The 115,343-nt window shown below is 64.2% G+C and carries 106 protein-coding genes and 5 pseudogenes (2 of these 111 cut by a window edge); 82 read left to right on the top strand and 29 right to left on the bottom strand.

Annotated elements, in window-relative coordinates; translation table 11 throughout:
- The 30 genes and pseudogenes from BcFMB_RS09325 to BcFMB_RS09760 form a co-directional block, all read left to right on the top strand.
- Nucleotides 1–910: the 3' portion of a terminase gene (locus tag BcFMB_RS09325; RefSeq protein ID WP_099721643.1), read on the top strand. 881 nt of this gene lie to the left of the window's left edge; the window shows 910 of its 1,791 coding nt (coding positions 882–1,791); its start codon lies beyond the left edge, outside the window; its stop codon occupies nt 908–910.
- A complete protein-coding gene (locus BcFMB_RS09320) occupies nt 904–2,349 on the top strand; it encodes a phage portal protein (RefSeq protein WP_099721642.1) in 1,446 nt (481 codons plus the stop codon). The genes BcFMB_RS09325 and BcFMB_RS09320 overlap by 7 nt, the downstream gene beginning before the upstream one ends.
- The gene (locus BcFMB_RS09315; RefSeq protein ID WP_026645558.1) at nt 2,300–3,688 is read left to right on the top strand and encodes a VG15 protein; all 1,389 of its coding nucleotides are present in this window, start codon (nt 2,300–2,302) and stop codon (nt 3,686–3,688) included. The genes BcFMB_RS09320 and BcFMB_RS09315 overlap by 50 nt, the downstream gene beginning before the upstream one ends.
- On the top strand, nt 3,673–3,945 hold the full coding sequence (locus BcFMB_RS09310) for a hypothetical protein (protein ID WP_099721641.1): 273 nt from the start codon (nt 3,673–3,675) through the stop codon (nt 3,943–3,945). Before BcFMB_RS09315 ends, BcFMB_RS09310 begins: the two co-directional genes overlap by 16 nt.
- A gap of 96 nt (nt 3,946–4,041) precedes the next feature.
- Nucleotides 4,042–4,569, top strand: a complete 528-nt coding sequence (locus tag BcFMB_RS09305) for a hypothetical protein (protein ID WP_099721640.1) — start codon at nt 4,042–4,044, stop codon at nt 4,567–4,569.
- 19 nt (nt 4,570–4,588) lie between these two features.
- Nucleotides 4,589–5,542 (top strand): phage major capsid protein, encoded by a 954-nt coding sequence (locus tag BcFMB_RS09300; protein ID WP_026645555.1) that lies wholly within the window; start codon nt 4,589–4,591, stop codon nt 5,540–5,542.
- A 6-nt stretch (nt 5,543–5,548) separates the two neighbouring features.
- Complete coding sequence (locus tag BcFMB_RS09295; protein ID WP_099721639.1) at nt 5,549–6,019, top strand: hypothetical protein; 471 nt, start codon at nt 5,549–5,551, stop codon at nt 6,017–6,019.
- Complete coding sequence (locus tag BcFMB_RS09290; protein ID WP_099721638.1) at nt 5,986–6,438, top strand: DUF6093 family protein; 453 nt, start codon at nt 5,986–5,988, stop codon at nt 6,436–6,438. The genes BcFMB_RS09295 and BcFMB_RS09290 overlap by 34 nt, the downstream gene beginning before the upstream one ends.
- On the top strand, nt 6,428–6,802 hold the full coding sequence (locus BcFMB_RS09285) for a hypothetical protein (protein WP_198405420.1): 375 nt from the start codon (nt 6,428–6,430) through the stop codon (nt 6,800–6,802). The genes BcFMB_RS09290 and BcFMB_RS09285 overlap by 11 nt, the downstream gene beginning before the upstream one ends.
- Nucleotide 6,803: 1 nt before the next feature.
- Complete coding sequence (locus BcFMB_RS09280; protein WP_099721636.1) at nt 6,804–7,199, top strand: hypothetical protein; 396 nt, start codon at nt 6,804–6,806, stop codon at nt 7,197–7,199.
- Between the two features lie 64 nt (nt 7,200–7,263).
- A complete protein-coding gene (locus tag BcFMB_RS09275; protein WP_157775272.1) occupies nt 7,264–7,794 on the top strand; it encodes a phage tail tube protein in 531 nt (176 codons plus the stop codon).
- Between the two features lie 76 nt (nt 7,795–7,870).
- Nucleotides 7,871–8,383: a hypothetical protein gene (locus tag BcFMB_RS09270; RefSeq protein ID WP_099721634.1), complete on the top strand. Its 513-nt coding sequence runs from the start codon at nt 7,871–7,873 to the stop codon at nt 8,381–8,383.
- Between the two features lie 53 nt (nt 8,384–8,436).
- Nucleotides 8,437–8,763, top strand: a complete 327-nt coding sequence (locus BcFMB_RS09265) for a hypothetical protein (RefSeq protein ID WP_099721633.1) — start codon at nt 8,437–8,439, stop codon at nt 8,761–8,763.
- 13 nt (nt 8,764–8,776) lie between these two features.
- Entirely contained in the window at nt 8,777–12,124 is a 3,348-nt protein-coding gene (locus tag BcFMB_RS09260; RefSeq protein WP_099721632.1) for a phage tail tape measure protein, read from the top strand.
- Nucleotides 12,125–12,128: 4 nt separating this feature from the next.
- The gene (locus BcFMB_RS09255) at nt 12,129–13,091 is read left to right on the top strand and encodes a hypothetical protein (RefSeq protein WP_155802865.1); all 963 of its coding nucleotides are present in this window, start codon (nt 12,129–12,131) and stop codon (nt 13,089–13,091) included.
- Nucleotides 13,092–13,102: 11 nt separating this feature from the next.
- Entirely contained in the window at nt 13,103–14,017 is a 915-nt protein-coding gene (locus BcFMB_RS09250) for a hypothetical protein (protein WP_051198736.1), read from the top strand.
- Between the two features lie 12 nt (nt 14,018–14,029).
- Nucleotides 14,030–15,253 carry a hypothetical protein gene (locus tag BcFMB_RS09245; RefSeq protein ID WP_099721631.1) on the top strand — a complete coding sequence of 408 codons (1,224 nt, stop codon included), beginning with the start codon at nt 14,030–14,032 and terminating at the stop codon, nt 15,251–15,253.
- An 18-nt stretch (nt 15,254–15,271) separates the two neighbouring features.
- Complete coding sequence (locus BcFMB_RS09980) at nt 15,272–18,790, top strand: collagen-like triple helix repeat-containing protein (RefSeq protein ID WP_157775269.1); 3,519 nt, start codon at nt 15,272–15,274, stop codon at nt 18,788–18,790.
- A gap of 74 nt (nt 18,791–18,864) precedes the next feature.
- Nucleotides 18,865–20,079, top strand: a complete 1,215-nt coding sequence (locus tag BcFMB_RS09235; RefSeq protein ID WP_157775265.1) for an InlB B-repeat-containing protein — start codon at nt 18,865–18,867, stop codon at nt 20,077–20,079.
- Nucleotides 20,080–20,094: 15 nt separating this feature from the next.
- Complete coding sequence (locus tag BcFMB_RS09670) at nt 20,095–20,232, top strand: hypothetical protein (protein WP_155802863.1); 138 nt, start codon at nt 20,095–20,097, stop codon at nt 20,230–20,232.
- Complete coding sequence (locus tag BcFMB_RS09230) at nt 20,219–20,809, top strand: hypothetical protein (protein ID WP_198405419.1); 591 nt, start codon at nt 20,219–20,221, stop codon at nt 20,807–20,809. The genes BcFMB_RS09670 and BcFMB_RS09230 overlap by 14 nt, the downstream gene beginning before the upstream one ends.
- 562 nt (nt 20,810–21,371) lie before the next feature.
- Nucleotides 21,372–21,851: a hypothetical protein gene (locus tag BcFMB_RS09665; RefSeq protein WP_157775262.1), complete on the top strand. Its 480-nt coding sequence runs from the start codon at nt 21,372–21,374 to the stop codon at nt 21,849–21,851.
- A gap of 15 nt (nt 21,852–21,866) precedes the next feature.
- Nucleotides 21,867–22,208 (top strand): hypothetical protein, encoded by a 342-nt coding sequence (locus tag BcFMB_RS09215; RefSeq protein ID WP_099721626.1) that lies wholly within the window; start codon nt 21,867–21,869, stop codon nt 22,206–22,208.
- A gap of 75 nt (nt 22,209–22,283) precedes the next feature.
- Complete coding sequence (locus BcFMB_RS09935; RefSeq protein ID WP_099721625.1) at nt 22,284–23,255, top strand: N-acetylmuramoyl-L-alanine amidase; 972 nt, start codon at nt 22,284–22,286, stop codon at nt 23,253–23,255.
- A gap of 4 nt (nt 23,256–23,259) precedes the next feature.
- On the top strand, nt 23,260–23,592 hold the full coding sequence (locus BcFMB_RS09205; RefSeq protein ID WP_232513808.1) for a holin: 333 nt from the start codon (nt 23,260–23,262) through the stop codon (nt 23,590–23,592).
- Nucleotides 23,593–23,703: 111 nt separating this feature from the next.
- Nucleotides 23,704–24,216: a hypothetical protein gene (locus BcFMB_RS09200; RefSeq protein ID WP_157775259.1), complete on the top strand. Its 513-nt coding sequence runs from the start codon at nt 23,704–23,706 to the stop codon at nt 24,214–24,216.
- Nucleotides 24,217–24,745: 529 nt separating this feature from the next.
- Nucleotides 24,746–26,361, top strand: a pseudogene (locus tag BcFMB_RS09195) (ABC transporter substrate-binding protein).
- Between the two features lie 119 nt (nt 26,362–26,480).
- The gene (locus BcFMB_RS09190; protein WP_099721623.1) at nt 26,481–27,584 is read left to right on the top strand and encodes an ABC transporter permease; all 1,104 of its coding nucleotides are present in this window, start codon (nt 26,481–26,483) and stop codon (nt 27,582–27,584) included.
- A 137-nt stretch (nt 27,585–27,721) separates the two neighbouring features.
- Nucleotides 27,722–27,808 (top strand): annotated as a pseudogene (locus BcFMB_RS09975) (hypothetical protein); the annotation flags it as partial.
- A gap of 288 nt (nt 27,809–28,096) precedes the next feature.
- Nucleotides 28,097–28,480, top strand: a pseudogene (locus tag BcFMB_RS09760) (ATP-binding cassette domain-containing protein); the annotation flags it as partial.
- Between the two features lie 67 nt (nt 28,481–28,547).
- Here BcFMB_RS09760 and BcFMB_RS09180 read toward each other — a convergent pair.
- The 3 genes from BcFMB_RS09180 to BcFMB_RS09170 form a co-directional block, all read right to left on the bottom strand.
- A complete protein-coding gene (locus tag BcFMB_RS09180; RefSeq protein WP_099721621.1) occupies nt 28,548–28,979 on the bottom strand; it encodes a PH domain-containing protein in 432 nt (143 codons plus the stop codon).
- A 49-nt stretch (nt 28,980–29,028) separates the two neighbouring features.
- Nucleotides 29,029–31,101, bottom strand: coding sequence for a beta-galactosidase (locus BcFMB_RS09175; protein WP_198405418.1), 2,073 nt, complete (start codon nt 31,099–31,101; stop codon nt 29,029–29,031).
- Between the two features lie 62 nt (nt 31,102–31,163).
- A complete protein-coding gene (locus BcFMB_RS09170) occupies nt 31,164–31,592 on the bottom strand; it encodes a hypothetical protein (RefSeq protein WP_099721620.1) in 429 nt (142 codons plus the stop codon).
- A gap of 441 nt (nt 31,593–32,033) precedes the next feature.
- Here BcFMB_RS09170 and BcFMB_RS09930 point away from each other — a divergent pair, with 441 nt between their 5' ends.
- The 5 genes from BcFMB_RS09930 to BcFMB_RS09155 all read left to right on the top strand — a co-directional run bounded on the left by BcFMB_RS09930 (nt 32,034) and on the right by BcFMB_RS09155 (nt 36,467).
- The gene (locus tag BcFMB_RS09930) at nt 32,034–32,525 is read left to right on the top strand and encodes a carbon-nitrogen hydrolase family protein (protein ID WP_232513807.1); all 492 of its coding nucleotides are present in this window, start codon (nt 32,034–32,036) and stop codon (nt 32,523–32,525) included.
- A 21-nt stretch (nt 32,526–32,546) separates the two neighbouring features.
- Nucleotides 32,547–33,278, top strand: coding sequence for a nitrilase-related carbon-nitrogen hydrolase (locus tag BcFMB_RS09955; RefSeq protein WP_250643348.1), 732 nt, complete (start codon nt 32,547–32,549; stop codon nt 33,276–33,278).
- On the top strand, nt 33,275–33,979 hold the full coding sequence (locus tag BcFMB_RS09950) for a carbon-nitrogen hydrolase family protein (RefSeq protein ID WP_250643346.1): 705 nt from the start codon (nt 33,275–33,277) through the stop codon (nt 33,977–33,979). Before BcFMB_RS09955 ends, BcFMB_RS09950 begins: the two co-directional genes overlap by 4 nt.
- A 1,319-nt stretch (nt 33,980–35,298) precedes the next feature.
- Nucleotides 35,299–35,790, top strand: a complete 492-nt coding sequence (locus BcFMB_RS09160; RefSeq protein ID WP_198405460.1) for a DUF4186 domain-containing protein — start codon at nt 35,299–35,301, stop codon at nt 35,788–35,790.
- A 44-nt stretch (nt 35,791–35,834) separates the two neighbouring features.
- A complete protein-coding gene (locus tag BcFMB_RS09155) occupies nt 35,835–36,467 on the top strand; it encodes an HAD family hydrolase (protein ID WP_099721618.1) in 633 nt (210 codons plus the stop codon).
- An 18-nt stretch (nt 36,468–36,485) separates the two neighbouring features.
- Here BcFMB_RS09155 and BcFMB_RS09150 read toward each other — a convergent pair whose 3' ends face one another.
- The gene (locus tag BcFMB_RS09150) at nt 36,486–36,848 is read right to left on the bottom strand and encodes a DUF488 domain-containing protein (RefSeq protein ID WP_024540617.1); all 363 of its coding nucleotides are present in this window, start codon (nt 36,846–36,848) and stop codon (nt 36,486–36,488) included.
- Nucleotides 36,849–37,029: 181 nt separating this feature from the next.
- On the opposite strand from BcFMB_RS09150, the gene BcFMB_RS09145 reads away from it, so the two are divergent.
- The 5 genes and pseudogenes from BcFMB_RS09145 (at nt 37,030) to BcFMB_RS09125 (ending at nt 45,507) form a co-directional block, all read left to right on the top strand.
- Nucleotides 37,030–38,586: a DUF3375 domain-containing protein gene (locus tag BcFMB_RS09145; protein ID WP_099721617.1), complete on the top strand. Its 1,557-nt coding sequence runs from the start codon at nt 37,030–37,032 to the stop codon at nt 38,584–38,586.
- 86 nt (nt 38,587–38,672) lie between these two features.
- A pseudogene (locus tag BcFMB_RS09915) lies at nt 38,673–39,428 on the top strand (DUF4194 domain-containing protein); the annotation flags it as partial.
- A 479-nt stretch (nt 39,429–39,907) separates the two neighbouring features.
- Nucleotides 39,908–43,483: an ATP-binding protein gene (locus BcFMB_RS09135; protein ID WP_198405459.1), complete on the top strand. Its 3,576-nt coding sequence runs from the start codon at nt 39,908–39,910 to the stop codon at nt 43,481–43,483.
- Nucleotides 43,483–44,661 carry a DUF3322 and DUF2220 domain-containing protein gene (locus BcFMB_RS09130; RefSeq protein ID WP_232513805.1) on the top strand — a complete coding sequence of 393 codons (1,179 nt, stop codon included), beginning with the start codon at nt 43,483–43,485 and terminating at the stop codon, nt 44,659–44,661. Before BcFMB_RS09135 ends, BcFMB_RS09130 begins: the two co-directional genes overlap by 1 nt.
- Before the next feature lie 168 nt (nt 44,662–44,829).
- Complete coding sequence (locus BcFMB_RS09125; RefSeq protein WP_157775254.1) at nt 44,830–45,507, top strand: DUF4190 domain-containing protein; 678 nt, start codon at nt 44,830–44,832, stop codon at nt 45,505–45,507.
- Between the two features lie 331 nt (nt 45,508–45,838).
- Here BcFMB_RS09125 and dtd read toward each other — a convergent pair whose 3' ends face one another.
- The 6 genes from dtd to BcFMB_RS09095 all read right to left on the bottom strand — a co-directional run bounded on the left by dtd (nt 45,839) and on the right by BcFMB_RS09095 (nt 51,968).
- The gene (gene dtd / locus BcFMB_RS09120; RefSeq protein ID WP_024540611.1) at nt 45,839–46,318 is read right to left on the bottom strand and encodes a D-aminoacyl-tRNA deacylase; all 480 of its coding nucleotides are present in this window, start codon (nt 46,316–46,318) and stop codon (nt 45,839–45,841) included.
- A gap of 109 nt (nt 46,319–46,427) precedes the next feature.
- Nucleotides 46,428–47,327, bottom strand: coding sequence for a carbohydrate kinase family protein (locus tag BcFMB_RS09115; RefSeq protein WP_024540610.1), 900 nt, complete (start codon nt 47,325–47,327; stop codon nt 46,428–46,430).
- Between the two features lie 102 nt (nt 47,328–47,429).
- Nucleotides 47,430–48,653 carry an ROK family transcriptional regulator gene (locus BcFMB_RS09110; RefSeq protein ID WP_099721616.1) on the bottom strand — a complete coding sequence of 408 codons (1,224 nt, stop codon included), beginning with the start codon at nt 48,651–48,653 and terminating at the stop codon, nt 47,430–47,432.
- A gap of 251 nt (nt 48,654–48,904) precedes the next feature.
- Nucleotides 48,905–49,504, bottom strand: coding sequence for an NAD(P)H-binding protein (locus tag BcFMB_RS09105; protein WP_335617956.1), 600 nt, complete (start codon nt 49,502–49,504; stop codon nt 48,905–48,907).
- A 356-nt stretch (nt 49,505–49,860) separates the two neighbouring features.
- Complete coding sequence (locus BcFMB_RS09100) at nt 49,861–50,388, bottom strand: NUDIX hydrolase (protein WP_099721615.1); 528 nt, start codon at nt 50,386–50,388, stop codon at nt 49,861–49,863.
- Nucleotides 50,385–51,968, bottom strand: coding sequence for an aminopeptidase P family protein (locus tag BcFMB_RS09095; RefSeq protein WP_024540607.1), 1,584 nt, complete (start codon nt 51,966–51,968; stop codon nt 50,385–50,387). Before BcFMB_RS09095 ends, BcFMB_RS09100 begins: the two co-directional genes overlap by 4 nt.
- 476 nt (nt 51,969–52,444) lie before the next feature.
- Here BcFMB_RS09095 and BcFMB_RS09090 point away from each other — a divergent pair, with 476 nt between their 5' ends.
- Nucleotides 52,445–53,005 carry a GNAT family N-acetyltransferase gene (locus tag BcFMB_RS09090; protein ID WP_024540606.1) on the top strand — a complete coding sequence of 187 codons (561 nt, stop codon included), beginning with the start codon at nt 52,445–52,447 and terminating at the stop codon, nt 53,003–53,005.
- Nucleotides 53,006–53,395: 390 nt separating this feature from the next.
- Here the strand turns inward: BcFMB_RS09090 and BcFMB_RS09660 are convergent, their stop codons facing one another.
- The gene (locus BcFMB_RS09660; protein WP_157775251.1) at nt 53,396–53,854 is read right to left on the bottom strand and encodes a hypothetical protein; all 459 of its coding nucleotides are present in this window, start codon (nt 53,852–53,854) and stop codon (nt 53,396–53,398) included.
- On the opposite strand from BcFMB_RS09660, the gene BcFMB_RS09085 reads away from it, so the two are divergent.
- The 3 genes from BcFMB_RS09085 (at nt 53,820) to BcFMB_RS09075 (ending at nt 55,757) form a co-directional block, all read left to right on the top strand.
- Complete coding sequence (locus BcFMB_RS09085; RefSeq protein WP_099721614.1) at nt 53,820–54,671, top strand: hypothetical protein; 852 nt, start codon at nt 53,820–53,822, stop codon at nt 54,669–54,671. The two genes, BcFMB_RS09660 and BcFMB_RS09085, sit on opposite strands and share 35 nt — an antisense overlap.
- Before the next feature lie 245 nt (nt 54,672–54,916).
- A complete protein-coding gene (locus BcFMB_RS09080) occupies nt 54,917–55,447 on the top strand; it encodes a hypothetical protein (RefSeq protein WP_152595887.1) in 531 nt (176 codons plus the stop codon).
- Nucleotide 55,448: 1 nt separating this feature from the next.
- On the top strand, nt 55,449–55,757 hold the full coding sequence (locus BcFMB_RS09075; RefSeq protein ID WP_099721613.1) for a hypothetical protein: 309 nt from the start codon (nt 55,449–55,451) through the stop codon (nt 55,755–55,757).
- A 342-nt stretch (nt 55,758–56,099) separates the two neighbouring features.
- On the opposite strand, the gene BcFMB_RS09655 is transcribed toward BcFMB_RS09075, so the two are convergent.
- Nucleotides 56,100–57,020, bottom strand: coding sequence for a hypothetical protein (locus BcFMB_RS09655; protein ID WP_157775249.1), 921 nt, complete (start codon nt 57,018–57,020; stop codon nt 56,100–56,102).
- Nucleotides 57,021–57,400: 380 nt separating this feature from the next.
- Entirely contained in the window at nt 57,401–58,012 is a 612-nt protein-coding gene (locus BcFMB_RS09065; protein ID WP_099721611.1) for a response regulator transcription factor, read from the bottom strand.
- A gap of 127 nt (nt 58,013–58,139) precedes the next feature.
- Here BcFMB_RS09065 and BcFMB_RS09060 point away from each other — a divergent pair, with 127 nt between their 5' ends.
- On the top strand, nt 58,140–59,747 hold the full coding sequence (locus BcFMB_RS09060; RefSeq protein WP_099721610.1) for a bifunctional folylpolyglutamate synthase/dihydrofolate synthase: 1,608 nt from the start codon (nt 58,140–58,142) through the stop codon (nt 59,745–59,747).
- Nucleotides 59,748–60,335: 588 nt separating this feature from the next.
- Here the strand turns inward: BcFMB_RS09060 and BcFMB_RS09055 are convergent.
- The 3 genes and pseudogenes from BcFMB_RS09055 to BcFMB_RS09045 form a co-directional block, all read right to left on the bottom strand.
- Nucleotides 60,336–61,295: a hypothetical protein gene (locus BcFMB_RS09055; RefSeq protein ID WP_157775246.1), complete on the bottom strand. Its 960-nt coding sequence runs from the start codon at nt 61,293–61,295 to the stop codon at nt 60,336–60,338.
- A gap of 1,175 nt (nt 61,296–62,470) precedes the next feature.
- Nucleotides 62,471–63,463: pseudogene (locus tag BcFMB_RS09050) on the bottom strand (lipid II:glycine glycyltransferase FemX); the annotation flags it as partial.
- Between the two features lie 56 nt (nt 63,464–63,519).
- Entirely contained in the window at nt 63,520–65,049 is a 1,530-nt protein-coding gene (locus BcFMB_RS09045; RefSeq protein WP_099721608.1) for a UDP-N-acetylmuramoyl-L-alanyl-D-glutamate--2,6-diaminopimelate ligase, read from the bottom strand.
- 179 nt (nt 65,050–65,228) lie between these two features.
- Between BcFMB_RS09045 and BcFMB_RS09040 the strand changes: the two genes are divergently transcribed.
- A complete protein-coding gene (locus tag BcFMB_RS09040) occupies nt 65,229–65,945 on the top strand; it encodes a sigma-70 family RNA polymerase sigma factor (RefSeq protein WP_162146634.1) in 717 nt (238 codons plus the stop codon).
- Between the two features lie 44 nt (nt 65,946–65,989).
- Complete coding sequence (locus BcFMB_RS09035) at nt 65,990–66,229, top strand: hypothetical protein (protein WP_024540596.1); 240 nt, start codon at nt 65,990–65,992, stop codon at nt 66,227–66,229.
- A gap of 87 nt (nt 66,230–66,316) precedes the next feature.
- Here BcFMB_RS09035 and BcFMB_RS10105 read toward each other — a convergent pair whose 3' ends face one another.
- The gene (locus BcFMB_RS10105; RefSeq protein WP_369803150.1) at nt 66,317–66,391 is read right to left on the bottom strand and encodes a 50S ribosomal protein bL37; all 75 of its coding nucleotides are present in this window, start codon (nt 66,389–66,391) and stop codon (nt 66,317–66,319) included.
- Nucleotides 66,392–66,469: 78 nt separating this feature from the next.
- Complete coding sequence (locus tag BcFMB_RS09030; protein WP_099721607.1) at nt 66,470–67,423, bottom strand: aldose 1-epimerase family protein; 954 nt, start codon at nt 67,421–67,423, stop codon at nt 66,470–66,472.
- A gap of 104 nt (nt 67,424–67,527) precedes the next feature.
- On the opposite strand from BcFMB_RS09030, the gene BcFMB_RS09025 reads away from it, so the two are divergent.
- A complete protein-coding gene (locus tag BcFMB_RS09025; protein ID WP_257790241.1) occupies nt 67,528–68,562 on the top strand; it encodes a 4-hydroxy-3-methylbut-2-enyl diphosphate reductase in 1,035 nt (344 codons plus the stop codon).
- Between the two features lie 40 nt (nt 68,563–68,602).
- Here BcFMB_RS09025 and ybaK read toward each other — a convergent pair whose 3' ends face one another.
- The 3 genes from ybaK to BcFMB_RS09010 form a co-directional block, all read right to left on the bottom strand.
- Nucleotides 68,603–69,112 carry a Cys-tRNA(Pro) deacylase gene (gene ybaK / locus BcFMB_RS09020; protein ID WP_099721605.1) on the bottom strand — a complete coding sequence of 170 codons (510 nt, stop codon included), beginning with the start codon at nt 69,110–69,112 and terminating at the stop codon, nt 68,603–68,605.
- A 107-nt stretch (nt 69,113–69,219) separates the two neighbouring features.
- Nucleotides 69,220–70,278, bottom strand: coding sequence for a type I glyceraldehyde-3-phosphate dehydrogenase (gene gap, locus BcFMB_RS09015; protein ID WP_024540592.1), 1,059 nt, complete (start codon nt 70,276–70,278; stop codon nt 69,220–69,222).
- 231 nt (nt 70,279–70,509) lie between these two features.
- Entirely contained in the window at nt 70,510–71,262 is a 753-nt protein-coding gene (locus BcFMB_RS09010; protein WP_099721603.1) for a thiamine diphosphokinase, read from the bottom strand.
- Nucleotides 71,263–71,366: 104 nt separating this feature from the next.
- Between BcFMB_RS09010 and BcFMB_RS09005 the strand changes: the two genes are divergently transcribed.
- The 13 genes from BcFMB_RS09005 (at nt 71,367) to BcFMB_RS08945 (ending at nt 84,771) form a co-directional block, all read left to right on the top strand.
- Nucleotides 71,367–71,798 carry a spermidine synthase family protein gene (locus tag BcFMB_RS09005; protein WP_029675357.1) on the top strand — a complete coding sequence of 144 codons (432 nt, stop codon included), beginning with the start codon at nt 71,367–71,369 and terminating at the stop codon, nt 71,796–71,798.
- Nucleotides 71,795–73,006 carry a fused MFS/spermidine synthase gene (locus BcFMB_RS09000; protein ID WP_198405416.1) on the top strand — a complete coding sequence of 404 codons (1,212 nt, stop codon included), beginning with the start codon at nt 71,795–71,797 and terminating at the stop codon, nt 73,004–73,006. Before BcFMB_RS09005 ends, BcFMB_RS09000 begins: the two co-directional genes overlap by 4 nt.
- A gap of 298 nt (nt 73,007–73,304) precedes the next feature.
- Nucleotides 73,305–74,018, top strand: a complete 714-nt coding sequence (infC, locus tag BcFMB_RS08995) for a translation initiation factor IF-3 (RefSeq protein ID WP_024540590.1) — start codon at nt 73,305–73,307, stop codon at nt 74,016–74,018.
- Between the two features lie 17 nt (nt 74,019–74,035).
- Complete coding sequence (gene rpmI, locus BcFMB_RS08990; protein WP_024540589.1) at nt 74,036–74,227, top strand: 50S ribosomal protein L35; 192 nt, start codon at nt 74,036–74,038, stop codon at nt 74,225–74,227.
- Nucleotides 74,228–74,274: 47 nt separating this feature from the next.
- Entirely contained in the window at nt 74,275–74,658 is a 384-nt protein-coding gene (gene rplT, locus BcFMB_RS08985; protein ID WP_024540588.1) for a 50S ribosomal protein L20, read from the top strand.
- Nucleotides 74,659–75,198: 540 nt separating this feature from the next.
- Nucleotides 75,199–76,122 carry a site-specific tyrosine recombinase XerD gene (xerD, locus tag BcFMB_RS08980; protein WP_024540587.1) on the top strand — a complete coding sequence of 308 codons (924 nt, stop codon included), beginning with the start codon at nt 75,199–75,201 and terminating at the stop codon, nt 76,120–76,122.
- Between the two features lie 106 nt (nt 76,123–76,228).
- A complete protein-coding gene (locus tag BcFMB_RS08975) occupies nt 76,229–77,068 on the top strand; it encodes a ParA family protein (RefSeq protein ID WP_024540586.1) in 840 nt (279 codons plus the stop codon).
- Between the two features lie 295 nt (nt 77,069–77,363).
- Nucleotides 77,364–78,188, top strand: coding sequence for an NUDIX hydrolase (locus tag BcFMB_RS08970; protein WP_024540585.1), 825 nt, complete (start codon nt 77,364–77,366; stop codon nt 78,186–78,188).
- Between the two features lie 109 nt (nt 78,189–78,297).
- Nucleotides 78,298–79,698 carry an MFS transporter gene (locus BcFMB_RS08965; protein ID WP_024540584.1) on the top strand — a complete coding sequence of 467 codons (1,401 nt, stop codon included), beginning with the start codon at nt 78,298–78,300 and terminating at the stop codon, nt 79,696–79,698.
- 293 nt (nt 79,699–79,991) lie between these two features.
- Nucleotides 79,992–81,926 carry a translational GTPase TypA gene (gene typA, locus BcFMB_RS08960; RefSeq protein WP_024540583.1) on the top strand — a complete coding sequence of 645 codons (1,935 nt, stop codon included), beginning with the start codon at nt 79,992–79,994 and terminating at the stop codon, nt 81,924–81,926.
- 183 nt (nt 81,927–82,109) lie between these two features.
- Nucleotides 82,110–82,631 carry an alcohol dehydrogenase gene (locus BcFMB_RS08955; protein ID WP_232513803.1) on the top strand — a complete coding sequence of 174 codons (522 nt, stop codon included), beginning with the start codon at nt 82,110–82,112 and terminating at the stop codon, nt 82,629–82,631.
- Entirely contained in the window at nt 82,631–83,671 is a 1,041-nt protein-coding gene (locus BcFMB_RS08950) for a prephenate dehydratase (protein WP_024540581.1), read from the top strand. The genes BcFMB_RS08955 and BcFMB_RS08950 overlap by 1 nt, the downstream gene beginning before the upstream one ends.
- Before the next feature lie 56 nt (nt 83,672–83,727).
- Nucleotides 83,728–84,771: a prephenate dehydrogenase gene (locus tag BcFMB_RS08945; RefSeq protein ID WP_099721779.1), complete on the top strand. Its 1,044-nt coding sequence runs from the start codon at nt 83,728–83,730 to the stop codon at nt 84,769–84,771.
- Here BcFMB_RS08945 and BcFMB_RS08940 read toward each other — a convergent pair.
- From BcFMB_RS08940 to BcFMB_RS09650, 4 genes are all read right to left on the bottom strand, one after another.
- Entirely contained in the window at nt 84,761–85,009 is a 249-nt protein-coding gene (locus BcFMB_RS08940; protein WP_099721602.1) for a DUF6725 family protein, read from the bottom strand. The two genes, BcFMB_RS08945 and BcFMB_RS08940, sit on opposite strands and share 11 nt — an antisense overlap.
- 149 nt (nt 85,010–85,158) lie before the next feature.
- Entirely contained in the window at nt 85,159–87,993 is a 2,835-nt protein-coding gene (locus tag BcFMB_RS08935) for an ABC transporter permease (RefSeq protein WP_099721600.1), read from the bottom strand.
- A 7-nt stretch (nt 87,994–88,000) separates the two neighbouring features.
- Nucleotides 88,001–88,786 (bottom strand): ABC transporter ATP-binding protein, encoded by a 786-nt coding sequence (locus tag BcFMB_RS08930; RefSeq protein WP_099721599.1) that lies wholly within the window; start codon nt 88,784–88,786, stop codon nt 88,001–88,003.
- 383 nt (nt 88,787–89,169) lie between these two features.
- Complete coding sequence (locus BcFMB_RS09650; protein ID WP_157775243.1) at nt 89,170–89,382, bottom strand: hypothetical protein; 213 nt, start codon at nt 89,380–89,382, stop codon at nt 89,170–89,172.
- A 51-nt stretch (nt 89,383–89,433) separates the two neighbouring features.
- On the opposite strand from BcFMB_RS09650, the gene BcFMB_RS08925 reads away from it, so the two are divergent.
- Complete coding sequence (locus BcFMB_RS08925) at nt 89,434–90,351, top strand: tyrosine recombinase XerC (RefSeq protein WP_024540576.1); 918 nt, start codon at nt 89,434–89,436, stop codon at nt 90,349–90,351.
- A gap of 359 nt (nt 90,352–90,710) precedes the next feature.
- On the top strand, nt 90,711–92,336 hold the full coding sequence (locus BcFMB_RS08920; protein ID WP_099721598.1) for a peptide ABC transporter substrate-binding protein: 1,626 nt from the start codon (nt 90,711–90,713) through the stop codon (nt 92,334–92,336).
- 153 nt (nt 92,337–92,489) lie between these two features.
- Here BcFMB_RS08920 and BcFMB_RS08915 read toward each other — a convergent pair whose 3' ends face one another.
- Nucleotides 92,490–92,777: a hypothetical protein gene (locus BcFMB_RS08915; protein ID WP_099721597.1), complete on the bottom strand. Its 288-nt coding sequence runs from the start codon at nt 92,775–92,777 to the stop codon at nt 92,490–92,492.
- Nucleotides 92,778–92,867: 90 nt separating this feature from the next.
- Here BcFMB_RS08915 and BcFMB_RS08910 point away from each other — a divergent pair, with 90 nt between their 5' ends.
- From BcFMB_RS08910 to BcFMB_RS09750, 10 genes are all read left to right on the top strand, one after another.
- Nucleotides 92,868–93,794: an ABC transporter permease gene (locus BcFMB_RS08910; protein ID WP_024540573.1), complete on the top strand. Its 927-nt coding sequence runs from the start codon at nt 92,868–92,870 to the stop codon at nt 93,792–93,794.
- A 14-nt stretch (nt 93,795–93,808) separates the two neighbouring features.
- Nucleotides 93,809–94,762 (top strand): ABC transporter permease, encoded by a 954-nt coding sequence (locus BcFMB_RS08905; protein ID WP_024540572.1) that lies wholly within the window; start codon nt 93,809–93,811, stop codon nt 94,760–94,762.
- A gap of 20 nt (nt 94,763–94,782) precedes the next feature.
- Nucleotides 94,783–96,798 (top strand): dipeptide ABC transporter ATP-binding protein, encoded by a 2,016-nt coding sequence (locus BcFMB_RS08900; protein ID WP_099721596.1) that lies wholly within the window; start codon nt 94,783–94,785, stop codon nt 96,796–96,798.
- A gap of 121 nt (nt 96,799–96,919) precedes the next feature.
- A complete protein-coding gene (locus BcFMB_RS08895; RefSeq protein WP_024540570.1) occupies nt 96,920–97,780 on the top strand; it encodes an exodeoxyribonuclease III in 861 nt (286 codons plus the stop codon).
- Nucleotides 97,781–97,962: 182 nt separating this feature from the next.
- A complete protein-coding gene (locus BcFMB_RS08890; RefSeq protein WP_099721595.1) occupies nt 97,963–98,949 on the top strand; it encodes a DUF3710 domain-containing protein in 987 nt (328 codons plus the stop codon).
- A gap of 4 nt (nt 98,950–98,953) precedes the next feature.
- Nucleotides 98,954–99,757 (top strand): DUF3159 domain-containing protein, encoded by an 804-nt coding sequence (locus tag BcFMB_RS08885; RefSeq protein WP_099721778.1) that lies wholly within the window; start codon nt 98,954–98,956, stop codon nt 99,755–99,757.
- On the top strand, nt 99,741–100,352 hold the full coding sequence (locus BcFMB_RS08880; RefSeq protein WP_232513802.1) for a type 1 periplasmic-binding domain-containing protein: 612 nt from the start codon (nt 99,741–99,743) through the stop codon (nt 100,350–100,352). The genes BcFMB_RS08885 and BcFMB_RS08880 overlap by 17 nt, the downstream gene beginning before the upstream one ends.
- 81 nt (nt 100,353–100,433) lie before the next feature.
- Nucleotides 100,434–101,753, top strand: coding sequence for a class I SAM-dependent RNA methyltransferase (locus BcFMB_RS08875; RefSeq protein ID WP_099721593.1), 1,320 nt, complete (start codon nt 100,434–100,436; stop codon nt 101,751–101,753).
- A 149-nt stretch (nt 101,754–101,902) separates the two neighbouring features.
- Nucleotides 101,903–102,943: an IS3 family transposase gene (locus BcFMB_RS08870; RefSeq protein WP_099721592.1), complete on the top strand. Its 1,041-nt coding sequence runs from the start codon at nt 101,903–101,905 to the stop codon at nt 102,941–102,943.
- 131 nt (nt 102,944–103,074) lie between these two features.
- Complete coding sequence (locus tag BcFMB_RS09750) at nt 103,075–103,389, top strand: hypothetical protein (protein WP_198405414.1); 315 nt, start codon at nt 103,075–103,077, stop codon at nt 103,387–103,389.
- Between the two features lie 91 nt (nt 103,390–103,480).
- Here the strand turns inward: BcFMB_RS09750 and BcFMB_RS09745 are convergent, their stop codons facing one another.
- Nucleotides 103,481–103,921, bottom strand: a complete 441-nt coding sequence (locus BcFMB_RS09745) for a hypothetical protein (RefSeq protein ID WP_198405413.1) — start codon at nt 103,919–103,921, stop codon at nt 103,481–103,483.
- A gap of 178 nt (nt 103,922–104,099) precedes the next feature.
- Between BcFMB_RS09745 and BcFMB_RS08860 the strand changes: the two genes are divergently transcribed.
- The 5 genes from BcFMB_RS08860 to BcFMB_RS08840 all read left to right on the top strand — a co-directional run bounded on the left by BcFMB_RS08860 (nt 104,100) and on the right by BcFMB_RS08840 (nt 107,805).
- Complete coding sequence (locus BcFMB_RS08860) at nt 104,100–104,474, top strand: hypothetical protein (RefSeq protein ID WP_198405412.1); 375 nt, start codon at nt 104,100–104,102, stop codon at nt 104,472–104,474.
- Between the two features lie 146 nt (nt 104,475–104,620).
- Nucleotides 104,621–106,549 carry a heavy metal translocating P-type ATPase gene (locus BcFMB_RS08855; RefSeq protein ID WP_099721591.1) on the top strand — a complete coding sequence of 643 codons (1,929 nt, stop codon included), beginning with the start codon at nt 104,621–104,623 and terminating at the stop codon, nt 106,547–106,549.
- A 22-nt stretch (nt 106,550–106,571) separates the two neighbouring features.
- Complete coding sequence (locus BcFMB_RS08850) at nt 106,572–106,799, top strand: heavy-metal-associated domain-containing protein (RefSeq protein WP_024540562.1); 228 nt, start codon at nt 106,572–106,574, stop codon at nt 106,797–106,799.
- A 49-nt stretch (nt 106,800–106,848) separates the two neighbouring features.
- On the top strand, nt 106,849–107,130 hold the full coding sequence (locus BcFMB_RS08845) for a hypothetical protein (protein ID WP_033491400.1): 282 nt from the start codon (nt 106,849–106,851) through the stop codon (nt 107,128–107,130).
- Nucleotides 107,131–107,154: 24 nt separating this feature from the next.
- The gene (locus tag BcFMB_RS08840) at nt 107,155–107,805 is read left to right on the top strand and encodes a Crp/Fnr family transcriptional regulator (RefSeq protein ID WP_022858724.1); all 651 of its coding nucleotides are present in this window, start codon (nt 107,155–107,157) and stop codon (nt 107,803–107,805) included.
- Between the two features lie 72 nt (nt 107,806–107,877).
- On the opposite strand, the gene BcFMB_RS08835 is transcribed toward BcFMB_RS08840, so the two are convergent.
- Entirely contained in the window at nt 107,878–108,129 is a 252-nt protein-coding gene (locus tag BcFMB_RS08835; protein WP_024540560.1) for a membrane protein, read from the bottom strand.
- A 57-nt stretch (nt 108,130–108,186) separates the two neighbouring features.
- Between BcFMB_RS08835 and BcFMB_RS08830 the strand changes: the two genes are divergently transcribed.
- The 3 genes from BcFMB_RS08830 (at nt 108,187) to acnA (ending at nt 114,562) form a co-directional block, all read left to right on the top strand.
- A complete protein-coding gene (locus tag BcFMB_RS08830; RefSeq protein WP_198405411.1) occupies nt 108,187–108,732 on the top strand; it encodes a hypothetical protein in 546 nt (181 codons plus the stop codon).
- A gap of 543 nt (nt 108,733–109,275) precedes the next feature.
- Nucleotides 109,276–111,798 (top strand): HAD-IC family P-type ATPase, encoded by a 2,523-nt coding sequence (locus tag BcFMB_RS08825; RefSeq protein WP_099721590.1) that lies wholly within the window; start codon nt 109,276–109,278, stop codon nt 111,796–111,798.
- A 61-nt stretch (nt 111,799–111,859) separates the two neighbouring features.
- Nucleotides 111,860–114,562, top strand: coding sequence for an aconitate hydratase AcnA (acnA, locus tag BcFMB_RS08820; protein WP_099721589.1), 2,703 nt, complete (start codon nt 111,860–111,862; stop codon nt 114,560–114,562).
- A gap of 130 nt (nt 114,563–114,692) precedes the next feature.
- Here acnA and BcFMB_RS08815 read toward each other — a convergent pair whose 3' ends face one another.
- A complete protein-coding gene (locus tag BcFMB_RS08815; protein WP_024540556.1) occupies nt 114,693–114,956 on the bottom strand; it encodes a DUF6019 family protein in 264 nt (87 codons plus the stop codon).
- A gap of 132 nt (nt 114,957–115,088) precedes the next feature.
- Here BcFMB_RS08815 and BcFMB_RS08810 point away from each other — a divergent pair, with 132 nt between their 5' ends.
- Nucleotides 115,089–115,343 carry the beginning of a sugar O-acetyltransferase gene (locus tag BcFMB_RS08810; RefSeq protein ID WP_099721587.1) on the top strand. The gene runs 399 nt beyond the window's last position, so 255 of the gene's 654 nt are visible here — the first part of the coding sequence; it begins with the start codon at nt 115,089–115,091; the stop codon falls past the right edge of the window.

Below are 115,343 nucleotides of genomic sequence, written 5' to 3'. Positions count from 1 at the left end.
ACGTCCCAGATACCACGATTTCGGCCTGCTGTACGATTCGCTCGAGGCGGCGCCGGACACGACGATGGACATGGACACCATTCCGCAGGTCGTGGAGGATATCCGCGGCGACGCGGACTGGCTGAGCCCGAAGCGTATCGTCAAGGAGATCATCAACCCGAAGAACCCCGTATCCGAGTCGCGCCGCAAATGGTACAACCAGTGCGTCGCACCCGAGGACGCGTTCGTCACCGCGCAGGAGTGGGACGCGAACCAGAATACCGATCTGATGCTCGAACCCGGTGACACGATCGTCATGTTCGCCGACTGCTCGCTCAACGACGACGCCACCGGCATCGTCGCATGCCGCGTCAGTGACGGGTTCGTCAAACCATTGGGCATGTGGCAGCGCCCCGCCGGCAGGCAGAACGCCGACTGGCGCGTACCACGCGAGAAGGTCGACGACGTGGTCCGTGACGCATTCCGCACCTATCACGTGGTCGGGTTCTACGGCGACCCGTCACATGTGCTCGACTCCGAGACCGGACAGCGCTACTGGGACGGCCTGTTCGACCAGTGGCACCGCGACTACGCACGCCGGCTCAAGGTATGGGCGCACCCATCCGGCCGCGACAGGCACGCGGTCATGTTCGACATGGTGGACTACATGGTACAGAAACGGTTCGTGGACGCGGTCGCAGTCGCCTACGAGGACATCCACGACGCGAACTTCCCCCACGACGGGGACGCACGCCTGAGAAACCACATGCTCAACGCACGCCGCCAACCCACACGCGCCGGCATGAGCATCGCCAAGGAACACCGCGAAAGCCGACGCAAGATCGACCTCGCCGTCTGCGCCATCGGCGCACGCATGATCCGCCGTGAATACCTGAACATGAACACGAAACGAAAGGGGCGCATATGGTGACCAAACCCCGCGAACTAGGCAGCGAACAGGAAGCACGCGACGCGCTCGCGGATCTGCTCGCCGACTACGATTCCGAGTATGCGCAGCTGAGGAAGATCGATGGCTGGTGGCGTTGGAGGCCGGAGAAGAACCGTCTGTCTCGTAAGGCGACGGCTGAGCATAGGGCGTTGCGTGATATTTCGCAGACGCCGTGGCTGCAGATGGTCGTCACGACGCTTGCGCAGACGCTGTATCTCGACGGTGTGGAGATGCCGGGTGATATGGACGGTTCACGGTCGAAGCGGTTCTGGGCTCCGTGGAACAACAATCGTATGGGTGCCCGTCAGATCGGTTTGCATCGTTCCGCCATCGCCTATGGCAGCGCGTATACGGCGGTGAGCCGTGGCGAGGATGGTTCGGCCCGTATCGACTGCTGGAGTCCGATGGAGTCGCTGGCGGTGTACCGTGACCCTGCCCGTGACGTGTTCCCGCAACTGTTTTTGACGGTGTGCGAGCTGGGTGACGAGTCCACGCTGTACGAGGTGTGGGATGCGTGGAACATCTGGCGGTTCACGTCCGACAGCAGGCATGGGCCGGTAGGGTTCGCGGAGGTCGTCGAGCATGGCGTGCGCGACGGCAACGGCAGGCCGGTGTGTCCGGTGGTGCGGTACACGAACCAGATTGACCTGCAGGGGAGGACTCCGGGCGAGGTCGAACCGTACATCACGGTCGCGAAGCGACTGAACAAGGATGATTACGACCGTATGGTCGCGCAGCATTACAACAGCTGGAAGGTGAAGACCGCGACGAATCTCGACATGAGCGATCTGGACGAGAAGGAACGCGAAGAGAAGAAACTGAAGCTCGAACAGGGGTCGATGCTGTTCGGCGGTGAGGGCGTGCAGTTCGGCACGCTTTCCGAGACCGATCTGGATAATCTCGTGAACTCACATCAGGCGGACGTGGACGAACTGGCTGCCGTGTCGCAGACTCCGGCGACCGCGTTCGGCAAGATGGTCAACGTCGGTGACGCCGGCATCGAGGAGTCACGTGCCGGCTTCTATGCGAAGCGCAACGAGCGTCGCAAGACATTCGGCGTCTCCCATCTGGATACTCTGCGTCTGTGCGCCGCCGCCGAGGGGCGTATGGATGATGCGGCGGACATGGACTTGACGGCGGTGTGGGCGGATACGGATACGCGCACGATCAGCCAGGCCGTGGATGCGTGGGGCAAGGCCCACCAGATGCTCGGCGTGCCCGCCGAACAACTCTGGGATCTGCTGCCGAACGTGACGAAGGCGCAGGCTGACATGTGGCGTGCGTATGCGCGGGAGCATCCCACCGCCGACGATATCGCTGTGCGCGCCTATCAGGCGCAGCTGGACGTGGTCGAACCGAAGGAGACGGATTATGGCGTTGACCCGGGCGGCGGCGGTCCTGACGGACAAGCATCGGCGTGACCAGGTGAGGCTCGCGATCACCGCTGATTCGGAAGCGCGCCGTGCATGGGATCTGCTCGACATGAATAATCTCGACGGCACGCAGGCGTTGTTCGAGTACGCGTTGTCGGCCACGTTGAACAAGTGGTTCAATCTGGGTGTGATGACCGCGTTGGATTATCTGCCGAAGTATCGTGAGGCGAGCATCGGCGAGCGGCGCTCGGTCGATATCCGGGTGCCGGATTTCAGCAGGTACCGTGTGCGCAAGGAGCTTGGCTGGCTGGGTGCGACGGGTATCAAGTGGCATCTGGCGCGTGGCGAGAGCGAGCAGGATGCGTGGCGGAACGCTCGCAGTATTTTTCTCGGTCAGTTTCATGAGGCGGTGCTCACGGGTGGCCGTGAGACGATCCGTGAGTGGGCGCGCAGGGATCCTCGCGCGATCGGGTGGCGTCGTGTGTCGGATGGTGACCCGTGCGCGTTCTGTGCGATGCTCGTGACCCGCGGCCCCGTATACACGAGCGAGCAGCGCGCGTTGTCGCGTGAGTCCGACGGGACGAAGTACCATGCGCATTGCGGGTGCACGGTCGAGGTCGTGTACGGCGATTGGAAGCCGACCGGGCTTGAGCAGCATTGGATCGACGAATACTATCGCGCCGCCGAGAAGGTTCCCGAGGGGAAGCGCACGTGGGACAACGTACTGCCGTTGATGCGCGAGAACGGTGCCTTCCGTGACTCGCCTGCGGTACGTAGCCCCGAGGCATGGCTCAAGCGTCAGGCGCAGAAGGAGGCGGGCAGGCCGAAGCGGGTGACGATGCCGCGAGTCGTCCATCCTGATTTCGACGACGCTCGTCGTGCCCGCATGGAGAGCGCCAAGTCGAAAGGATTACAGGAAGCCTTCATTGAGAAGATGGAAGACCATATCGGGGATGAGCAGCATCAGTCGAAGGAACATTGGCCTTCCATAGCCTTCTATCCAAGTCGTGCCATCATACGGCATGTCCTTCATGGCGAGCCCGATAACATCCGTCGCGGCGGGCATCTGCATGGTACTGGCCGTCTGAACAAGACCGAATTCCCCGAAGGATGGGATGAGAAGAAGGTCATGGACGCGGCAGCTGAGGTGATTCGTGCTCCACAATGGTGGAATCCCGCGAAAGCTCCTAATGGTCTTTCGTACTATGTGGCAGTGATCGACGGAGTTCAAGTTGAAGTGGCGGCGTACCAATATGAAGGGAAACTGGTAATCGATCAGATATATCCGAAAGGCGGCAGAGGCGTTATTCGCAATGTCGTAGATGGTACGATTGAAGTAAAGGCAATCGATTTGAGCAAGAGGTATCAGAGATGGCGGAAAAGCTGAGCGGAAACACCGCTGATTGGGATAAGATAGCCAATCAGTGCATTTCCGTGTTGCCTGATGATATCTATCAAGAGTCCACTGCCGAGGATGCACTGCAGGTCGGTGAGCCGTATGATGCCGTGCTTAGGATTCTGGATACGCTTTGGGGAGATCATCCCGAAATCGCCAAGAAGCTACCTAGAATTCTGAAAAGACTTGTGGACGATGATCCCAAGTCCGTTTATGGAATGATTCCGTATTACGACGAGTTGCCTTAACGGTTCGTCTAGCTAGATTTTTCAACCCGCACAGTGTGCGGGTTTTTTATTGCCTCGGCGCAAGCGCGTCGGGGCTTTTTCAGTAAGGAGGGCCGTATGGCCGAGGAAAACACCACCGAACCGGACAAGCCGGACGTGTCGCAGGACGACGCGCAGACGAATCCGGAGGATGTCAAGAATCAGTCTCCGTGGGAGAAGGCCGGCGAAGAGTTCGACCCTGAGAAGGCGTGGAACCTCGTGCAGCATCTGCGTGAGGAGAACAAGGGCCTCAAGGAGAGGAACCGCGCCTATGAGGACGAAAGGCTCTCCGACAAGGAGAAGGCCGAGCGTGACCTCGCCGAGGCCCGCGAGCAGCTCGAACGGGTCAAGGCGGAGCGCACGCTCGCGCAGATCCGCGCGAAATATCCGCAGCTGACGGACGGGGACATGGAGTTCCTCGGTTCGGGCACTCCCGAAGAGCTGAGCGCTCGCGCCGCGAAGCTCGCGGCAAGGTTCGACGCGGCGAAGGCGTCCGCCGGGCCGGAAGGCAACATCAACCCATTGCGTCGCAGACCGTCCGGTGGCACCGACCCGACGAAGCCGCGTCATACCGACTGGATTCGCGACGCGCTGGCGAAACACTGAAACATAGGAAGGAAACATCATGGCCGAGAATTTCGCCGATGTCATCAAGCGTTCCGATCTGGGCGACAATCTCATCCCGGACGAGCACAGCACCGAGATCATCCAGACCCTGCCGGAGTCGTCCGTCATTATGACGCGCGCCCGCAAGGTGCCGATGAGCAAGAAGAAGAAGACGCAGCCGGTTCTGGCGACCCTGCCGGAAGCGTACTGGGTCGACGAGGGTGGTCTCAAGCAGACCACGAAGACCGGTTGGGAGGACGTGACCATCACCGCGGAGGAGCTTGCGGTGCTCGTCCCGATTCCGGATTCCGTCGTGGAGGACGCGGACATCGACCTGTGGGGCGCCATCCGTCCGCTCATCGCCGAGGCGTTCGGCAAGAAGGTAGACGAGGCCGCGCTGTTCGGCGTCGACAAGCCTGCGTCGTGGGGCGATGACGTGTTCAAGGCGGCGAAGGCCGCCGGCAACACGGTCACCGCGACCGCCGACCTGCCGAAGGACGTCACTGACCTTGCCGGCAAGATCGCCGAGGAAGGGTTCGATGTGAACGGTTTCGCGTCGCAGGCGGGGCTTGACTGGAAGCTGCGCGGCATGCGTGACGCGAACGGTCAGCCGATCTACGGCAATCCGCTCGCCGAGGGACAGCCGAACACGCTGTATGGTCAGCCGCTCAATCCGGTGCGTAACGGTTCGTGGGATGCCACGAAGGCGACGCTGCTCGCCGCGGACTGGACGAAGTTCGTGTACGGCGTGCGTCAGGACATCACGTTCAAGATCTTCGAGGAGGGTGTCATCTCCGACAAGGCCGGCAAGATCGTGTACAACGCGATGCAGCAGGATTCGAAGATCATGCGTGTCGTGATGCGTGTCGGTTTCGCCGTCGCGAACCCGATGACCCGTATCGGCACGAAGGGCAAGCAGTATCCTGCCGGCTTCATCATCCCGTCCACCGCGTCCGCCGGCGCCGGGGCGTGATGAGTCGTGTCGCTCGAAGCGTTCGCCACTCCTGACGAACTCGGCGAGTGGCTCGGCGAGCCCATCACCGACGAGCATGATGTGAAGCGCGCCGCCCGTATCCTGCGTGCCGCGTCGAATCTCATCCGCCGGTACACGGCATGTTCGTGGGCCGGCGACGAGGTCCCCGCCGACGGGTTGCCGGAGGAGCTGAACGACGTGGCGTTGTCGTGTGCGGCGCGCTACTACGTGAATCCGAACGGTGAGACGCAGTGGACGCGGCAGATCGATGACGCGATGGACGGCGGAAGCCGTAAGGTCGAACAGTCCGGACTGTATCTGACCGCGGACGAGAAGAGCATCCTCGACTCGGTGAGGCCACCGTCCGATTCGGTTATCGCCGGTGTGGGCACGGTGCATACGACGCGTGGTGATTTCGACGGTTATGAGGGGGATGGTTTCCCATGGTGGACACTGACTGGGCCGGAGACGTCCTGACCAATGGGCGGCGTATGGCCGAGTCTCTCATGGCCGACGAGTGCCGCATCGTGCACCCGACCGGGCGGATGAGCGTGGACCGGATGACCGGCGTGGTCGAACCGGAGACCACGCTCGTCTATGAGGGCAGGTGCAAGGTGCAGACCGCCGGCGGTGTCGCCTCACAGGTCGTGTCGGCGGCGGGTGATTCGACGAACGTCGGCGGCAACGTGCCCGTCTGGGCGCTCTACCTGCACCTGCCGGTCACGGTGGAGACCGCTGTGAGCGGTGATATCGCCGTCATCATGCGCAGTCGCGACCCGTCCCTCGTGGGGCGGCGCCTGAGACTGGTGAACCTGCAGTCGGAGAAGACGTGGGCCACGGCTCGACGGTGGAACGTGTCCGAGATGCCTGCGGAGGCGGAGGTGGATGATGAGTGACGTCTCGCAGTTGCGCGCGTTCGCCGGCAAACTACGGCATGCACCGGGTGCGAAGGCCCGCAGGGTGAGGGCGACGACCGTGAAGGCCGCCGTCAACATCAAGAAGGCGGTGCAGGCCGACCTGCGCGGCTCGTCGAACAGTGGTATCCGTCGTATCCCCATCCAGTATGAGGAGCCGTTCCTGTCGGCCCCGATGACCGTGACCATCCAGATCGGTCCGGAAGCGAAAGCCGGCGGTCTGGCGAACATCGCGTTCTTCGGCACGTCGAAGGGTGGAGGCGGCCACCGGTTCTACGAGCATGCGGAGGCCGAGCTGGATACGTGGAAGCGGTATCTCGGTGAGGCCATGGAAGGATTGGACTGACATGGTCGCATACGTCGACGCCCGTGACCGGGTGCTCGCGCTCGTGCCGAAACTACCCGGCTGGCGCACCTATCTTGGGGTTCCCGCGCAGGGAGTCTCCCCGCCGTGGGTCGTGGTCTCGTTCAGCGAGACCAGCCGGGACAGCACCGAAAGCCTGCACACCTGTTCGCACATGGGCCGCCTGGACATTCGTGTCGTCGGTGAGACTGACGAGTCCATCGGCATCGTGTGCGACCGGTTGCAGTCCGTGCTCGACGGCGCGTATCCGGGCAACGGATTGGGCTGTCTTGTCCCGGACCGTGATTCCGGCGTGTATCAGGCCGAGCTGGTGTCACCGATGACCGGTTCGCCGTTCTCCATGCGTGTGCTCACGTGGACGGTCGGCTGGGAGGCATAGGCTCTCCCGGCCGCTCTTAATAACGAAGTATTTGTTTTCTACACCATTTTTGGAGGTATTCATTATGGCTACAGAGGTTTCCGCCTCGCTCGAGGACGGCATGGTCAAGACCGTCTTCGTCACCGCGATCAAGGACATCGCCGCCCCGACCGTGACCGAACTGACCACCGGCGCGCTCGACATGTCGATGTGGCTCACCGGCGACGGCTTTTCGGCCACGCACGGGCAGAACATGATTGACGACGACCGCGAAGGCAGCGCCGAGGTCGGTCAGATCCCCGGCCAGGAGACGTGGACGGACACGACGCTGCGCGTCATCGACAACATCAACCGCGTTGGCGCCGACGGCCAGCCGGTCGGCAACGAGCTCGTCGAGACGCTCACCCGCGGCAAGACCGGCTATTTCGTGCGCCGCCGAGGCCTGCCGTCCGCTGAACCCTTCGCCGCCGGACAGAAGGTGTCGGTGCTGCCGGTCACGATCGGCATCAAGACGCCGGTCGCCCACGCCGTCAACCAGCGCCAGCTCTCCCAGATCACCTTCTCCGTGAGCCCGGGCGCCCAGGACGAGACCGCCGTCGTCGCCGCCGGCGAGTGACCGCCACACGACCATAACCATCCCAGAGGGGCCGCCCCAACATACGGGCGGCCCTCCTTTACCGAGGAGATCTCATATGCTGCCATCCATCAAACGGCCGAACGCGCAGGTGGACGTGGTCACCGACCTCGACGCGCTCGACCACTCCCGCGCACTCGCCAAACGACTCGAAAGCCTCGAATCGGCGCCGACTACGGGTATGACCGAAAGCGAACTGTCTGCCCGCGCCGCGGAGGCGAAGAAGCTAAGGTCCGAACTCAAGAAGGCCGTGAAGACGGCGAACGACAGCACGCTCGTCCTCGACCTGCAGGGCCTGAACGCAAGCGCATGGGAACAGGTCATCGCCACGCACACCACCACCGACCCGAAGACCGGCGAGCCGACGCAGGACACGCTCGCCGTCATCCGCGACGCCATGAGACGCATGGCGACCGGCGCGCATATGAAGCACACGCCGGACGACCCAATCGCCTTCACCGACGAGGAGCTGTCTGACCTGCTCGGGCAGATGCCCGACTCGCAGCTGCTGACCATGCTGCCGGTCATCCAACGGCTCAACACGCCGGCGGTCTCCCTCCCAAAAGCGTAACCCTCGAGCGGCTCGCCGACCGCATCGCCGCCGACCCTGCACTGCTCGCCGCATTGCGCACCGCGCGCACGCTCGGTATCAGCTACAAACGCTTCCGCGGCTGGACACCGGCGCCGGGCGACGAGATCGAATGGGACGGGTGCGAGCAGTCGTGGATGCTCGCCCTCGACCTGTACGAGCAGACGCACGTGTGCCCGTTGTGCGGCATGGACCCCGCGATCTGCCACGACGAGGCACGATTCAGGCAGATGTTCGACGGCGCCGACGTGTACATGTGCTTCGCGACGCAGGCACGTGAATTCGCCATGCAGCAGTACGTGAAAAGCGGCATCGTCGAAGCGCCGCACTCACAGACCACACGATTGCGCCCACGACGATAGATAGAAGGAGCTGATGATGGCCGTCAACGAGAACATCATGGTGCGCCTGACCGCGAACATCTCCGACTACTCGGCGAAGATGCAGCAGGCCAGCGCACAGACCGAAAGGCTCGCCACGACCATCGTCAAGCCGACGAACCGTGTGCGGCAGTTCGAGACGGCGGCCACGAAGACGGGCATGGCCGTCGGCGCCATGAGCCTCGCCTTCGGCGTCGCCGGCGTGAAGATGTTCGCGGACTTCGACGAGGCCATGAGCGAGGTCAAGGCCAACACCGGCGCGACCGGCGACGAACTCGACGCGCTCAAGAACGCGGCGCTCGACGCGGGCAAGAGCACCGTCTACAACGCCACGCAATCCGCGCAGGCCATCAACGAGCTGGCCAAGGCGGGCATGAGCACCGCTGATGTGCTCTCAGGCGGCCTGTCCGGCGCGTTGAACCTCGCCGCGTCCGACGGCATGGAGGTCGCCGATGCCGCGGAGCTCATGAGCTCCACACTCGCGCAGTTCAATCTTACGGGCTCGGACGCGGGCAGGGTCGCCGACGCGTTGGCTGCCGGCGCGGCGGCCGCACAGGGTTCCGCGGCGGATCTCGGCTACGCATTGTCGCAGGCTGGTCTGGTTGCCAACAGCTTCGGCATTTCGATGGAGGAGACGACCGGTGCGCTCGCACTGTTCGCGAACACGGGCATGATCGGTTCGGATGCGGGCACGAGCCTCAAGTCCATGCTGCAGCGTTTGGCGAATCCGTCGAAGGAAGCCGCCGCCACATTGGAGGAGCTTGGCATCAACGCGTATGACGCCTCCGGTGAATTCGTCGGCCTTGAATCGTTGGCCGGCCAGCTCAAGAGCCAGATGGGCGGCCTGACGCAGGAGCAGCGCAACGCCGCCATGGCGACGATCTTCGGCGCTGACGCGGTGCGTGCCGCGAACGCCCTCTACGAGGCCGGCGCCGATGGCGTCGACGAATGGACGCAGACCGTCTCCCAGTCTGGTGTTGCGGCCGAGATGGCGGCCGCGAAGACCGACAACCTCAAAGGCGACATGGAGCAGCTGTCCGGTGCGATCGAGACGGCGCTCATCCAGACCGGATCGGGCGCCAACGACGCGCTGCGCGACATCGTGCAGTCCGTCACAGGTGTCGTCGACGCGTTCGCGAGCCTCGACGACGACACTCAGCAGCTCATCGTCAAAGGCGGCCTGCTCGTCGGCGCGCTCGCCGGCGTGCACAAGGTCTTCGGCGATCTGAAGAACTCATGCAGTGTTTTCGGAGAGTCGCTCGGACTGGCCATCGACCCCGTCCAGCGCCTGTCGTCCGCGCTGCCGCAGTTCAAGGAGGGATTCAAGGTCGCGTTCGGCGGTGCACAGACCCAGATCGAGGCTTTCGGCGGGGCGGTCAGCCGCTCGCAGAGCGTCATGGGTGGCATGAGGATCGCCGCCGGCGGTGTCCTCGACCTGCTCGGCGGCCCGTGGGGCATCGCCTTGGGGATCGCCGGCACGCTGCTCGCCGGCTACGCCGAAAAGGTGCAGAAGGCCAAGGCGCGCACACAGGAGCTCGAGGCGGCCATCGAATCGGGTGCGGACGTGTCCGAGAAAATGGTCAAGCAGGTGCAGGAAGTCGACTACGGATGGTACGACCGGTGGAAGAGCGGCGTCGACAATCTCTCCGGCGCGCTCGACAAGGCCGGCATCAGCATGAGCGAATTCGTGCGCGCCGCGCAAGGCGACCAGGGTGCGCTCGACAAGATCAACGGCGTCGTCGACAAATGGTCGAAATACGACTCGGACACGAAGGAATTCCATCTCGCGCGTCTGATCAAAAGCGACCTCAGCGACCTGTCCGGCGCTTACGAGGACGCCAGCGAGAAAGCCGACGCCGCCAAGAAAGCCAACGAGGAACTCGCCGCATCCGCCGACCAGACCGGCGACGCCGCTCAGGACGCTGCAGCCGGCACCGACGAGCTCGCCGGCGCCATGGACGAATCCCAAAGCGCAGCCGAGGAATACGCCGACGCCCTTGACGACCTCATCGACTCGCTCTTCTCGCTCGAAGCCCCGACTCTGACCGCCGCGCAGGCGCAGGTCCAGCTCGATCAGAGCATCCGCGAAACCGTCGCGAAACTCACCAAGCAAGGCAAAGTGCTCGACGAGAACGGCAACTATCTCGAAGGCATGCAGGAGAAGGGCGAGGAAGCGAAATCCGCGCTTTACGACCTCGCCGGACAAGCGCAGGACACCGCGACGAAGATCCTCGAGGAGGGTCAGGCCACCGGCGACATGGAAGGCGCCACCAAAAGAGCCGGCGACGCACTCGCCGGCGCACGCGACGCCTTCATCGAAGCCGCCGTCGCCGCGGGCATCAACCGCGACAAAGCCGCCGAACTCGCCGACAAATTCGGCCTGAGCCGAGACAAGGCCGAGGAACTCAAACAAGGCCTCGAACAGCTCGACCAGACCCACGCCGACCCCACCGTCGACGCCGACACCGACGCCGCCAACCAGAAGATCGATGACACCCAACTCCGCCTGCAATCCATGCCCAACGGCCAATTCATGGTCTACGGCAACAACGAGCAAGCCATGCAGGCACTCGCCGAAATCACCGGCGCGACGATCGACCCGAAAACCGGCACGCTCATGCTCAACAAGGACCAGTACGACATCGCGCTCGCGATCGCCAACGGCGCGACGATCGACCCGAAAACCGGCTTCCTGTTGGGTAATGACAATGACTACTGGAAGCATGTGGCCGAATCGAACGGCTGGAAGATCGATCCGAAAACCGGATACATCTACGGCAACAACGGACAGGCGATGAAGTCCGTGAAGCAAGTGCAGCAGCAGAAGATCAACGACAAGAGCTTCGCCATCACCGCAACCGGCGCGGCCGCGGTCGAACAGCAGATCGGCCGCATCCAGCAGATGCGGATCGGCGACAAATCCTTCACCGTCAAGACCTACTACACGTCGCAAGGTGAGAAGGTGCATGGCGGTACGATTCCCAAGGCGTCGGGCGGTATGGTGTTCGGTCCTGGAACCGGCACGTCCGATAGCATTCCTGCCCGCCTGTCGAACGGCGAGTTCGTGGTGAGGGCCGCTCAGGCACGTCGTTTTCGTGGCCTGCTCGAGTCCATCAACAACGGTTCGTATGGCGATTCGCAAGGCTATGCGCATGGCGGCATGGTCGCGGCTCAGGCGTCTCCCGCCGAACCGTATGTGCGTGAGGTTCGTGACCGTGCGGTGGCTCCCCAGTATTCGCAGTACAACACGTTCAACATGCGCGGTGCCGCGTCTCCGCGCACCCAGTCGGACATCATCGCCGCAAAACTTCGTTTCGTCGGCTCGAGCATGATGGGAGCGTAAACGTATGAGCGTTGTGATGCTGTACGGCGACGGGTTGGCCGAACCGGTTACGTTGGATGGTTCGCCGGATGCCGGTGTCGGTATTCTGCGTGGACTCGAGGGTTGGCTCGGCACTCCGGGTTCGAAGGTCGATCTGACCGAACGACGGGAGGGTGACGGTGCGCATGACGTGGCCGAGTCGGAACTGTTGTATTCGGCGCGCACCGTCACCATCCAATACCGTCTGCTCGCCCAATCGTGGGACGGTCGCGAGCGGATGCTCGCCATGCAGGACGCGTTGCGTGCGCTGCTTGGCCGTGAGGTGACTGTCCGTGTCATCGACGGGGACCGTGACCATATGTGCCGCGGCTACGTGGATTCGATTGACGTGGCCGAAACCGCGCAGAATGTGAACTGGCAGACGATGACCGGTCAGGTGGTGGTCGTCTGTCCGCGTCCGCAGATCCTCTCATGGGATGCGCACCTGCTGCAGTTGACGTGCAACGAGCAGGGGGTGGCCGGAGTCGGTCTGTGTTATGGGCCGCGACTCGCGACGTATTGGGAGGGCGAACCGAACAACAGCGTGAGCGTGCTCGTGACGGACACGAACGCCGGCACGAGCGGATTGCATTATCCGCTCTCGTATTTCGAGTTCACCGAGACGGACAACATGACCGCCGGCGTGCTGCACAATACGGGCAGTGCTCCCGCGTTCCCGCAGTTCCTCGTGCATGGTCCGCTCGAGCACGGTATCAAACTGTCATTCCCCGGAACCGGTCTCACGTTGGAATACGGGGAACCTGTCGGGGATGTTCCTGTCCTGTTGGATGCGCGTACCCGACGGGCGAGTATCGATGGGGCTGACTGTTCCGCCGGTTTGAGGAGCCGTGGGTTCCCGACCGTACCGCCGCACGGTGATTTGCGTGTGGAGTTGATGACGATGGGCAGGGGGTACGTCGATTGTTCGGCGCACGACACCTACATGTAAGGAGATAACTCATGGGTGCATTGGGAGTTGCTGCGACTCGTGATGGTGCGGGGTTGACGCCGATGGAGCATCGGCATATCATCGCCGCCGAATACGAGTGCGATGGCATCATCGACGGGTTGGATGTGCGTGGGCGTGCCGACCTGACGTATCAGGTCACGGAGGGTGTGGCGTTGTGTCAGCGCAGTACAGCGGATGGTATGACGCTCGCGTACTGGCCGGGAGGTCAGTCGCCGGTCGTTTCGGCGAACACGTCATCGAATCCGCGTATCGACTGCGTGTGGATCCGGTCGAACAATGAGATCGAGTATCATGCGGAGGACGACCTGTATGATCACGGCAACGCGGTCGAGATAGGCGTGACGCAAGGTGAGCCTGCCTCGAATCCGGTCGCGCCGTCGTTGCCGCCTAATTCGACGCTGGTGCGTCGGGTCAGGGTGCCTGCCGGTGCGGCGAGCACGCAGAACGTGACAGTTGATGGGTCGGTGGACTATGCGGTGTCCAAGTATACGAATGGTCGGACGATCGGGTTCACGCGTTTGAGCAATGATTTCACGTTCAATTCGACGAATTGGACGTCGTACTGCCGTACGCAGATCATGATTCCCGTTGACCGTATGCTCAGGTTCGAGCTTACGTGCAATCCGGCATGCGACCCGCCGGGTGGCGCGTTGGATTTCAAGAAGTACTGCGAGCTGATGGTCGGGTTCCGTATCGACGGACGCCAGTACGGGATGAATCATTACATCACGTGCTATGGGGCGTGGGATGACAAGTATGTGACCGACCGTGCCGAATGCGTTCGTGGCACTCATGACGTGGATGTGATCGTCAAGAAAGGCAACGGTAACGCTGGAGTGAAGTTCCATGGCGGCGTGCTGCCGGGCTTCGTGCTGCGTGTGACCGATCAGGGTCCTGTCCGCTAAGGAGGTGGGCGTATGCCGTGGCGTCATTACCTGTATCAGGCGATGAGCGGCGAGCTGGGTGCTCCCATCGACCTGCCTGCGTTCAGTTGGAAGGTGGGCGTGTCCGATTCGTCGCTCGCCACGTGCAAGGACAAAGACGCCGGCGACTATGAGTCTGATGGGCTCACGGTGCCGTGGACTGAGATTCCAGGCGCCGACTATGCGCGGAAACGGCTGAACGTAGCGACGGGTCGGCGTGGTGTCGTGTCCCTGTGGAGGGATGTGACGATGCCGCCGGCGATGCTCGGACGTCCCATCGTCGGCGGCGTCATCGGCGTGCGTAACGACACGGCGCAGGATACGAGTTTCGCGGTGCAGTCTCCATTGTCCGTGCTCGAGTCGCGCTATCTGGTGCGTGAGGGCAGGTATGCGGCGGGTCCGAACCACACATCGCCGGACGTGATACGGTTCGACGGAATGTCGTATCGTGGCATCGCGTCCGAGATAGGCTACTTGTGCACGCAGGCGAAGCCGGGTGGCTACATGCCTGTTGACTGGTCGTATCGTGGGGAGCGTGGTTCACGCGCCCGCGCGTATGAGGCGTGGGATATTCAGAATCTGTCGTGCCGGAAGCTGTTCGATAACCTGTCGAACGTGTTGGAGGGGCCGGATATGCAGTTCCGTCCGTATCTGACTGATGACGGCACGCATGTGCGCTACCGGTTTGTCGCCGGTTCGGACGCCGAACAGTATCTGGGACAGCATGTCATCCATCAGCTCGCCTATCATCCGGCTGGCGGCACGATAGGCGAGCTGACGGTGGATCATCTCGCTCCCGTGATGCGCGTGTATTCGTCGGGGACTGGGCAGGACAAGGCGCAGAAGTGCGCGTTCGCGCAGGACCTGTCTTTGGTGGAACGATCGAATGATCCGTGGCCGCTCGTGGAGATGACGTATTCGGATTCGGATACGGACACGTATGATGTGCTGCTTGCGCATGCGCGCAGCGTACTGAAGGCGAACGGTCGTCCGCTCATGCAGATTAAGGGTGTCGTGCACGCGGATGACGCCGATGATATGGGCAATCCGCTGCTGCCGTTGGGGTCGTATTGGCCGGGTGAGCTGTTCGACCTGCATATTTCGGGGTATGTGCCGTTGCCGGATGGGACGTATCGGACTCGGCTCATGGAGATGAGCGGTGACGAGTCCGACCGTGTGGAGCTTGTGTTCGATGTGATGGAGGATCCCTCCGTCTGAGTGTTTTGGAGGTTTCGTATGGCTCAGCATCCGATCATCAGCCCTAAGGCGGAGGATGTGCCGCTGCTGCTCGCGATGCGTGCGATGCGCACGGCGAAATCGTTGCAGACGCGTCGTTCGGGTACCGCGTATTATGCGGATGCGGACGGTAAGGGCATTCTTGTCGGCGAGGACGCCGAGGCGGGCATCAACCGGTATGATCCGGAGACGGGTGAGCAAGCGCCGCTGTTCGAAGGTATCAGTCAGGAGGAGCTGGATGCTCGGGGTGATGCGATCCTCGAGGCGGCCAAGGCTGATACGGCAACGCAGATCACTATCGTCAACACGACGATAAACGAGGCCAAGCAGGATATCGCGGAGAATAAGGATGCTGCCAGTGCGGCTCAGGCGCTCGCGCAGAAGGCGAAGGACAAGGCGGACTCAAACGCGTCTGCGATCGAGGACGCGGGAAGGGAGTTCGACCGGTACAAGACCGCTGCCGATAAGGCGCAGCAGGATTTGGACGACAAGCTCGCCAATCAGGGTACTGTGCTCAACGGCGTGAAGTCGGATGTGGCTCAGGCGAAACAGGATATTCTGGCTCAGTCGTCGCAGATAACGACCATCGGCAATAAGTCGGATACGGCGCAGAACATGGCCGGCTCCGCGATTTCGACGGCGAACAGTGCCATGTCTCAGGCGTCTCAGGCGATTTCGACGGCGAACACGGCCGCGGCGAATGCTGCCGACGCGAAGCGTAACACGGTCACGAATGTGACGGTGGAATACGCGGTCTCCTCTTCCAATACCACGGCTCCTGAGACCGGGTGGAGCACGAGCACTCCTACGGTTGCCGATGGCGCGTATGTGTGGATGCGAACCATCATCGGCAAGGGAAACAACACTACGGTGACAAGCGACCCTACCGTTGTCACCGGCAACACTGGTGCGGTCGGCGCGCAAGGGGCGGCAGGTGCGGCCGGAGCTACGGGCGCGCAAGGCCCGAAGGGAGATAAGGGAGACAAGGGCGACACCGGCGCGCAGGGGCCGAAAGGAGATAAGGGAGATACCGGAGCAACGGGAGCAGCCGGCATCTCGATCACTGCCGTCACTATCTACTTCGCACTGTCGCTGAGCAAACCGGACAAGCCGACCACTCAGACACCGGTATCGCCTTGGGGTACGGCGGAACCGGCATATGACCGTGACAAGCAGCTGTATACCACGTATCGCGTTGACTATTCCAATGGGACCTTCTCGTGGACTGACGTGCAGATTGATTCCGCCTATAAGGCGTCTCAGGCGGCTGAGACTTCGGCTCGTGACGCGGTGCGGACCGCGGCGAATGCGGCGACGACGGCGAACACGGCGAAGACTGCTGCTGACGAGGCCAAGAGCACGTCGGCCACGGCGAAAAGCACTGCCGATAATGCGCAGTCGGTGGCGACTCAGGCATCCGCTACTGCGGTGGCGGCGGATCAGGCCGCTACGAGCGCTCAGGCTGCTGTGGATGCGGCGCGGCAGAATGCGCAGGAGCTGCTGGTGAATCCAGGGTTCGAGGATGGTGCGACGGGGTGGACGACGGATGTGGAGGGTGCCGCGTGGTTGCAGTGGTCGGCGTGGTCTCGTTCGGGGTCGTGTCGTGCGTATCTGAACGGGTCCCGTGGTACGGCGATGCTGGCGAGCACGAATCCTGTGCAGGTGACGACGGGGCGGTACTACCGGTTCGCCGCGTGGTACAAGCTGTTGACCGCGGTCAGCGGTGCTGATAGTGGCGGCTTGCGGTTGCAGTGGTCGAACGCGGACGACCCGGCTGATGCGAACTGGCAGGAGTTCACTGCTGCCGTGACTGATATGGTGTTCACGGGTGATACGTGGACGTGTGCGGAGCAGATCGTGCTCGTGCCGGGAGGGGTGAAGTGGATTCGCGCGTGCATCCAGTTCACGAGTCCGGTAGACGCGTACTTCGATGACTGCTCGCTGATCGACTACACACATATCCGTGAGCTGGAACTGGCCGCGAGCAAGGCTCAGAAGACAGCTGAGGCTGCTGCCGTGGCCGCCGCGACCGCCGACGCGAAGGCGGTCGCAGCCGATCAGAAGGCCATCGACGCGGCTGATTCTGCGAGCCTCGCGTTCACGACCGCCGACTCGAAGAACCGAATCTTCTTCCAGAAGACCGACCCGGCTTCGAGCGCTGATATCAAGGCGAAGCTCAAGCCCGGTGACATGTGGCTGCAACCATCCGACAAGCTCAAAACGTATTGGGAGGGCGAGCCGAACAAGTCCGTATCGGTGCTCGTGGACCATTCGGATGAGATCGGTCACACGTGGATTTGGAGCGGGGACGGGTGGAGCGCGTACATCCTGTACGCGGAGCATATCATCGCCTCCGGTTCGATCGTCGCCAGCCTGATCGCCGCGAACGCGATCACCGCGGAAAAGATCGCTGCAGGTGCGGTCACCGCCGACGCGATCGCCGCCACGGCCCTGTACGGCAAGATCGTGAAGGGCGGCACGTTCATCTCGCAGAACGAGAGAATTGTGCTGAACGACGAAGGACTCGTACTGAAGGATGCTGGCGGGAACGCGACGGTGACGATGCTGTCCTCGGACGGCAGCGTGACATTGCGTGACGCCTATATCGTGGATGGTGCGTTGCACGCGCCGGTGATCGATGCTGGCGAGTTCAAGGCCGGTCTGATCGAGGGTTCGAACATCGTCATCAAGGACAGTGGCGGCTCTACGCTCATGCAGTGGAATTCGTCCGGCATGAACCTCATGGACTCGCTCACATTCGCCAAGAAGAACGGCGAATGGGTGCTCTCGTTGAAGGGCGCATTGCAGTCGGGCGGCGACATCAGCGGTGCGACGATCACGGCTCCCACGTTGCAGACGAGCGCGGAGGAGAAGAAGGGACTCAAGCTCACCTCGGGTGGTCTGGTCGCCTATGACACCGACGGCAACGTTTCGTTCACGCTCGACAACGATGGCAACATCCTCATGGACGGTGGTCTGTCGAGCAATCTGGAGATCAGGGCGGCGAAGGTCACGGGCGGGCAGGTGCTCGGTTCGAACTTCTACACGTCGGAGGATGCGGATAACCGTGTCGCCATCGATTCGCGCGGGGTCACGGTGACTCGCGGCGGCGAGACGGTCATCAGTTTCCTGACGGACGGGCCTATCGATACTGGCGTGTCCGGTCTGGTGGTCGAGGAGCGGCTGGATACGGCGCTCATGGATATCGGCGGTCGTATCGACGCGACGAACGAGGCGCTGAACGCCGAGGTCGAGGCGCGCCGACAGTACATGAGCTTCGACCCGTCGAACGGGCTGACCATAGGCGACATGACGGACGAGGCCGCGTACCGGATGCAGCTGACCAGCACCCGATTGGAGTTCAAGGCGGGTGAGACGACGGCGGCCTACGTGAGCAACGAGCAGCTGTACATCAACAACGCGCAGGTCATGAACACACTCAGGATCGGTAATTTCGCGTGGATGCCGCGTGAGAACGGGCACATGTCGTTGCAGTATGTCGGAAACGGAGGTGCGTGATGCCTACAGGGCCGGTACAGGGTAATTGGCGTTGCGAGATGTATGCGGCGGTCACGTCGCAGAACAACTCGAGCGTGACCATTTCGTGCACGGCGGCGATCCAGACCGTGAACGGCTACTGGTACAGCGGTTTGACGGTACGTGGCAGCGCGGGCGTGAACGGGCAGTGGGCGAACGTTGACCGTTCCGGGGTGAACGTGAATTCCGGGCAGAACGTGAACATGGCCACGAAGACGCTCACCGTAGCGAAGACGAAGGGCGTGCAGACGATCCAGTGCGGCGGTGAGATTCGCGTCACCGGCTATGCGGCGGGCGTGTCCGGCGCGACCATGACCGTCTCGGTGCCCGCGCTGCCGTCTCATCGTGTCACGTATGACGCGAACGGCGGCAGCGGCGCTCCCGGGGCGCAGACGAAATGGTACGGCGAGGTGCTCACGCTGAGCGGGACGCGTCCCACGAGGGCGAACTACACGTTCCGGGGATGGTCCACCGTGCGCAACGGTGCGGTGAACTATCAGCCGGCAGGCCGCTACGGGGCCGACAGGGACGTGACCCTGTACGCGGTGTGGGCGCTGGCCACCAGACCGCCGGATATCCGTTCGTTCTCGGCGCTGCGTGTGGACGCGGACGGCAACCCGGACTCGTCGGGCACGTCGGTGCGGTTCACGGCGGACTGGAACGTGGACGCGTCCGCGGATGCGTCGAATTCGTGCAGGACGCTCGGATTCGCGTACAAGGACGCGTCGGGCGCATGGTCGGAGTTTGAGGCGTCGGCCACGTCAGGCAGCGGGACGAACACGACGACGGCCACGTTCGACGGGTTCGACATCGACCGCTCGTATCAGCTGCGTTGCACGCTGACCGACAAGTACGCGACCGTCACCCGGTACACGACCATCGGCCCGGCACGGTTCATCATGGACGTGTCCGCGGACGGCGAGGGTATCGGCATCGGCGCTCCCGCACCCGCGAACGGGGTGAACATCTATGGCACGCCGGTCAGGATCAACGGGTGCCGCATGCCGCGCATGTTCCAGGGCAGCACCGTCATCACGCCGTCCGCGTCGTCGACGCGCCACACGTTGTTCACCGAGGCGCAATGGGCGTCCATCACCGGCATCGACATCGACGAGGGGCATCCGACCGTGTTCGTGTCGAACGGCGACGTCAACGCGCAGAACGTGGTGTTGACGGGCGCCGGGTACGCGTCGAGCACACGGCAATGGTACGTGTGGTGCGCCTCGGCCGTGTCCGGCATGTTCCGCGTCAACTACGTCATATTCATCTAAGGCAAGGAGGAAGCGATGATCGAGGTACCCGCTCAGGAGCTGATCGCAGTGCTGCGTGAGCAGAACGCGCAGCTTGCGTATCAGAATGCGGTGCTCACCGCGCAGATACGCGTCTTGCAGACACGACAGGGAGAGGAGGATGGTCATGCGTGAATCACGGAATCTGTGCGTCAATCCGAAACCGGCCAACAACACGGCCAACACGTGGATAGGGAACAAGTGCGACATCACGCTGGGCGATGGAATGCTCGTCACCACGCCTGATGCGACGGACGGCATGGCGAATCAGATCGGCAACATCTATGCGAGCTGGCAGTCCGATACGTTGCCTGCCGGCGACTATGTGGCTGGCGTGATGCTCAACTCGTATTCAGGTGCTGGCGACATGCCCACCTTCCAAAACCGTATCCTGCTCGTCACGGGCGCGGACGGGTCGGTGCTCGCCACCGCCGCATACACGGGGCGCGACCGAACCCGATACGCGGCACGTTTCATTCTGCCTACTGCACAGCAGGTCACGATGCGCCTCTACGTGCCAATGGCCGACGGACAGAAGGCGCGCTACCGGCAGGTGCTGCTCATGACCGCCGGCGACTACGACGCCATGATCAAGCAGTGCATCGCATGGTTCGATGGCGACGCTGCTATCACGGGGTGGGGGGGGGTACCTCCTCTTAGCTCTGCGCCCGCATTCCGCTGTGCATGTCCTCGTCTGGGGGTGTGCACATGAGCGTGGAGATCAGGAATCTGTGCGCGACGCCGTACGGCGAGAAGCTTGCGACCTATACGTGGAATGTGGAGAAGACGCAGGATACGGATATGGGCAAATGGTCGTACCGGACACCACCGGGCGGCCACTTCGAGGGAACGTTCAAGTTCGACATGGGCTATTCGCCAAGCAAGGTGGGGATGTACTCGTCTGCGTCTACTCATGCGACGCGCCGGACAAGCTATGCTTACCGCGCAACGCCACCACTCAACGCATATCGAGTACGGACACGACCGAGGGAGCGGCGCTCACGGATCGAATTGGATGGGTCGCCGGCCGTATCTCGGTAGCGGCCGGCGCGCACGAGCTGTGGATATTCCGCGAATGTGGATGGGTCACATTGGAGGGTTGCGCCGTATTCGGCGAGCAGGACTGGGCGACGGTCAAACAACTGCTCGAAAACGGTGTCCTGACGATGCCGTGGTTCGCGCCGCCCAAGGACGCGCAAAGCGGGCCGCCAGTCCTAATCCCGTAACCGCCCTCTCTGCATGGGTGGTGGCGGCATGATTCGCAAAAACTGGTTTTGAACGCTGCCTGCAAGGGCAATGGGGCGAAGCCCAACAGTGTGATCGACGTCGCCGACAATAGCCTCGTATGGGGATGGGCCGGACGTACCGGCTGGTGCGCCACCTCGAAGCCGGGCAGCAGTGGCTCGTATGTCGAATGGATATTGAACGTGGGCGAATGCGCCGGCAAACCAATGGTGTTCGCATGCGAACTGGGATATGTCGGCGTCGACACGTCACGCGGCGAGGTCGTGCAGATCATCGGCTCGGACGGGATATCGCTCGCGGCGCTGCCGCCCGGACGTCCAGCACAGCGCGCGCAACTGTTCCGGTTCACCGCACCGGCCGATGGCGTGCTGCGCATCCGCTTCCGCGGCCCGCGCGGTGACAGCGAACCCGCACAGCTCGCCGTGTACAACCCGCAACTCGAACTGGCCGATACCTACGACAATCGCGGGACCACTCCCGCCTATTTCAACGGAGACACCTACGCCTAAGAGAAGGATTGGACGATGACGCTCACCGCAGGGGACTGGGTCACGATAGTCAGCTGTGTGCTCGGGTCGGGTACGATCACCGTCATCGTCCAGCATGTGCTCGACTGGGTGCAGGCCACGTGCAGACGCGAGGAGACCCCCGAGGTCAAGGCACGCAACTGCATCTCGAGGCACAGCGCCCTGTCAATGCTCAAAACTGTGCACCGTGACTCCGTGGCACGCGGATGGGTGCCACTCGACGACCTCGAGGAGGCGCAGGAGATCTACGACTCCTACCACACCCTTGGAGGCAACGGGGCAGGCAGCAGGATCATCGCCGACCTGCAGCGCATGAACAACTACCCACCCGCTCATTAATCAATCAGACCCAACACATGGGGCCGTGGCAATCCCGCCGCGGCCTCTTTCCATATCCAGAAAGGAAATCACATCATGAGTACCTACGAGTACATCACCAAGTACGACGCCGCCTGTTACACGCCCGGTCGCCCGTACGGCATCACCGCCATCACCATCCACTGGTGGGACGACCCGGCCGTGCGCCGACCGAATTTCGACACCGTCATCAATCTATTCGTGTCCGGCGCAAGGAAGACGAGCGCGCATTACGTGGCAGAAGCCGGCCGTGTCGCCTGTCTTGTCGCGCCCGGTGACCGCGCTTGGGCATGCGGCGATGGCATCAATGTCGGATCCGGCGGCAACGACAAGTCCATCTCGATCGAGTGCAATTGGCGTCAGTCCGATGGCGACTACGACACGATCGCGCAGCTGGTCGCCGATCTGCGAACAACCTATGGGGACCTGCCACTCAAGCCGCATCGCACGTGGACGAGCACAGAATGCCCCGGCACCTACGATCTGGCACGCATCGACCGTCTGGCGCGCCAGAAGGCCGGGCAGAAGGTTCCGACGGCCGCTCCGGCGAATCCGGCGCCGCAGCCGTCCGGCAAGCTGACCGTCGACCGGGTCGCCCGTGAGGTCATCAACGGCAAATGGGGCAACGGCGCGGACCGCATGGCGAGGCTCAAGGCCGCGGGATACGATGCGGCCGCGGTACAGGCGAAGGTCAACGAGATCTGCGGCATCTCCGGCGCGGCCGGCCCAGCACCGGCTGCCGGCATCGACGCGATCGCGCGAGACGTCATCGCCGGCGCGTACGGCAACGATCCGCAGCGCTCCCAGACGCTGCGCGCAATGGGGTACGACCCCGCGGCCGTGCAGGCGCGCGTCAACCAGATGCTCGGAGCGGGAAGCAGCGCGTCCGCGTCCAAGCCTGCCGCGAACATCGACGATCTCGCACGCCGCACCATCGCAGGAGAATTCGGCAACGGCGACGCACGCCGCAGCGCGCTGGGCGCAAACTACGAGGCCGTGCAGGCCCGCGTCAACCAGATGCTGGGGTGACACGATGACCAACAGCGACAACACAATCGATCATTACGACGACGCCGACCAGCCGCTACCGGACAGTGTGCCCGTTCGTGATCCGGCGGCCGGGCCGATGCGCGTATGGGTGCGTGCCGCGCTCATCCGCGCCCTGAAGACGATGGCTCAGTCCGCGCTCGGCGTGCTGGGCACGGGTGCGATTGGGCTCATGCAGGCCGACTGGCCAAATGTCCTGTCTATCTCTCTCATGGGCGGTGTGCTCAGCCTCCTGACGAGCATCGCCGGCATCCCGGAGGCAGACGGCGGCTCCAGCCTGGCGTCGATCGCCGACCACTCCGACATGCCACATGAGTAGTCAGAATTTCCCGGAATTCTGAGTAATTCTGAGTAAATTCTGAGAAAAGCTCCGCTTCTCCATCACGTATGATGGGGGAGCGGGGCTTTTGCGTTGTGGGAGAATAGGATCATGAGGACAATTGAAAGCGCACTCGCCGTCATTCGCAATGACGGCCGGTACCTGCTCTACTGGGACGATGACTGGGACTGTTGGCTATTGCCGAACGTGGCCGTCCATGCCTTACACGATGCCGATGACTGCCTGCGCCAACTGGCATGTGCCTATTGGCTGCCGCCGCGCCTGTTCGACGTCACTGGCAGCCTCATGGTCGAGAGCCGCAAACCGTGCCCGGAACACGATGACGCGATCCGCCACTACGTCTACACGCTCGGCATCTACGACATCGATCAGGATGCCGACTATCCGCTTGAGAGCGTCCACAACCACTACCTCATCGACATCGAGGACTGGCAGTACGACCTCGATTTCTACAATGTCGCCCACCTCGAGTTCGACATCGACGGCCGCACCTGCACATGGTGGACGCTCGACGAGATGCACTCCGACGACCGCATGCGTCAGATCAACAATGATCTGCTCACCACGCTCGAACTCATCGAGACGGGGCTACTGCCGATGTGACATCACCACCATCCCCGTGTGTGCGTTGTCGGGGTATGGGGCAGATAGTGAGACAAAGAAAATGGCACAAATTATGGTACAAGACAATCTTCGTGCACTTTGGATATCAATGATTGCATAGGCTTACACTATCTTGCTGTGGTACCCCCGCGGCTCCACGAATGAAAACCCGCCGGAAACGGCGGGTTTTCTTGTATCTGCGGCGTGTTCCGGACATGTCGGGCAGGGTGGCCTGACCGAATCCGGCGTATTCCAGCGCGAGATGTGGGCAGGATGTGGTCACGGCGGACCGCAGATTATCCAAGCCGAACACGCGCCATACGGGCGGCACGGGGAACGGTCTCAGCATGTGACTCTGGATGCAGACGCCGCCAATCGCTGGAACCGCAAAGGTTTTGAGGATAATCACCGTGCGTTCGCGTTGGTCGGATGCTGAGATGAAACGTGCCGGTAATGCATGAAACTAGCAATGTGCTGTGAACGATGCCCCGAAGAGAGCGGGGCAAAACGCACAGAGCGAAGGTGCACTGTGAACGCAAAGAAGATCATCGCAGCCGCGGCAGCCGTGGCGGCGCTCGCCTCGGTGAGCGCATGCGGAGGCGTGAAGGATGACGTGGCCGACGCCGCCGACGAGAACACCGTGCTGGTGGGCGCCACCGACAAGGTGACCTCGCTCGATCCCGCAGGATCATACGACAACGGTTCGTACGCCGTGCAGATCCAGGTGTTCCCGTTCCTGTACGCGCAGGACTACAACACGTCGGAGCTGTCCCCGGACATTGCGACGGACGACGGCACATGGAGCGATGATGGCAAGCAGTTCACCGTCAAGATCAAGGAAGGACTCAAGTTTGCGAACGGCCACACGCTCGACGCGAAGGATGTGAAGTTCTCCTACGACCGCATCAACACGATCAACGATCCGAATGGTCCGAGCTCGCTGCTCGCCAACATCGATTCCATCGAGACGCCGGATGACACGACCGTTGTCTTCAACGCGAAGGTGCCGTTCGACGTCACACTCAAGCAGGTCATGAGCTCGCCGGCCGGTCCGATCGTCGACGAGGAGGTGTTCGACACGGACAAGGTCACCGATGCGGACGCAATCGTGAACGGCAAGGCTTTCGCAGGCCCGTACCAAATTGACTCGTTCAAGCTCAACGAGGCCGTCAGCTACGCGAAGAACGCCAATTACCAAGGCTTGACGCCAGTGAAGAACTCCGGCGTGCAGGTGAAGTACTTCGCCGACGTGTCGAACCTCAAGATGGCGGTCGAGCAGGGGCAGGTCGATGTCGCGTACCGTTCGCTGTCGCCGACCGACATTGAGGATCTCGGCAAGAACGACAAGGTGAAGGTCGTCAAGGGACCCGGTGGCGAAGTGCGCATGCTCGCCTTCAACTTCAAGCTGCAGCCCTACGGCGAATCGCAGAAGGACGCCGACACGGACAAGGCGAAGGCCGTGCGTCAGGCGGTGGCGAGCCTCATCGACCGCGACGAGCTCTCCGAGAAGGTCTACAAGGGCACGTGTATTCGTTCATCCCGGACGGACTCTCCGGCCATGAGGACACGCTCAAGGCGTACACGAAGGACGGCAAGCCGGATACGGCCAAGGCCAAGAAGACCCTCGCGGACGCCGGCGTGAGCCTTCCGGTCGACCTCAAGCTCCAGTACAACGGCGACCACTACGGTTCGAGCTCCGCCGACGAATATGCGGCGATCAAGAGCCAGCTCGAATCCGATGGCCTGTTCAAGGTGGATCTGCAGCAAACCGAATGGACGCAGTACAACAAGGAACGCGTCGTCACCGACGAATCCGACGGCAGCTATCCGGTCTACCAGCTCGGCTGGTTCCCGGACTATTCTGATCCGGACAACTATCTGTCCCCGTTCTTCCGCGACGGCAACTTCGTCAACAACGGCTACGCCAACAAGGACGTCAACGATGCCATCGTCGCGCAAGCCGGCGAGAAGGACGCGGCCAAGCGCGAGCAGATGCCCAAGGACATCCAGAAGACCGAGACGGACGATCTTTCGACGCTGCCGATGCTGCAGGGCAATCAGGTGGCTGTCATCGGCAGCAACATTTCCGGTGTCGTGCTTGACCCTTCGTTCCGCTTCCGCTACGCCTCGGTCATCAAGAACTGAGACAACGCACCGTCGTCGACCTGATGCGTCCCCATGGGAACGCATCAGGTCGACCCTCTGCGTTCCCGCGGCGCCCTAGGCCGCGCATTCCCCATATCCATAAGCACCAAGGAGCTCCGGTGTCCCAAGCAACAGCATCGCCGGCCGATCCCACCTCGTCGAAGCCGACCGTCAGCGCGCATAAGAACAGACTTTCCGCAGGATTCTTCCGTTTCATCCTCGGTCGTTTCCTGCTCATCATTCCCACCGTATTCATTCTCGTCACGATCGTGTTCTTCGTCATGCGTGCTACCGGCGACCCGATCTCGGCCGCCATGGGCGGACGACTCACACCCGAGGAGCCGCAGCGTCGCATCCACGAGGCCGGCTACGACCGTCCGCTCCTCGTACAGTACTTCGATTACCTCGGCGGTCTGCTGCACGGTGACCTCGGTCGTACGCTCACCGACAACCAACCGGTCATCTCGGTGCTGACACGATACGGTGCCGCCACGCTCGAGCTCACGCTGCTATCGCTCGTCGTCGCATTGCTCGTCGGCATCGGCTTCGGACGCATCGCCGCCAGACACCGCGACCGCGCGCAGGACGCCGGCATCCGCCTGTTCGCGATCCTGTGCTACGCGACGCCGGTGTTCTTTCTCGGCCTTGTGCTCAAGCTCGTGTTCTCCGTCGGCCTCGGCGTCCTGCCGAGTTCCGGTCGCTCGTCGCTGCAGTCGGAGATGCAGTTCTCCCGACTCGTCTCGCCCACTGGCCTGTACATCGTCGACGCGCTGCAGCTCGGCGACATGAAGGTACTCGGTGACGTCCTCAGGCATGCGGTGCTGCCGGCGCTTGCGCTCGGTCTGCTGACGGCTGGCGTCTTCATCCGGCTTGTGCGCACGAACGTCATCTCCACTTTCAACGCCGGCTACATCGATGCGGCCCGTTCCCGCGGCGTCAGTGAGAAACGCCTGATGTCCAAGCATGCGTGGCGACCGGCGCTCATCCCGATCATCACGGTCATGGGCATGCAGATCGCGCTGCTGCTCGCCGGCGCCGTGCTCACCGAGACGACCTTCGAATGGAAGGGACTGGGCTTCATGCTCTCCAACTATCTCAAGGCGCGCGATTTCGTCGCGGTGCAGGGCATCGTCATCCTGATCGCGATCATCGTCTCCGTCGTCAATTTCATCGTCGACGTGATCAGCGCGTTGATTGATCCGCGAGTGAGGTACTGGACATAAGCGAGAGCACGGAACTGAAAGTCGGCGTGCCGGGGGACACGCGTCTGGAGAAGCTCAACGTCGAACCCCCGAAATCCTGGTTTGCGAAGCTGCCGGTCGTGCGTGACCTGAAGATCGCCGTCGGCTGGCAGAAGGGCATGCTCGTCACCGGCCTCGTCCTGACGGCATTCTTCCTGATTGTGGCCGTGTTCGCGCCGTGGATTGCGCCGTACGGATACGCGCAGATCAAAGACGCCGACGGCGTCGCATTCCCGACGCAGGCGCCGCCGTCGAAGGCGCACATCTGGGGCACGACCGTGGGCGGATTCGACGTGTTCAGCCGTACCGTCTGGGGTGCGCGCACCGCGGTCATCGCCATCGTCGGGGCCGTGCTGCTGTCGATCTTCGCCGGCGTGTTCCTTGGTCTCGTCTCGGGTTATTTCGGCGGCTGGATCGACCGTGTGCTCGTCGTCATCGCCGGCGCGGTCTATTCGTTCCCGTCGCTGCTGCTGGCGATCCTGATGGCGATTATGATCTCCGGCGGCCAGCGTCAGCGCGCATCGCTCGCGCGCGCGATCGCGTTGAAGCCGAGCCTGCTCATCGCCGACGAGCCCACCTCCGCATTGGACGTCTCGGTGCAGGCGAAGGTGCTCGAACTGTTCAAGGTGCTGCAGGCGGAGATTGGCTTCGCATGCCTGTTCGTCACCCATGACCTCGCCGTCGTCGACATGCTCGCCGACCGCATCATGGTCATGCACAAGGGACGCATCGTCGAGCACGGCGATGCATCGCAGATCATGCGCCACCCGTCCGATCCATACACGAAGAAGCTGCTGGCCTCGCTGCCGGTGCCCGATCCGCGTGAGCAGGCCGTGCACCGCGAGGAGCTGCGCGCGCTGCTCGCCAAGGAGGCGTGAGCTCGGTCCGCGCGGCACGAGCACCCGTTCATCGGGGTCGCCATCTGCGTCGCGCGGACGGCTTTGCTCACTTCGCGTTGATGCGCTGCCGGTTCGCCATCGCCAGCTCGCCCAGATAGCGGTAGACCGGCGCGATGTCGAACTTGCGCGGGAACTCGAACGTGACCTCGCCGAGCGTCTCAGCGCCGGTCTTGCGCTGGTAGACGTCCTTGAGATACGTGATGTTGATCTCGCTGTCGTCGGCGATCGCGCCGGCCGTCTCCACCTCCACGTCGACGATCGAGTCGAGATGGATCGTCTTGTAGTGGGCCTTCGCGCCGGTCGCGCCCTGTTTGTCGATGAAGATGATGCGCATGTTTGTGAACACGACGGCGTCACGGATCAGCTGATACCCGTTCGTGATCTGCTCGCCGCTGAACAGGAACGGTCCGTACTGCTGCATGAGCTGGTCGTTGCTGACCTGCTGCAGATTACCGGCGAATGCATTGAAAAGTCCCATGGTCACCTCATATGATGGTCGATTGTTTCGTCAATCCGCGCCCCGGCGCTCACCGTCGAACGACGATGGCGCCGGTGGGCGCGAGCGTCGTTCGCGTCGCGTGCGACATGATGATAACGTCGCCGTCGATGTCGGGGACGGCCACGTCGTGGTCGCGTCTATTGAACAGGAATTCGAAGACAGCGCCGTCCTCATGCTCGCGCACGACGCGCAGCACGTCGCCCGCGGCGGCGTCGTCGGCGAGCGGCAGCCCGAGCACGTCGAAGAGACACGGCAGGCTGCGCGCGATGCCGTCGGCGCCGAGCTTGCCTGCGACGTAGGCGGCCGTGCCGTCGCCGTAACGGTGCGCGGTCAGCGCGGGCAGGCCGTCCATGCCGCTCGTCGGCGGCGCCGTGAACGTCGCGAGCACCTGCGTGTCATCGTCGACGGACGTGACGACGTCGGCGAGGTCATGCGCGCATGCGCCGTTGCTCAGGTCGAGATGGTCGAGCGCGCCCGGATACATCGACGTGAGCGGGCAGTGCTCCTCGACGCGCACGCCGACGACGTCGCCGATCAGCCCCGGCCAGCCGCCGAGGAACAGACGGTCGTTCATGTCGGCGATCGCGCTGTAGTAGGTGACGATTGCGTGTCCGCCGCCGCGCACATGCTTGTGCAGACGGTCGGCGACCTCCTCGTCGAACAGGTAGACGCAGGGGATGACGACGGTGCCGTAGTCGTCCCACGCCGTATGCACCGGCGTCACGTCGGCGGTGATGCCGTGCTCGGCGAACGCGACGAACCAGTCGAGCGGCTCCGTCCATTCGCGTACGTCCCGCGACGGCGTCGTCGGATGCTCGCTCGCCCACTGCGACTGCACGTCGTAGACGATCGCGACCGACGAACGACGCAGCCGCGAGCCGAGGACGCCGGCCTGCGCGAGCGTGCGCAGATCGGCGCCGAGCTCGCACACGTCGTAGAAGATCCGCGAATCCTCGCCGGCGGCCGGCAGCATCGCCGAATGGAACTTCTCGGCGCCGGCGCGCGACTGCCGCCACTGGAAGTAGCAGATCGCGTCCGCGCCCATCGCCGTGTGCAGCAGCGAGTCGCGGATCAGCTCGCCCGGCTGCTTGCGCGGGTTCACGCCGCGCCAGTTGACGGCCGACGTCGACTGCTCCATCAGGAACCACGGTCGCCTGCGCGCGAAGCCGCCGACGAGCGAGCCCGAATAGGCGAGTTCGTCGATATGCTGCGCGCCGGGCGTGAAATAGTGGTCGTTCGAGACGAAATCGACCTCGCGCGCCCAGTCGTCGTAGTCGAGGGCGCTCTGGTTCGCGCTGATCATGAAATTCGTCGTGATCGGGATGTCCGGTGTGATCTCGGCGAGCACGTCGCGTTCCGCGCAGTAGAAGCGCTTGAGCATGTCGGAGGAGAAGCGCTTGAAGTCGAGCAGACGGCCGGGATTCGGTAAGTTGCCCTCGCCGATGAAGCGCGGCGGCAGGATCTGGTCGAAATCCGTCAGCCGCTGCGACCAGAAGCTCGTGCCCCACGCCTCGTTGACGGCGTCGATCGTGCCGTAGCGCTCACGGCACCAGTCCTGGAACGCATGCATCGCGTCGTCGGAATAGTCGAAGCGGTTGTGGCAGCCGTACTCGTTGCCGACATGCCACGAGACGATCGCCGGATGGCCGCGGTAATGCTCGGTCATCGCGCGGCACAGCCGCAGCGCGTGCTCGCGGAAGACCGGGCTCGTGGCACGCCAATGCTGGCGTGCGCCCGGCCAGACGACGTCGCCGCGTTCGTCACGCGGCAGCACCTCCGGGTGCGCCTGCGTCAGCCACATCGGCGGCGAGGCGGTCGCCGATGCGAGGTCGACGGCGATGCCGGCGTCGAAGAGCTTGTCGATGATGCGGTCGAGCCAGTCGAATTCGAAACGGCCGTCGGCGACCTCGATGTTGCCCCACGAGAAGATAGCGAGGGAGACGATGTTGACGCCGGCCTTCGTCATCAGGCGCACGTCCTCGTCCCAGAACTCTTCGGGCCACTGGTCGGGGTTGTAGTCGGCGCCGTACCAGATCGCGGGACCATGGCCGGCGAGCGGCTGCGGCCAGCGGTGGGGACGGCGTGCGGGGATGTCGGTCATGCGGGGCCTCGTTTCGTGGGGATGCGTGAGATATGAGTCGGCGGGCGCCGCGCGCGACGGCGTCAGATCTGGTAGCCGTTCGTCTCGTAGTACTGCGGCGAATAGCCGAAGGTCGCGTAGAGCAGGCCGGGCAATGTGACAGCGGCCGCGCGCTGCACGGCCTCGTCCTTGACGTCGCCGCCTTCGGGGCCGACGACGTCCCAGCGGAAGACGCTCGCGTCGTTCGCGTAGCGCGTGCGCACGTACGCCTTGAGCCACGGCTTCGAGACGAACATGACCAGATAGGGGACCTCGCTTGCGAGCAGCGCATGCACGTCGGCGTCGGGCATCTCGTCGCCCTTCTGCGTGAAGACGATCGTGCCGCCGCCGTCATAGGCCCTGAGCGAGACGTTGAGCTTGACGAGATCCCAAGCGCGTGCGCCCGCGTAGGCCAGCGACGTCAGGCAGTCGTCCTTCTTGAAATCATCGAGCATGTCCGTCAGTCGCGTCATAGTCAGTCCTTCCATGTGACGTCGGGCGCGCGGGGACACGCACCTGCGCACCACGATACACCGATGCGCCGCGCCGAACCATGCCCGCCCGCGCGGCCGCGCGCGATACCAGCATCGATGTTTCCAAACGATGTGCGCCGGCAAATGGTCGACGGCCGTCGAAACCGTTTCGTAACCGCGAGGGAGCGCGACGGAACCTGACGGTCGGCTGCGCGAAACCCGGCGTCCCTAGCGTGGTCGTCGTCCGCAGCTCACCCATGGCCGTTTCCGGCATGTCGTAGATGGGGTCCGTTGAGCGAAGTCGTTTCGGTGCGGACGTGAAGAGAGAGGCAACCGTATGCTTGTGCATGGCAAGACCGCGAATCCGATGCGTTCCGACGGCGGCGTCCGCCGCGCTGCGATATGGCGGCGCATGGCGGCGGGCGTCGGTGCGATGGCGATGTGCGCGTCGTTCGGCGCGTTCGGCGTCCCGCCGCGTTCGCCGACACCACCTCCAGCACGGCCGTGGCTACGGCGCCGAGCGTCGTGACGAACGGCGTCATCCCCGCAGGCGCGCTGAGCGTCGTCAACTTCCACCCGACGTGGGGAGACAAGGAGACGAACAAGGCGAGCATGCTCAGGTACATCGACGAGGCGCACGCCGCCGGCGTCAGGATGATCGTGTTCCCGGAGATGGCGCTCACCGGCTACGTCTCGTCGAGCGACCCGGAATCGGCCGCATACAGGATGGCCGTGTCCCAGGCCGAGACGATCTCCAGTCCGATCACCCGCGAGCTCGCCGACAAGGCCGCCGCAACCGGCATGTGGGTCATCTTCGGCACGTCCGAACGCATCCCGGGCGATGCCGAGCACGCATACAACTCCGCGTTCGCCGCATCCCCGGACGGCAAGGTCATCAGCTACCAGAAGATCGCGCCGGTCGAAGGGTCGTGAGCGACCCCGGGCACGACGTCGGTGCTGCTGCAGACCGAATGGGGGCTCGCCGGCTTGAGCATCTGCTACGACACCTACGCGAATCCGGAGATCGAACGCTACTACGCCGCGCAGGGCGCGGGCATCCTCATCAATCCGACCGCGACCTCCCGCAGCTACCGCGACATCGACGGCGACGGCGTCAAGGACGGCAAGGGATGGGAATGGTACTACCGCAACCGCCTCGAATCGATAGCGTCGCGCGACGGCCTTGCCATCGCCTCCGCCGACCTCGTCGGCGCCGACGGATGCGCGGACAAGGACGGCAAACAACCCTGCGACTTCCCGGGCGGCAGCGTCATCGTGCGCGGCTCCGCCGACTACTCTGCGGGACAGAACGCCGACGGCACGCTCGTCGTCGGCACCGAAGGCGCATTGTCGAATACGAAGGACCTGCGGGTGAGTTATCCGTCGACGACGCGCGTCGCCAACGACTTCCATCCCGACTACTACGCCAAGTGGTACGCCGAACTCGCCGACAGGCAGGAATCGGACATGTCGCTCAACAACCGCTACGGTTCGGCGGACGGTCCGCGCGTCGCCGTCGCCAACGTCGCCGGCGTATGGGCGGACAAGCAGGCGAACGTCGACATGATGGTCCGCTACGCCGAACAGGCCGCGGCCGACGACGTCGACCTGCTCGTGTTCCCGGAGACCGTGCTCACCGGCTACGACAGCACCGATCCGAGGGCGATGCGGACGCGCACAGCGTGAACGCCGACGTCAACCGCGCGCTCGCGGCAAGCGACGACTACATGCAGGTGCTGCTCGCCGAAAAGGTTAGGGGCGTCGACGGCGACGCCACGCGCGGCGCGTCGGTGAAGGCGATGGCGGACACGGCGAAGCGGCTCGGCATGTACATCGTGTTCGGCCTGCCGGAAATGCCCGACGGAGGACCGATCGTCGACGCCGACGGCGCGCGGAAGGTCTACAATTCGGCCGCCGTCGCCTTCCCGGACGGCCACACCGAATCGTTCCAGAAGATGCACCGCGCCGGACAGGAGGAGAAGGTCTGGTCGGTGCCGGGGAACACGCCGCTCATCTTCGAGATGCCCGAGTTCACCGGATCCGACGGCGGTGCGCTCAAGGCCGGCGTCAGCATCTGCCGCGACGGCCACTTCTATCCCGAACTCGGCCGCTACTATGCGGCGAGCGGCGCCGAACTGCTCATCCACCCGACCGCCACGACAGGCGACCCGTGGTACCGCGAATCGCGCATCGGCAGCTACACCGACCGCGACGGCCTCGCCGCCGTCACCGCGAACCTGTGGGGCAGGACGGTTATCCGCTCGATGCGGACGGCAAGCCGATCTACTCGGTCGACGCGAACGGCGACACAATCAGCTCCGGCAAGGAGACCAAGGGCCACAACTACATGGGCGTCGGACGCGACGCGTTCCGTTCGACGAGCCTGATCATCACCGCATGGAACGGCAAGGACGGCACGCCGTTCGACTATGCGACCGGTTCGGCGCCCGACACCTCCGGCACCGGTGGCGGCGCGACGCCGCAGATCACGAAGGACTGGGCGTTCGGCGAGGGCCTCTACGATCCCGACAACCTCGAAACGCGCACGATGAACCTCAGGAGCGCCGGCTTCCGCATCACGAACTTCCAGGCGAGGCTGTACTCGAAGATGTACGACGCGCTCGCGGCGCGCACGATCGACGGCTATACGCCGATGTACACGGCCGGCGGCGCGCTCGACGTCAGCGCGCTCGCCGAACCGATCGCGAAGGCCCGGGAGGTCATGGACGCAGCCGACGGTGCGAACCCCTCCTACACCGAGGAGTCGGTGGCCGCGCTCGCCGACGCGTTGCTCACGGCGCAGGCGCTCGCGGACAACATGACGTTCAGCGCCGAGCAGCAGCCGCTCGTGACCGCGGCGAAGGACATGCTCGATACGGACTATGCCGCGCTCGTGCCGGTAGGCGCAGAGCCGGAGCCCGGCGACGGGCCGGCCGACGGCACGGACAACGCGGAAGCCAAGGATCCCGTCAAGGATCCGGACGACGGCGCGACGACGTCGGACCGGCCCGCCACTTCCGATAAGCCGGGCGCCGACGGCATGGGCTCGAACGATGCGGCCACCGCCGCGTGGGATGGTGACGCGACGCAGGCGCCGCTGTCCTACACCGGCTCGTCGGCCGGGGCCGTCGCGGCGCTCGCGCTCGCCGCCTCCGGCGCCGGCGTGACGCTGTTGATGATCCGACGTCGCACGCAACGAGGCTGAAAGGCGCTTGATGGCTGAGGTGCGGAAGGCGCATCGGCGACTGACGGCAGGGACCGGTCTCCAGGATGATGTTTCCGGAAACCGGTTCCTGCCGTCCGTGCATGCCCATCGTTGTCACTCCGCTGGGGGATGGGTCAGGGCGTATCTGCGATTGTGGGGTGGGTGCTCCTTGAGAATACCTACCGTTCTGTTCGGCTCTTATCGGTTTTGTGCGCTAACCGCACAGATTGGGTCTTCAGGAAGGGCGGTGTCCGGGGATACCCACCCCACAATCGCAGATAGGGCTCCGGAATGCCTTGGGGGATACGCGATTGGGGTAGAAAAAGAGGACGATACGACGAAGTCGCCGGTAAGATGCAAGGCGCGTCGAGCAGTGGAGGAGGTCCGTATGAGGGCAGGGGAATCGCAGGAGACGTGTCCGCGTTGCGGGGCGTATGTCGCGTTGCGGTCGCTTGTCTGCCCCGGCTAACGGACTACGCTTGAGGACCTATGGGACATGACATGCCGGTCGAGGGAACGACGCCCGAACCCGTCGAGGAAGCGCAGTGGATCGCGTGGATGCTGCAACGACTGTCCGGTTCGCCGTTCCGCGCGAAGTTCCGGCTGGCCGACGCCGACCGTGCCTATGCGCGCGCGAAGGGCAGGGCGACGATCGACCGCCACGCCCATGAGATGCTGCGCGCCCGCGTCGGCGCCGCCCATCCGCTCAAGGACGGCAAGCAGACACCGTGGAAAGGCCATCCGGTGTTCACGGCGCAGCATGCGACGGCCACCTGCTGCCGCGGCTGTATCATGCGCTGGCACCACATCCCTAAAGGCCGCGCGCTCACCGATGCCGAAGTGAACCGGCTCGCCGCGCTCGTCATGGCGTGGATCGACCGTGACCTGCGCGACCATCCCGCGCAGCCGGAACTGCCGATCGAGACCGAGAAAACCGCCGCGCCGCCGCAGCAGAAGGCGACGCCGACCGCGACGATGGAGCCGCTGTTCTGATTCGTGCCCGACCGGCGCGCCGTGCCGCTGCTACGATGACGGTTGTGTCCAACGAATCCCAGCACAGCGAACTTCGTGAACCTCCACTCACGGCCGTCGTCTTCGATTACTTCGGCGCGCTCGTCGATTGGCGTCCCGAACGCATCGTCGGCATGTTCTATCCGGACGGCGTGACCGCGATGTTCTTCGATCCTGACGATCCGCACGGCTACGACTACTATCGCCGCCGTGCCATCGAAGGCTGGGACGACAAGCGGATCATCGACGCATACTCGGATGAGCATGGCCCAGCCGTCGGCTGGATCATGCGGCTGCTGCTCGAGAACCGCACATTGGGCTTCTACGATATGCCCGAAGGCGTCCCGACGCGGCTTCGCGAACTGCACCGCGCCGGCGTGCGTCTGTACGGTTTCGCGAACTGCTCAGGCCGCGCCGTCGACCTCATGCATGCGAAATACCCCTGGCTGAGCCTGCTCGACGGCACGATCGACGGCCGCCTGACGCCCGAGGAGACCATCACCGCCTTCGAACTCGATCCCGCCTCCACCACATTCATCACTGCCGACCCCTCCCGTGCCGACGCCCTCGCGCACGCCGGGCTGACTGCCGGTGACACCGCCCGATTCCTCGCACAGACGGGGAAGGGACGAACAGGGGGATTCGTGGGACTGGCGTAGGAAACCCGTCTCAACCGCCTACTCCGCGGCCATGCGCTCCTCGAGGTAGTCGCGCAGCAGGCGGGCGTGGTTGACGTCGGGGTCGCGCGCGCCGTAGACGAGCGTGACCTTCGGATGGTCGCGGATGATCTGCTCGAGCTCCTCGACCGCCGGGTTCTCGTCGAGCTCGCGCCGGTAGCTTTCCGCGAACTCGAGAATCCGGTTCGGATCGTGGTTCCACGCCTTGCGCAGCTCGGCGCTCGGCGCGATCTGCTTCATCCACAGGTCGAGATGCTCGCGTTCCTTGGACATGCCGCGCGGCCACAGCCGGTCCACGAGGATCCGAAAGCCGTCGTTCTCATCTGCCGGCGCATATGCGCGCTTGATCGTCAGTTCAGTCATACCCACCCAGTCTAGGAACCGCATCCGGCCGCGCAACCGATGTTCGCCTGCCACGCAACGGCCCACACCCCTCTCCCGTATTCCAACGCCGCCGCGGACCGCGCATCGCAGTTTCGCTACAATGGAAGGCGGTACGCCCGCAGGTGAACGGGCGGACGGGACGACTCGAGAAAGGCGGCCGATGGCGGATGTGAGGACCGAGCTCGCGCAGCTGCGGCCGGTGTACGAGACCGGCGTGCTGCGCATGCTGCTGCATAAGTACGCGGACGTCTACATCGCGATGCTGCGCTCCTGCTTCGACCCGCTGACCGCCGAAGTGCCGCAGGAACGTCTGCTGTCGCGGATGCGCGAGGCGATCGGCGAGCTGGCCGCCGCCGGCGAATACGCGCCGCGCGAAGGCGAGGACGACATGATGGCCGCCCGCCGCATCCTCAAGGAGCTCAAATCCGAGGACGCCGGCGACTACGCGTGGATCGCCGACTCGCTGGACCGCCGCCAGCACCGCATCATGTGCCGGCTCACGCAGCGCGCGCACCGTGCGATCGAGGCGCTCGCGACGCTGCAGCAGCGCACCGTCTCGATGTCCGGCGCGCAGGTCAACTCGATCATCATGGAGATCGAGAACGCGCGCAAGCAGCTCACCGTGAACGTCGGCGAGCGCATCGAGCTGCTGGAGCATGAGATCGCGCAGCGCCAGCGGCAGATCGACGAGCTCAGGGCGCACGGCATCGAGGACCGTCCGACGCGCGAACAGGTCTCCGACATCATCAACGTCGTCTACAACACGTTGCGCGGCGTGCCGGTGGACCTGCGCGAGCTCGTCATCGCCGAACGCGACAGCGGCGACGCGCTGCGCCGTCGCATCGACGACGGCACGATGAGCGGCGACGAGATGCTCACGTTCTACCATGAGCAGTTCGACCGCATCTACAACCTCAGCGACGAGGGTCGCCGTTTCAACGACGCGTTCCAGGTGATGTACGCGCCGGAGAGCCGCGCCGAACTCAACGAGGCGTTGCAGGACATCTCGAACAGCGAATGGCTGCACGGCGAGGCCGACGACCTGATGAGCGTCGTCAACCGCGAATTCGACGACATCTACCGCGGTATCGACGACGTGCGCCGCCAGATCCGCGTCACCGACGAAAGCATCCGCCTGATCGTGCGCCAGCAGACCGACATGCAGTTCCGCACGATGTCGCGCGGCCTCGCGAAACTGTTCACCCGGCTGAGCGACGAGGCTCGCACGAAATCGAAACGCCGTTTCGACGCCGGCATCGCCGAGGCGTCGCTGCCGACGCTGCGCCGCCGCCCGAGGCAGACGCCGGCGCGCGTCGTCGCGCCCGCGCTCGCCGAGACGACGGTCGCGCCCGCCGCCGACCTGGCCGCAATCGTCGCGGCCGGCGGCCCGCGCGTGCGCCACATGGTCGGCCTCATCGCCGCGAATCCGGTGCGCCGCGGCGACGACGTGGACATGGCGGCGAGCTTCAACGCGCTGCCCGCCGACGAGCGCAGGGAAAGCGAGGTCGTCGGCTTCCTCAGCTACTTCGGCGGCGACGACGACGCGACGAAGTCCGATGGCGTCGGCGAGCATGTATGGTGCTGCGTCGGCTCCGACGGTCGGGAGCGCCGCTGGCGCACGCGCGCGCTGCTCGTGCCGTGCGGGGCGCTCGACGAATTCCTCGAGGAGACGGCCGCGGCGCCGATGACGGCGGCTGTGCGCGGGCGGACGGCATGATGGGCGGCGACATGAACGACGATGACCGATACGGCGAAAGGTCGGCTGACAGGGCCGACGATGATGGACGGAAAGGTGGCAGGACGATGACGAAGCCGAACGATGCCGACACGGACGCCGGCGTCGTCTCCGCGGCGAGCGGCGACGACTGGCGTGAGGGGGTCGAGGACGGGGCCGGCGTCGCCGACCTCGCGAACGTGCATGCGCTGTTCGACGGCGACATCGGCGACATGCCGGCGCCGGCGCGCGAGGCGGCGATCGCGCTCAAGCGCAACCGCGCGATCAGCGGCGACCTGTACCGGCAGGCGCGCGACTACATGGACGACGTGCGCCGTTCGCTCAACAACGACATGCTCGTGCCGGTCGTCGACGAATACTACGAGGTCATGTACGCCGAGCCTATCCGCGCCGACGAATACGGGCTGCGCTCGCTCAAGACGCGCGTGACGCTCAGCGCCGAGGAGGCCGTCGTCGTCGCGATGCTGCGCCGCAAGGTGCTCGAATACGAGAACGTGGGCGTCGACGCGGCCTCGTGGATCGTCTCGCGTGAGGAGATCGTGCAGGCGCTGAGCGTCGGCGGCGGTCCCTTCGCCGGCCGCAACAGCGAGGAGGCGGTCGTGCAGCGCGCCGACCGGCTCATCGGCGCGATGCGCACCTACGGGTTCCTCGAGGACGGCGACGACGACGCGATGTACGTGATTACGAAGCTCGTGCCGGTCGTGCTCAACGCCGATCGCATCAACCGTTGGCTCGGCCTGGACGACGAACACGGCGATGGCGTGGATGGACACGGCGACGCGGATGGCGGTGCCGTCAACGGCGACGCCAACCGCGACGCCGTTGACGTCGGCGGCGACGGACATGTCGACGCGCAAGCCGCGGTGCCGGACATGGTCGCCGACATGGCCGCGACGCGCGCGTCGCGGGCGTCGTCGCATGCGGATTACGTGGACGCCGACGGCAATTTCGGTGACATCCTCGGTATCATCGGCGCGTCCGACGTCGCACTCGACGAGCGCGGCGAGGACGATGAGGACGATGATACGACCGGCGCGGCCGGCGCCGGCGGCATCGCCATCGGCACGGCCGAGATCGGCGATGACGAGATCGACGATGACGAGATCGGCGATGACGAGATCGACGATGCCGCAGCCGACAATGAGACGACCGCGGAAACCACTGCGGACGACGGTGCCGCGGACATCGTCGTTGCGGACGACGACTCCGACGCCGGCGGCGGAGCGGATGGAGGAACCGCCGCCGGCGACGGCAAATCCGCAAACGACGGGAGCGACATGACGGAGGAGGTGCTGTTTTGAACATGACGACCGATGACCTGTACTCGCCGATCGAGCTGCTGCCGAGGCATTGGATGCTCAAGGAACGCCAGCTCGTCAACTGGGGGTCGTACGACGGCCGCCACATCTTCCGGCCGTCGATGGCCGAGGACGGCACGGTGACGCTGCTGACCGGACAGAGCGAATCGGGCAAGTCGACGCTCGTCGACGCGCAGGTCTCGCTGCTGTACCCAGCGAACGCGGCGTTCAACAAGGCGTCGAACGCCGGCCGCTCCGACCGTTCCGACTATTCGTACCTGCTCGGCCTGCGCGGCATCCGCAACAACAACGGCCATGACGAGCCGCTGTATCTGCGCGGACACGACGCGAACAGCGACCCCTATGCCGTCTGGGGCGCGATCGTCGACGAATACGAGGACACGGCGAACAGCGGCTCGCTGTGGATCGCGAAGTTCATGTGGCTGCCGGCGGATGGCGCGTCGGAGTCGATGACGAAGCTGTACGCCGTGCGCGAGGCGCCGATCGACCCGGGACTGCTCGATGCGCGGCGCGATGAGAAGTTCACGATCCCGATGCTCAGGCAGCTCTATCCGGGCATCGTCGCCTACAATTCCGCCCGGCAGTTCCACGAGGACGTCTGGAAACGCTTCGGGCTGACCGAGGCCGCGTGCAGGTTGCTGCACCGCATGCAGGCGTCGGACGCGCCGTCGCAGCTCGACGACATCTTCCGCAAGGGCGTGCTCGACGAGCCGCGCGCGATCCGCTCCGGCCGCGACGCCGTCGACGACTACGAGCAGTACGCGCAGAACTTCTCGAGCATGGAACGCAATCGCACGCGCGTGCGCCAGCTCGAGGCGATCGTCGACGAATACGACCAGTACGAGGCCGCCGACTCCGGCGTGCGCGCATTGCGCGCGATCGACCCGGAACGCGACGAGGCCGCCGATCTGCGCGCGCAGTGGCTCGACATGCGCCTGACGCAGGACGTCGTCGACGTGTTGCCGGCGCACGAGGCCCTCGCCGAACGCAGCGCCGAAGCCGTCGACACGACGCAGGCACGCGTCGCGCGGCTCGAGGACGAGGTCGCCTCGCTCACCCGTCAGCTCAACGGTTCCGGCGGCGACGAGATCGAAGGGCTCGAACACGACCTCGCGCAGGCGAAGCAGGACATGGGACGCGTCGTCGAACGCGCCGAGAGGCTCGCGCCGTACTTCACGAAGGCCGGCGAGAAGCTGCCCGCGACGGGCGACGAATGGCGGCGGCTCGCCGACGACTACATGGCGCGCGACCGCGAATACGAGACGTGCCGCGAGACGCTCAAACGGCGGCAGTACGAGGCCTTCGACGCGCACAAGCAGGCGCAGGGACGGCTCGACGAGCTCAACAGGGACTACACGCGCAAGGAACGCTCGCGCACGCGCATCACGAAGGAGATGGACGAGACGCGTGCGATGATCGCGCGCGCCACCGGACTCAAGGTGTCCGAACTGCCGTACGTGGCCGAGCTGATGGACGTCGCCGACGACGCCGAGGACTGGCGTGCCGCGATGAACGTCGTCTACGCGTCGATCGCGCCGATCCTGCTCGTCGACCGCCGCCACGAGGACGGCTTCGCGGCGAAGGTCTCGACGATCCCGCGCGAGGCGATGCCGCGGCGCAACTGGCAGTTCGTCGACGTCGACGACGACGCGGACGCCGCGCCGCGCGAAGGCTGGCTCTCCGGCAGACTCACGTTCAACGACGAGTCGCCGTTCGCCGCATGGGTGCGCCGGCGCGTCGCCGACCCGCGCACCGACGCGCGCTGCGTCGAGGCTATCGACGACCTCGACGAGGACGGACGCCAGGTGCAGCGCGACGGCCAGATCAAGGACGGCCGGCGCGGCAGCCACGGCACGAAGGGCATGGCGGCGGTCATCGGCTTCGTCACCGAACGCTACCTCGCCGAACTGCGCCATGAGATCGAGCAGGCCGGCGACACGCTCGCGCACGCGGACGCCCGCGTCGGGGAACTCGACGCCGAGGCGCGCGGACTCGACGCCGCCCACGCGCTCGCCGAACGACTGCGCGACTACGACTGGCAGGACGTCGACGCGAACGGCGTGCAGCTGCGGATCGAGGAGCTGCTCGCGAGGATCGACGAACTGAAGAGCGACCCTCAGATCGCGCAGATCAGCGCGGCGCTCGGCGCCGCCAACAAGGAGCTCGCGGTGGCGCGCGCCGCCGCATACGGCGCCGAGGACGACCGGCGATGCGCGCAGGCGGCGCTCGCCACGTCACGCCAGTGGATCGCCGACCGCAGGCAGCGGGGGAGCGCCGCCCCGGCCGTCGACGAGGCATGCGCGACGCTGCTCGAACGCTGCTACCTCGCCTATTTCGGCGACGGCACGAAGGAGGCGGGCGAACGCGTGCGCCGTCTGCTCGCCCTCGACGACCAGGCGAACGGCTCGCACGGCGGCCATGCACGCGCGAACGCGACGTCGGCGCGGCGATTCATGGAACTCAAGACGTCGGTCGCCGATGGCGTGCGCGCCAGGCTCGGCGAACTCGCCGGGCAGCGCGACGCCCGCCGCCGCTCGTGCGAGGCGAGCATGCGCGCCTACCTCGACCAGTACGCGGCCGGCGATACGCGCATCGACGCCGACGTCGAGAACGCGCAGTACTTCATGCACGACCTCGACGAGCTCAAGCCGAACATGATCGGCGACGAGGCGGTGCACGTCGAATACTTCAACTCGCTCAACAAGATCTATCAGGACCTCGCCGAGCTGCAGCAGATGCTCAAGGTCGACACGCAGCGCATCCGCGAGCAGATCAACAAGATCAACCGGCTGCTCGAACGCTATCCCTTCGGCGCGCGGCGCGGCAGGCTGTCGATCGTCGTGCAGGTGCGCAACCCGGACGCCGCGTTCATCGCCGCACTTGGCAGGCAGGTCGAGCAGATGAGCGCGTTCCGCGAAAGCGGCAGCCGCGACGTCGAACGCTGCAAGCGGCTGTTCACCGGATGCGCGTCGTTCATCGCGCAGCTCAAGGGCAGCTTCGACGACTACGCCGGCGTCGGACGCGGTAACACGAACCTCGACCCGCGCCGCCGTTCGCGCTTCTTCGGATCGGTCGCGCACCCCGACGGCCAGATCGAGCACATCAACTCGACCGGCGGCGGCTCCGGCGGCTATCTGCAGGAGCTCACGTCCTTCGCCTACGGCGCGGCGCTGATGTATCTGCTCGCCAACGACAACGCGACGAAGCCGTCCTACGCGACCGTCTTCCTCGACGAGGCGCTCATCAAGGCCGACGGCCAGTACACACGCCGCGCGCTGAGCGTGCTGCCCGGCCTCGGATTCCAGGTCATCGTCTCGGCGCCCGAATCGAAGACGAACGAGATCATGGGATCGGCGTCGAAGGTCGTCGTCGCGCGGAAGGACCCGGACAGTGGCCGCACCGTGCTCGAGATCGCGCGCATCGACGGCGACGGCAACGGCGGCGATGGCGACAGTGACGACGGCAGCGGCGGCGATGGCGAGACGGTCGCGCACGACGTTGCTGCCGCCGAAGTCGACGATGCCGACGCTGCCGCCGCACACGACGGGGACGACGCGTAGTGGGCGCCGCGCGCGCCGCGCATCCGCGGGGCACGGCGACGCCCGACGAGCTGCGCGCATGGGTCGCGGGGATCGTCGAACGTGAGATGTTCGCCGCCGACGACCCGTGGCCGCGCACGAAGGCGGTGCATTGGCCGAAGGAATCGGAGCTCCTCGCCGACGTCAACGCCGTGCACGACGCGAACAACGCGCTCAAGGACTTCGCGGCGCGCCACGGCTGCGATGTGACGTGCACGGCGCGCCGGGTCGGCGCGCGCGTCATGCTCGTCGACCATGTCACCGTGCCGGACGAGCGCGTCGCACTCGCGATCGCCGGCCATCGGCTGCGTCGCGAACGCGATCGGACGCTCGCACGCGCGGCGCAGCTCGAGGAGACGTGCGGCGTGACGCCGGAGGTCGCGATGCCGGCGGTGCGTCGGCTGCGTGACGAGACGGACGTCGATTTCGCGTTGTTCACGGCGGCGGCCGCATGGTTCGGCGCGCATCGCGGCGACATCGCGGCGATGACGGCGCGCGAGGTGCCGCTTGAGGGATTCTCGGCGAAATGGCTCGGCGGCGCGCGCTCGCAGCGGCGGTCGGCGATCTGCACGGTGCTCGGCGTCGACGCGCTGCCGCTGCGCGAACGTCCCGAGGAGCTGCGCTATCGCCATCTCGACCCGGCGGCGGCCGGCGACCCCGACCGCATCGCCGTGACGCCGCAGCACGAGCCGGAACGGCCGGTGCGACGCGCGATCATCGTCGAGAACAAGGACACCTATCAGGCGATGCCGGCCTTCGTCGGCGCGGTGTGCGTGTTCGGCTCCGGCTTCGCGGCGACGCGCGTCGCGCGGCTGCTGCCGTTCCTCGCCGACTGCGACGTCGTCTACTGGGGCGATGTCGACGCGGCCGGCTTCGAGATCCTCTCGGCCGTGCGCGCATCGGGTATCGACTGCACGAGCATCCTGATGGATCGGGCAACCTATATGCGCTTCATGCGCTTTGGCACGAGGCTCGACGCGCGCAGCCACATGATCGGCGCGCATGAGCCGCTTGCGCGCACGGCGATGCGGCTCGATGACGACGAATACGCGCTGTATCGCACATTGTGTGCAGCGGGGGAGTCGCAGGTGCCGCGCATCGAGCAGGAGCGCATCCCGATCGCGCACGCCGTCGCCGCGCTGCGGGCGATTGGCTGGTAAATGTCGGAGAGGGCTGCCCGCCGCGGACCGCCGCGCTCGACGGAGGCGCGGGCTATGAGTGAATCGTGCGGAACGGCGGATTGCGCGGAATCGACGGATTGTGCGGGTCGTGCACGGGATTCGTACGGCATGTCATCGGATTCGCGGCGGTCCTCTAGGATGGGGGATATGGCAAACGAGAACGAACCCACGCCGATGGACGTGGCGGGCGGCGACGCCCAGCTCCCCTACGGCGATGCGGCGAACGGACAGCAGACGAACAACGCGGATGCGGGCGATGCAGCCGGCATGACGAGCGCGCAGGGACAGCCGGAATACGGCGCCTACGCCGATCCGGGGATGAGCGACGACGAACGCTATCCCTTCGGCAAACCGGACGAACCGCAGCCGGACATGTCGGCGCAGCCCGGACAATTCGGCCAGCCTGGACAGCCGGGAGCGTACCCGTCGGCGCCGTATCCCGGCATGCGGTACCCGTCGGGCGACAACCCTTACGGGCAGCAACAGGGCGCGCCCTACGGCCAGCAGCAGCCCGGCGGTTACTACGGGCAGCTGAATCCGTACGGCACGAACCGCCAGCGCTACCAGGAGTACGAGCAGCGCACCGGGACGCCGGAGGGCAACGGCTACGACGGCATGTGCATCGCCGGATTCGTGATGTCGCTGATCATTCCGCTGTTCGGCCTCATCTTCTCGATCGTCGGACTCGTGAACGTGCAGCGCACCGGCAAGCGCGGCCGCGGATTCGCGATCGCCGGCATCATCATCAGCGTGCTGTCGTTCCTTATGTCGTTCATGATGCTGAGCACCGGCATGCTGCAGCATATGATGAACGCCCTGATGTGATCCGCCGCGTCATGCGTCGCGCTGTGTGCGTCACGGTCTGCGCATGTGTACGCTGTGTGGGACGCTGAAGTGCGTGATTGCGTGCCGCACAGCGTATGCGTACGCAATGTGGGACGGAGGTGCCGGAACGTGTCACGGTCTGCGCATGTGTACGCTGCGTGGGACGCTGAAGTGCGAGGCAGCGTTCTGGATTGCGCATGCGTGCGCTGTCTGGGACGCATACGGGGCTGCGACGGTGTACAATGGCGGGCATCCGCGTTCCCGCGGGCGACCGCGGGAAGAAGTACGGGAATTCGGGCGGCAACCGGCGACGGTCGCCGCCCGAATTGCATCAGATGCCGAGTTCCTCGGTGTCGAAGAGGATCGTGACGGGGCCGTCGTTCGTCAGTGAGACGTTCATATGCGCGCCGAAGCGGCCGGTCTTCACGTCGAGTCCCTGCGCGCGCAGCGCGTCGTTGAACGCGAGCCAGACGCGCTCGGCGTGTTCGGGCGCGCCGGCGGTGACGAAGCTCGGACGGTTGCCCTTGCGCACGTTGCCGTAGAGCGTGAACTGCGAGATCGACAGGATCGCGCCGCCGACGTCGTGGATCGAACGGTTCATTTTGCCGTCCTCGTCCTCGAAGACGCGCAGGCTCGCGATCTTATGGGCGAGCCATGCGACCTGCCGTTCGCCGTCCGCATCGCCGACGCCGACGAGCAGCATGTAGCCGACGCCGATCTGCTGTTCGGGGAAGGTCGGGTCGAGTTCGCCGGTCGTCTCGTCGGTCACGGTCACGGCCGCCCGACTCGTTCTCTGCAGTACAACGCGCATGCCTGCACTGTAGCGCGCGTTGCGGAACGACGATGGCGTCCGCGGCCGGAGGTGCCGCGGACGCCATCGTGCGGATGAGAGTACGTCGCACGCGATGCGCGCGGACGGTTCACTGGCCGAGGATGTCCCTGAGGTAGTCGGGCATCGTCGCCGGGTAGGTCGGCCATGCGCCTTCCTGCGTGCACACGAACGCGGCCGTGTTGACGGCGGCGCGGTGCGCCAGACCGAGTGACTCGCCCGAGAGGATGCGGCCGGTGAAGGTGCCGGAGAACGAGTCGCCGGCGCCGACCGTGTCGACGACGGTCACGCGCGGCGTGTTCAGCGTCGAGATCTCGCCGTCGTTAGACATGATCGTCGAGAACGTCGCGCCGCCGGTCAGGATCAGGTAGCGCAGGTCGTACTGGTCGATGAACCACTTGCAGGCCTCCTCGTCGGAGGTGTTCTCGATGCCGAACATGCCGCGCAGCAGCAGCAGTTCCTCGTCGTTGATCTTGAAGACGTTCGCGTAGCCGAGCATCTCCTCGATGAGCTCCTTCGAATACATGTCGCCGCGCAGGTTGATGTCGAAGAACTTGAGCGCGCCTTCCTTCGTGTGCTTGAGCAGCTCGATGATCGTGTCATGCGATTCGGGGGAGCGCAGCGCGAGTGTGCCGAAGCACACGGCATCGGCCTGCTCGACGATGTCGATGAGCTGACGCGTATAGGAGATGTGGTCCCAGGCGACGTTCTCGACGATCGTGTACTCGGGGATGCCGTTCTTGAGCGCGACCTCGACGGTGCCGGTCGGCCAGGCGTTGCGCTGCAGGACGGCGTGGATGCCGGACTTCTCGGCGGCGATCGCGAGCTCGTCGCCGAGGTCGTCCTCGCCGACCGCGCTGATCGAGTACGCTTCGGCGCCGTTCATCATCGCATGGTAGGCGAAGTTGACCGGCGCGCCGCCCGCGCGCTTGCCGGTGGGGAACATGTCCCACAGGAGCTCACCGAGGGAGACGACGATTGGCTTGGCCATGATGACCCTTCTTTCTGCTGTTGGTTGATGTTGGTTTGGTTGGAGATTGGTTGATTGGTTGAGTTGGTCGGTTGGTTGAATCGGCCGATCGGTGCGTCCGCGTCAGTCCCCGCGTCTTCGCCGCGCGACGTCGGCGAAGCGCGACGGCTGGTCGAGGAACGCGGTGATCGCGACGGCCGCCGCACCGGTGACGGCGGCGTCGGTCGGCAGGTCGGACAGGGTGACCGTCGTCGTCGCGGCAAGTTCGGGGAGCACACGGTTTTCGACGACATGCATCGCCGCGTCGAGCAGCGGTACGCCGGCGTGCGCGACGATGTCGCCGATGATGATGCGCCGCGGATTGAAGGCGTTGATGATCGTGACGAGCCCGTAGCCGACGTAGGTGCCGACATGGCGCACGAGTTCGAGTGCGCGCGCGTCGCCGTGCGCTGCGAGCGCGAACAGCGCCTCGCACGCCTCGATGTGCGTCATCCGGTCGGAGTCCGCGACGATGCCGCCGTCCTCGTCGAGCGTCGCGTCGAGCGCCTCGTGTATCGCGACGGCCGAGCAGTAGCGCTCGAGGCAGCCGTGGTTGCCGCAGTCGCAGCGCCTGCCGTTGACGTCGATGCTCACGTGGCCGATCTCGGTGGCGGTGCCGCGCGCGCCGTCGATCGTGTGTCCGCGTTCGATGACGCCGAGGCCGACGCCCTCGCCGATCAGATAGTAGGCGAGGTCGTCCTGTGCGCCGTCGTCGCCGAACAGCTGCTGTGCGAGCGCGCCTGCGCGCGCGTCCTGCTCGATGAACACCGGCACGTCGAAGGCATCGGCGAACTCGGCGGGGAAGTCGACGTCGCGCCACTGCTGCATCGACGAGACGACGGCCGTATGCCCGTCGTCGCGCAGGTAAGGTCCGGGCACGGCCATGCCGATCGCGACGACGGTGCCGAAACGCGCCATGATTCGGTCGATGCGCGCTTTGAGCGAGGCGATCGCATCGTCGATCGACGGATGGTCGGTCGTTATGTCCACCCAGATCTGCTGCGCATCGCCGGCAAGGTCGAACAGGCCGACCTGGATGAGGCTGCGCGCGAACTTGACGCCGATGACGTGGAAGCGTTCCGGGTCGATCCGCAGTCCGATTGAACGGCGGTTGCGCGCGCCTTCGATCTCGCCGGTCTCGGCGATGAGGCCCTCCTCGATGAGCTTCGCCGTGATCTTCGTGATCGCGGCCGGCGTCAGCCCGAGCGCCTTCGCGATCTGCGCGCGCGAGGAGACGCCGTTGCCGTACAGGAAGCGCATGACGCGTGAACGGTTGTATTCCGACTGGCTGGTTTGTTCGTCCGCCATCACACCTCCCTGTGTCCATGCATCGAGTCCCCGTGGCTGCCGTAGTCGCGGGCATTGATTGATTAACTGCGTTAAATGTTAACGTCGTTAACTCATGATGGCAAATCGACACGCCGAAGTCGGGAAGGCATGAAAACGGCCGGCGTCACGCCCGCATTGCGCATGACGTGACACCGGCCGTTTTCTTCCGCCGGAGGATGATCGGAGGAACGAATCGCGCGAACCGCATGGATTCGCGTGGGATGTCCGGACTACTCGGACAGATGCTCGGTCGAATCCGACAGCATCCACGACGGGCGGTCGCCTTCGGTGCCCGGCTTGTCAAGGCCGATCGAGGAGCGAAGCTCCTCGCCCGGATGGAGCAGCAGCCTGACGACCTCGCTCGCGACGGACTTGCGCGACACCTCGGTGCCGCGGAACAGCTCGCCCTTCTCGGTGACCTCGAAGTCCACCTCGTCGTTGTCGGTCAGCCATGCCGGACGGATGATCGTGTACTCGAGGTCGCTCGCCTCGATGACGTCGGCGGCCTTGCGGTAGTTGGTCAGATAGTCGCCGAGCACCTTCGTGTTCCATGCGCCGAACTCGCCGGGCACCTCGCCGTAGATGCCGAGCGACGAGATCCAGATCAGGCGCCTGACGCCGGCCTTGTCCATCGCGGCCACCGTCGCCTGCGCCATCGGGATGATGTCCTCGCTGCTGCCGCGTCCGCCGGACAGATTCGCGTAGACGGCGTCGGCGCCTTCGATCGCCTGCGCCACGTCGGCCTCGGACTTCGCGTCGCCGGTGACGACGGTCACATGTTCATCGTCGAGGATGTCGGCGCCGAGCTCGTTGTCGCGATGGATGAACAGCGTCAGGTCGACGTCGCCCTACTTGAGCAGCATCCGCTCGGCGAGACGCGCAATGCGTCCGCTCGCTCCCAGAATCGCGATCTTCATATGTGCTCACCTCGGTTGTTGGTGGGACGCCCCGTCCGGGCGCCCGTGCGGCGCAGGCCCCCAGGGGCGCCTGCGCCTTGCGCCGTTCATCATAGGAAGATTCGCCGCCGCCGGCGTCGTGCTTGCTCTCGGCTCATTCGCTCCGGCGAAACCGGGGCGTTATGTGCGCGATGTCCGAAGAACACGCGGTCGGTTATACCGAGGGGAGGAACCGGGAATATCGATGCGTATCCCCGGTTCCTGCCCTCGGGGGATGGGCGGTGCGCCGCTCAGCGGTGGATCGCCGTGCCGCGGAACGTGAACTGTGCACGGGCGTCGCCGTCGTCGCGGCGACGCAGGAAGTCGCGTGCGGCCGCGATGCGCTCGCGCGAGCTCGCCGTCATCGGTTCGGGCAGCTCGTCGGGGTCGAACCAGCCGACCGACAGCGACTCGTCGTCGGCGACATGCGGTTCGCTGCGGCCGTCGGGGTCGATCTCGGCGACGAACAGATGGTCGAGATACTGCGTCCGGTCTCCGTTGGCGTAGGTGATGACGCGGTCGTCGGCCTTGACGGCGACGAGGTCGGTGACGATGACGTCGATGCCGGTCTCCTCCTTCGTCTCGCGCGCGACGGTGTCCGCGGGCTGCTCGCCGGGCTCGATGATGCCGGAGACGAGCGCCCACTTGCCGGTGTCCGCACGCTGCTCGAGCAGCAGCAGGCCGCTGTCGTCGACGATGTACGCGGAGACGCCCATCAGCCACAGCGGCGTGTGGCCGATGTGCTCGCGCAGCTCGAGGATGAACCCGGGCGTCGTCATCGAGCGTCCTTCGCGCCTTCGGCGGCCATCTGCGCCATCCACGCCTCGACGTCGTCGATCTGCTTGGGGATGCCGGCGGAGATCCATTCAGGGCCGTCCTCGGTCATCAGCACGTCGTCTTCGATGCGGATGCCGATGCCGCGGTACTCCGGCGGGATCATCAGGTCGTCCTCGCGGAAGTAGAGTCCCGGCTCGATCGTGAACACCATGCCCGGCGTGATCTTCGCGCCCTGATACGACTCGTAGCGGGCCTGCGCGCAGTCGTGCACGTCGAGGCCGAGATGGTGGGCGACGCCGCAGGCGAGCCAACGGCGGTGCTGCTGGCCTTCGGGCGACAGGCTCTCCTCGACGTCCACCGGCAGGATGCCCCAGTCATGCAGCCGTTCGGCGATGACGCGCATGCAGGCGTGGTGGATGTCCGAATAGGTCGCACCCGGCTTCGCGGCCTCGAAGCCGGCCTGCTGCGAGTCGAGCACGGCCTGGTACAGCTTCTTCTGGAAATCGGTGAACTTGCCGTTCGTCGGGAACGTGCGCGTGATGTCGGCCGTGTACAGGGAGTCGACCTCGACGCCGGCGTCGATGAGCAGCAGCTCGCCGGCGTTGACGGTGCCGGTGTTGCGGATCCAGTGCAGGATCGGCGCATGCGCGCCGGAGGCGATGATCGTGTCGTAACCGACCTCGTTGCCCTCCTCGCGCGAGATCGCATTGAACGCGCCTTCGAGGATGCGTTCGGAACGCGGCTTGCCGAGCGCGCCCGGCAGCTTGCGCAGGATGTTGTCGAAGCCGTGCTTCGTCGCGTCGACGGCGCGGCGGATCTCGCGCACTTCGAAGTCGTCCTTCTCCATGCGCGCCTCGGAGGCGAACTCGTGCAGCTTGTCGTCGCGCACCGTGTTGTCGGCTTCGTCGGGGAAGCCGTGCTCGGCGCGCAGCCCGTTCACCGTCGCCGTGATCTGCGGGTCGGTCTCGCGGATCACGCGCAGCTGAACGGCGCCGGCCTCGTCGCCGACGTCCTTGCCGAGCATGTCGGCCAGCTGTGCGATGTCATGCGTCTCGATGCCGGTCATCGCCTCGAGTTCCTTCAATCCCGCGCGCGGGCCCACCCAGTACTCGCCGTAGTGCGGGTCCTTGAAGAAGTCCTGCGTGTAGTGGTCGGCGCGGGGCGCCACGAACAGCATCGGCGTGTGCGTGCCGTCGGCGTTCGGATCGAGCACGAGCACGGCGCCCGCCTCGTAGTCCTGGCCGAGACCGGTGTAGTACGAGAACGCCGAATCCGGGCGGAATGCGTAATCGCAGTCGTTGTTGCGCACCTTCGGCTGGCCGGCCGGGATCACGAGGCGTTCGCCGGGGAACGCCTCGCTCAGCGCCTGCAGACGCGCCGGGATGTACGCGGCGGATTCGAGACGTTCGATCTTCGGCTCGTTGTCGTCCCAGCCGCTGCTCATGAACTCGACGAACGCCTCGGAGCGCGGACGCAGCGAACGGTTGTTGACGCGGTCTCCCATCGGCTGGTCGTCGCCGGGTGCGGCGGCCTGCTCGCACGCCTCGTATGCCTTGTCCTGGTCGGTGATCACTTCGCTCATATCGGTCCTTTCTGCGAAGTTCGCGAATGTTGTCGTCCTCGCCCCACATCGTAGTCGTCCGAGGAAACCTGTTTCGTCGGACGGAGGAACGACGCGCGGCGCGGCCGGCCGGTCCGGCGCGGCGGACGTGCGTCGCGTATGGCAGCGGGGGCGTGCTGCCGCATAGGTCGATAGTTCGTCCGTGCGGGCGGGTTATGCGGGGCACGTTCCGTTCGGCCGTGCGTCGTCGGCGATTCGATGGTCGATATTGAATGATGATGCGCGATGATGTGCGTATGAGTCGATTTCATGTGCGTATCTGTTCGTTGGTGTGGAAAGGCGGAAAGGATTCCGTGGGAGCGCCGCGCATATGTCGAAAGAAGCGGCGTCGGATGCGGTTATGCGGACGCGCGCATTGCCGCGAGGATGTCGGCGTGCGCGTCTCCGGGGAAACACCAGCCGGTCCGTGCGTGAAAACGGCCGCCTACAATGGAACCATGACCATCTATGACAGCTGCCCGGAACTGTGCGACGACCTGTACCGCATCCGGCTGATCGAACCCGACGACGCCGAGGACCTGCTCGCCGTGTACGGCGACAGGCTTGCGCTGCCGTTCCTCAACTCCGACAACTGCCACGGAGCGAACTTCTATTGCCGTGACGTGCGCGACGTCGAGGAGAGCATCAGGTACTGGCTCGCCGAATACCACGAGCATCGTGCATTTGTGCGCTTCGCCGTGGAATCATTGGAAACGGGGGCCGTGATCGGCACCTTGGAGATGTTCCGCCGCGAAGCCGACGACTACTACGATGACTGCGGCATCCTGCGCATCGACCTCGCGGTCGACTATGAGCGCGAGGACGTCATCGAAGACATCCTCGAACTCGTCTCCGCGCCGTTCATGACGCTGTTCGGCTGCGCGAGGATCGCGACGAAGGCGCCGCTGTACGCGGTCGAGCGCCGCGCCGCGCTCGCGGACGCCGGATACGTCGCGACACGCCGGCCGCTGATCGGCCACGACGGCACGCACTACTACGACTACTGGGTGATGGAGTGAGCCATGTCATTCGCCAATAATGGTGCCTTGTTTTCGGTAGCGGAGATTCGTGCCTCCTCTGCACCCGGAGCCGACGGTATCCGCCGGTCCGTACTTGCTCCTGCGTGCAGATTGCATCTGATTTCCGGCATGGCGCAATGGCTGCCAATACGATTTCGTGCATACTGTCGTGCCGCGACGCGGGCGTTGCTCGTGATCTGCGTTCCATGCGGACTGATGACGGCCGATGGAAACGCACGGTCATGCGGTGTGCCATGATGATTGGCATCTGCTGACTTTGGCCGTGCCTTGCGCGTATTGTGCGGTAATCGACCAGACTCGGCGACGGCATCGTCGTCTGGTCGCGAATCCGTTCGCAGGCCGACCGTCGGGAGACATCCGGGGATGGATTCATGATTCCGCGCAATCTATAATCGATGCACAGCGTGGTGCTCGGGAAGGGGGCGACATGAACACAAGAAGGGATATCCGCGGGTCCTTGGCGATGGTGGTCGCATGGGCATGCCTGCTCGTCGGGCGTGCGGTGTGCAGAAAATCGAGCCGAGCCAGGTGGATCTGAGTCAGGTGGTGATGGCGGTCGGTCTCAATCCGCCCGCGCAGAAATTCACGACGAGCGAGCGCGGCATGGTGGCGCTCGTGCGCAAGGACGGCACCGCGCAGTTCATCGACACGGCAACGACAACCCCGCAGAACATGGCGTGGAATGAATCCGGGCTGTTCTTCGACGATAAGCGCAGCGATTTCCATATTGCGAACACCCCCCGGGCGCGGGTATGTGAGCAGGCGCGAGCAGCCGGATGTTCCGGGATTGCAGATGGTCGCAATCGACGACCGCACGGTGATGGCCATGTACCAAAGCGCGTATTCGCAAGCGCAGCAGAGCGGTATGGTGCAGACCCAGTGGTTCACGCCGCAGCCGCAACAACCGGTGACGAGCCCCGCCGAGACACCGGTCGCCGTGGCGCACCGTGCGAGTGGTGTGTATGCGGTGGGCGGCGCCGGCAACGACTACACACTGTATTCGGTGAGTGAATCGCAGGGGATGAGGAAACTGGTCACAAAATCTGTGGATTCCCGGTTCACGCCGGCGTTCGCTTCCGGCTTGGTCCCCTGTGCGGACGACGGGATCACGCTGTTCGGCGACATGGACGACGAAGCCAAAGGCAACGGCTACGGTTCGCAGATGCTCGCACTGCTCACATGGAATGTGAAAACGCAGGAGTTGACACAGAACACGGTGACTACGGCGAGCGGCGAGGCGCAGCGGTACGTCGGCGAGGAGAGCTTCGTGTACGGGGAGCAGCTGACGTGGCGATCGGAGGACACGCATGAGATGATCGCGATGAGCATGGGAGGCGATGTCGAGATCATCGATATGCGCACGGCCCGGATCACCGATTCCGCAGAGCCGCCGCAGACGTTCGACGTGACGTTCGACGTGGGGAAGGGGCAGTATGGCATCGTGGGCGCCGGTGATTTCGCATATATGGTCTTCATGCCGGAGGGAGGCTCGAACGACGATGCGAAGATCTATGTCCACCGCAAGTCCGATTGGGAACTCGTGCATATGATTGCCGCCCAAGGCGCGCTCAATGATCTGCTGGGTAATCGCAAGGAGCTCTACCCGACGGTGTTCGCGGCTAATCCGAACATGCAGTGGAATTGACGGGCAACGTGACAAGGTCGTCCATTCGCCCTCGTCGATATATGTCCGTACAGCGCCGTGCGGTGGGGCCAGCTTTACCGTCGTCCAATGGAATGAGCAGGCGATCCTATGGGTGGTTAGCGAAAATTGACTATTTGGGGGACAACGATGGGTTGAATGCGTAATTCATTGGTGTTGAAATGGAATTATTCCGTTCATAAGAACGGAATAAAACACAGATCTCGAAAGAGGCTGCCATACGTCATATGCGATATGCAAATAGAATTTGTGTCGGTGTGTTGGCGGTTCTGGTGGCGATGTCGTTCGCTGGATGCGCGCAGCGCTCGACGGATTCGCCGGCGTCGACGACTTCGGTTGGTGTGGATACGCAGGAGGGTTCCTTGATGAACTCAGTGCGTACCGAGTTCACGCCCAAGGCGCTTCGTGCATACGTCGAGTATGTATATGGTGACGAAGCTGGAAGATTCCTTGGTTCCGCCGTGGTGGAGGGTCGCAAGACCGTTCCCATTGCTGAAGTCGATGGTGCTCCAGCCACCGCGTACGCTATCACCTATTATTGCGATCCTGCGCACGACGTGCCGTTTGACATCGGTATGCAGCAGGGGAGGCGGTATCGGCAGATGGTGCATGTGGAAGGCTGTCCGAAGTTGGGGGATTCAGGAACGGTTTCAATGGCCGAGAGCCAGCTTTCTGGAGCCACTGGCGTCACGGTCGATGCAGGGCGTGGACGTGTGCTTGTAGTCGTCTACGAAATCAAAGATGATCAGGAGAACTGAAATGAAAACGCTGCAGAAAGTGACATGCGTCATCGTCGCCTCGATGCTGGTGCTATTCCCGGCGACGGCATTTGCCGATGAGGGCGATGGTATTATGCCGATGGCCTGTCCGGAAGTCGGGCATCATCAAAACGTCACAAATCACACCACTTTTTTCATGACGGGCAGTGCGCCTAAACATTGGGTGGCTCCCGGGATAGTCTTTACAGGACAGGCTAGTGAATCCACCACTGTGGCGGCGAGCGTCAGCGGCGGCGTCGATGCTGAGTTCTTGGCCTTTTGCCAACGCCAATGTGCATGCTTCCCTTGATGGTAGTCATACCGTTTATGGAGGTGCAAGTTGGAGTTGGAAGAATAATTCCAATACGACGAAGTGGGTTCAGTTGGGTGTCAATGGACATGAGTTTGATTACTTGCGATACGATGTTGTCGCACTGTGTAATGTGGTCAATAGCGTGAAAAAACATGCTAAAATGCCTACTAATCAACCTTGTTGCAATCATAATTGAGGTATGTAGAACTGCGCGTGCTTGAACCCATGTTGCGGTTTGGTTTTACCGTTTGACAGGATATGCAGTCGGTTGCTGAGGTGAATGGACTGCATATCCTATCATTTCTGATTATCTGTAATAATTCTTTTGATTTATGGTTTTCAATCTTCTATTGAGGTGGGTATGCTGATGAAATCGATTCTTTCCATTTTATTATCCATTGTGCTTATTGTTGGTCTGGCTCCATATGCTGTCAGCGAGGCTCTACAGGTAGGTATGGAACACATTGACGGCGTCATTGCGTATATCGTTCCCTGTCCGCCGTTTCTTGAATGGTTGTGTGGCAAAATACTAGCCGGGATGGCGATGGTCGTTATCCAGATGTTGTCCTCGTCTACCATGGCAACAGCGCCGCCGAGTGATTCCACGCGATTTTGTAGCATCGTCAAGCCATGGTTCGAGCACTGAGGCTTGTCGTGTTCTTCGATGCGCATATCGTTGATGGTGACGATTCTCACCGCGATGGCGGTCGTAAAGGTGATCTGCACCATGTATGAGTCACTTCCATGCTTCATTATGTTGTTACACAGTTCAGTGCGCATTGAATTGACGACGTTTGCCAATTGAGATTCGGGATTGCTGGTGCAAATAATGGATCCTTTGAAATGAGCGGTTTCGAGTCTATGCTGCTGTTTGATAATGTTTTGGCATAGTTGTGTATATCCATTGGTTGGATTATGCGAATCATCGCGTAAGGCGGCGGCCGTGCTTGCCGATAACGGCGTGATCACATGGTTTCGCAGTGTTTGCAAAGTATCTTCAAGTGTTGCAATGATTGTCGGCAGGGGCGTTTGCGTTGTGCTGTCGCCGGGTGAGTCTTGCATGCTGCGACAGAGCAGTGGCATGTATGATAATGATCCGGCAACTTCGTCATGCAGTGTTGAGAGCAGCTGAGGCTGTTCCCCTTGGCGCTGTTCGGCATATTTCTTTTGGGTGTATTTGCGATTGCAGCGCAGCATTATGCCCATGATATTTGCGAGCAGAAACGAACAAACGAACGTTACGGCACTGGCTGTGGTCATTTGCTGTTGATACATGGTGAGTGTTGCGGTACTGGCGGCGACCGTCACACCTATGGGGATTGACCAGCGTGGTCGGATCTCGGCTCCTGGAACGCCGAGTGCTACCTAGGCGCTCCAGAATATGGTGGGCATGTGCACGACGAAAGGCAGTAGGAATGCCGTTGCCGTAAAGACGCAGATCACAATGCTGAATACAATTGGTTTCCATGCAATCGCAATGGTGAGGAGTAGGAATAACCAGCTGAATATAGTTTCAAATAGTGAAAGATGATGCCATACCATCAGCCATTCGATGCAGTAGAACGCGACGCAGCAACAGACGGCAATGAGGATTACGCTGTGATTTGTCAAAGCGCGACGTAGTGTGTTCATGAGTGCCCCTAAATCCAATTGTTGCGCACACAAGTTACGATCGCTTCGGTGCGTGAATGAACGTTCAGCTTTCTGCATGCGCGTTTCACGAATGTTTTCACGCTCGACTCGGACACGTTCATCAAGTGGCAGATGGCGAGCATTGTCTTGCCCTGCGCATAGCAATCGAGCGCCCGCAGTTCGGCGTCGGACAGCGGGTTGGCGTGCGGGCTCTGCGGGAACCAGCGGGTCAGCGAATCGTCGTGCAGCAGCATGCCCGCCAGGCGGACGATCTCCTCGACCCGCGATTCCTTGGGCAGCACCACTAGGCCGGGTTCGGCGACCAAGTCGGGAAATGCGGAGATGCCGATGGCCACCATTTCGGGGTGGCGTTCGCGCAGTGTATGGAACAGCTCACGTCCGTTCATGCCCGGCATTTCGATGTCGGTGAGCACGATTGCGGGGTGAGTGCCTTCCTGCCCGCAACGGGTCAGCGCCTGCCCGGCGTCGGTGAGCGCCCACAGCACGTCCATCGGTGTGTTCGCGAAACCATGCGCGAGGAAATCGGCGACCAGCGGGTCGTTGTCCACAATGCCGAGCGTGTACCGCCGATCCGTTGCCATGCTCACATCGTCATCCATACCGCCCCCCATGTTTAACCATGTAGGAAACACCATAGCGTGCGCTCGCGGTGGACGGTCTGGCACGGGCATAGAATGGACGGTTGTATCAATCGCTGACGCAGACAGCGGGAAGGGCGGAACACGCATGGCAGACAAGAGCAGCATCCACGACGTCGAACGCGACATCATGAGCCGTCCGAGCGAGAGGAACACGACGAACCTCGACCTCAAACGGATGAAGATGATCCTCGACCTGCTCGGCAACCCGCAGGACTCGTTCCGCGTCATCCACATCACCGGCACGAACGGCAAAGGGTCGACGGCGCGCATGGCGGAGGCGATCTGCCGCGCGTACGGCATGCGCACCGGCCTGTACACGTCGCCGCACCTCGAACACGTCAACGAACGCATCGCGATCGACGGGCAGCGTTTGTCCGACGACGACTTCGTCGACCTGTGGGATCAGGTCAAGGACTTCGTCGCGCTCGTCGACAAGAAGATGGACGAGGAGGGCGCGCCGCGCATGAGCTTCTTCGAAGTGCTCACGGCGATGGCGATCTGGAAGTTCGCGGACGCGCCGGTCGACGTCGCGATCGTCGAAGTCGGCATGGGCGGACGTTGGGACGCGACGAACGTGCTCGACGCGGACGCCGCCGTCATCGGACCGATCGACATGGATCACATGGCGTGGCTCGGCGACACCGTCGAACAGATCGCGCAGGAGAAGGTCGGCATCATCAAGCAGGGCTCGACGGCGATCATCGGCCGGCAGCCGCACGAGGACGAGGTCATGCCGATCATCGAACAGGCGGCCGCGGAGAACCATGCGACGCTCGTGCGCGACGGCGTGGAAGCGGAGGTCGTCACGCGCGTGCCCGCCGTCGGCGGACAGGTGATCACGCTGCACACGCCGAACGGCACCTACGCCGACGTGCCGCTCGACAAGTTCGGCGAGCATCAGGCGCACAACGCGCTTGCGGCGCTGTGCGCGGCCGAGGTCGTCATCCCGGTCACCGGCGCGCTCGACGGCGATCTGGTCGCCGAGGCGCTGAGCTCGGTGAAGATTCCGGGACTCATCGAACAGGTGAGGAACTCGCCGACGATCATCATTGACGGCGGACACAACGTCAACGCCGCCGAAGCGCTGCGCGCGGCGATCGAGGAGAACTACGACTTCACTCAGCTCGTCGCCGTCGTTGCGATGATGGAGGACAAGCAGGTCGAGGAGTATCTCGGCGTGCTCGAGCCGATCGTCAGCGAGCTCATCGTCACCGAGAACTCGTGGAGGGACCGCGTGATGCCGGCGGACAAGCTCGCGAAGATCGCGCGCGGCGTGTTCGGGCCGGAACGCGTCACCTGCATCCCGTCGCTGCCCGACGCGATTCAGGAGGCCGTCAACCGTGTGGACGCCGACGACGAGCTCGGCGTCGGCTACGGGCACGGCGTGCTCATCTGCGGCAGCTTCGTCACCGCAGGCGACGCGCGCATGCTGCTCAAGGAATCGATTCATCCGGATCTGCAGAAGACGAAGGAGGAGCGTGTGCATCAGGTCGCGGTGACGCCCGAGGCGCGCGGTGCCTCGGATGCTGCGTCTGCGGATGTTGCGTCTGCGGATGCGGAGATGGACGCCGCCGAGCGTGAATACGAATCCGACGAGGACACCGATTTCGACGTCTTCGACGTGCGCGGCATCATCGGCGCGGACGATGCGGACGATGCGGACGATGGCGCGGACGGCGCAGCAGGAAACTGATTGAGCCGCCGTCAGTGGCATTCTATGGGTGTGACACCCATAGAATGCTGCCGATGGGTTGAGCGGCGGCATTTTGTGGGTGGGGTTACCCATAGGATGCCGTCTGTTGGTTATATGGCGGTATTCTGTGGGTGAGGTTACCCATAGGATGCCGCCGATGGGTTGAGCGACGGCATTCCGTTGGTGAGGTTACCCGTGGAATGCCGCCGCTGACATGTGTGGCGCCGTTTTGTTGGTGACTCACCTATGGAATGACGTCTATAGGCTGGTAGATGGCATTCTATAGGTGTGCCCACCTACAGAATGCCGTCGCTGGGTTGATGGATGGCATTCCGTGGGTGCGGTTGCCCATAGAGTGCCGTTGCTGATGTGTACGACGGCATTCCATTGGCGGCTCACCGAGGGGATCCCATTCGTGGACTGGGAATTGGCGTTTTGTGGGTGTGCCCGCCTGCAAAATGTCATTGGCGGCATGTGCAGTGGCATTCTGTAGGCGTGCTCACTCGTAGATGGCCGCCTGCAGGTCGGCGGAAGGCGTTTTGCGAGTTGGACGCACTCTTAGATCGACCTTGTGCGGGGTGCCGCAAATCAGCGAATGCGGGGGACGCCAGCCTCATCGAGTTTGCGGTACAGACGTTCGCGATGGATGATGTCGTCGAAGTTGAAATGCACGATTTTCGTGACACCACATGCCCTGAGATGATCATCGCGCTCGCATTGCATGCTCACATGCGTGTTCACTTCGGTCCATGTCGCACCGTACTTCGCCATGCCATCGTATTCACCGACGATGATGGATCCGTCGGGGAACACCCATGCGAAGTCGACGCGCAACGGGAAGTCGGGATTGTTCGGGTTGGGGAACGGATACTGCAGTTGGGGAGGCAGATAGCCGCCCTCCTCGATGACGGCGCGCGCCCGCGATTCGGCGCCGTTGTCGCTGCGAGGATCGGCGTGGGTGACAATGGCGTTGATTCTGTTTGCATCGTCGAGAGATGAGACAGGGAATTGCGTCAGCGACGTGATGTCGAAGCCACCGCCCCTGATCGCCGAATCGGCGAGCGGCAATGCAAGCTCGAACGGTAGCAGACGGGCGCAGTCGAACAAGGTTTGCGCGAGGGATGTGACCTGCACGCCGCCGGACATCGTCGTCGGCGTATCGGGAACGTACAGTGTGCGCTTCACGAAACCGTGTTTGATGCAGACATAGGTGCTGCTGCGTGCAGGAGAGGCAATCGTCAGTTCGCCATCCCGATGGATCTCGTAGGGCTGCTCGATATCGAACATGCAGATGGCGCTTTCAGCGGCGAAGACCCATGTCGGATGGATCGTCGACAATGCTCTCACGATGGCTCGTTTGCGTTTGATCGGATTGAGTCGTTCCCACACATCGGCGCGAATGTACAGCAGCGGGTATGGGTTGATGAGTTCGCCCGATGCGAAGCGGCGGGCGCACTTGCGGCGCATGTTTGCGTCGGCCGGTATCGCGCACCGGCCCTCTCGTTCCGCGGCGTCCAGAAGCTCTTCGATTTGCGTGTCCTTGTTCATGCCACGACGGTACGAACGTCGCGCATCGGAACGCAAGCGTGAACGGGGTATGTGACCGGAAGGGTGTGTCGCGCCCGAAAAGTGGATAACCGGCGGTCTTAGCGGAAAAATGTGGATAACCATGTGGAAAACAAGATGTCGGTATGGCGCCGGGCATCGGTGTCGCAGGAATGACACAGTGGCTGTGGCTCAGTCATATGCCGATCCGTTGTCATGGTGCAGTTCCGTTGTCATGGTGCAGTGGCATTCCGTAGGCGATGCCATGCGTCTTCACTGACCGTTTCATAGGCACATTCACTCGTAGAGCGCCGCTGATGGGCTGCGTGGCGGCATTCTGTAGGTGATATCACTCAAATACTGCCGTCGCCGGAGTGATCTGTGACATTCTATGGGTGAGATTACGCGGATATTGCCATTGGTGTGGCGGTGAATGGTCTTCTGCTGGTACGGCCACCTATGAAATGCCGTCTGCAGGATGATCAATGGCATTCTGTCGGTGTGGTCACCTGTGGAATGCCATTGTCGGGTTGAATGGTGGCATTTTGTAGGTGAGGCTACGCGAATACTGCCATCGATGGGGTGGAGGATGGCATTCCGTAGGTGTGCCACTCATGGAATGCCGTCGATGATTTGCGGCGTGACATTTTGTAGGTGAACTTACGTATGGACCGCCGTTGGTAGAGGTTGTGGTGGCAGTCGGTGGCTGAGTCCGATCACATACCGCCGTTGGTAGAGGTTGAGGCGGCAGCTGTTGTTGGGATCGATCACATACCGCCATTTGAAAGACATGGAAGCGGGCCGATGACCGTGAAGAGGTCGCCGGCCCGCACAGCGCAGTGGGAGAATGGAGACTACTTGGCGGAGTCTCCCTGCTGCTCGGCGGCGGTCTTTTCCGTCTGTGCCGGCTGCTTCGCGGTCTCCGTCTGCATCTGGGGCTGCTGCGTCGTCTGCTGCGGGACGGATGCGGCAGCCGCCTGCACTGCCTGCACGGCCTCCGTCTGGGGCTGCTTCGCATCGGTCTTCGTCTGTGCGGCCTGGGACGCCTCCTGCCTTACATCAACCACCGTCCGCGCCTTCGTCTGCTGCGCCGCCTTCATCTGCGCTTTCTGCGCGGCGGCCTTCTTCTCGGCGGCCTCACGCTGCTCGGCCTTCTCGGCGTTGCCGTGCACCTTCGGGCGCAGCGCGCGGCGCACGTCCTGCAGCAGCCGCAGCGACTTGTAGAACGTCTTCTTGATCGGGACGTCACGGCCGGCGGCGATCGTCGTCGTGGTGTCGGAGAACTTCGTCTTGAACTCGTTGAGCGACTTGAGCGACGGCGCGAAGTCGTTGCCGATGCCCATCAGGTCGAGTTTCTCGTAGCCCATCTGTCCGAGCTCGCAGGCGACCGTGTACAGCAGCTTGTCCGGCACATGCTGCCGCTTGACGGACGTGAGCATCGACGCGTAGTAGTAGACGCCGGTCCTGCCCTGCAGCGTGACGATCGTCCATGCGACGACCTTGCCGTCGATGCGCGCGCCGAACACGCGGCAGTGTTCGGGGCCGAGCGCCTTGATCATGTCCGTGTAGTCGCTCATCGGCGCCGGCATGAAGCCGTCGCGCTTCGCCGTCTCCACCATGACCGCGTAGTAGTCGGTGAAGTCCTTCGTCGCGATCGCGGTCTCGTCGGCGCACGTCGCCGGCGATTCGCGCAGCGCCTTGCGCACGTCGCGCCTGCCACGCTTCTTCATGCGCGCGAGGAGCTCCTCGTCACCGCCGGTGATGTCGAGCACGACCGTCTCGTTGTACGGCACCGTCGACAGCACCGGATACGTGTTCCTGTCCGACCATGTGTCGATGCGCAGGAACACGACATGCCTGTCATGCGATTTGACGAAGTCGACGAGTTCGGCGATGACCGCCTGTTCGAGCCGCTCGTCCGGCTTCGTCTTCCAGACCGGGCCGTGCATCGCGCGCAGATAGTGGTAGCCGTGCGTCTCCATGTCGATCAGCGAGATGACGGCGACCACCGCGTTGTCGTCGCGGATGACGAGGCAGCCCCACGGCGCGCGTCCCTCGACGCCCGCCTGGAAGTCCGCCCACACCGACGTCTGCTCGATCGGCAGTTCGATGCCGTTGGCGTCGGCCTCGCGTTCCATCGTCTGCGGACTGACGCGTTCGATCGTGATCATGATGTCCTTTCGTTCCTTGGCGTCCCTATTCTAAGCGTTGCGCGCGTCCGGCGCGTTCAGCTGAACAGACGCCTGATGATGCTCGAGTCGCCCTCGTACGGCACATGCCTGTTGTGCATCTTGATCCAGCGTTCGTCGCCCTTGCCGATCAGCAGCAGCACGTCGAAGCCGTCATGCTCTCGCGCTTCGGCGACGACGTCCTCGACGGCGCCCGCGCGGTCGATGATGATCGACGCGTCGACGTCCGGATTCGTCACGTAGCCGAGCATCTCCTCGGCGATCGCCATCGGATCTTCGGTGTTCGTGTCCTCGGTCGTGAGCATGATGCGCTGCACGCGGTCCTGCGCGGCCTCGATGATCTCCCGGCGGCGGTCGAGCGCCTTGTCTCCCGCCGACCCGGTGAGCAAGGTGATCCGCGGACGCCGCGCGCCGTACTTGCGTTCGACGAAGTCGAGCAGCGCGTTGACGGAGGCGTAGTTGTGCGCGTAGTCGACGATGGCGACCGTGTCCGACTGCGGATCGCGCGTCTCCTCCATCCTGCCGGCGATGCGCACGTCGGCCATCGACTGCAACGCGCGCGGATCGTGGATGTCGATGCCGACGATCTGCGCGAGCGCGAGCGCCGCGCAGGCGTTCGCGTAGTTGAAGTCGCCTTCGAGCGCGAGGCTCAGCTCGCCGATCGGCTGGCCCTGCGTGAACAGGAAGGTCGTGTGCGTGTCGTCGATCGGCTGCGCGGTAACGTCGGCGGTCGCCTCGTCGATCGAGAAGGTCGTGACCGGAACGTTCGCGATCGTCGCGTCCTCGGCGACGAGATTCGCGTAGTCGCCGGGCACGCCGAGCACGAGCGCGTGCGTGTTGCGCACGATCTGGCGCTTGCAGTGCAGGTAGTCTTCGAAGGAGGGGTGTTCGATCGGGCTGATGTGGTCGGGGGAGATGTTGAGGAACGCGGCCGCGTCGAAGGTCAGGCCGTAGACGCGGTTGACCTTGTACGCCTGCGAGGAGACCTCCATGACGAGGTAGCGCATGCCGTTGTCGACGGCCTCGCGCATCATGCGCGCCGCGTCGAGCGATTCGGGCGTCGTCAGGTCGGATTCGACGTAGTGGACGCCGTCGACGCAGTTGTCGACCGAGGAGAACAGCGCGCACTCGTTGCCGCTCATCGCGTTGATGATCGCGTGCGTGAAGTATGAGGTCGTCGTCTTGCCCTTCGTTCCGGTGACGCCGATGAGCTTGAGCTCGCGTTCCGGATAGTCGTAGAAGGCCTGGGAGAGCAGGCTGAGCGCCTTGCTCGCGTCGTCGACGATGAGGCCGGGGGCGCGCGTGACGCCGCTGTAGTCGTGTTCGGCGACGTAGGCGGCCATGCCGCGCCCGTCGGCGCCGTCGAGGTATTCGGCCTTGAAGTTGCCCTTGCAGCACATGAGCGTGTGCGGCTCGATCTGCTTGGAGTCGTAGGTGATGTGCGCGAAGGGGACGTCGGAATCGGGGATCGTGGACGCAAAGTCGGTCCAGCGGTCCGGTGTGATGATCTCCCGCAGCAGATCGTGCTCGCCCAGCAGTGCGGCTGCGGATTGCAATGTCAGCGTCATGGCTCGTGCGCTCCTTGAGGTACCCGGTGATGTCGTCCAAGCATTCTACCGCGCGGCTTGCATCGGGCCGCCGGCTCGGCCTGCGGCGGACCATAACGCCGTGGGCTTGAGCGCCCGGATCCGCGTGCGGTCTGCGTACAATGGAAGGCGTGACCGAACAAGAGACGAAAGCCGAGACGATGGAGGCCAAGCGCGCGCGCTTCGAGAAGCTCGCGATGCCCGCCGTCAACGCGCTCTACCGTCAGGCGATGAAATTCACCAACAATCCGGAGGATGCGCAGGACCTCGTCCAGGACACCTTCGAACGCGGCTTCAAGGCCTTCGACTCGTTCAAGCCGGGATCGAACTTCGAGGCGTGGATGACGACGATCGAACGCAACGCCTTCTTCAACCAGTACGCAAAGGCCAAGCGCCGTCCGCAGCGGGCGAACGACTCGACCGGCGAATACGACGACTGGGACATCTACGCCGCCTCCGAGCACGCCTCGCAGGGCCTGCGCTCGGCGGAGCAGGAGTATCTCGAGGCCTTCGCGCCCGAGGAGATCATGGCGGCGCTCAACAAGCTGCCCGAGGAACGCCGGCAGGTGTTCATCGACGCGGCGATCGACGGCAAGTCGTACCAGCAGGTCGCCGACGAGCAGGGCATCAAGATCGGCACCGTCATGAGCCGGCTCAACCGCGCGCGCACGCAGCTGCGCAAGGAGCTCGCCGAATACGCGGCGGCGCGCGGCTACGGCAAGGGCTCGGACGGCGCGAAGACGACGCGCCGGCGCGGCCGCAAGCCTGCCGCCGACGTTGTCGCCGTCGTCAGCGGAAATAAAAAGACGTCGAAGACCGTTGAATCTGATAGCGACCACGAACTCGTGGACAATACGGCGAAGGGCGGTGCGCGATGAACGCGGAGGAACGGCCCGGACGGGAACAACTGGGAAACGACGAGATGAACGATGCGAACAAGGAAGCGAGCGGCGGCGACTGCTTCGATCCGGACACCTGCTGCGACCATTACGAGCAGATGATGATCCGTGCGATGCGCGCGGTGCTGAGGCCCGAGGAGGCGCCCGAATGCCTCTATGAGAAGCTCAGGATGACGCTCGACGCCTGCTGCGGGCACGCCCATGTGACGCATACCGTCGTCACGCACACCGTCGTGCGCCACCATGGCGCCGACGGGCAGTGAACGGTCCGCGGATACGAAAGAAGGCCCCTTGGGAACCTCGGTTCCCAAGGGGCCTTCTTTCGCGTTGTTCAGAACGAACCCGGCGAATCAGGCATTTGGCCTTTTGCCGTGGTTCGCAGCCTTTTTGCGACGAGCCTTACGCTTGCGTCCGCGCATTCCCATGATGGACTCCTTTGGATAGAACAATCAATGCTAGCCTTGATTAGCCTACAGGATTATCGCATGGCGTGCCGACGTGGCTCAGTCGAGCATGCCGATGAACATGCGCGTCTCGCTCGTCTGGGCGGGTTCGATGCGGATCAGGTCGATGCCGGTGTTGAACGCGTTCGCGTACGCCGTCTGCGGTTCGACGGCGACGCCGGCGGGGCGGATGGCCGCCGGGAAGCCGGTGCCGGTGCAGATCTGGAACGACGTGATCGTCGCGTCGCCGCCGACGGCGACGCGCCTGCCGTCCGGACGCGTCAGCGTCGCCGTCGCGTTGCCGGACATGTCGTGGCGCACGTCGGTGAGCGCGTCGTCGTACGGCTGTTCGTCGAGCGCGCGCGGTGTGCGGAAGTCGAACTTCGTGCCGTCGACCGGCTCGGTGCCGACCGGGATGAGGTCATCGTCGACCTGCACATGCGTGGCGGCGCCGATTTCGAGCGTGCACTGCGCGTTCTGCGCGTCGATCTCGTCGCCGTAGCCGTCGAGACCGTTCGCGATCCACGGGTGCATCGCCAGCGCCCACGGCGCCGCATGGTCGGAATGGTTGTGCGCGCGCACGAGGATGTGCAGGCCGTCGTCGTCGAGCGTGTAGGTCACGGTGACGAGCAGGTCGAAGGGGTAGTAGGGGGCCGGCGGCATGCGCCACGACAGCGTCGCCTCGCATTCGTCGAGCCGTTCGAGACGCCAGTACTGGTCCTTCGCGAAGCCGTGGATCGCGTTGTCGCGGTCCGGCTCGTTGATCGGCAGCTGGTAGTCGACGCCGTCGAAGCCGTAGCGGCCGCCGGCGACGCGGTTCGGGAACGGGATGAGCAGCTGCCCTTCGCAGCAGCCGACGATGTCGTTCGCGCCGAGAGGAACGGTCACGTCGACGCTGTCGCAGGTCAGGACGCGCAGCGTCGCGCCGAGTTCGGTGATGACGGCACGGTACCGGCCGTGCTCGATCGTGTACTGGTCGCCGGTGCGCGGCGGCAGATTGGTTGTCAGGGACATGGCATGCTCCATTGGTTGCCTGGGGCGGCCGCGCATGCGTCAGGCGCGGCCACCCCGGAGGGTTGATGATTCACCGAGCCATCATAGTCGTCGTCGGCTGCGACGTGTACGTCGTTTGCTATCGTGGGGAGTCGTTTCGAAACAGGAGGGCCGAGGACATGGCACGACGCATCATTCTGGCGAATCCGCGCGGGTTCTGCGCGGGGGTGGACCGCGCGATCCAGACGGTCGACACGATTCTCAGGGCCGCGCATGGGCCGCGCGCCGACGGACTGCCGCCGGTCTACGTGCGCCGGCAGATCGTGCACAACCGGCATGTCGTCGAACAGCTCGCCTCCCGCGGCGCCGTCTTCGTCGAGGAGCTCGACGAGATTCCCCACGAGGCCGCGGCCGCCGGCATCCCGGTCGTGTTTTCGGCGCACGGCGTATCGCCGGCCGTGCAGCGCGAGGCGGACCGGCGCGGGCTGGCGGTCGTCGACGCGACGTGCCCGCTCGTGGGCAAGGTGCACCGCGAGGTGCTGCGCTTCGTGCGCGAGGGGTATGAGATCGTCTACATCGGGCACAACGGCCACGACGAGGCCGTCGGCGTCGTCGGCGAGTCGCCGGAGCATGTGCATCTGATCGAGCACGCCTCCGACGTCGACGGCCTCGACTTCGCGCCGGGCACGAAGCTCGTGCTGCTCACGCAGACGACGCTCAGCGTCGACGAGACGGCTGACGTCATCGCCGCGCTGCAACGGCGCTTCCCGTGGATCGAGCTGCCGCCGAGCTCGGACATCTGCTATGCGACGTCGAACCGGCAGGAGGCCGTCAAGCTCGTCGCGCGGCAGGCGGACTGCATGGTCGTCGTCGGTTCGGCGAACTCGTCGAACTCGGTGCGGCTGATGGAGGTCGCGAACGAGGCGCTCGGCGCGCGCGGCGAGGCGCACCGCGTCGACGACGCCGACGAGATGGATCCGTCATGGTTCGACGGCGTCGACGCGGTCGGCGTCTCGTCGGGCGCATCCGTCCCCGACGAACTCGTCGCCGGCGTCGTCGCAAGGCTGCGCGGGCTCGGTTTCACCGAGGTCGATGCCGTCGAGACGATCCAGGAGAACATGCATTTCGTGCTGCCGAAGGAGCTGCGCGCGCGGCGCTGACCTGTGCGGTGCGCCGGCCGGCGCGCACCGCGCTTCGCGCTCAGTACGATTTGTTCGTCGTGCCGATCGGCGCGACGGTGGCGCCGAGCACGTCGACGAGGTCGTGCGGGTCGACGCCGAGGCTCAGGCCGCGCCTGCCGCCTGAGACGAGGATGACGTCGAAGTTCATCGCCGAGGCGTCGAGCACGGTCCTGTGCCGCGTCCTCTGGCCGAGCGGGGAGATGCCGCCGACGACGTAGCCGCTTTCGCGCATCGCGACCTTCGGATCGGCCATCTCCGCCTTCTTCGCGCCGACGGCGTGCGCGAGCTCCTTGAGGCTCATATGGCCGTTGACCGGCACGATGCCGATGACGCGTTCGTCGCCGGTGTCCGCCATCAGCGTCTTGAACACCTGCCGTTCGTCGTAGCCGAGCTTGCGCGCCGCCTCGAGGCCGTAGCCCTCCGCGTCGTCGTTGCTGTGCTCGTATTCGTGGATCGTGAACGTGACGCCCGCCTTCTCCAGCTGCGCGATCGCCGGCGTCGCGGCCGCCTTCTGCTTCTTCTTGCCCATGGCACCAGTGTAGGGCGGCCACAGGGCAACGAAAAAGGGGCTTTCGCATCAGCGAAAGCCCCTGCCGTCAGCGATGCCGTTCAGGCATCAGCATGACATGAGGTGACTCACTCGGAGAGCTCGGCGAAGTACTCGAGCGTGCGCACCATGTTCGACGTGAAGCCGTACTCGTTGTCGTAGAAGGCAACGGTGCGGGCCATCGTCACGCCGTCGACGGCGTTGACGTCGGTCTGCGTCGGATCGAAGACGCCGCCGTGGGTGTCGCCGATGATGTCGCCGGAGACGATCTCGTCATCGTTGTAGCCGTAGTAGTCGCAGTTCTCGAACGCGTCCTTGAACGCGGCGTTGATCTCGTCGGCGGTCGCCGGCTTGTCGAGGACGGTGAACAGCTCGGTGATCGAGCCGTCCGGGACCTGCACGCGCTGGGCATGGCCCTGCAGCTTGCCGTTGACCTCCGGGACGACCTTGCCGATCGCCTTCGCGGCGCCGGTCGAATGCGGGATCGTGTTGACCGCGGCGGCGCGCAGCGCACGGCCGGTCTTGTTGCCACGCGGGCCGTCCAGGATCATCTGGGTGCCGGTGTAGGCGTGGATCGTCGTCATGAAGCCGGCCTTGATGCCCCACTTGTCGTTGAGCAGCTTGACCATCGCGGCCATCGAGTTGGTCGTGCAGGAGCCTGCGGAGACGATGTTGTCGTCCTTCTTGAGGATGTCGTGGTTGACGCCGAAGACGACGGTCGGGGTGGTCTCGTCCTTCGCCGGGGCGGAGATGAGGACCTTCTTGGCGCCGGCGTCCAGGTGGGCCTGGGATTTCTCGGCGGAGGTGTAGAAGCCGGTGCACTCGAGCACGAACTCGACGCCGTCGTTGGCGACCCACTTGAGGTCGCGCGCATCGCGCTCGGCGTAGACCGGGTATTCCTTGCCATCGACGACGATGGCGGTGTCGGTGGCCTTGACGTCGACCGGGGTGCCGTCGACGTGCTTGAAGACGCCGTGGGTGCTGTCGTACTTGAGCAGGTAGGCGAGAGCGGCCGGCGAGGTCAGATCGTTGATCGCGGTGACCTCGATGTCGGCGGCTTCGCCACCCTTCTCCTGCAGCTCGAAGATGCGGCGGAACGCGAGGCGGCCGATGCGGCCGAAGCCGTTGATACCAATCTTAACTGTCATGTAGTTTCTCCCTTGGGGACAGCTTCGGGACGTTCGCACGCCCTTCGGCTTGGTTAACCAACGACTCTCACTCTAATGGCTTTGCTTGACTTAGGCCATTCTCCGCGCGCGCCGAAAACAGTTGCAATTGCCGTGCGAACGTATGCACATCGTGCTACGTGCGCGCGGCGTCGCACGCCGCCGCGCGAGGCCGTCGGACGCCGCGGTCGTCGTCGCATATGCCGCCCGCGCTCAGCGCCGCACGAGCGCCGACGTGACCTGCGTCGACGGCGCGCCGAGGTCACCGTGCGCATGCGCGCCGACGAGCGCCGGCAGCGGCGCCGCGTCGTCGAACACGACGATTAGGATGCCGCGGCGCACCGCGATGCGCGACGCGAGGCCGTCGACGAACTCGTTGCTCAGGCCGTTGACCTCGAGGTTCGTCATCGTCGCGTCGTCGAGCCCGTACTTGAGACCTTCCTCGCACACGCCCTCGGCGACGTCGGTGTGCGCGAACACCGAGACGTACCGCGTCGCGGGCACCGCATGCGCCGGGAATTCGAGCGCGGCGTCGGCGAGCGCCGTGACGACGCGGCCGTCGCCGTGCAGATAGGCGATGCCGCCGTGCGCGGCGACGAGCGCGGTCTGCTGGATGTTCGATATCGTATGGTCGACGCGGCCGCCGAGCGCGCCGTAGACGTGGAACTCGCGCGCGCCGTGCCTCCAGCCGATCTTGAGCGCGCTCAGCAGGTCCGGGTCGTCCTTCTGCGACGGCAGCGCGACGGTGCGCGCGCCGATCGCCTCGCGCGCAGTCGACGTCGAATCGAAGTCGCCGACGACGACGTCGACTTCGACGCCGAACGCGCGCGCCTGGTCGTAGCCGCCGTCCGCGGCGACGACGAAGGCGCCCCGTGGCGGCATCTGCGGTGCGCCGTAGTAGTCTCCGGCGCCGAAGACGACGCAGACCGGCGACGGCGGCCGTGACGACGATGATGGATGCGGCATGGTCCCTCGATTCCCTCGCTTGCTATGATTTTCGATGATAATCGCGGCCCGCGCCCACGCCGATATGCGCGCGGCCCGTGCGAGGGAGACAAGAGGGAGGCACGATGCAGGTCGAAGGCGACGAGGACGTCAGGCGTCCGATCCTCAAGTCCAAGGTGTTCCTGTACGTCACCGAGTTCTTCTCGGGCATGGCCGTCATGGCCGCCGAGCTCGGCGCGCAGCGGCTGCTCGCGCCGTACTTCTCGAGCTCTCAGATCGTGTGGACGATCATCATCGGCACGATCATGATCGCGCTCGCGCTCGGCGCGGTCCTCGGCGGCTGCTGGGCGGACAGGGACCCCGATCTGGACAGGCTGTACATGCGCGTGCTCGTCGCCGCCGTCTGGATCGCGCTCGTGCCGCTCGTCGGCAAGTACATCGTGCTGCTCGTCTCCGGCGCGCTCATCGTGACGGTGTCGACGAACTTCCTCGTCGTCGCGGCCTTCGTCAGCTGCATCGTCATCTTCGTGCCGCCGCTGTTCCTGCTGGCACGGTGACGCCGGGGCTCAACAAGTTCGCGACGACGTCGCTCGCCGACAACGCGTCGGTCGTCGGAAGGCTGTCCGCATGCAACACGGTCGGCTCGATCCTCGGCACGTTCCTGCCGACCTTCGTGACGATCCCGGCCGTCGGCACCTTCGTCACGTTCCTTATTTTCTCCGGCGCGCTGCTCGCATTGCCGATCGTCTACTTCCTGTCCGCGCACGCGCACCGCGTCGCCTGCGCGGTCTCGGTCGTCCTGTTCGTGATCTCGGCGCTGTGTTCGCCGATGACCGGCTTCGCGTTCTGGATGAACAAGGACACGCTCGCCTACGAGGGCGAGTCGATGTACAACTACCTGCAGGTGCAGAACCTGCCCGACCGCACGATCCTGCCGACGAACGTGCTCTTCGGCGTGCAGTCGGTGACGATGAAGAGCGACGAGCCGACCGGCATGTACTACGACGTCGCGCTCGCCGCGCCGGCGCTCGCGACGCACGCCGACTCGGCGCTGATCCTCGGCATGGGCGCCGGCACCTATGCGCGTGCGCTGCGCCGCCACTCGCCGCAGACGAAGGTGACCGGCGTCGAGATAGACGGCAAGATCACGCGTCTGGCCGGCGAGTACTTCGACGAGCCGAGCGACATCGACGTCGCGACCTACGACGGGCGCGCATGGCTCGCCGCGAGCAAGGAGCGCTTCGACGTCATCATGGTCGACGCGTATCAGGACATCACGATCCCGTTCCAGATGAGCTCGCGCGAGTTCTTCCGGCTCGTCTACGGCCATCTGGCCGACGGCGGCGTCATGGTCGTCAACATGAACATGATCAGCGACGGACACGGCTCGATCAACGAGGCGCTCACCGACACGATCGCGTCGGTGTTCGGCGCGGGCAACATCGTGACGGCGGACGTGCCGAACACGACGAACCGCGAACTGTTCGCGCCCAGGCGCGCCGGCGCGTCGTCGCCGTCGATCGGGCAGCGGATCGCGGCGATGCGCGCCGGGGGCACGCGGCTCGACCGCGCGGTGCGGCAGGTCGACCCAGTGTTCCGGCCGGTCGCCGTGGACGCGGACGCGACGGTGCTCACCGACGACAAGGCGCCGGTCGAACTGCTCGGCATGCGCGCTATCGACGGCATCATCGCCGAACAGGCCGGCCCGTACCGTGAGATCCTCGAACGTGACGGCATCGGCGGGCTGCTGCGCGCCGTGCAGTAGAGGATGACGGATATGGACGTGCGGACGGCGCGCCGCAGACGGCCGTGTCGCGAAAGTCCGGGGATGTGGTATTATCGTTCAGGCTTGAGAAATCAAGAAAGTGGGAAACCCACCTGGAAGTTCATCATGACTTCGGGTCATAGGCACGGCCTTCGCGGTGATTCGTCACGGCGTCGGCGTTGCGCGCGGCCGGTGGACGGCATGTCCGGCACGGCGTCGCGCGGCAGGGAACGGCAGATCGGATGATCGACGGTGTTCCACGATGCCTGTGCATCGATCATGATGACGCCCGGATGGCGTGACCACTGCAGGAAACCATAGGATTGGAGTCATCATTAGCGACGAACCACGCATTAACGACGAGATTCGCGTCTCACAGGTGCGCCTTATCGGACCGAACGGCGAGCAGGTGGGGGTCATCGCGACTTCCGTCGCACTGAACCTGGCCAAGGAAGCGAACCTCGATCTCGTCGAGGTGGCACCCAACGCGAAGCCTCCGGTTGCCAAGCTGATCGACTACGGCAAGTTCAAGTACAACGAGAAGATCAAGCAGCGCGAAGCGCGCCGCAACCAGAGCACCGCGGAAATCAAGGAGATCCGTTTCCGCCTCAAGATCGACGAACACGACTTCGAAGTCAAGAAGGGCCACGTCGAGCGCTTCCTCAACGGAGGCGACAAGGTCAAGGTCACGATCATGCTGCGCGGACGCGAGCAGTCGCGCCCGATCGGCGGCGTCGAGCTGTTGCAGCGCCTCGCCGACGAGGTCTCGGATTCGGGAACGATCGAATCCGCGCCGAAGCAGGAGGGCCGCAACATCATCATGACCCTCGCCCCGAAGGGCAAGAAGGTGCACACGCAGTCCGAGCAGCGCCGCCGCGGTGCGGAATCCCGCGCCGAACGCCAGGCGCGCCAGGCCGCCCGCCTCGCCGCCAAGCAGGAGGCCAAGGCCCAGGAGGCGAAGGAAGCACAAGCCGTCGTCGCCGAAGCAACCGAGACTTCAGCAACGAAGTAACAACAAGGAGGGCAGCAATGCCGAAGATGAAGACAAAGACCGCGGCCGCCAAGCGCGTTCGTGTGACCGGTTCCGGTAAGCTCATGCACGCTGGCTGCGGCATGCGCCACAACCTCGAGCACAAGTCCGCTCACAAGCGCCGCGACCTGAAGCGCGACTCCGCTCTGCCGACGTCGCAGGCCAAGAAGATGAAGGGCCTGCTGGGCTGAGACCGGCAAGTCGAGATCGTTTCAAGAAAGAAAGCTGAGGAACAACAATGGCACGTGTCAAGCGCGCAGTGAACGCCCACAAGAAGCGTCGTACAGTACTCGATAGGGCCTCGGGCTACCGTGGCCAGCGTTCCCGCCTGTACCGCAAGGCGAAGGAACAGCTGCTGCACTCCTTCAACTACAACTACCGCGACCGCAAGGCGCGTAAGGGCGACTTCCGCAAGCTGTGGATCCAGCGCATCAACATCGCCGTGCGCAACGAGGGCATCACCTACAACCGCTTCATCCAGGGCCTGCGCCTCGCCGGCATCGAACTCGACCGCCGTGCGCTTGCCGATCTGGCCGTGAACGATCCGGAGACGTTCAAGACGATCGTCGAGCAGGCGAAGGCCGCGCTGCCCGAGGACGTCAACGCTCCGGTCGCCGCCTGAGCCGAGGACGCCATGCCGACGCGCCGGCGCATCGAACGATGGCCGGCCGCGGCGGAGCGTGCTTCAAGAGCCGAACCCACCTCGCGCGGGTTCGGCTCTTCGCATAGCCGTCGACGGCTATGGCGGCCGCGTCGGCTGGACGACTGCGGACGCCTGTGGCGTTTTGTGGGTGAGTCACCAAAGCAATGCCGTATTGGGTGCCGCAGGTGGTCGTTTGTGTGTGAGGTCACCTACGGAATGCCACATCAGCTGGCACAGCTGGCATTCTGCATGTGCGTCACCGATGGAATGCCGTGTCGGATGCTGCAGACGGCATTCTACGGGTGAGGTCACCAATGGAATGCCACATCAGTTGTCGCAGTTGGCATTCTGTGGGTGCGTCGCCAATGGAATGCCGTGTGATCGGCTGCGGATGGTCGTTCGTAGGTGCGGCACCTGCGGAATGCCGGCGTGCGGCGGTGGACGGGCCGCAGCGGGGTGCGTCGGCGGATATAAACGGATATAAATAGGAACAGACGGCATCGGCGAAGGAGGATGGGGATGGCGAACGGGCTGCGGATGGCGGAGTCGAAGTTCCTCGCGTACATCGACGTCGAACGCGGATTGGCGAAGGCGACCGTCGAAGCGTACGAACGTGACCTCGACCGCTATCTGCAGTGGCTCGACGCGCGCGGCATCGACGACGCGCGCGCGATCACGCCGCTGCACGTCGAGGCCTTCATCCAGTCGCTCGCGATCGACGGGCAGAGCGCGACGAGCCGCGCGCGGCATCTCGCGAGCGTGCACATGTTCCACCGCTTCATGCTCGGCGAACATCTCGTCGACGACGACGTCTCGCAGCAGGTGAAGGCGCCGAAGGCCGGGTCGGCGCTGCCGGACGTGCTCGACGTCGACGAGGTCGCCGCGCTGCTCAAGGCGGCGCGCCCCGAGGGCACGGACGACGCCGCCGGACTGCGCGACGACGCATTGCTCGAGTTCATGTACGCGACCGGCTGCCGCGTCAGCGAGGCCGTCGGCACGAACCTCGACGACTTCGACTTCGACGAGCAGGTCGTGCGGCTGACCGGTAAAGGCGACAAGCAGCGGCTCGTGCCCTTCGGCGACTACGCGCGCGACGCGTTGGACGCCTACCTCAGATACGGACGCACGCCGCTGCAGGAGAAGGCGAAGGGCGCGCCGGAATTGCGCGCGGTCTTCCTCAACCTGCGCGGGAGGCGGCTGTCGCGGCAGTCGGTGTGGGAGATCATCCGCCGCGCCGGCGAGCGCGCGCACATCACGCGGTCGCTGCACCCGCACACGCTGCGGCATTCGTTCGCGACGCACCTCATCCAGGGCGGCGCGGACGTGCGCACCGTGCAGGAGCTGCTCGGGCACGCGTCGGTGAAGACGACGCAGATCTACACGCACATCAGCCCCGAAGCGCTCATCGAAACGTACATCACCGCTCATCCACGCGCCAAATAGGCGGTTGCGGGGAGCCCGAAGCGGTACACTGGAAACTTAGTGAAGACAGGACGTCGTCGCAGCGTCGGCGGCGTCGGCACATGCATGACCTGATAAAGTGAGCGGTATGCCTACGGATTTGCTTGGACGAGAATACGAGACCTTCCCGGTACCCGAGCCGTTGCAGCAGCACGGTCCGGCGCGGGTCATCGCGATGTGCAACCAGAAGGGCGGCGTAGGCAAGACGACGAGCTCGATCAACATCGCCGGCGCGCTCGCGCAGTACGGCAGGCGCGTACTCATCGTCGACTTCGACCCGCAGGGCGCGGCGACGGTGGGTCTCGGCATCAACGCGAACGTGCTCGACAACACGATCTACACGGCGCTGTTCGACCCGAAGATCGACGTGCACGACATCATCCAGCCGACGAAGTTCGAGGGGCTCGACATCATTCCGGCGAACATCGACCTGTCGGCCGCCGAAGTGCAGCTCGTGACCGAGGTCGGCCGCGAGCAGATCCTCGCGAGCGTGCTGCGCCCGGTCATCAAGGAGTACGACGCGATCATCATCGACTGCCAGCCGTCGCTCGGTCTGCTCACCGTGAACGCGCTGACGGCGGCGGACGGCGTCATCATCCCGGTGGCCGCCGAGTTCTTCGCGCTGCGCGGCGTCGCGCTGCTCATGCAGTCGATCGAGAAGGTGCAGGCGCGCATCAACCCCGGACTCGAGGTCTTCGGCGTGCTCGTGACGATGTACACGCACACGTTGCACTGCGACGAGGTCGTGCAGCGCATCTACGAGGCCTTCGGCGACAAGGTGTTCCATTCGGTCATCTCGCGGTCGATCAAGCTGCCCGACGCGAACGTCGCGGCGGCGCCGATCACCTACTACGCGCACAACCACAAGACCGCGCGCGAATACCGCGAGGTCGCGCGCGAGCTCATCGCGAAGGGGATCATCGCCTGATCCGTCTGTTTTTTTTCGATCGCGCGGCCACTGCGCCGCGTGGGGCGAAGGCTCCGCGGCCACGAATATATCGTGGCCGCGGAGCCTTCGCCGTTTGCGGCGTCCGGCGTCTCCCCGTGCGGATTCCGCATGCCCGGCCGTCGTATCGACCACAATATGGACAGCACTTATAGTCATATTGACTATAAGTGATACGCTGACGATGACCGCGGCGGCGGCTCCGGCCGTCGGACCGCCGACGGATATGCGGACATGAACGACGACAAACGACGATACGCGTGGAGGAGTGCGGACGATGGGCATCGGCAACGTCAGCGAACGCCGCGACGAGGCGCCGCAGGTGGGCGTCACGTCGGTCATCCTCGCGCTCGGACCGGCCGACGGAGGCGCGCGCCGCCGCCTGTGGCTGCCGCTCGTGCGTCGCGTGCGCGAGCCGTTCCTCGGCGCGTGGGCGCTGCCCGGCGGCCCGCTCAGGGCCGGCCGCTCGCTCGAACGCTCGGCCTACGAGACGCTCGCGTCGACGACCGACCTGCATCCGGGCTATCTCGAGCAGCTGTACACCTTCGGCGACCCTGAGCGTTCGCACGGGGGAGTGCCGATGGTCTCGATCTGCTACTGGGCGCTCGTCGGCCAGGTGGACGTCGCCTCGCTCGAACCGAAGCACAACGTGGCCTGGTTCGCCGAGGACGCGCTGCCCGAGCTCGCCTTCGACCACCGTCGCATCGTCGACTACGCGATCTGGCGGTTGCGGCATCGTCTCGACATGCCGAAGGTCGTGCGCGAACTCGTCGGCGGGACCTTCACGCTGCGCGAACTGCACGCCGTGAGTGAGGCGGTCGAGGGACACCCGATCGATCTTGCCAACTTCCGCAGGCGCACGCTCGCCTCGGGAATGCTCGAGGAGACCGGAGAGCATCGCCGCGTCGGCCGCCAGCGGCCGGCCGCGCTCTACCGTTTCCGCGCCGACGTCGCGCCGGCGGACGACGGCGCGCTGCCGCAGGGATTCGACGCCGGCGACCTGTCGCGAATCGCCGCGCATGCGGCGGACGAACGCACGGCGGGCGGGCACGACGGCCATCCCGACGCGATCGCCGCGTTGACGACCGACGTGCGGCCGTAGCGGCGCAATGTGATCGATCAGCCCCGGCCGACCAATCGGTTCCAATCACACAATCCAATCCAATCCAATCCAATCAACCATCACCACTCGCAGCACATGGGAGGTACCAATGACCGCTGCAGAACGCACATTCGGCGTACCCTCGCGCGGCGCGGACGCGGACGCCCCGGAATCGCGCGCCGACATCACGACGCCCACGCGCAACGAACGACTCGACAGGCTTCCGCTCAACCGCGCGCACCGCAAGCTGCTCGTCGCCTCGGGCATCGGCTGGGCCTTCGACGCGATGGACGTCGGCCTCGTCTCCTTCGTCGTCGCCGCGATCGCCGCCGACCCGCACTTCAACCTCGACGCCGTGCAGAAGTCGTGGGTGCTGTCGATCGGCTTCATCGGCATGGCGATCGGCGCCGCGCTCGGCGGCTGGTTCGCCGACCGCTGGGGACGCAAGACCGTGTTCACGGCGACGATGGTCATCTTCGGCATCGCCAACGGCGCGATGGCGTTCTCGTGGACGCTCGCGATGCTGCTCGCCGCGCGCTTCGTCATCGGCCTGGGCCTCGGCGCCGAACTGCCGGTCGCCTCGACGCTCGTCTCCGAGTTCTCGCCGGCGAAGCAGCGCGGACGCATCACCGTGCTGCTCGAATCCTTCTGGGCCGTCGGCTGGATCGTCGCGGCCGCGATCGGCTACTTCGTCATTCCGAACACCGGCGACTGGGGCTGGCGCTGGGCGCTGCTCATCGGCGCGCTGCCGCTGCTCTACGCGATCGTCGCGCGCCGTCAGCTGCCCGAGTCGGTCCGTTTCCTCGAGGCGCAGGGCCGCGACGAGGAGGCCGAGCGTTCGGTGCGCTACTTCGAGGCGGCGAGCGGCGTCGAACCGGTCGAAAGCCGCAAGGCCGTCAAGCTGCCGAAGATCCGCACGCGCGAGCTGTTCGGCCGCAGATACCTCGGCGTGACGGTGGCGATCTGGGCCACCTGGTTCTTCGTCAACTTCTCGTACTACGGCGCGTTCACATGGATGCCGAGCCTGCTCGCCGACCAGTTCGGCTCGCTGACGAAATCCTTCGGCTACACGTTGGCGATCTCGCTCGCGCAGCTGCCCGGTTACTTCCTCGCCGCATGGCTCGTCGAACGCTGGGGACGTCGCCGCACGCTGAGCGTCTTCCTCGCCGTCTCCGCCGTCGCCGCGTTCCTGTTCTCGCGCTCGGCGAACGTGACGCAGGTGCTCGCCTTCGGCATGCTGCTGTCGGCCTCGAACCTCGGCGCGTGGGGCGTCCTCTATGCGGTGACGCCGGAGATCTACCCGACGCGTCTGCGCGGCGCCGCCTCCGGCGCGGCGGCCGCCTGTGGACGCGTGGCCGCGATCATCGCGCCGCTGCTCATGCCGTGGTTCCTGTCGATGGCCGGCGGCGACAAGTCGATCGCCTTCGTCGTCTTCGCCGTCGCCTTCGTGCTCGCCTGCGTCGCCGCGCTCTTCCTGCCCGAGAAGACCGGCGCCGCGCTCGACGACTGATCCGCGGAGACGAAAGCGGCCGCCCGTGTCCGGAACTTCCCGTCGATTGCGACGGATCCGGACGCGGGCGGCCGCTTTCGTCTCCGCATTCCCCCCGACGACAACGGAATCGGACACGGGCGTTCTGCAGGCGTCCGTGTCTCCAACCGGGCGTCGCGGAACCGGACGCTGAGCCCCGCGCATGCCGTGTCAGCATCGTCGCGTACCATATCGATGGTTTGTGTACGAATGGTGAACCGGACAGGGTTCGGCACGGTTACGCAGGAAATCAATGGCTTTAGGAGAAAACATTCATGGCGGTTCGCGGCGATATTCGTAATGTGGCAATTGTGGCTCACGTCGACCACGGCAAGACCACGCTCGTCAACGCAATGCTTCAGCAGTCCCATGTATTCAACGAACGCGAGGAAGTCCCCGATCGCGTGATGGATTCCAACGACCTCGAGCGCGAGAAGGGCATCACGATCCTCGCGAAGAACACGGCCGTACAGTACACCGGCCCGCTCGCCGAGAAGTACGGCCACCCCGAAGGCATCACGATCAACGTCATCGACACCCCGGGCCACGCCGACTTCGGCGGCGAGGTCGAACGCGGCATCTCGATGGTCGACGGCGTCGTGCTGCTCGTCGACGCCTCCGAGGGTCCGCTGCCGCAGACCCGCTTCGTGCTGCGCAAGGCGCTCGAGGCGAAGCTGCCAGTCATCCTGTGCGTGAACAAGGTCGACCGTCCCGACGCGCGCATCGACGAGGTCGTCGGCGAGGCCTCCGACCTGCTGCTCGGCCTCGCGCAGGACGTCATCGAGGAGGGCGTCGACCTCGACCTCGACTCGCTGCTCGACCTGCCGGTCATCTACTGCGCGGCGAAGGCCGGCTACGCGTCGACCGACCAGCCGGCGAACGGCCAGCTGCCGGACAACGACAACCTCGAGCCGCTGTTCGAGGCGATCATCAAGAACATCCCGGCGCCCGAATACGATCCGGACGCGCCGCTGCAGGCCCACGTCGCGAACATCGACTCCTCCGACTTCCTCGGCCGTCTCGGCCTTGTGCGCATCTACAACGGCACCCTCGAAAAGGGCAAGACCTACGGCCTGTCGCGCGTCGACGGCTCGATCGAGAACTTCCGCGTCTCCGAGCTGCTGCGCACGCAGGGCCTCGACCGTCTGCCGGTCGAATCGGCGGGCCCCGGCGACATCGTCGCCGTCGCCGGCGTCAACGACATCATGATCGGCGAGACGATCGTCGACCCGAACGACCCGCGCCCGCTGCCGCTCATCCACGTCGACGACCCGGCGATCTCGATGACCTTCGGCACGAACGACTCGCCGCTCGCCGGCACCGAAGGCAAGGACCACAAGCTGACGGCCCGCATGATCAAGGACCGCCTCGACCGCGAGCTCATCGGCAACGTCTCGATCAAGGTGCTGCCGACCGAACGCCCGGACGCCTGGGAGGTGCAGGGCCGCGGCGAACTCGCGCTCGCCGTCCTCGCCGAGCAGATGCGCCGCGAAGGCTACGAGCTGACCGTCGGCCGCCCGCAGGTCGTCACGAAGACGATCGACGGCCAGCTGTGCGAGCCGATGGAGTCGACGACGATCGACGTGCCGGAGGAGTACATGGGCACCGTCACGCAGCTGATGGCCGACCGCAAGGGCCGCATGGAGTCGATGTCGAACCACGGCTCCGGCTGGATCCGCCTGCAGTTCACGGTCCCGTCGCGTGGCCTCATCGGCTTCCGCACCGCGCTGCTGAGCGCGACGCGCGGCACCGGCATCTCCTCGTCGCTGTCCGCCGGCTACGCGCCGTGGGCTGGCCAGATCGTCACCCGCCAGAATGGCTCGATGGTCTCCGACCGCCAGGGCGTCGCCACGCCGTACGCGATGCAGCGCCTGCAGGCGCGCGGCAACTTCTTCGTCGAGCCGCAGTCGCCGGTCTACGAAGGCCAGGTCGTCGGCGTCAACAACAAGCCCGACGAGCTCGACGTCAACATCACGCTCGCCAAGCACATGACGAACATGCGCTCGGCGACCGCCGACGTCCTCGAGACGCTGACGCCGCCGATCAAGATGAGCCTCGAGGAGTCGCTCGACTTCGCGAACGAGGACGAGTGCGTCGAGGTCACGCCGGAGTCGATCCGCATCCGCAAGATCATCCTCAACCGCGAGGACTGGTACAAGTGGCGCGCCAAGCAGCGCCGCGCGAACAACAACGCGCAGAACGCGAAGTGAGCCGTATCCGACGGCGCACGATCTGACGGGGCTCCGCACATCATGTGCGGGGCCCCGTCGTCTCTATGCGGCCGCGCGTCCATATCGGCCGTGCAATACTGCCGCGCATGGCCCGGTACACCCGCGCGGGCCGGCACGATGCCTTCGCGACGTCTTCGCATGGTTCGCCTACACTGGGTGGCTATGAGCACCTCCGACCCCAATCCGATGCGGTCGCGCGACGCCATGCGCCGCTCCGACCTGCCATGGAGCCACCGGCAGAACGTCTTCGTCCGCAGCCTCGTCACGATCGCCAGCGCCGTCGCGGCGGGCGTGCTCGGCACGCTCGCGCACCGCATGGGCGCGTCGGCGAACATCCCCTACGGTCTCGTGCTCGCGTTCGTCCTCATCGGCGCCTCCGCGTGGTGCGCCCGCGCGCGCGGCGGCGTCCCCGGCCTGGCATTGCATCTGAGCGTCTCCTATCTGGCCGTCTGGTGCATGGCGATGCCGGGGCCCGGCGGCGACCTGATGCTGCCGATCGGCTTCCATGCGACGACGATTCCGTGGTGGTCGCAGCATGCGGGGTACATCTGGCTGTACGGATCGCTCATCGTCCAGCTTCTGCTGCTCATCTGCCCGGCGCGGTGGTTCCGCGTCGCGCCGGCGGCCGCCCCGCGGAACGACGCCGCTGCCGCATCCGCCGACGCCGCGGGGAAGGCCATCTGATGGGCGCGCGTCGGCTGTACTATCTGGGGCCGGAGGGCACCTTCACGCATCAGGCGGCGATCGAGGCGTCGCGGCTGCTCGCCGCGGGCGCCGCCGCCGACGTCACGTTGGAGCCGTGCGCCGACGCCGCGTCGATCGTGCGCGCCGTCGGCGAGGGGAGCGGATGGGGCGTCGTCGCCTGGGAGAACAACGTCGAAGGCTACGTCGTGCCGAACCTCGACATGCTCATCGACGCGCGCGACGTCGCCGGCTTCGCGCGCGTCGGCGTCGACGTGACCTTCTGCGCCTTCGTCACGCCGACGACCTACGAGCGGGCGATGGCGGCGCGCAAGGACGGCGAATCCGAACTCGACGCCGTCTGCCGCGTCTGCACGGGCGCGTCGGCGCATCCGCACGGACTCGCGCAGTGCCGTCGCTTCACGCAGTCCCATCGGCTGCGCGAGATGCCGGCGGCGTCGAACGCGGCCGCCTGCCGCGACCTCGTTGACGGCCGCATCGCCTTCGGCCCCGAGATCTGCGGAAGCCTGTACGGGCTGCGCCTCGTCGCACGGGGCGTCGAGGACTTCCACGGCGCGCGCACCGAGTTCCTCGTCATCGCGCGCCGCGACGACGTGCACGACGAACTCATGGCCGCACGCGCGCGCGGCGTCGCCGAATTCGAATCGATCCTCACGTTCATTCCGTTGGCGACCGGTCCGGGCGTCCTCGCCGACGCGCTCGACGCGATCCGCGACGCCGGACTCAACATGACGAGCTTCATCTCGCGCCCGATCAAGGGCCATGACGGCACCTACAGCTTCATCGCGACGCTCGACGCGGCGCCATGGGAGCCGCGCTTCCACGCGCTGCTCGTCGAAATCATCGAACACGGCGACTGGATCAAGACGCTCGCCGTCTATCCGCGCCGCGAGCGGCCGCACCCGCCGGTGGACGAATGGATGCTTCCGCAAGGCGGGGTACGATGCACTATGGAGACCAACGAGACATTGTCCGCTTCCCGAAGCGATGATGCGACGATGCGAAAGGAACTGCTGTGGTAGAAGAGGTAGCTGGCTCCGTAGAGGTGACGGACACGACGATCGAGGAGACGGTGACGATGCCCGACATCGGCCCGGAGGGCATCGACTGCCCGCGGCACATCGCCATCGTCGGACTCGGGCTCATCGGCGGCTCACTCGCGCTGCGCCTGCACTCGGCGGGCATCCATGTGAGCGCGTGGAACCACCGCCCGCATCCGTACGTGGCGGCGCGCGCCGTCGGCATCGACTGCAAGGACAGCCTCGAGGAGCTCGTCGCCGAGCATCCGGACGTCATCGTGCTGTGCAACTCGCTCGTCGCGATGCCGAAGATCCTCGAGACGATCAGGCCGATCATCGATCCGGCGCGCACGACGCTCACCGACGTCGGCAGCGTCAAGGGACTCGTACGCGAGCAGGTGCATGCTGCCGGCATCACCGACTGCTACGTCGGCGCCCACCCGATGACCGGCAACGAACACTCCGGATGGGCGGCCGCCGACCCGTCGATCTTCGACAACGCGCTGTGGGCGCTCACCTACGACCACCATACCGATTACGCGCGCATCGTGCAGGTCGCCGGCATGATCACGCGAGGCCTGCGCAACACGATGATCGTCATCGACGACGAGACACACGACCGCGCCGCATCGCTGATCTCGCACATGCCGCACGTCGTCTCGACGGCGCTCATCAACGAGCTGACGGCGAACCCGGACCGCAACATCGCGGCCGCGCTGTCCGCCGGATCGTGGCGCGACATGACGCGCGTCGCGCTCACCGACCCGGCGCGCACGGCGGCGATGATCGTCGAGAACGCCGACAACGTCGAGACGCTGCTGCGCAGCATGGCGCGCCGTCTCGAATCCTTCGCCGACGCATTGCACGACGACGACAAGGCGACGCTGCGCCGCTTCTTCGCCGAAGGACAGCCGTATCGCGACTACAAGGCGAGGCAGCGCGAGGCGATCACGACAGGCGAGACGCAGACCGTGTTCACGACGATCAGGATCAGCTCCGACGACTGGCGCCGCGACCTGCTCGAATCGGCCAAGCGCGGCGAGCACATCGTGCGCTTCACCTCCGGGCACCACGCGCTCGCCGAACGTCAGTTCATCGTCTGACCGGGCGCTCCGGCACCGGCTTGAGGATCGCGATGTCCTCGGGGCGGATGCTGACGTCCTGCGCCGGCCGCGAGCCGTTCGCCGCCGCGTCGCGCGTCATCTCGAGTGTCTCGCCGTCCCATGAGCGGACATGGCCGACGACGTCGCGGTACTGCATGCGTCCGGTGCGTTCGTCGACGCCGGCGTGGAGGCGCACGACGACGCGCGCGACGGCGGGGATGTGTTCGGGAAGTCTCATGACGGCCGCCTTTCTGATCGTCCTGCATGCGGCCTGCCGTCGCATGCAGGACGGCATTGTAGTCGGCGCGCCCAATCGACATATGCACGCGGAACGAGGCGGGCCCCGCGCACGATGTGCGCGGGGCCCGCCTCGTCGTACGTTTCGGGTCACTCGCTCGCGACGGCGTCGAGCACCGGCTGCTTGAGCGCGCGGTGCGCAGGCGAGATGCTGGCGACGAGGCCGACGACGATCGCGACGACGAGGAACAGCACGAGCTGGCCCCACGGGATCGTCAGCGTCGTCAGGCCCTGCTCCTCGTAGGCGACGCGGATGACGACGCCCGCCGCGACGCCGACGACGATGCCGACGAGCGTGCCGAACACCGACAGGATGACCGCCTCGATCGCGAGCATGCCGCGCACCTGGCCGTTCGACGTGCCGATCGCGCGCAGCAGTCCGATCTCCTTCGTGCGTTCGGAGACGTTGAGCGCCAACGTGTTGACAATGCCGAAGATCGCGATGACGATCGACAGCGCGAGCAGCGCGTAGATGATCGCGAGCATCGAGTCGATCATCGAGCTCATCGACGACTTGAACTCGTCGCGCGTGAGGATCGAGACCGTGTAGAACGGCTTCGCGGTCTTCTTCAGGTCCTCGCCGAGCTTCGCGACGTCCGCGCCGGGTTTCGCCTGCACGTACATCTGCGTGATCATCATCATGTCCTCGTCCGTGAGTTTCTCGGCCGTCGGCAACGAGACGAAGATGCTGTCCGCATACAGCGCATCGTCGATGATTGCACCGATCGTGACCTTCGCCGTCTTCGTCTCGGTCTTCGTCCTGACGAACTGCTTCGGGTCGACGTCCTGCCCCTGCCTGACGACGTCCTCGGCCTGTCTCGCCTTGGCCTGGGCGCCCGCGGCGTCGCCGGCCGCGGCGAGGCTCTGCGCCTCGCGCTGCAGCGCCGTCGCCTGCTCCTCGATCTTCTTCCGGTACGCCTCCGAGGCCTGCTTCGTGGCCGCCTCGTCGACGCTCGTGTTCTCCGATTCGAGATCGATGACGTCGCCGATCTTCCAATGCTCGTCGTCGGCGACCATGCGGCCGACGGCGACCTGTCCGTCGTCGATCGCCGTCGCGGCGTCGCCGTCCTGCTTTTCGATCGGAGCGAGCCTCGTGAGCAGGTCGGACTTGACGGCGGCCGTCATGACGTCCTTCGCCGCGTTCGTCACCTTCACCGTCGGCAGCATGTACACGGCCGACGATGCGCCGACGCCTTCGGTCTTCTCGATCGCGTCGACGGCCTTCGTGGAGATCGGCTGCGTCATGCTCGCCGTCATCGCCACGTAGTCGGCGTTGACGTTGTTGTCGACGAGATTGCTCACCGAGGTCTTCATCGACGACGCGACGACGCCGAGGCAGCTGACAATCGCGATGCCGACGAACAGCGCGGCCGCCGTGTTCGCGGTGCGCCGCTTCGCGCGGCCGATGTTGCGCGTCGCGAGCTTGCCGGTGACCGGGAACAGCTTCTCGGGAATCCACCCGAGCACCTTCGCCGACGGGGCGACGAAGGCCGGCGCGCAGACGATCGCGCCGATGATGATGAAGGCCGCGCCCAGACCGAGCGTCCAGCCGGAGCCGAGGTCCTTGAGCCAGGCCCAGTCGACGCGCTTGTCGGCGTCGAGGTAGCACAGCGTCCACCAGGCGGCGCCGACGACGACCATCGCCGCACCGATCCAGCCGCGCGTCCTGACCGGCTTCTCCGGGTTGACGGTCTCGTTCATCGCCTGGATCGGCGGCGCCGTCGCGGCCGTCTTCGCCGGCAGCGTCGCACCAACGATCGTGACGACGACGCCGACGATCAGGCCGATGACGACGTCGGTCGCCGACGGGGCGGGGGAGCCGGACAGCGGCATGCCGCTGCTCGTCATGCCCTTGGCGATGAGCTCGAGCAGACCCCAGCCGAGCAGCACGCCGATGCCGGAGCCGACGAGGCCGAGGATGACGGCCTGCACGAGGACGCTCGCGAAGACCTGCAGCGGCGAGGCGCCGACCGAGCGCAGCAGCGCGTAGCCGCGCATGGATTCGCGCACGATCATCGTGAAGGTGTTCGCGATGATGAACGCGCCGACGAACAATGCGATCGCCGCGAAGATCAGGATCAGCGGCTGGATGAAGCCGAGCTGGTCCTGGATGCTCTTCGTCGCGTCGTCGCGCACCGAGTCTCCGGTGACGGCGTGCGCGTCGGCGCTCTTCGGCAGCTCCTTGTTGATGCGGTCGGCGAGCCGCTGCTGCGCCTCGGCATCGAGCGGCGTCGACTTGTCGCCGTAGACGCCGATGAACTGGACGCTCGACGTGTCCTCGCCCTCCTGCTGCAACGTATGCTCGACGAAGCTCGGCGGTGCGAGGATCAGGATCGCGCCGAGCTGCGTCGACGGCGACGTGAAGACGCCGGAGACGGTCTTCTCGTGCGCCTCGCCGTCGACGACGATCTTCGCCGTGTCGCCGGTCTTCAGCCCGGCCTTGCCGGCCGTGTCCTCGAGCAACGCGATCTCGTCGTCCGTTTGCGGGTAGCCGCCGGAGACGAAGTGCGCCGAACGCCACGGATCCTGCTCGTCGACGCCGATGACGAGCGTCGGTGCGCCGACCGTCGCCATCGCGTCGCCGTTGTGGTCGAGCAGCACGACGTTGCTCAGCTGATGCGTCGCGTCGGCGCTGACGACGCCGTCGACCTTCTCGATGTCGGCGATGACGTCGGTGCTGATCTCGTTGTAGGTGCTGTTGTATTCGGCGAAGCCGTCCTCGCCGTCCTGTTTCTGCTCGGTGGCGCCGCGCACGTAGACGTCGGCGTCCGAGTTCGATCCCATCATCTGCGCGACCTGGTCGTTGAGCATCTCGCGGAAGCAGAACGAGCCGACGACGAAGGCGACGCCGAGCGCGATCGCGATGATCGACATGATGAAGCGGCGGAAATGGGCCCTGGTGTCTCGTAGACCTATGCGGAACATCGTTGGCTCAGTCCTCCTTGGTGGTCACGGGCTCGACGTCGACCGGGCCGTTGTCCGGGTCGTCGTGCTCGGCGAAGACGGCGAGGATGTCGTCGTAGGTCGGATGGTCCATGTCCTGCGTGATCGAGCCGTCGGACAATACGAGCACGCGGTCGGCGAAGCTCGCGGCGCGCGGGTCGTGCGTCACCATGACGATCGACTGCCCGTAGTCGCGCACGCACTGGCGCAGGAACCCGAGCACCTCGCGGCTCGAACGCGAGTCGAGGTTGCCGGTCGGCTCGTCGGCGAAGATGACGCTCGGACGCTCCATCATCGCGCGGGCGCAGGCGACGCGCTGCTGCTGGCCGCCCGAAAGCTGGCTCGGGCGGTGATCGAGGCGGTTTTCAAGGCCGACGACGGAGACGACCTTGTCGAACCAGTCGCGGTCGATCGGACGGTGCGCGATCTGCAACGGCAGCAGGATGTTCTCCTCGGCCGTCAATGTCGGCACGAGGTTGAAGGACTGGAAGATGAAGCCGATCTCCTTGCGTCGCAGCTGCGTGAGCTGCTTCTGGTTCATCGACGAGACCTCGAGGTCCTCGACGAGGACCTCGCCGCTCGTCGGCACGTCGAGGCCGGCCATGCAGTGCATCAGCGTCGACTTGCCCGAGCCCGACGGGCCCATGATCGCCGTGAGTTCGCCGCGTCGGAAGTCGACGCTGACGTGGTCGAGCGCCGTCACCTGGCTGTCGGTGTCGCCGTAGGTCTTATACAGATCGACCGCCCTGGCGACGATCGGGTCGGTTTTCGGCATGGTGGCGCCTGTTGATTTCCTGTTCATGTGAACCTTTCGCGTGTATGTTCGTGCAATCGCGCATGGATGCGCAAGTTCGCGCGGGGGCCATGCGCCCGATGTCGTTACCCGGTCCCCAATTATCCGCCGCCGCGCATGCGCGGGGCCGTGACCGCCGTCACGATATGCGATGCCGTTCGGCGTCGCATATGACAACGGTCACCGTGCGGCCCTGCCGCCGCGGCGTCCGTCCATATCGGAACGGGGGGCGGATCTCCACGACCGAAGCGTATCGTGCCGGACGGCGTCGGAGATCGGAATGTCCATTTTCCCGGACCGATCTCCTGTCCGCCGCCGTGGCCACGTCGCGGGCCGCTTGCCTTCCACTATCGCCGACATCGGCTTCACAGTCCGCCATCTTGCGGTTGCATCGGGCGCAAACGCAGGTAACCATGCGTTGCATCGGCGTCGTTCCAGCGATTGTCCGGCATCCGCGCCGCCATGTCGATGATGTATCGAATCTCACGATGCGAGACCGGGGCGGTTGCGCGTCCCAATTGCGCGACCGCCCCGGCGACGTCGGCGCCGATAGCGTGCGGGCGGTAGAGTGGTCGCACGGCGGCGACGGGACGGCCGGGCTGTGACGGAACGGACGAGGGAGCGGGACGATGGCGGATGCGCGACGGATGGTCGAGGAATACATGGGGTATCTGCGCGGCGCGAGGGGGCTGAGCGAGCATACGGTGGCCGCCTACCGCTCCGACCTGCTCGCCTGCGTCGACGTGCTCGCCTCCTTCGGGAGGACGTCGCTCGACGACGTGACGCTCGACGATCTGCGGATGTGGATGGCGCATGATGCGAAACGGATTGCGAAGAGCAGCCTCGCGCGCCGGACGATCGCCGTGCGCGGGTTCTTCGCGTGGGCGCAGCGGCACGGCCGTCTTGCGCACGACCCGGCCGCCTCGCTGAGCACGCCGAAGCTGTCGAAGACGCTGCCCGCCGTGCTCAACGAGACGCAGGCAGAGGCGCTGATGGACACGGCCGACATGGAGCCGTCGGACGAGCGCGACCCGCATCGGCATGCGCTCGCGCTGCGCGACTGCGCGATGCTCGAGGTGCTTTACGCGACCGGCATCCGCGTCGCCGAGCTCGTGTCGATGGATCTGGACAGCGTGCGCTACGGCAACCGCACGATCACCGTCACCGGCAAGGGGAACAAGCAGCGCGTCGTGCCCTTCGGCGCGCCGGCGCAGCGCGCGCTCGAGCAGTGGACGGGCGAGGGCAGGCCGCGTCTGGCGAACGCGCGTTCGGGAAGCGCGTTGTTCCTCGGCGCGCGCGGCGGCCGCGTCGACCAGCGCGTCGTGCGCGGCGTCGTCCACCGCGAGGCGGCGCGCGCCGGCGTCCCCGACATCTCGCCGCATGCGTTGCGCCACAGCGCGGCGACGCATATGCTCGACGGCGGCGCCGACCTGCGCGAGGTGCAGGAGATGCTCGGACATGCATCGCTGCAGACGACGCAGCGCTACACGCATGTCTCGATCGAACAGCTCAAGGCGCGCTACGCGCAGGCCTTCCCGCGCGCATAGGCGGATGCGGTTTCACGTAGTGAGAACGCTATGGGGCATCGCCGCGATGTCGTCGCGAGCGGACTGCAAACGCTCGCAGCGCCGCGACAATCGACGAAACGGTGGGGCGGGTGCGGGCTAACCCATTGCAGCGGCGCCGTTCCGCGGCGGAATCGAGCATCGCCTGCGCCGGCGGGGGAGTCGCTCGGAGCGACGATCGGGCCGTTGGCGCTGACAGCGTTATCGTCTCAGGTGGTTGCGTGGCTGTGGCACAATGGGTAGTTAATCGGCGATGGGGTCGGAACTCGAACGGTTTCGGCCCCATCGTTTTCGGCGGGGCTCGCCCCGCCGTCCGATCTCAAGGAAAAAGGAGTAATCCCATGAAGAAGAAGGCAATCGCCGTCGTCGCAGGTGCCTGCGCCCTCGGCATGCTGCTCGGCGGCTGCGGCGCAGCGGGCGACTCGTCGAACGCCGGCGGCAACGTCATCACCGCCTACAACTCGGAGCCGCAGAACGCGCTGATCCCGGGCAACACGAACGAGACCGGCGGCGGCAAGGTCGGTCAGCTGCTCTTCGCGAACCTCGTGCGCTACGATTCGAAGGGCGACACGAAGATGGAGGTCGCCGAATCGATCGAGCCGAACAAGGACGCGACCCAGTACACCGTCAAGCTCAAGGACGGCTGGAAGTTCACCGACGGCACGCCGGTGACGGCCGAGTCCTTCACGAAGTCGTGGAGCTACACGGCGAACGCGAAGAACGCGCAGAAGTGCTCGTCGTTCTTCAGCATGATCAAGGGCTATGACGATCTGCAGAAGGACGGCCTCAAGGGCGACGAGCAGCTCTCGGGCCTCAAGGTCATCGACGACAAGACCTTCACCATCGACCTCGACCAGCAGGATTCGGTCTTCCCGATCAAGGTCGGCTATCTGGCCTTCGCGCCGCTTCCGGAATCCTTCTACAAGGATCCGAAGGCCTTCGGCGAGAAGCCGGTCGGCAACGGCATGTACAAGTTCGACAAGTGGGACCACAACTCGCAGATCGTGCTGACGAAGAACGCCGACTACAAGGGCGAGGAACAGCCGAAGAACGACGGCGTCACCTTTAAGATCTACACGTCGCCGGATTCGGCCTACGCGGACGTGCAGGCCGGCAATCTCGACGTCATGGACACGGTCCCGGCCGCCGACACGAAGACCTTCGAGAAGGATCCGTCGGTCGAGGCCTACAACAAGGCCGGTTCGGTCATTCAGACCTTCACGATCCCGGCGAACATGAAGCATTGGGAGACCAACACCGAGGAAGGCCAGCTGCGCCGCCAGGCGCTGTCGATGGCGATCGACCGCCAGCAGATCGTCGACAAGGTGCTCAACGGCGTCGGCACGCCGGCCACCGACTTCACGGCGCCGGTCATCCCGGGCTATTCGAAGGACCTCAAGAACGGCAAGTACCTCAAGGCCAATCCGACTGAGGCGAAGAAGCTGTGGGCCAAGGCCGAAGCCATCGCCAAGTGGGACGGCACGCTCACCTTCTCGTTCAACGCCGACGGCGGCGCGCAGCCGATCTTTGACGCGGTCGTCAACCAGGTGAAGAACACCCTCGGCATCAAGGCCGCGACGAACCCGATGCCGACCTTCCAGGAGTTCCGCAACGCGGTCTCCGACCGCAAGATCGACGGAGCGTTCCGCACCGGCTGGCAGCCGGACTACCCGTCGGCCGAGAACTACCTGTATCAGCTCTATGATTCGGACGCGGCCGACGGCAACGGCTCGAACGACGGCGACTACAAGAACGCCGAGGTCGACGAGCTGCTGAGCAAGGCCGCCGCCGCGACGAACACCGACGAGCAGATCGACCTGTATCACCAGACCGAGGAGATCCTGCTCGAGCAGCTGCCGGCCGTCCCACTGTACTACTCGAACGCGGACGGCGTCGCCGCCAAGGGCGTCAAGGGCTTCGAGATGGACTGGCAGAACCAGCCGATCTACGAGAACATGACGAAGTGAGCCGGCGCGGGACGTCGAACGGGTGAGGCCGTTCGGTGCCGCGACACTGCATGAGGAAGGGCTCCGGAACCATCGAGGTTCCGGAGCCCTTCCTCATATCCGTTCCTCATATCCGTTCCCGTCGTCGCGACGGCGACGTGCAGCGTTCGCCGCTCAGTCCCGCCCCGTCTCCTCGGATTGCTCGGATTCGTCGTCGAAGAACTCGATGCGGACGGTCACGGTCAGCTGTTCGTGCATGAGGTCCCCCTTCCGGTCACTTTTCGAATAAATGACCGGTTTAACGCCGTACTGCGTCCAGTCCGCCGCGATGCCCACAGTGTGGGACGCGGTGCGGTGGAAGGAATCGGCGCGAATCGGCGCCTGGGCGCGCCGTTCGCTCAGAACGTGGGCAAAACGGCCGTGGAAACGGCAAAAGAGGGGCGAATCCGTCCGGTAAGTCAAGTCATGCGGTAGACTTACTGGATACCGCGACCGCGAGCGGCATGACGCGTCATGCCCTGATGCGGTCTGTAAGACAACAAGGAGCAACCAATGGGCAAATATCTTCTGCGCCGCATCCTGCAGATGATCCCCGTGGTTCTCGGTACGACACTGTTGGTGTATGCGCTCGTCTTCGCACTCCCGGGTGACCCGGTCAAGGCGATGTTCGGAGACAAGCCCGTCAATGAAGCCGTCGCTGCCCAGATCCGCGCCGAATACAATCTGGACAAGCCGTTCATCGTGCAGTACCTGCTGTTCCTGAAGAACGCGCTGAGCCTCAACTTCGGCGAGACCTTCGCCGGACAGCCCGTCATCGCGGAGATCGGGCGCGCGTTCCCGGTCACGATCAAGCTCGCGTTGATGGCGTTCTGCTTCGAGGCGATCTTCGGCTGCGTGTTCGGCGTCATCTCCGGCCTGAAGAAGGGCAAGTGGTACGACTCGGTCATCCTGATCGTCTCGCTGCTGCTGATCTCGGTGCCGACCTTCGTCACCGGCTTCCTCGGACAGTACCTCCTCGGCGTCAAATGGCGCATCCTACCGGTGACCGCCGGCTCGAACCCCGGATTCCTCGACCTGCTGATGCCCGCGATGGTGCTCGGCTCGGTCTCGATGGCGTACATCATCCGACTGGCGCGTTCCGAGGTCTCGTCGAACATCGCGATGGACTATGTGCGCACCGCGCGTGCGAAGGGCATGAGCAACACGGCCGTCACCTTCCGCCACATCCTGCGCAACTCGATGATCCCGGTCGTCACCTATCTGGGCCAGGACCTCGGCGCGCTGATGGGCGGCGCGATGATCACCGAACAGATCTTCAACATCCACGGCGTCGGATTCCTCACCTACCAGAGCATCCTCAAGGGTGAGGCGAACATGGTCGTCTCGGTCGTCACGCTGCTCACGCTCGTGTTCGTCGTGTGCAACCTGCTGGTCGATCTGCTGTACGCGGCGCTTGATCCGCGCATCCGCTACGCGTGAGGGAGAGTAGGACAATGACAGACATCACGAAACCGCTGCCGGGCCAGGAACGCTACGTCGCGCCGCTCGACGAGACGCCGCTGCAGACCGTGGACACGGTCGACGAATCGGCCCCCGCGACGAGCATGTGGGCGGACGCATGGCGCACGCTGCGCAAGAACCCGCTGTTCATCATCTCGGGCATCCTCATCATCTGCATCGTCTTCGTCGCGCTCTTCCCGGGCGTCTTCACGAAGAACGACCCGAACTACTGCAACCTCGACAATTCGCTCGAACCGTCCAGACCGGGCCATCCGTTCGGATTCGACCTGCAGGGATGCGACGTCTACTCGCGCGTCGTCTACGGCACGCGCACGTCGTTGAGCGTCGGCATCCTGACGACGCTCATCGTCGTCGCCGTCGGCACGCTCATCGGCGCCGTCGCCGGCTTCTTCGGCGGCTGGGTCGATGCGGTCCTCAGCCGCATCGTCGACATCTTCATGGCGATTCCGATGCTGCTCGGCGCGATCGTCGTGCTGCAGATGTTCCGCACGGTCACGTCGATCTGGAAGGTCGTGCTCGTGCTCGCGCTCTTCGGCTGGGTCTCGACGGCGCGCATCGCGCGCGGCGCCGTGCTTTCGTCGAAGAACCTCGAGTTCAACACGGCGTCGACGGCGCTCGGTTCGACGCCGACGCGCAACCTGTTCCGCCACATCCTGCCGAACTCGGTCTCGCCGATCATCGTCATCGCGACGACGTCGCTCGGTTCGTACATCGTCTCCGAGGCGACGCTGAGCTTCCTCGGCATCGGCCTGCCGTCGACGACGGTCAGCTGGGGCGGCGACATCTCGAAGGCGCAGTCGATCCTGCGCACCGATCCGATGGTGCTGTTCTACCCGTCCGTCGCGCTTGCGATCACCGTGCTGGCGTTCATCATGATGGGCGACGCCGTCAAGGACGCGCTCGACCCGAAGAGCCGCACGGCCTGAGATTCCCGTAGGAGTAAGCAATGACAGAAGATACGAATATCGAGCAGAAGCTCGACGACCTGCAGCGTCAGGAGGGTCCGCTCCTCGAGGTCAAGGACCTGCAGGTCGACTTCACAACCGACGACGGCCGCGCCGTGCACGCGGTGCGCGATTCGTCGTTCAGCGTCTATCCGGGCCAGTGGGTCGCGATCGTCGGCGAATCCGGCTCCGGCAAGTCGACGTCGGCGATGGCCTGCCTCGGCCTGCTGCCGGGCACCGGCAAGGTCGTAGGCGGCTCGATCAAGCTCAACGGCACCGAGATCTCGCATTACACGCAGAAGCAGTTCGTCACCGTGCGCGGCTCGAAGATGGGCCTCGTGCCGCAGGACCCGATGAGCAACCTCAACCCGGTGTGGCGCATCGGCACGCAGGTCAAGGAGGCGCTCGTCGCGAACAACATGGACGTCGCGCATGAGAAGCGCTCCGAACTCGCGAAGGCGCTCGCCGACGCGGACATCGAGATCAAGAGCGAGGGCGACGAGACCTTCCTCGGCTCGAAGGAGCTGCCCGAGCTCATCGAGGCCGCCGAGCAGGCGCTCGTCAAGGTCGGCGTAACCGGCGACGCCCTCGAGAAGAAGATGGCGTACTTCCACTCCGAATGGGTCCCGGGCTCCGAGACCCGCTGGCGCGTCGCCGACGACCTGATCAAGGCCGGCGTCAAGGACGACGACGCCTGGTACATCGCGAAGAAGTACGTCCTCGGATCGACGATGAACGACCGCATCGCCGGCCTGCTCGACGAGGCGGGCCTGCCGGACGCGGCCGTGCGCGCACGCCAGTACCCGCACGAGTTCTCCGGCGGCATGCGCCAGCGCGCGCTCATCGCGATCGGCCTGGCGTGCCGCCCCGAGCTGCTCATCGCCGACGAGCCGACCTCGGCGCTCGACGTGACCGTGCAGAAGAGGATCCTCGACCATCTGCAGGGGCTCACCGATTCACTCGGCACGGCGGTGCTGTTCATCACGCACGACCTCGGCCTCGCCGCTGAGCGCGCGCAGCACATCGTCGTCATGTACAAGGGACAGGTCGTCGAATCCGGCCCGTCGCTCGAGGTGCTCCAGCACCCGCAGCATCCGTACACGAAGCGTCTCGTCGCCGCCGCCCCGTCGCTCGCCTCTCAGCGCATCGTCTCCGTCGAGGAGCGCGGCGACGACGCGAGCGCGCTGATGGAGCACAAGGTCAACGAGGATTCGCTCGAGCACGCCGACGTCGTCATCGACGTCGAGCATCTGACGAAGGAGTTCAAGCTCCCGCGCCGCAAGGAGATGTTCAAGGCCGTCGACGATGTCAGCTTCAAGGTCAAGCGAGGCACGACGCTCGCGATCGTCGGCGAGTCCGGCTCCGGCAAGTCGACGGTGGCGAACATGGTGCTCAAGCTGCTCAAGCCGACGAGCGGCACCGTCACCTACAACGGTCAGGACATCAGCCAGTTCAAGGGCAAGTCGCTGCTCGACTTCCGCAGGCACGTGCAGCCGGTGTTCCAGAACCCCTACGGCTCGCTCGACCCGATGTACTCGATCTTCCGTTCGATCGAGGAGCCGCTGCGCATCCACGGCATCGGCGACAAGACGAGCCGTGCGGTGCGCGTGCGCGAGTTGCTCGACATGGTCGAGCTGCCCGAATCGGTCATGCAGCGCTACCCGAACGAGCTGTCCGGCGGCCAGCGCCAGCGCATCGCGATCGCGCGCGCAATGGCGCTCAACCCGGACGTCATCGTCTGCGACGAGGCCGTGTCCGCGCTCGACGTGCTCGTGCAGGACCAGGTGCTCCATCTGCTCAACGACCTGCAGACGAAGAACGGGCTGAGCTACCTGTTTATCACGCACGACCTGGCCGTCGTGCGCCAGATCGCCGACGACGTCGTCGTCATGCAGCACGGCAGGCTCGTCGAGCACGGCACGACCGACGAGGTCTTCCTGCACCCCAAGCAGCAGTATACGAAGGACCTGCTCGACGCGATCCCGGGCGGCAAGCTCGAACTCGGCCTCGACCTGTGAGGTCCGACGCTCCGTCGTCATGAAGGCGGCGCGCACCTTTTCCGGGGCGCGCCGCCTTCGCATATGCGCGCGCCGTGAAGCCGCTGGCGTCCGGGCAGGCACGCGGGTAGGCTCGTGAGCCATGACGATGACGATTACGACCTCGAACCTCAACGGCATCCGCGCCGCGAAACGCAAAGGCATGGAGAAGTGGCTCCTTCGGCACACGCCCGACGTGTGGTGCATGCAGGAGACGCGCGCCCCGCAGGACGTCCTCGACGAGATCTTCCAGGAGATCGGCGCCGACTACGTCGAGGCGGGGAAGGTGGGCAGTCCCGGCGACGTCCACGCGATCGACGACGTGTGCCGGATTAAGGGACGCGCCGGCGTCGGCCTCGTCAGCGTGCTGCCGATCGGCGACCCGCGCATCGGGCTGCCCGGACTCGACGAGGACGTCGACACCGGACGCTGGATCGAGACGGACGTGCACACCGCGCAGGGCTACACGGTGACCGTCGCATGCGTGTACGTGCACGCCGGCGGCGACGGCGACGACATCAAGGAGGTGCAGAAGTACCGCTTCCTCGACGCGATGACGGCGCGCATGGAGCAGCTGCGCGAGGAGGCCGCGCGCGGCGGCAGGCAGGCGGTCGTCTGCGGCGACTTCAACATCGCGCACCGGCCGATCGACCTGAAGAACGCGAAGGCGAACGAGACGACGCACGGCTTCCTGCCCGCCGAACGCGCGTACATCGACAAATGGCTCGACGAGATGGAGTACGTCGACGTCATGCGCGACCTCGCCGGCGACATCCAGGGGCCGTACACGTGGTGGAGCCAGCGCGGGCGCGCCTTCGACAACGATGCCGGCTGGCGCCTCGACTACCAGTTCGCGACGCCGGAGCTCGCGCAGACGGCCCGCGGATTCGTCGTCGACCGCGCCGAGGAATGGTACAAGCGCTGGTCCGACCATGCGCCGCTGAGCATCACCTACGACGTGTGAGCGGCGCCGGAGCGTACGGCCGCGGACGGCTTATGGAAAGGTCGTGACGGAACACGGCGCTCTCCGGCGCGTTCCACCACGCCCGTGCTAGGCTAGTGGCGGTAAATCATGGGCGTGCCGCGTCTTGGGCGAGGACGTCGACGGCATAGGCACGCGCACAGCAGACAGGAGACGAGGCACAGATGGGACTGTTCGGATTCGGCAGGAAGAAGAAGGAGAGGGCAGCGGCGAAGGAACGCGAGGAACGTCTCGCGCAGGCCGTCGCCTCCCAGACCGAGGACGTCGCGAAGGAGGACGCCGACGATATCGACGTCACCGCCGCCGAGCAGCCTGGCCATGACCGCGAGGTCGCCGACGAGGAGCGCGCCGCCGAGGCGAAGGCCGTGCGCGACGACGAGTCCGAGGGCCTGCCGGAGGCCGCCGACGCCGAGGACGGCGACGAGGCGCTCGCGGTGCCGACCGAGGCGGTCATGGACTATCAGGGCCGCGGCGAGCAGTTCGGCCCGTGGGACATCAGCGAGGACAACGGCCCCGACTACGACGAATACCTGTCGCTTGGCTCCTTCTACATCCCGTTCGTGCAGGGCATCCAGCTGCGCCTCAAGGCGAGCAAGGCGGACAACACATTGCTCGGCGCGACGGTGACGATCGGACGCTCGAGCCTCGAGCTCGAGGCCTTCGCGGCGCCCAAGACGATGGGACTGTGGGACGACGTGCGCGACGACCTCGTCGCCGCGAACCCGGCAGCCAAGGTGGAGCCCGGCATCTTCGGCGCCGAAGTGCGCCTGCCGATCCAGCTGCCGAACGGCAAGAAGCACATCACGCGCATCGTCGGCGTCGACGGCCCGCGCTGGATGCTGCGCGGCATCTTCTCCGGCCCCGCCGCCGACGATCCGGACAGCCCGGAGGCGAAGGTGCTCGACCGCTTCTTCTCGTACATCGTCGTCGACCGCGGCGAGGAGCCGCTTGCGCCGCGCGACCTGATCCCGATGGCGCAGCCGCTCACGCCGGGCGAACGCCGCGCGATGGCCGAGGCCGCCGACGGGGACGATACGGACGACGCGCCCGCCACGATCGACGGCAAGCCGACCGGCCCGATGAACTCCGACCACGAGGTGGAGCAGAAGACGACGCTCTCGCGCGGGCCGATGTTCTCCGAACTGCGCTGAGATGATGACGCAGCCACGCCAACGCACCGGGCTCGGTGCGCTCGCATCCTCCGACGGCGACGACTTCTCGGTCATCCAGGCGATCGGCGGCCCGCGCGGCGTCGTCGAATCGATGCTGCCGGGCGTCGTCTTCGTCGTCATGTTCATCGTCACGAGCGACCTCAAACTTACCGTCATCGTCTCCGCGGCGCTCGCGGCGGCGCAGGTCGTCGTGCGCTTGTGCCAGCGGCAGTCGGTCATGGGTGCGCTTTCGGGGCTCGTCGCCGTCGCGATCTGCTTGATATGGGCATGGAAGAGCGGCGAGGCGCGCAACTACTACATGTACGGCTTCATCACGAACGCCGTGTACATCGTCGTGCTGCTCGTCTCGCTGCTCGTCAAGGTGCCGGGCCTCGGCTTCCTGATCGAGTTCATCCGTTCGCTGCCGACCGAGCGTTTCCGCGCATGGCTCGACAGCTGGCGCTCCGACCGTGCGCTGATGCGCGCCTATACGATGATCACCTGGCTGTGGATAGGCGTGTTCGCGCTGCGTCTGGTCGTGCAGGTGCCGCTGTATCTGACCGACCGCGTCGGCTGGCTCGGCACGGCGCGGCTGCTGATGGGTATTCCGTTCTGGGCGCTCGCGATCTGGGTGTCCTATCTGATCGTGGCCGATCCGATGCACCGGCACAAGCAGCTCGAGCTCGCACGCGCCGAGCAGGAGGGTGAACGGGAGGCCGAGGCGCGCGACGGCGATACGAATGACGGTCATGCGAACGATGGCGATACGCAGGGCGGCCGGACGGACGATCATGGGACGGGGGCCTGACATGGGCAACGGCATCATCCTCAAGGTGGCGGTGGGCGTGTGCTGTGCGCTCGCCGTCTTCGCGCTCGCCTCATGCGCGCCGAAGAACGCCGCCGTCGGCGACACCGGATCGTCGAGCACCGACGCCCCGGCGCATGTCGATTCGCCGGGCGAGACGCAGACCGTCGCGATCGTCGGCTCCGCGAACGGCGCGGACGGCCTCGTCGAGGAGGCGTTGGACGCCGACGGCTACAAGGTCGTCCTCACGCCGGTGACGGACGCGGACAGCATGACTGATACAGATGCTGCGACGGCCGCGCGCATCCAGGCGGTGCGCGACGCCGTCGGACGCAACGTGAGCCTGATCGTCATCGGCGAAGCGGACATGGCGCATCAGACCAAGCAGTGGCGTGAGGTGCTGCAGGCGGCGCGCAGCGCCGGCATCCCGGTCGTGCTGCTCAATCCGGTCGAGGCGCCGGACGACGCGACGCTGTTCGCCGCGACGTTCATCGTCAACGACCGCATGATGGATGCGACGCCGGTCGGCGAGGCGGCGCGCCGGGTCATCGAGGACGAGCCGCACGAGCGCGACATCGTCGTCATGACGCTGCACTGAGCGCGTCGGCATCACCACACGAACGCAGATACGAACGCAAGCAACGCGCGCCGTGCGCACGGCCGCGGGACAGGAGAGGGCATGGAAGCCACGGTGGACATCGAACGGTACGCGGATCAGGGACGATGCGTCGCGCACATCGACGGGCGCGTCGTCTTCGTGCGCTTCGCACTGCCCGGCGAACGCGTGAGGATCGCGCTCGACGAGCCGGCCGACCGCAAGGACCGTTTCTGGACCGGCGAGGTCTTCGAGGTGCTCGAGGCGAGCCCCGACCGCGTCGAGCCGGCATGGCCGCTCGCCGGACCGCTTGCGATGGGCGGCGGCGTCGGCGGCGCCGACCTCATCCACGTCTCGCTCGAAGGACAGGAACGCTGGAAGGAAGCCGCAGTCAAGGACGTCATGGCACGCCTCGGACACGTCGAACTCGACGAGGTGCCCGTCTACGCGATGCCCGGCGACGAGGAGGCGGGCGGCCTCAACTGGCGCACGCGCATCGAGATGATCACCGACGACGAGGGCAGGCCGTCGATGCACCGGCGCGGCAGCCATCTGCGCGTGCCGATCGATACGATGCCGCTCGCGACGCGCGCCGTGCTCGAGGCGGCCGCGATGAACGACGTCTGGGACGGTGCGCTGCCGGCGAACGCGCAGCTGCGCGTCGCCGTGCCCGAACCGCGCGTCGACGCCGCCGACGTCGCGACGCCCGAGGCGCTGCGCCGCGCGATCGGCGACAACTACGCCGTCATCGTCGACGGCAAGGTGCGCCACGGCAGCCGCAACCTCACCGAACGCATCACCGTCGACGGCCGCGAGTTCACGTACACGGTCGACGCCGCCGGCTTCTGGCAGATGCACCGCGAGGCGCCGCAGGTGCTGCCGCAGTACGTCGTCGACCAGATCCGCGAGGCGATGGACGGCCGCGCGCCGCGCAACGGGCGCAACCTCGTCATCTGGGACCTGTATTCGGGCTCCGGCTTGTTCACGTTGCCGCTCGCGACGCTGATCGACGACCATGCGAAGCTCGTCAGCGTCGAAGGCGCGAAGACGGCCGTCGCGAACGCCCGCAGGAACCTCAAGAGCGCGGGCATCCACACGGTGCAGGCGTTGTGCGGCGACGTGCTCAAGACGCTCGAGAAAGACATCGATCCGCAGCGCGCGCACCCCGACATCGTCGTCCTCGACCCGCCGCGCGCGGGCGCGAAGGCGAAGGTGTGCACGAAGATCGCGAACTCCGGCGCGCCGATCGTCGTGTACATCGCGTGCGACCCGGCGTCGCTCGCGCGTGACACGGCGACGCTCACCCAGCATGGATATGCGCTCCATTCGATCGCCGCGTTCGACATCTACCCGATGACGCACCATGTTGAGACGGTAGCATTGATGTCAAGAGTCAGAGGCTAAGGGGTGAGAAAAGCCTTATTTTAAGCCATTCCTGCACACCTGACCTTTTTGCAAAAGGATGGTCCAACTAAGAAAAACTCTCTGGGGGAACTTATCGAACTGAGGTGGTGCCGATTTTTTGGACTCTTTGGTGGGAAAGGAGTCCACTGATGGTGAAGTACACGAGGGAGCAGAGGCTTCGTGCGGTGAGGTTGTACGAGCGGTACGATCGCAGCGCGGCGTCGGTGATCAACGAGCTGGGGTGTCCGTCCCGGCAGATGCTGGTGCGCTGGCATCGGGCATGGGTCGAGGCCGGCCGCGACGACGGCGGCTCGCTTGGCGACGGGCGCGGGGAACGCTACACGCCCGGGCAGAAACGCGCGGCGGTCGATCATTACCTGCGGCACGGGAGGTGCGCGGCGCGCACGATCCGCGCGCTGGGCTATCCGTGCAAGGCGCTGTTGGCGCGCTGGGTCGACGAGCTGGAGCCGGGCCAACGCCGGGTCAGGCGGGCTCCCGTGGATGCGGGGACGCGTCGCAAGGCGGTGGTCGAATATGCCTCGGGCTCCGGGACGAGTCGGCAGATCGGCGAGGAGCTGGGGGTCAGTGCCGATGTCGTGCGAAACTGGAAGCACAAGATGCTTGCGGGCGACGACAAGGAGCGTGCGATGGGCGACGACGCGGACGAGGGCGGAACGCCGAAGTCCCGCGAGGACCGGCACCGCGATGACGGTGGCAGATCCCTTGAGGGCATGCGGCGGGAACGCGACGAGATACGTTCGCAGCTGACGCGGATGCGCGCCGAGCGCGACGAGCTGGAGATCGAGCTGGAGATCGAGCTGGAGATCATCCGCTACACGAAGGAGCTGTTGGGAAAAGGGCGGGGTGCAGACCACGACAACCTGACCAACGCCGGGAGGACCCGTCTGGTATTGCATCTGGCCGACAGGTTCGCCATGAAGCCACGCGACCTGCTGGGAAGGTGCGGCCTGTCGCGCAGCACATTCTACGACAACGGGAAGCGTCTGGGCCGGCCCGAGCGGGACGAGTGGCTGCTCGATCCCGTCCGGCGGGCGTTCGAGCAAAGCCGGGAACGATACGGATACCGGCGTATATGGCGCATGCTGCGCGAGCGGGGCATACGCGTGTGCGCCCGGCGCGTCATGAAGCTCATGACCCGGCACGGCATCGTCCATTACCATGTTAAGTAGATTCCAACTGAGGAATCTACTTAACATGGTAATGGGCAGGCATAAATGCAGAAAATTGACAAAACAGACACGCTCAAAACAATTCTGAGTGGTCGCAAGTACATCGTCGATTATTTCCAGCGGGAATACCGGTGGGGCAGAAGCAGATCGAGCAGATGCTCGCCGACTTCCAGGGCGCATTTGAGGAATTTTATGATCCGGATAATCATGATACGCCGGAAGAAGTCATGAACTATGGCTTTTACTATATGGGATGCATCATCTGTACTGGCGGTTCCGTAAAGAAAATCATCGATGGCCAGCGGCGTCTGACCTCGCTAACACTTCTCATCATCTATCTGAACAACCTGCAAAAAGAAACTGTCAAGGACGAGGATCTCCTTGTCCCGCTGGATGACATGATCTATTCAAATGGATGGCATGATCTATTCAAAGGCTTTCAGTAAGAAGAGCTTCAATATCGATGTGGCTGACCGCGGAACCTGCATGCAGGCTCTATTGCGAAAAGATGAAACCTATGTGCTAGTGAATGAGAGCTCACAGAATATGCTTGACCGGTATTAGGACATAGAGGACATCTTCCCTGACGAGTTGAAGGGAGAAGCGCTTCCTTACTTTATTAACTGGCTGATAGAGAAGGTCCTCCTTCTGGAGGTCGACACACCGTCTGACGACGAAGCACACACGATTTTCCTGACAATGAATGACCGAGGCCTGAGTCTGAACAGCGCCGAGATAATGAAGGCTTACATCATCCGGCAGGTTGCAGAAGCTGACCGCATTGAGGTGAATCGGAAGTGGCAGGACAACATCAACCGTATCAAGAACGCCTCTTCTTACGATACGAGCGGCATGGTGAATACGCAGGACGTTGAATTCATCTCTATCTGGCTTCGCGCAAAATATGCCAATTCCATGCAAGACACCAAGCGCGGCGCTAAAGATGAGGATTACGAACTTCTCGGCGACAAGTTCCATACCTGGGTAGTCAACAACGCCCGGACGGCGATGGGCCTTGTAAAGTCGAAGGACTACAAGGAATTTGTTCTCATTGAAATGACACGTGTCACTGATGTCTATCTTCTGATGAAAGGCTATGGCAGCAAGCTGACTCCCGGAACACTTCCATGGCTTCCCGGATGGCAAGGATGCCCAAGTGCCAACCCTTGCCCAGGACACCGACCAGGATGGCTTTATCGACCTCTTGGAAACCGAACCGGTCTCCGGCACGACTATGGTGCCCCTGGACGTGGCTCCGCACGAAATGTGCATCCCCCACGACAACTACCCAGTTGCCGACGCAAACGGCTATTACAGCTATGAAAAAGATGTCGACTTAGCCAAGCTGGAAGCCAAGTTCAAGGAAGTCTTCAATGACCAGGACCTGGCCCTGGACAAGCGGGTGGTCTACATCCACGGCATGCCAGCTGACCTGGAATTGCCAGAAAGCGTTGGCGGCAAGATCAACGACCATTACGGCCAACACGTCACTCTTCCAATCGCGGCTGGTAAAATCAACCGCGTCGGCTAAAACTAAGCCATTCAGAGGATTAAATTCCCCTGGATGGCTTTTTCGTAAAAAAATTTTTGCAAAATCCCAATCTTGATAGAAATCAATGGAGGAATTCTGCTTTCCCGGTATGTTAAAAGCATCAAAGCAAGGAGGTCAAAAGATCAATGCAAAAATGGTTAATGAAAAATCGCAACCGGCTGACGGCCGCTACGGGCATCTTGATCGTCCTGGCCTTTGCCGCAAAATGGTTATTTAAAGGTGAAGCAGCAGAGTCCGGCCTGCTCCTGGCCGCCTCCCTCATCGGCGGCTTCCCGATCGCCGCATCCGCTTGGCAGGCCCTGAAAGTCAAAGTCATCAGTATCGACTTGCTGGTGACCCTGGCCATCTTAGGTGCCTTCGTCATCCAGGAATTCGAAGAATCCGCCATCGTGGCCTTCCTCTTCTTGTTTGGGGCTTACCTTGAACAAAAGACCTTGGCCAAGACCCGGTCAGCCATCGAGGAACTGGTGGAGATGGTGCCAGAAACCGCCCTCCGGCAGACGGCAGACGGCGACTTTGAAGAAGTTGACTTAGACGACCTGGACGAAGGGGACATCGTTTTGGTCAAGACCGGCGGCAAGATCCCGGTTGACGGGGAAGTCGTCTCCGGTTCCGGGACGGCCAACGAAGCCAGCATTACCGGTGAATCCATGCCTTTAGACAAAAAGCCCGGCGACCCGGTCTATGCCGGTACTATTTTGGAAAACGGGACCATCCGGATCGAGGCGGAAAAAGTCGGGGATGAGACGACTTTTGGCAAGATCATCGAACTGGTGGAAGAAGCCCAGGACTCCAAGTCCCAAGCTGAGCGGCTAATTGACCGCTTCTCCAAGTACTACACCCCAGTCGTCCTGCTCCTGGCCATTATTGTTGGCCTCATCAGCCAAGACCTGGAACTGGCTGTAACCATCCTGGTTCTCGGCTGCCCGGGTGCCTTGGTTATCGGGGTTCCGGTCTCCAACGTGGCCGGAATCGGCAATGGGGCCAAGCAGGGGATCCTTTTTAAAGGCAGTGAAGTCATCACCAAGTTCAGCAAGGTCGACACGATCATGTTCGACAAGACCGGGACCTTGACTTACGGCGACCCCCGGGTCAGCCAGGTGCAAAAGTACGGCCAGAGCCAGCTGGCTGAACAGCTTTTGGTTAGCGTGGAAAAAGAATCTGCCCACCCTTTGGCGAAAGCCATCACTGGCTACTATGAAGACCTGGAAGCTAAAGAAGTTGAAGCTTCCCAGGTCCTCCAGGGCGGCGGGATCGTTGCTCAAGTAGCTGGCCAGCAGGTCCTGGTCGGCAACCGCTACCTGCTTGACCAGTACCATGTCCCAGTCACAAAACAAATGGAAAGGGACATGGAAGAGCTGGCGAGTGCTGGTAATTCCCTGGTTCTGGTGGTCGTTAACGGGCAGCTGGAACTTGCTTTAGGCTTAAAGGATGAGATCCGGGCCGGGGTCAAGGAAGACCTGGCTGCTTTAAAGAAGCTGGGCGTCAAGAACCTGCTCCTCTTGTCCGGTGACAACCAGAAGACGGTTGACCTGGTAGCGGAAGAACTGGGCCTCACTGAGGCATATGGCCAGCTTTTGCCAGAAGACAAGGCCGAATTTGTCAAAAAGCGGCAGGCGGCCGGTGAAATCGTGGCCTTTGTCGGCGACGGGATCAACGACAGTCCGTCACTGGCCCGGGCAGACATCGGGATTGCCATGGGCAGTGGGACTGACGTGGCAATTGAGACTTCAAACGTGGTCCTCATGAACGGCAGCTTTGACCGGATTCCGCGGGCCCTGGCCCTGGCTAAGGCCACCCGGCGGAACATGATTGAGAACATCACCATCGCCCTGGCTGTCGTAGCCGTCCTGCTGGTCAGCGTGTTAGCCAGCTCATGGATGAACATGGCCATCGGGATGTTTGTCCACGAAGGCAGTATCCTGATTGTAATCTTAAACGCCATGCGCCTTCTGGCCTACCGGTCAAAATTACAAAAATCGCGAAAGTTGATAGAAAACAATTTTTCGCAAGCAGCAGGCCTGTATACTAAGGGCATCGAAAGTATCCAATAGAAAAAAGAAAGGACAAGAAATCATGCAAAAAGCAATTTTACAACTTGAAACATTAGCCTGCCCGACCTGCATGCAGAAGATCGCGGGGGCCATCGCCAATGTCGACGGGGTTGAAAAGACCAGCGTTAAGGTCCTCTTCAACGCAAGCAAGGCCAAGGCCAACTTCGACCCGGAAAAAACCAATTTGGACACGATCACTCAAGCTGTGAAGAATATCGGCTATGACGTCTTGAAGGCCAGCGCTAAATAAGAGAAAAAGCAAAAACAAGAAAAACGACTAATCAAGAAAAAAGGAGAAAATGATGATCAAGGAATTTTTTACCAAGAACGATGAAATGTTAGACTTATATACGAAGGCAATTACCAAGGCCCATGGCGCCCACCACCCGGAAGTCTTTGAAGTCCGCAAGGTTTATGAAGACATCCAAAAGAAAGTGAAGGCCGGCCAGGAAGACTTGACTGCCGACTTCAGCAGGCTGCGGTCCTTGACCGCGGATTACGCCATTCCGGCCGACGCCTGCGGGGCGATGACTAAGGCCTATCAGACCCTGGAAGAATTCGACCACTTGGTCCAGGGCTAATTTTTACCAGCAGAGGAGAGCAAAATGCAGCATATATGTGTCAGCCTTGTTCCCTTATTCATGGACCTGCCAGGAAAAGACCAGCTTAAGATCAATTCCCTGGCCATCCACCGGCGCTATCAAAAGGGTGAGACGATTTTTCAGCCAGGGGATGAAAAGCTGCAGATCGTGGCCCGGGGAAGCATGAAGGTTTACCAGCTGTCCGCCAGCGGCCGCGAGCAGCTGCTCCGGGTTGCCCAGCCGGGTGACTATGAAGGGGAAAAGCAGCTTTTTGGCCTGGAAAACGATAGCTTCTTCGGCGAGGCCATGGAGAATACGGAAATCTGCAGCTTGGGCAAGGCCGACTTCAACCGGGTCCTCCTAGGAAATCCCCAGCTCTCCCTCAAACTGCTGGAACTCAGCACCCAGAAGCTGCTGGCCACGGAAAGACAGACCCAGTTCCTGGCCATGGAGCGGGTCGAAGAAAGGCTGGCCAGCTACCTGCTCGACTTGGCTAAAGTGGCTGGAAGCGACCAGGTCCAGCTGTCCATGAAGATGAAAGATATCGCCTTCTACTTGGGAACTACTCCCGAAACCCTCTCCCGCAAATTCAAACTCCTCGAAAAAATGGGCTATCTGAAAAGGACAGGCAAGCAGGTGAAAATCCTTGATGAAGATGGCCTGCTGGACTTGTAATAGACAAGAAAAATCTCCCTCTAGATTACTAGGAGGAGATTTTTACTATCGAAAAAGAAAGATGAAGACGGCTTAGTGCAAGGCAGTTACAAAAGTGATCAGGCCGAAGATAATGCCAGGGACATTGGCAATAAAGACCGGCCAGTCCTTGTATTTCTGCAAAAGGGCGTAGCTGCACCAAAAGGAGCTGTCGATGGAGGCAACCAGCGGCTGCATGGGATTGCCATATTGGCCGTGCAAGTTGTTGATGATCAGCGGAATATATGAGACGTACATCAGAATTGACATGATGCTGGCAATCCGGCCGACAAGCATGGCTTTCATGCGATTCCTGACTTCAGTAAGCAAAGCATCGCAGACCGGGCTGAGATCTATCTGAGAATGGCAAGTGACATCTGGAATCCAGACGCCATTAAGGAAATCGTTGGTGGATGGGCCGATGACGATGAGAAGGACTTCTTCAAGAACGAGAAGGGCCGTGAATTTACAGTCGGCTATGCAGAAAGAAGCTGGCCAGACGCTCTGGAATACGGATTCCTGTCTGCGAACCTTGGCGGCAGCGGGAAATCTATTTATAACGTTCAGGTCGGAGATACGGTTTATTGCCATATCGCTGGATATGGCTTTGTAGGTATTGGCGAATGCACATCAACCGCTGTGCCGATGAAGAACTTCAAAGTGATGGTCGACGGCGCTTCAACTCCTGTAGCAGACGCGCCGTGGAAATCCGAGGAATCCAAGGAGAAACTTGATCCCAACAAGGAAGTATTTATCGAAGTTGCATGGAAGAAATATGTGACGGATATTAACGACGGCTACTGGGAGAAAGGAATGACGACAGTCCCGCTTGTAGCCTACATGCTTAATGACAAGACGACGCATCAGAAGGTCAGAGACCATTTCGGATACACCGACAGCGCCGATTAAATCTTTCATCGGTGGCCATACTTTTTAACGATTGCAGATTGGAGGTGTCGCGGAGCCAGTAGCAGAATGCCAGTCGAGAATCTGCGACGGTAGAAAACCGGACATTGAAAAGCAAAACCGGACATTCAAATAGAAAACCGGACATTGGAGTCATGACGGAACCGGTTCAAGAAGAAACGACTTGATCGGTGACCGACCAAGATAAGCGACCAAGATACCGACCAAGTTAGCGGCAGACAGGGTTGAGACCGTAATAATGAAGTAGCCAGCTGCAATGGAGCAGGTCGAGACGGTGGCCTCCCTCCTGCCTGCCGTATAAATATGGTAGAGAAAGCGCATGGACAAGTTTCCGCAAACGGAGAGCACCTGTAAAAACGCCGATTTTCGGCTGTGGGCAGTTCCCGCGTACGGACGGAAAATGTAGACATTCAGGTGCTTGTTTCAAGCCATGTGGAGACGGTCGCCGTCTTCACGAAGTGAGCGCAGCCACTGGCTGGCGGAGCATACAACGGCGGGTGCACACGGTCGAGTAGACTGGCGCGCATGAGCGAAACGACGAATGCGGCAACGGCCGTGCAACCGAAGATGCCGGATGTGTCCGAACGGGGATTGACGGCGGCGCAAGTCGAGGACCGCATCGAACGTGGACAGACGAACGCCGTCGCATCGTCGACGTCGCGCTCACTTGCCGACATCGTGCGTGCGAACGTGTTCACGCTGTTCAACGGCATCATCCTCACCGCGATGGTCATGGTGTTGATCGCCGGGTCATGGAAGGATGCCGTCTTCGGGTTCGTCATCATCATCAACACGGGCATCGGCATCGTCACCGAGCTGCGCGCAAAGTACACGCTCGACAAACTGTCGATCCTCGTCGCCTCTGATTACCTCGTGCGCCGCGACGGCAACGACGTGGAGGTTTCGCACAACGACATTGTGCTCGGCGACCTCATATGGCTGAGGTCGGGAGAGCAGGTGCCCGCGGACGCCACGATCGTGCAGACATGGGGGCTCGAACTCGACGAGTCGATGATCACCGGCGAATCGCGCACCGTGCGCAAGAAGGAGGGCGACACCGTCTACTCCGGCTCGACCACAGTGTCCGGCATGGCGCTCGTGCACGTGACCGCGGTCGGCGCGCACAGCTACGCCGCCACACTCACCGCGCAGGCGAAGGTGTACAAGAAGAACGTCTCCGACCTCAACAAGGGCATCAACACGATCCTCAAGTTCATGACGTTCCTCGTGGTGCCGCTGTGCATCCTGCTCATCCTCACACAGATGAAGACCGTCGGTGGCTGGTCCGCGGCCATCGCGAGCGGCGCATGGCGGCAGGCGGTCGTCTCGTCGGTCGCCGGCGTGGTGGGCATGGTGCCGGAAGGCCTCGTGCTGCTCACCTCGCTCAACTTCGCGCTCGCGGCGATCAGGCTCGCGCGCAAGAACACGCTCGTGCAGGACCTCGACTCGGTGGAGACGCTCGCGCGCGTCGACTGCCTCAATCTCGACAAGACCGGCACGATCACCGACGGCGGCATCGTCTACGACGACTTTATCGCACTGCCCGCCTGTGCCAGCAAGCGGCAGGCGATGCAGGCTCTCTACGACCTGGCGAACGAGGAAAGCCCGAACGGCACCGGCCGTGCCGTGCTCGCGGGGCTCGGCAAGCAGGGATTCACCGGCAGCGCGCAACTCGAACGCGTGCCGTTCTCGAGCGCGCGCAAATGGAGCGCGGTCGCGTTCCACGACGAGCCCGAAGCAGGCCAGGGCGGCGTGTGGTACATGGGCGCGCCGGAAGTGCTGCTCGCCGGATTCGCGAACCAGTACCCGGACGTGCTCAAGCAAGTCAACGACTACGCGAACAACGGCATGCGCGTGCTGCTCATCGCGCACGCCGCCGGCGAAGTCCCCGCCGATTTCGAGACCGACCCGAAGCTCGAGGTGGGCGCGCAGCCCATGGCGATCGTGCTGTGCTCCGAGCATATCCGTGACGACGCGGAGCCGACGCTCGCGTGGTTCCGTGAACAGGGCGTGCGCTGCCGCGTCATCTCCGGCGACAACCCGGTGACGGTCGGTGCGATCGCCGGTAAGGTCAAGCTCACCGGCGACCGCAAGCCGGTGGCCATGGATGCGCGCGAACTGCCGCAGGACGTCGATGAGCTGGCGCGCGTGCTCGAGAACGTCGACGTGCTCGGTCGCGTGCTGCCCGAACAGAAGAAGGCGATTGTACAGGCGCTGCACACGCAGAAGCATGTGGTGGCGATGACCGGCGACGGCGTCAATGATGCGCTCGCGATCAAGGAGGCCGATCTGGGCATCGCGATGGGCAACGCGGCGCCGGCGACGAAAGCGGTGGCCGAAGTCGTGCTCGTCGACTCGAAATTCTCGCATCTGCCCGACGTCGTGGCGCGCGGACGCCAGGTCATGGCGAACATGGAGCGCGTCGCGAGCCTGTTCCTGACGAAGACCGTCTATTCGGCGCTGATCTCGTTCGGTGTCGTGCTCAGCATGATCCCGTTCCCGTATCTGCCGCGGCACATCAGCTACATCGGCGCGTTGACGATCGGCGCCCCGGCGTTCCTGCTCGCGCTCGCGCCGAACACGCGCCGCTACATTCCCGGGTTCCTGCGCCGCGTCTTCGCGTTCTCGGTGCCGTGCGGCATCGCGACGGCGCTCTCGGTGCTGCTGTCCGCATGGTTCGTGCCGAAACTCATGGGGTGGAACGTCGACGGCTCGGCGCAGTACCAGCTGCTGTGGCGGTCGATGTGCGCCACGGTGCTCTTCGTGATGGGCCTCTACGTGCTCGCGCGCGTGGCGACGCCACTCAACTCGTGGCGCGGCTGGCTCCTCGCGGCGTTCGCGGCGGCGGGTGTGATCGGCATGTGCATCCCGTTCGTCGCGCATTTCTTCGCATTCCAGCTGCCGGGCGGCAAGGGTCTGCTCGCGCTTGGTGTGCAGATCGTGATCGCCACGCTGCTCTTCGCGCTCAGTGTGTGGCTGTTCCCCAAGTTCCTGCCCGTGACCATGCGTTCGGTCATCTCACAATACAAGCGCATATCGAAGCGCTGAAACATGCACACGGTATCGTGTGAGCCAATCACCAGTTCCACAACACGTTCGGAGGAAACCCATGTCCATGCGCGACGACCAGCTGGACGTCCTCAACGTCGGGGAGCAGTCGTACGACTACTACCGCATCGCCGACCTTGAGGGCATTGACCACCTTCCTTATTCGCTCAAGGTGCTCGTCGAGAACCTTGTGCGCAACGAGGACGGCGCCAACATCACCGACGAGCACGTGAAGGCGCTGCTCGATTGGGACCCTGCAGCCGATCCAAGCCATGAGATCCAGTTCACGCCGTCGCGCGTCGTCATGCAGGACTTCACCGGCGTGCCGTGCGTCGTCGACCTGGCCACGATGCGCGACGCCGTCAAGGAGCTCGGCGGCAACCCCGAGGTGATCAACCCGCAGGTGCAGTCCGACATGATCATCGACCATTCCGTGCAGATCGACGCCTACGGTGTGGATGACGCCGTGCAGATCAACATGGACATCGAATACGAGCGCAACGGCGAACGCTACCAGTTCCTGCGCTGGGGCCAGCAGGCCTTCGAGAACTTCCGCGTGGTGCCGCCGGGGACCGGCATCATCCACCAGGTCAACATCGAATACCTCGCCCAGGTCGTCATGCGCAAGGCCGCCGCCGACGGCAAGACGCTCGCGTACCTCGATTCGTGCGTCGGCACCGACTCGCACACCACGACCGTCAACGGACTCGGTGTGCTCGGCTGGGGCGTCGGCGGCATCGAAGCCGAGGCCGCCATGCTCGGCCAGCCGATCTCGATGCTCGTGCCGCGCGTCGTCGGCTTCAAGCTCAAGGGGTCGATCCCCGAAGGCGTCACAGCGACCGACGTGGTGCTCACCATCACCGACATGCTGCGCCAGCACGGCGTCGTCGGCAAGTTCGTCGAGTTCTACGGCGAAGGCATCGCGTCCGTCCCGCTCGCCAACCGCGCGACGATCGGCAACATGAGCCCGGAGTTCGGCTCGACGTGCGGCATCTTCCCGATTGATAACGTCACGCTCGACTACCTGCGCCTGACCGGCCGTTCCGACGAGCAGGTGGCGCTCGTCGAGGCGTATGCGAAGGCGAACAAGCTGTGGCACGATGTCAACGACCCGCAGTATGTGGAGCCGCAGTACTCCGAATACCTCGAGCTCGACCTGTCGACGGTCGTGCCGTCGATCGCCGGCCCGAAGCGCCCGCAGGACCGCATCGAGTTGACGAAGGCCAAGACGACCTTCGAGCAGACGCTGCCCGGCTACATCACCGAGAAGACGAACGGCAACCCGGTGCACGTGTCCACCGACTTCCGCGGCGACTTCGACATCCGCAACGGCGACGTCGCGATCGCGTCGATCACGTCGTGCACGAACACCTCGAACCCGTCGGTCATGGTCGCCGCAGGCCTCATCGCGCGCAACGCCGTCGCCAAGGGCCTCAAGCCCAAGCCGTGGGTCAAGACCTCGCTCGCCCCGGGCTCGCAAGTCGTGGCCGACTACTTGAAGCAGGCGGGGCTGCAGGACGACCTCGACCGTCTGGGCTACCAGCTCGTCGGCTTCGGCTGCGCCACGTGCATCGGCAACTCCGGGCCGCTGCTGCCGGAGATCTCCGAAGCGATCAACGCGAACGACCTGACGGTGACCGCCGTGCTGTCAGGCAACCGCAACTTTGAAGGCCGCATCAGCCCGGACGTCAAGATGAACTACCTCGCCTCGCCGCCGCTCGTCATCGCCTATGCGCTCGCCGGCACGATGGACTTCGACTTCGAGACGGAGCCGCTGGGCACCGACCCGGAAGGCAAGCCGGTGTACCTCAAGGACATCTGGCCCACGAACGACGAGGTCGAGCAGGTGGTGAGCGGCAATGTGAGCCGTGAGATGTTCCTCAACGACTACGCTTCGGTGTTCGAAGGCGACGCGCGCTGGAAGGGCCTTGACGTGCCCAAAGGCGAACTGTTCGCATGGGATCCGGAGTCGACGTATGTGCGCAAGCAGACGTTCTTCGACGGCATGGGCGCCGAGCCGGCCCCGGTCGAGGACATCCGCGACGCGCGCGTCCTCGCGTTCCTCGGCGACTCGGTCACGACCGACCACATCTCGCCGGCAGGTGCGTTCAAGGCGACGAGCCCGGCGGGCGAGTACCTGATCGCGCACGGCGTCGAGCCGAAGAACTTCAACTCCTACGGTTCGCGCCGCGGCAACCATGAGGTCATGGTGCGCGGCACCTTCGGCAACATCCGTCTGCGCAACATGCTGCTCGCCTCGGTCGGCGAGGAGGTCAGGCCCGGCGGCTACACCTACGACTTCCTCGCGATGAAGCCGACGACGATCTACGAGGCGTCGCGCGACTACATCGCCAACGGCACGCCGCTCGTCGTCATCGGCGGCAAGGAGTACGGCACCGGCTCGTCTCGCGACTGGGCGGCGAAGGGCACGGCGATGCTCGGCGTCAAGGCCGTCATCGTCGAAAGCTTCGAGCGCATCCACCGTTCGAACCTCATCGGCATGGGCGTGCTGCCGCTGCAGTTCCCCGAAGGCGAATCGGCCGAGTCGCTCGGCCTCGACGGCACCGAGACCTACTCGATCGACGGCATCACGGCGCTCAACGACGGCGTGACGCCGAAGACCGTGCATGTCGAGGCGACGCACAAGGACGGCACGAAGACCGAGTTCGAGGCGGTCGTGCGCATCGACACGCCCGGCGAGGCCGACTACTACCGCAACGGCGGCATCCTGCAGTACGTGCTGCGCAACCTGATGGCCGAATAGTGCCGTCCCGCCGTGCGCCGCGGACGATTGCCGCGGCGGACGATACAGACGATGAGGGGCGTCCACGGAGAATTCCGTGGACGCCCCTCATCGCGTTGCGGTGCCAACGGCACCGCCCGGCCGCCTCGGCCTACTTGTCGGCCTTCCTGGCCTCCTTCACCGCCTGCTTGCGCTGCTCGTCGGCGACGATCGCGCGCACGCGCTCCTCCTGCAGCGCCTCGCGCTCGGCCTGCAGCCTGTCGTCCTTCGTGACGGGCGTGCGCACCTTGCCCATCTGCTCGTAGGCGTCGATGATGCCGGCGCGCACGGCGGCGCGGATCACGTAGTACAGCGCCCAGATGCACAGCGCGGCGATGATGATCGTGAACAGGATGGTAAAGATGGTACCGGCCATGGTTGCTCCTTTTGTCGTCTTTCCTCGGGTGATGCCATCGTTGGCAAGCACTGGCGCCATTATAGACATCGTCGCCCGGTTTGCCCGTGCGCTCGCCTGCGAGCACAAGGGCGTCCGCTAGAATCATGTGCTATGACGAACGACGCAACGACGAACGCGGCGCCTGACACCCGCGAATACGAACGCATGCTCTCCGGTGAGCTGTACATCGCCGACGACCCCCGGCTGCAGCAGCTCGGCGCCCGGCGCCGCCGGCTGCAGCAGCTGATCAACACGAGCGCCTGGGACGCCTTCGACGAACGCGACCGGCTGTTCCATGAGCTGCTCGGCGCATTCGGCGAAGGCTCGCACATCGAGCCGCCGTTCCGCTGCGACTACGGCTGCAAC

It is taken from the genome of Bifidobacterium choerinum, from assembly GCF_002761235.1.
GTDB lineage: Bacteria > Actinomycetota > Actinomycetes > Actinomycetales > Bifidobacteriaceae > Bifidobacterium > Bifidobacterium choerinum.
The sequence above is the reverse complement of the archived record's forward strand: the minus strand, read 5'-3'. Positions and strand labels throughout refer to the sequence as shown.

Excerpts from the sequence above, each read along its gene's own strand:
- BcFMB_RS08830 (WP_198405411.1), top strand. The coding sequence starts at position 108,187 with ATGGCAAGTGACATCTGGAATCCAGACGCCATTAAGGAAATCGTTGGT.
- BcFMB_RS09260 (WP_099721632.1), top strand. The coding sequence starts at position 8,777 with ATGATGGCCGTCAACGAGAACATCATGGTGCGCCTGACCGCGAACATC.
- BcFMB_RS09110 (WP_099721616.1), bottom strand. The coding sequence starts at position 48,653 with ATGGCGGACGAACAAACCAGCCAGTCGGAATACAACCGTTCACGCGTC.
- BcFMB_RS09655 (WP_157775249.1), bottom strand. The coding sequence starts at position 57,020 with ATGACCACAGCCAGTGCCGTAACGTTCGTTTGTTCGTTTCTGCTCGCA.
- dtd (WP_024540611.1), bottom strand. The coding sequence starts at position 46,318 with ATGCGCGTTGTACTGCAGAGAACGAGTCGGGCGGCCGTGACCGTGACC.
- BcFMB_RS09200 (WP_157775259.1), top strand. The coding sequence starts at position 23,704 with ATGAGGACAATTGAAAGCGCACTCGCCGTCATTCGCAATGACGGCCGG.
- acnA (WP_099721589.1), top strand. The coding sequence starts at position 111,860 with ATGTCCATGCGCGACGACCAGCTGGACGTCCTCAACGTCGGGGAGCAG.
- BcFMB_RS09055 (WP_157775246.1), bottom strand. The coding sequence starts at position 61,295 with ATGAACAAGGACACGCAAATCGAAGAGCTTCTGGACGCCGCGGAACGA.
- BcFMB_RS09080 (WP_152595887.1), top strand. The coding sequence starts at position 54,917 with ATGCGATATGCAAATAGAATTTGTGTCGGTGTGTTGGCGGTTCTGGTG.
- BcFMB_RS09980 (WP_157775269.1), top strand. The coding sequence starts at position 15,272 with ATGGCTCAGCATCCGATCATCAGCCCTAAGGCGGAGGATGTGCCGCTG.
- BcFMB_RS09150 (WP_024540617.1), bottom strand. The coding sequence starts at position 36,848 with ATGACTGAACTGACGATCAAGCGCGCATATGCGCCGGCAGATGAGAAC.
- BcFMB_RS09255 (WP_155802865.1), top strand. The coding sequence starts at position 12,129 with ATGAGCGTTGTGATGCTGTACGGCGACGGGTTGGCCGAACCGGTTACG.
- typA (WP_024540583.1), top strand. The coding sequence starts at position 79,992 with ATGGCGGTTCGCGGCGATATTCGTAATGTGGCAATTGTGGCTCACGTC.
- BcFMB_RS08945 (WP_099721779.1), top strand. The coding sequence starts at position 83,728 with ATGCCCGACATCGGCCCGGAGGGCATCGACTGCCCGCGGCACATCGCC.
- BcFMB_RS09010 (WP_099721603.1), bottom strand. The coding sequence starts at position 71,262 with ATGCCGCATCCATCATCGTCGTCACGGCCGCCGTCGCCGGTCTGCGTC.
- BcFMB_RS09285 (WP_198405420.1), top strand. The coding sequence starts at position 6,428 with ATGATGAGTGACGTCTCGCAGTTGCGCGCGTTCGCCGGCAAACTACGG.
- BcFMB_RS09660 (WP_157775251.1), bottom strand. The coding sequence starts at position 53,854 with ATGGCCATCACCGTGCGGTCGTCGATTGCGACCATCTGCAATCCCGGA.
- BcFMB_RS09145 (WP_099721617.1), top strand. The coding sequence starts at position 37,030 with ATGGCGGATGTGAGGACCGAGCTCGCGCAGCTGCGGCCGGTGTACGAG.
- BcFMB_RS08825 (WP_099721590.1), top strand. The coding sequence starts at position 109,276 with ATGAGCGAAACGACGAATGCGGCAACGGCCGTGCAACCGAAGATGCCG.
- BcFMB_RS08855 (WP_099721591.1), top strand. The coding sequence starts at position 104,621 with ATGCAAAAATGGTTAATGAAAAATCGCAACCGGCTGACGGCCGCTACG.
- BcFMB_RS09230 (WP_198405419.1), top strand. The coding sequence starts at position 20,219 with ATGGTCATGCGTGAATCACGGAATCTGTGCGTCAATCCGAAACCGGCC.
- BcFMB_RS08925 (WP_024540576.1), top strand. The coding sequence starts at position 89,434 with ATGGCGGATGCGCGACGGATGGTCGAGGAATACATGGGGTATCTGCGC.
- BcFMB_RS09135 (WP_198405459.1), top strand. The coding sequence starts at position 39,908 with ATGACGACCGATGACCTGTACTCGCCGATCGAGCTGCTGCCGAGGCAT.
- BcFMB_RS09670 (WP_155802863.1), top strand. The coding sequence starts at position 20,095 with ATGATCGAGGTACCCGCTCAGGAGCTGATCGCAGTGCTGCGTGAGCAG.
- BcFMB_RS08835 (WP_024540560.1), bottom strand. The coding sequence starts at position 108,129 with ATGAAAGCCATGCTTGTCGGCCGGATTGCCAGCATCATGTCAATTCTG.
- BcFMB_RS08880 (WP_232513802.1), top strand. The coding sequence starts at position 99,741 with ATGGGACGGGGGCCTGACATGGGCAACGGCATCATCCTCAAGGTGGCG.
- BcFMB_RS09090 (WP_024540606.1), top strand. The coding sequence starts at position 52,445 with ATGACCATCTATGACAGCTGCCCGGAACTGTGCGACGACCTGTACCGC.
- BcFMB_RS09310 (WP_099721641.1), top strand. The coding sequence starts at position 3,673 with ATGGCGGAAAAGCTGAGCGGAAACACCGCTGATTGGGATAAGATAGCC.
- BcFMB_RS09215 (WP_099721626.1), top strand. The coding sequence starts at position 21,867 with ATGACGCTCACCGCAGGGGACTGGGTCACGATAGTCAGCTGTGTGCTC.
- BcFMB_RS08965 (WP_024540584.1), top strand. The coding sequence starts at position 78,298 with ATGACCGCTGCAGAACGCACATTCGGCGTACCCTCGCGCGGCGCGGAC.
- BcFMB_RS09125 (WP_157775254.1), top strand. The coding sequence starts at position 44,830 with ATGGCAAACGAGAACGAACCCACGCCGATGGACGTGGCGGGCGGCGAC.
- BcFMB_RS09290 (WP_099721638.1), top strand. The coding sequence starts at position 5,986 with ATGGTGGACACTGACTGGGCCGGAGACGTCCTGACCAATGGGCGGCGT.
- BcFMB_RS08910 (WP_024540573.1), top strand. The coding sequence starts at position 92,868 with ATGGGCAAATATCTTCTGCGCCGCATCCTGCAGATGATCCCCGTGGTT.
- BcFMB_RS09060 (WP_099721610.1), top strand. The coding sequence starts at position 58,140 with ATGGCAGACAAGAGCAGCATCCACGACGTCGAACGCGACATCATGAGC.
- BcFMB_RS08975 (WP_024540586.1), top strand. The coding sequence starts at position 76,229 with ATGCCTACGGATTTGCTTGGACGAGAATACGAGACCTTCCCGGTACCC.
- BcFMB_RS09270 (WP_099721634.1), top strand. The coding sequence starts at position 7,871 with ATGCTGCCATCCATCAAACGGCCGAACGCGCAGGTGGACGTGGTCACC.
- BcFMB_RS09250 (WP_051198736.1), top strand. The coding sequence starts at position 13,103 with ATGGGTGCATTGGGAGTTGCTGCGACTCGTGATGGTGCGGGGTTGACG.
- BcFMB_RS08940 (WP_099721602.1), bottom strand. The coding sequence starts at position 85,009 with ATGAGACTTCCCGAACACATCCCCGCCGTCGCGCGCGTCGTCGTGCGC.
- BcFMB_RS09935 (WP_099721625.1), top strand. The coding sequence starts at position 22,284 with ATGAGTACCTACGAGTACATCACCAAGTACGACGCCGCCTGTTACACG.
- BcFMB_RS09320 (WP_099721642.1), top strand. The coding sequence starts at position 904 with ATGGTGACCAAACCCCGCGAACTAGGCAGCGAACAGGAAGCACGCGAC.
- BcFMB_RS08955 (WP_232513803.1), top strand. The coding sequence starts at position 82,110 with ATGAGCACCTCCGACCCCAATCCGATGCGGTCGCGCGACGCCATGCGC.
- BcFMB_RS09305 (WP_099721640.1), top strand. The coding sequence starts at position 4,042 with ATGGCCGAGGAAAACACCACCGAACCGGACAAGCCGGACGTGTCGCAG.
- BcFMB_RS09175 (WP_198405418.1), bottom strand. The coding sequence starts at position 31,101 with ATGACCGACATCCCCGCACGCCGTCCCCACCGCTGGCCGCAGCCGCTC.
- BcFMB_RS09315 (WP_026645558.1), top strand. The coding sequence starts at position 2,300 with ATGGCGTTGACCCGGGCGGCGGCGGTCCTGACGGACAAGCATCGGCGT.
- BcFMB_RS09180 (WP_099721621.1), bottom strand. The coding sequence starts at position 28,979 with ATGGGACTTTTCAATGCATTCGCCGGTAATCTGCAGCAGGTCAGCAAC.
- BcFMB_RS09035 (WP_024540596.1), top strand. The coding sequence starts at position 65,990 with ATGAACGATGCGAACAAGGAAGCGAGCGGCGGCGACTGCTTCGATCCG.
- BcFMB_RS08850 (WP_024540562.1), top strand. The coding sequence starts at position 106,572 with ATGCAAAAAGCAATTTTACAACTTGAAACATTAGCCTGCCCGACCTGC.
- BcFMB_RS08875 (WP_099721593.1), top strand. The coding sequence starts at position 100,434 with ATGGAAGCCACGGTGGACATCGAACGGTACGCGGATCAGGGACGATGC.
- BcFMB_RS09005 (WP_029675357.1), top strand. The coding sequence starts at position 71,367 with ATGCAGGTCGAAGGCGACGAGGACGTCAGGCGTCCGATCCTCAAGTCC.
- BcFMB_RS09170 (WP_099721620.1), bottom strand. The coding sequence starts at position 31,592 with ATGACGCGACTGACGGACATGCTCGATGATTTCAAGAAGGACGACTGC.
- BcFMB_RS09065 (WP_099721611.1), bottom strand. The coding sequence starts at position 58,012 with ATGGATGACGATGTGAGCATGGCAACGGATCGGCGGTACACGCTCGGC.
- BcFMB_RS09280 (WP_099721636.1), top strand. The coding sequence starts at position 6,804 with ATGGTCGCATACGTCGACGCCCGTGACCGGGTGCTCGCGCTCGTGCCG.
- BcFMB_RS08870 (WP_099721592.1), top strand. The coding sequence starts at position 101,903 with ATGGTGAAGTACACGAGGGAGCAGAGGCTTCGTGCGGTGAGGTTGTAC.
- BcFMB_RS08930 (WP_099721599.1), bottom strand. The coding sequence starts at position 88,786 with ATGCCGAAAACCGACCCGATCGTCGCCAGGGCGGTCGATCTGTATAAG.
- BcFMB_RS09075 (WP_099721613.1), top strand. The coding sequence starts at position 55,449 with ATGAAAACGCTGCAGAAAGTGACATGCGTCATCGTCGCCTCGATGCTG.
- BcFMB_RS09085 (WP_099721614.1), top strand. The coding sequence starts at position 53,820 with ATGGTCGCAATCGACGACCGCACGGTGATGGCCATGTACCAAAGCGCG.
- BcFMB_RS09160 (WP_198405460.1), top strand. The coding sequence starts at position 35,299 with ATGCCGGTCGAGGGAACGACGCCCGAACCCGTCGAGGAAGCGCAGTGG.
- BcFMB_RS09095 (WP_024540607.1), bottom strand. The coding sequence starts at position 51,968 with ATGAGCGAAGTGATCACCGACCAGGACAAGGCATACGAGGCGTGCGAG.
- BcFMB_RS09045 (WP_099721608.1), bottom strand. The coding sequence starts at position 65,049 with ATGACGCTGACATTGCAATCCGCAGCCGCACTGCTGGGCGAGCACGAT.
- BcFMB_RS08885 (WP_099721778.1), top strand. The coding sequence starts at position 98,954 with ATGACGCAGCCACGCCAACGCACCGGGCTCGGTGCGCTCGCATCCTCC.
- BcFMB_RS08920 (WP_099721598.1), top strand. The coding sequence starts at position 90,711 with ATGAAGAAGAAGGCAATCGCCGTCGTCGCAGGTGCCTGCGCCCTCGGC.
- gap (WP_024540592.1), bottom strand. The coding sequence starts at position 70,278 with ATGACAGTTAAGATTGGTATCAACGGCTTCGGCCGCATCGGCCGCCTC.
- BcFMB_RS09040 (WP_162146634.1), top strand. The coding sequence starts at position 65,229 with ATGGAGGCCAAGCGCGCGCGCTTCGAGAAGCTCGCGATGCCCGCCGTC.
- BcFMB_RS09245 (WP_099721631.1), top strand. The coding sequence starts at position 14,030 with ATGCCGTGGCGTCATTACCTGTATCAGGCGATGAGCGGCGAGCTGGGT.
- BcFMB_RS09745 (WP_198405413.1), bottom strand. The coding sequence starts at position 103,921 with ATGGAACTTGTCGCCGAGAAGTTCGTAATCCTCATCTTTAGCGCCGCG.
- BcFMB_RS09275 (WP_157775272.1), top strand. The coding sequence starts at position 7,264 with ATGGCTACAGAGGTTTCCGCCTCGCTCGAGGACGGCATGGTCAAGACC.
- BcFMB_RS08840 (WP_022858724.1), top strand. The coding sequence starts at position 107,155 with ATGCAGCATATATGTGTCAGCCTTGTTCCCTTATTCATGGACCTGCCA.
- BcFMB_RS09030 (WP_099721607.1), bottom strand. The coding sequence starts at position 67,423 with ATGTCCCTGACAACCAATCTGCCGCCGCGCACCGGCGACCAGTACACG.
- BcFMB_RS08815 (WP_024540556.1), bottom strand. The coding sequence starts at position 114,956 with ATGGCCGGTACCATCTTTACCATCCTGTTCACGATCATCATCGCCGCG.
- BcFMB_RS09300 (WP_026645555.1), top strand. The coding sequence starts at position 4,589 with ATGGCCGAGAATTTCGCCGATGTCATCAAGCGTTCCGATCTGGGCGAC.
- BcFMB_RS08900 (WP_099721596.1), top strand. The coding sequence starts at position 94,783 with ATGACAGAAGATACGAATATCGAGCAGAAGCTCGACGACCTGCAGCGT.
- BcFMB_RS08905 (WP_024540572.1), top strand. The coding sequence starts at position 93,809 with ATGACAGACATCACGAAACCGCTGCCGGGCCAGGAACGCTACGTCGCG.
- BcFMB_RS09100 (WP_099721615.1), bottom strand. The coding sequence starts at position 50,388 with ATGACGACGCCCGGGTTCATCCTCGAGCTGCGCGAGCACATCGGCCAC.
- BcFMB_RS08950 (WP_024540581.1), top strand. The coding sequence starts at position 82,631 with ATGGGCGCGCGTCGGCTGTACTATCTGGGGCCGGAGGGCACCTTCACG.
- BcFMB_RS09115 (WP_024540610.1), bottom strand. The coding sequence starts at position 47,327 with ATGGCCAAGCCAATCGTCGTCTCCCTCGGTGAGCTCCTGTGGGACATG.
- rpmI (WP_024540589.1), top strand. The coding sequence starts at position 74,036 with ATGCCGAAGATGAAGACAAAGACCGCGGCCGCCAAGCGCGTTCGTGTG.
- rplT (WP_024540588.1), top strand. The coding sequence starts at position 74,275 with ATGGCACGTGTCAAGCGCGCAGTGAACGCCCACAAGAAGCGTCGTACA.
- BcFMB_RS08895 (WP_024540570.1), top strand. The coding sequence starts at position 96,920 with ATGACGATGACGATTACGACCTCGAACCTCAACGGCATCCGCGCCGCG.
- ybaK (WP_099721605.1), bottom strand. The coding sequence starts at position 69,112 with ATGGGCAAGAAGAAGCAGAAGGCGGCCGCGACGCCGGCGATCGCGCAG.
- BcFMB_RS09205 (WP_232513808.1), top strand. The coding sequence starts at position 23,260 with ATGACCAACAGCGACAACACAATCGATCATTACGACGACGCCGACCAG.
- BcFMB_RS08935 (WP_099721600.1), bottom strand. The coding sequence starts at position 87,993 with ATGTTCCGCATAGGTCTACGAGACACCAGGGCCCATTTCCGCCGCTTC.
- BcFMB_RS08845 (WP_033491400.1), top strand. The coding sequence starts at position 106,849 with ATGATGATCAAGGAATTTTTTACCAAGAACGATGAAATGTTAGACTTA.
- BcFMB_RS08890 (WP_099721595.1), top strand. The coding sequence starts at position 97,963 with ATGGGACTGTTCGGATTCGGCAGGAAGAAGAAGGAGAGGGCAGCGGCG.
- BcFMB_RS08970 (WP_024540585.1), top strand. The coding sequence starts at position 77,364 with ATGGGCATCGGCAACGTCAGCGAACGCCGCGACGAGGCGCCGCAGGTG.
- xerD (WP_024540587.1), top strand. The coding sequence starts at position 75,199 with ATGGCGAACGGGCTGCGGATGGCGGAGTCGAAGTTCCTCGCGTACATC.